Raw genomic sequence first — 115343 nt, 5'->3', positions numbered from 1 at the left:
AAACGATTTTCTCCACCAACCAAGGTTTATTGATTCTAGTTAGTTTTGAAGAAGCTTCTTTGTCTAAGATAAAAACAGCATTATTATGTTCTTGCAAAAATGAAGCTGGAACTCGGTTTGTAACTTCGTCCTCAACAGATCTTTTTACAATGTTTGCTTTTCCTTCTCCCCAAGCCAATAAGATTACTCTTTTTGCTTCCATGATTTTTTTTACTCCAAGCGTAATAGCAGTTCTTGGCGTATTATTTAAACCAAAGAAATCTTTACTTGCCGCAACTCTTGTAATATGATCTAAAGCCACTAAACGAGTTTTAGAGTTTTGAAGCGAACCAGACTCATTAAATCCGATGTGTCCGTTTCCTCCAATTCCAAGAATCTGAAGATCGATTCCGCCTAAAGCTTCAATTTTAGCTTCATATTCGTGGCAATAATCTGCAATTTGTTCTTTTGTTAAAAGTCCGTCTGGAACATGAGCGTTTTCAGGTAAAATATCGACATGATCAAACAAAAGTTCCTTCATGAAACGAACATAACTGTTGATTGAATTGGGTTCCATTGGATAATATTCATCCAAGTTAAAACTGATTACGTTTTTAAAACTCAAACCTTCTTCTTTGTGCAGACGCACTAATTCGGCATATAATCCTTTTGGAGAAGAACCTGTTGCCAAACCAAGAATACATGGCTTTCCTTCTTTTTCTTTTTCTTTGATTAATGCTGCAATTTCTTGCGCTACTTCTTTTGAAGCATCTGTTGAGTTTTCAAAAACAACTGTATTAATGTTTTCGAATCGTTTTTCGAAACCTGTTGCTTTGTCGATTTTACTTTTTAACATGATATATTAATTTTTTATTTTTGTTCAACTATTCCATTTCCTGTACTTATGTCCTTTTACAGCATAAAACAAAATCATTGCATAAGATGGTAATAACATTAAATACGCCAACTGATTACCGCTTTTTGAAACGCCTTGCATATTTTTTGCAATATTTGCAGAATTGATGCTTTCAGTAATCATTCCGTAAAACAGTGGAAAAACTGCTCCACCGATAATTCCCATAATCAAAATAGCACTACCAATCTTTGTATAACCTCCTAAATCCTGCAAAGCCATTGGCCATATTGCTGGCCAGCACAATGCATTTGCCAATCCTAAAAGCGCTACTAAAAGTATTACCAATGGTATATTTGGAGTCCCAGGAACTGCAATCATTATTTTTGGCGAAATCAAAACAATTGCCAAAACCAGCACCAAGCCCAATATTCCTGACACTTTTAAAGCAGTGACCTGAGAAAGATATTTAGGGATCAATACTATTCCAAGAACGTATCCGATAACCATTGCCGACATGGTAAATGAGGTTAGTTTAAGATAGAAATTCCCTTCTTCACCATAAACTCCAAGCTGTTTTCCGAAAGCTCCAATAGAATCTCCCGCCAAAACTTCGGCAGACAAATACAGCATTAAAGTAATTACTCCCAAAACAAGCTGCGGATATTTAAATGCATTTTTAATCTGTTGAAAAACACTTAAATTAGAAACATTTCCTTCTTCATCCAAATCAATTTCTGGAAGAGGAGAAAATTTCACCATCAAAGCTAAAACAGTAATAATCAACCCCATATAAAGATACGGCGTTTGTAATTGCAAAGCAAGAGAATTTAACGCTGTAGTTTTTGCAACTTCATCCATCGCCGCGATTTTGTCTGCGGTAAAGTCCTGCATATTAGACAAAACCAAAACCGTAAGAACGATTGGCGCTACAAATCCAGCTAGTTTATTTGCAATTCCTAAAACACTGATTCTTGCAGCTGCACTTTCTCTTGGACCAATTACAACAACATAAGGGTTTGATGCTGTCTGTAAAACCGCCAAGCCAGTTCCCATTACAAATAAGGCCAATAAAAACAAAAGAAAAGTACGACTAGAAGCCGCTGGATAAAACATAAAAGCTCCTGCGGCGATAATTAGCAATCCTAAAGAAATTCCGTTTTTATATCCCACTTTTTCAATAATGTAAGAAGAAGGAACTGCCATTACGAAGTAGGCAATATAAAATGCGAAAGTCACAAAATAAGCTTGCGAAGAAGTTAGTTCGCAGGCTAATTCAAAAAACGGAATTAGTGGTCCGTTAAGCCAGGTTACGAATCCTAGAATAAAAAACAATAAGGTTAAAATTACCATCGGAACAATGGCACTTTTTTTCTCTACCTGTAATGTACTTTGAATGTTTGTCATAATTTTTGGTTGATTAGTTTATAGATTTATTTAATTCAAAATCTAAATTAGAATCAACTCTCACATTATTGATTGCGTAATTTATGCAAATATCTGCATTTTTTTTGCAAAACAAAAGTACTACATTAAATTTCCTTATTCTCTAATTTAGATATGAAAGTTTTGTTAATTTTTGCTATTCCAGTTTAAATCAGGGTAATATTTTGCCAAATATGTTTTTACATCGGCAATATCTTCTTTGGCTGTTAGGTCTGGAACATGCTCCGAAAACGGAATTCCGATCGTTGTATTCGGATTTTCCTTAACGGAGTTCAAAAGCACTGTTGGAAGCTCCTTTTCATCACGCTCTGGATGAACGGGACAATTTTTAAGATGTATATATAAAGTCTTGCCATTAAACTTAAAAGCATTCATACTCACACGTATCTTTCCTTCTGCATCTTTATATTGTTCCAAATCTTCTTCTGAAGGCTTTTCTAAAATATCCAAAAGCTGATTATTTGAATCCAATTTTGCAATTGCAAAACGAGAAATACGCTCCAGCGGAAAATCCATTGCATCGCGATCGTAACTAATAAAAGCATTCGGACTTTCAGTTTCTCTTAAAGCACGCAATGCTTCAGCCGAATACAAATTATCGCTATTACAAACCGAATAAAACTGCGAATTCAATTCTGGATATTGCTCTACTGCCTGAAACAAAGCGTCTGCAGTTCCAAAAGGTTTCACTCTTCCTTCAGGAATATATTGAATCGCAAATGAGATGTTCAATCCATGAAAATCATTATCCTTCATTTTACTTCCGTAAAACTCTTTAAACAATTCTCCCTGCTCACCTATTATAATATAGATGTTTTTATAGCCTGCTTTTTTTGCATTCCACAAAAGATAATCCAACAGCGGTCTTCCGCTTGCGCCAACTCCTATTAAACCTTTACTTCTTTCATTGGCCTGCGCAATTTCTTCAGGAGATAAATTATCTGTAACCGCTTCTTTTTTCATACGAGAAGAAGCTCCACCAGCTAGAATTACTAAATTGTCGTGCATTTTATTCTAATTTTCAATATTATCAATAATTCGTACTCCCGGATCAACATTTACCGCATAAGCTTCTTGGGCCCCTGCATCTAAAATCGCTTTAATAACTGCATCTTCATTTTTCGGATCGGCTATTACTACAATACTTCCGCCACCGCCAGAACCCACAATTTTTGCTCCGTATGCACCTGCTTTTAAGGCCGCATTAATCATTGCATCAATTTTTGGAACGGTTATTTTCAGCAAATCGCGTAAAATTTCATGATGCCCATTCATTAAAGCACCTATTTTTTTAAGATCTAAAACTGGTTTTTCAAATTCCTTTAAAGCTTCTTTGGTAAAATAATAATTTCTAATGGCCGCTTCAAAAAACGGAATTAGACGATCTGGAAGACAATTTCTATATTTATCCAAATCCTCTATTTCAGATGAATTCAAGTCAAACTGCGGATAGTTTTGCTTCACAATATCAATTGCCATTAAAGCATTTCCTTTTAATTCGCCAAGCAATCCAATAGTTTCTTTTGGAACACCTGAAACTCCAGTAATTAAACCTTTTAACCCCGTTCCTATTACATTAAAAGAAAACGGTTTTCTGGTATTAATATAAACGATATTTCCAACGCCAATACTAAAATGATCCATCATTCCGCCAGGTTCTCCATGTTCTACAACTTCAGATTCGTAACCTAATTTAGAAAGAAATTCAGGCGTAACTTCTTGATCAATTCCGAAAGCTTCTATCAGGAAACGAATCCAAGCCATCAGCAAAGCCGACGAACTCGATGTTCCCGAATTAATCGGAATATCTCCAGTAATTGTAATATCGTAACCCGATTTAGGTTCACAGCCATATCTTCGCAATACTCGCAAAGCAGATGCAAAATAATCTCTCGGTTCTAATTTTTCGAAAGCCTCGTATATATCGACAACTCTAATTTCATTAATATCAACCATATTCAGAACAAAAGTTTTGGCCTGATTTTCTTTTGCAATTAATTTAATATTTCGATCTATCGCACAGGCTATAACAGGCAACCCTAAATAATCTTGATGATCTCCAAAAAGACAGGTTCGGCCGGGAGCTAATGAGGTAATTTTTTTCACTTAAACACTTTGTGTTAAAATACTTTATTTCAATAAATTAAAGCATTATTTGGTTATAGATTTATTTTAGTTTTTCGGTTTTTATTTCACGAAACTAGAGATTATATTTTTATAAAGCAAGAAAAAATATAAAAATGTGCTCGAACACACTATTTTTATGTTCTCGAGCACATTTATTAATTCTTACACAAAAAATGCGTTTATTAACTCAAAGTTTTTATATTTGTCTATATGGACAAAAAGTACACAATTAAGGATATAGCACAAATGGCTGGAGTTTCTAAGGGAACTGTAGATCGTGTGCTGCACAATAGAGGAAAAGTCTCTCCTGCTGCACTCGAAAAAATCAATGAAGTTTTGAATGTTATTGATTACGAGCCCAACTTAATTGCACGAAATCTGAAAAGCACAAAAGTGTATCGTATTTGCGTTTTACTTCCTGATCCTGTATTTGATCCTTACTGGCTTCCTTGTGTTAACGGAATTCAGGATGCCATTACAGAATTCAAAGCTTACAATGTCGTTATAGAAATACATTACTTTAATCCAGAAAGCACCAAATCTTTTTTAAAGACAAATGAAACTATTATATCGCAATCACCAGATGCTGTCTTATTGACTCCGCTTTTCCATAAAGAAACCATCGAAATCATAAATCAATATGACGAACTGGGGATTATGGTCAACACCTTTAACAACCAGGTGGAATCCTCTTCTATTAAAAGTTTTGTGGGACAAGATTTATACAAAAGCGGCCGTGTTGCCGCTAGTTTAATGAATCTGATTCTTCCTAAAGGGCAAATTGCAATTATACATATTGATGAAAGTCTTAAAAATGCCGTTCACATGCAGGAAAAAGAACGCGGCTTTAGAAGTTATTTTGAAGAAAAAAAACTTTCTAATTTCTCTTTAACCACTTTAAAACTGAAATATTCCAACATTGAAACTAAGCTACCAGCTTTCATAAATGAAAATCCAGATTTAAGCGGCATTTTCATCACCACTTCAAAAGCTTACCAAATTGCTTCTACACTTTCAAACGTAACAGACAAAAAGATCGCTTTGATTGGATATGATTTAATTGATAAAAATGTTAGTTTTTTAAATCAAGGATTGGTTCACTTCTTAATCCATCAAAATCAAAAAAGACAGGCTTATTTAGGCGTAAGCACTTTAGCAGATCACTTTATCTTTAGAAAAGACATTCCGGAAACTATATTGCTTCCTATTGATATTATCAATGTAGAAAATGCTTCTTTTTACGTTAGCTAATGTGGTTTACCGCTAAGGCACTAAGTTTTTTTTTTTAAAATCTCGCAAAGTCGCAGAGGCGCAAAGTTTTTATTACACTTTCAATTCCTCAATTACTGTATGCTTTAACTCAATATCACTCAAGGATTTGTTTTTTTTTCTCGCAGATTTTGCAGATTTATGCAGAAAAATGAATGAAAAAATCTCCACCTCCAGCTAAAGCCAGAGACAATTCAAACTAGGTTTTCCCTTTAAAAAAAAACTTTGCGCCTCTGCGACTTTGCGAGATTCAAATAAAATAAAATAAAAAAAAAAAAAAAAAGTAAAAAACTTTGTGCCTTAGCGCCTTTGCAGCAAACCTTACAACAAACTATTCCTTCAAAACGAACTTCCCAAAAGAAGAAGGGATATGAAAATTCGGTTCTGCAGTATTGGGATCTACCCACGTAATCCAAGTTGGTTCGTAATTTCCGTTTTCATCTTTAGAGAATTTAGCTCGGTAAACTCCAGCTTCGATAATATTGCCCTGAATTAAATCCAATTCTTTTAAAGACGCAATACTAATTCTTCCCGCAACCGTAAACGATTTTTGTCCTTTTACCGACTGTATTTCCAACTGTTTTTCTGGCCATCTCCAATTGTAATCAAAATTCCAATTCGGATAAGCTTCAAAATCCAAAATACGTGCATCTACATCCATTTCCAAACAATAATACGGACTTAGTTTTTCATTTTTTCTAAAAAACAGCTCTACTCTATCCGAATTACAAATACTGTCTGTAGAATTGTCTTTTCGATCAATATAAACCTCTGAATCAAAAACTTGAAAATTAAAATACAGATAATCTAAATCCCAAAGCGCACGAAATTCAATCTTTAAGACTGGATCATTATTCCATGGCGAAGTAAAATCAGTTAAACAATTTGCTTTTTCCCAAAAAACAGGATCTAAAATCTGAGTTACATTTTTTTCGTTTTTATCGATTATTTCTACGTGGTATTCTTTCAAAATTCTTCTTCTTAAAATCTGTTAATTTTTCATTTTCAAAAAAGGTCAAAATGACCATTAATTCATTTCGCGATTTCGGCCTTTTTATTGTTGACCAATATAGTTCAAAAATCGAATTAAAAAACAAAGCGAATTCATAATTAAAACTAAAAATCACTTCTTTTTCAGCATAAGAAAAGACTGCTTAATTTTTACGTTTTTCGCTTAGTGGTTGCGAAATTCATAAGTTTTTAATAAATCCTTATTTAAAATTCAAAAAAACGCCAATATCACACCTACTGTTTTTTCCAAACTATTTTAAAAATATCACAGCAATTTAAGTCAAAAAAAACGATTCGCACAATTTTATGTGCTCGAGAACATAAATTTTGTGTGTTCGAGCACATTTTTTGTGTTTTTTCTTGTTTTATAAAAATATAATCTCTAGTTTCGTCAGAGATTAATCTTAAAACTAAGTTAATTATGCAAAAATCGGGGCGATTTTTAACCTTTAAAAAAGAAGAAAATAGAACTAAACAAGCCGTGTTTAGCGCAAAAGCAAAACCTCTTATTTGCATAGAAAACAATTTAATCAACACGTAACTAAAAAAAACAAAATGAATTCCACGATCAAAAAAGAAATCTAAAACCTACAAACAAGAAAAAAAACAATTAAACATTAACCAAAACCAATTTAAAGTATGAAATTATTAACCCAAAAAAAGCCAAGAGATTTTCGGATTAACAATTTATCCCGCAAAGAAATCGGAATAACGGTTCTCTCGTTATTAGTTTTTACATTTCAAGCTTCTGCAGCTTCTTCTATAAATACTTCAGATAAAAATAAAACCGCGCTGTATTTTGAAAAAACAGTAAAAGGTACTGTTACAGATCAAAACGGTTTGCCTCTTCCAGGAGCAAATGTTGTGGTTAAAGGCACTACAAAAGGTGTTCAGACGGATGTTGACGGAACTTTTGCTATTACAGTTCCAGATAATGCAACAAAATTGGTAATTACTTTCATTGGTATGGAAGACCAAGAAGTAAGTATTGGAAGCGCGCCTCTAAAAATTGTCATGAAAGAAGCAGGACAAAAACTAGAAGAAGTAGTAATTGGATACGGAAAATCTAAGAAAAAAGACCTTACAGGTTCTGTGAGTTCTCTTAGCAAAGACAATTTAAACTTAGGCGGAACGGTTGCAAACGTTGGACAAGCTCTTCAAGGACGTGCTTCTGGAGTACAGGTGCAGCAAAACAGTTATGCGCCAGGAACAAATCCTCAGGTTGTAATTAGAGGTGGGAACTCAATTAATACCTCTAATGCTCCGCTATACGTAGTCGACGGATTCATTACCAGTACTGGAGGTTCTATTAGTCCAAACGACATTGAAAACATTCAAATCCTTAAAGATGCGGCTTCTACAGCAATCTACGGTGCTCGTGGAGGAAATGGGGTAATTTTGATTACTACTAAAAAAGGAAAAGCTGGAAAAATGAATGTGGAAGCTGAGATTTCTGATGGTTTTCAAAATATCATAAAAGAGCCTTCTTTATTGACTGGACAGCAATATGCCAATTACCAGAATGCTCTTAATGCTGAAAACGGAAGACCTCCACTTTTCCCTTCAAGCTTTCCTGTTGCCAATACGAACTGGTTTGACGCTGCAACTCGTACTGGTGAGGTTCTTAACAGAACGCTTACTTTTAGCGGAAGCGACCAAACTTCTAAATTCTTTCTTTCTGGAAACTATTTAAAACAAACTGGAGCTATCGTAAACACTGATTTTGAAAGATATAGTGTGAGAATGGGTGCAGAAAAGAAATTCAATGATAAGCTAAACATGGGAATGAATGCTTATGGTGCTGTTGCTGAAGGAAACAATAGTGATTTTGGTGATAATATCTTGTCTCCAATGTTCTCTATCCAGACTGCTCCTCCAGCTATTCCGATTTACAATGCAGATGGTTCGTATTATAAATTTCAAGGAAAGGATAATGCTTTAGCACTTTTACTTGAGCCTACAGACCACACAATCAATAGATTGGTAAACGGAAACATGTTTTTAGATTATCAGATCATTAAAGGTCTAACGTATCACTTTGGGGCTGGTGCAGAATGGCAGGAAAACATTCAAGGAAAATATACTCCAAGTACTTTAGTAGCTGGAGCAGCCTTGAAAGGTTCTGGTTCTGAGGAAAACATAACGTATTTCAGATGGAGTACAGAACAGTATTTGACTTATAAATTTGATATCAAAGAAAAACATGCTATAACAGCAATGATTGGTACTTCGAACCAAAAAGACACATTTGAGAGAGTAAGAGCAGCTGGTACAGGTTTCTCAAGCGATTTATTGACTTATTACAATTTGCAAGGAGCTTCAGTGTATTTAAAACCTGAAACAGAAAAAACAGAAACGAAATTGACTTCTTATTTTGGAAGGTTAAATTATGCGTTCAACGATAAATACTTAGCCACTTTTACAATTAGAAAAGACGGTTCTTCTCGTTTTGGACCAAACAACAGATTTGGTATTTTCCCTTCTGGAGCTGTTGCTTGGAAAATCTCTAACGAATCTTTTATGCAAAACGTAAAAGCAATTTCTGAACTAAAATTGAGAGCAAGTTATGGTATTACAGGTAGTGACGGTATTGGAGACTACTCTTACATGAGCCGCTTGTCTTCTTGGGGTGTAACTATTGCACCAGATGAATTTGTTGCAGGAACAGAACCAGCGAACTTAGCGAACCCAAATCTAAAATGGGAACAAACTGCTCAAACGGATATCGGTTTAGATTTAGGTTTATTTAATGACAAACTTTCTATTACATTCGATTATTACAAAAAAAGAACGACAGATGCTCTTTTAAATGTTCCTGTTGGAGGATGGTGGGGATTTGGCACTCAGAGAGTTAATGCAGGGGTTATTGATAACCAAGGTGTTGAACTTGGAATAAGCACCACAAACTTTAGAAATGACAAATTTACTTGGACAACTTCATTAAATCTAGCATATAACAAACAAGAAGTGGTATCTCTTGCAGATAATGTAAAAATCATCAGTTCAAACACTTCTAATCCAAGTGGAACAGTTTCTGGTCAGGAATTTACAAGATTGGAGCCAGGAAAAGAAATGGGAGTTTTGTATGGTTATATATATGCAGGGGTTATCAAAACTGGAGAAACTTATGCTCCTCAGCCATTATCTGCTCCTGGAGATCCTAAATATGTAGACGTTGATGGTGACGGTCAAATTACAGCAAAAGATAGAACGTATCTAGGAAACTCTATTCCGCATTATGTGGCTGGGTTTAATAACGATTTTAGATATAGAAACTTTGACATGAATATCTTTTTCCAAGGCGCTTTTGACTATTCAGTTTACAATATGACTAAAATGGTTGGTGAGTCTTCTACAAGCACAGATGCACTAAACCGTTGGGTTGCTGGAAAAAACGAAAATACAGATATTCCTAGAGATGGCTATTACAAAAGTACTTACGGAAGTTATGTGAATTCTAAATTTGTTGAAGAAGCTTCTTACTTGCGTCTGAAAAATGTTTCTATCGGATATACAATTCCTGAAAGTGCTCTAAAAACAGTGAAATTTATTGACAGCATCAGATTATATGCTATCGGACAAAATTTACTAACGATCACAAATTATTCTGGAAATGATCCTGAGGTAAATGGCCATACCACTAGTGCTACTGCACAAAATATTGGTGGCGGAATCGACTTTAACTCATTCCCAGCTTCAAGAACTTTTATACTTGGAATTAAAGTCGCAATTCACTAGTCTAAAATGCTTTATAGTAACATTAAATTGATTAAAATGAAAAAATATACAATCTTATTACTTTTACTTACCGCTGGGACACAATTTTCTTGCAACCAAGATTTGGATCCTACGGTATATAGCAGTTTGACTAATACCAATGGGTATCAGACAAAATCGGATGCTATTGCGGCTATCAATTCCATTTATGGAAGGCTAAAAGGACCATCTGTAGGCGATAACTTCTCGTATTGGGCTACAAGACACTTTGCTCTAACAGATATTGCTACAGATTTAGGACATTGCCAATTTGGAGGAGATCCGGGACAATTATCATTAGGAACTTGGAATTCTGCAAACGGTCTTTTGAGAGAAGACTGGAACGCGATGTATAAATTGATTGCCAATGCCAACAATGCAATTTTCAACATTACACCAATGGGCGGTATTACAGCTGCTGAAAAAGCACAATTTATTGCAGAAGCTAAATTCTTAAGATGTTCTGCTTACATGGATTTAACAGATTCTTGGGGGCCAGTAATTTTGATTACCGAAGCCAACCTTGGAAATCCTGGGTATTTAGAACAAACTCCGCCATCTTCTGTAGAAGAAATTGATGCTTTCATTATTAAAGAATTGACTGAAGCTGCAGATGTTCTTCCTCTTAATTACAAAAACAATGAAATTTATGGCACAAATGATGTAGGACGTGCTACAAAAGGCGCTGCTCTTACGCTATTGGCTAAATTGTACTTAAGAAGTCACGACTGGCAAAAAGTAGCAACGCTAACTAAACAAGTAATGGATTTAAACGAATACCAGCTTTATCCTTCTTACTTAGGTTTGTTTAAAGAAAGTAACAAATGGTGCAGCGAAAACATCTTCTCTTCTTTGAGTGACGCCAACACAAACGGAACGGAATTATTAAACCACTTTGGTCCTGTTGATCATCCTGTTGTTCAGAACAGATGGCAGTATTATACTGTAAACTGGGATTTCTACAACACTTTTGGTGATGAAGATGAAAGAAAACAATGCTTCTTCCCAGAATTTATGGGTACAGATGGTCTTCTTCATAAACAAGCGCCTTCATTGGGAGCTCAACCACCAGCTGGAGAATTCTACATGCAAGACGTTTCTACAAAAAAATATGCTGACGACGAAACCACTACTTATTATGATGGCCATAGTGTAAATATACTTCGTTATGCTGATGTTTTATTGAGCAGAGCTGAAGCATTAAACGAAATCAGCGGGCCAACTCAGGAAGCAATTGACCTTATTAACCAAGTAAAAGGAAGATCTCATGCTAAACTTCTAGTTTTATCAGATCATACGCAGACTAGTTTGAGAGATGCTATTTTACAAGAAAGAGGTTGGGAACTTTTCTACGAAGGAAAACGCCGTTCAGATCTAATCAGAATGAACAAATATGATGTTTTGGTAAATGCATACCACCTTAGAGTTGGTGAGGCCGCTTTAATCAAAATGCCGCAAAACAAATATTACACCTATCCGCAAAGTCAGGTAGACCTTAATCCGAACTTAAGCAACGCCGACAGACAATAAAGAATATCTAAATCAAGAACAGACAGTTAAATGTCTGCCTGTTCTTGATTTTTTATAACAATAAAAGTACTTTTCTGTTTCACAAAAGAAGCTTTTCAGATGATCAAAAAATTAATACAATACGGAAGTTTTATTTTAGTTCTGCTGGCCTTAGCAAGTTGTTCTAACAACCAAATTATCTCCAATATCAATATTGGCACTCATGGCAACAACGAATTGAAAATTCAGATCGATGTTATTACGAATGACCAAGCACAGGTATATGCAGAATATTGGTCGGACAAAAAAGGGAATCAAAGTAAAACAATCTCTCCTATTTCAAAATCTGGCCTTAAACACTCGTTGGTACTTTGCAACATAACTCCTGAAACCAATTATAGTTTTCAATTAATAACGGTTCAAAACGGTAATAAACAAACCAGTAAAGTTTATACTTTTAAATCTAGAAAACTTCCAGAATGGCTGCAGAAACAATTCAAAGCCAATTGTCCGAAACCAGAATTATTGCCAGAAAATTTCAAAAAAGGCTTTTTGCTTTTAGCCAAAAGAGAAACTCCTGGAACGGCTTATATTGTAGATTATAAAGGAAATTTAAGATGGTACCATACACTTGAAGGAACTGGATTTAAAGTAACTCATTTTACAAAAGAGCAAACCATTCTTTCTATTTTAGGCACAAATGATGAACCAACAAGCTACGGAAGCGAAATTCTAGAAATCAATCTTCAAGGCGATACTTTAACCCACATCAAAAAAGGACAAGGCGATTTGAAGCAGGTTCTTCATCACGAAATCATAAAAAAATCGGCTGACGAAATTGTCGCTTTAACTGTCGAGCAAAAAATAATCGATTTAACTTCTATTGGAGGAAAAAAACAAGATACCATCAACGGAGACGGAATTATTATCTTAAACAAAAAAGGAAAACAACTTTGGAAATGGAGTGTTTTTGACGACTTAGATCCGTTTAAAGATAAAGATTTACTAAAAAACAAAAAGGACTGGACGCATGCCAATAGTTTGAGCTATGATAAAGATGGAAATTTCTTAATCTCATTCTATAATAACGGTCAGATTTGGAAAATCAATTCTAAAACAGGAAAAGTAATCTGGAAATTAGGAAAAGACGGCACAATGAAAATGGCTCCAGATACCAATTTCTCTCAAGCGCATGCTGCACATATTGATCAAAACGGTAGTTTACTGTTTTTTGATAATGGTGTCGATATCAAACAATCTTCTGTTTTTGCCTTAAAAGTGGATGAAAAAAATAATGATGTAAAACTTGATTTTCATATCAAATTACCAAAAGATATATACAACGACAGAATGGGAAGTGCTTATATGATCAATAAAGACCTCTTTTTAGTTTGTTGTTCAAAAAGACACATTACCGTTTTAACCAATAAAAAAGGAGTTCTGTTATGGGCTTTAGAATCTGAAATTCCGCCATACAGAACCATCTTTATTCCTGAAGAAAAACTGAAACCTTTTCTTCTAAATTAAAAAATAGTAACCATGAAAAAAACAATTCTTATCGGACTTTTTTCAGCATTATCAATGGCTGTTTTCAATTCCTGTACCAAATCAAATTCTCAAACTTTGGCTTCAAAAACAACCGAAGAAGGAGAAGAAGATGAAGGCTATATCACAATCGACACCTCTAAAATTCCTGACGATCAATTTGGAGAATCGGTTCGTTATGGAAGAGAATTAATGATAAAAACGGCTTATTACATTGGGCCAAACGGAAAAAACGGACAATATTTAGGCAATAAAATGAACTGCACCAATTGCCACCAAGATGCTGGTACAAAACCTCATGCATTCAATTTGATGTCTTCACATGATAATTATCCACAATATCGCGGGCGCGAAAACAAGGTGCTTACACTAGCAGAAAGAGTTAATAACTGCATTATGCGCCCGCATTCTGGAAAACCGCTTCCGTTGGATAGCAAAGAAATGGTCGCCTATCTATCTTATTTTAAATGGATTAGCAAATTTGTACCAAAAGATGGCAATTTTAAAGGAGCTAAAAATTTAGAAATCGAATTTCCAGATGTTGCTGCAAGCCCAGAAAGAGGAAAAGTTTTATTTGCCGAAAACTGCGCAAGATGCCACGGAAACAATGGTGAAGGAGTTTACAATGCCGACAAATCGGGTTACACCTATCCTCCACTTTGGGGACAATACGGTTATCAGCCAGGTTCAAGCATGCACCGTGTAATCAAACAAGCGCAATGGTTAAAAAGCAATATGCCTTATGATAAAGTACTGCTTGGAAAACCATATCTTACAGACAAGCAAGCACTGGACATTGCAGCTTATGTAAATGATGATAAAATTCATACCAGACCAAATCCTAAAACATTTGATTATCCGGATAAAATGGGCAAACCTATCGATTATGCGCACAGTCCGTTTAACGATAATTTCTCTGAAGAACAGCATAAATATGGACCTTACAAACCTATTATAGCTTATTGGAAAAAACAAGGATGGAAAGCCGTTTACTAAACTCAAAATATACTATTTAACCTGATTATACAATGAAACTAAACCTAAACAAAACAACGCTTTTAAGCAGAATATTGATAATGTGTTTTATCACGATCAGCATTCCTCTAACTGCACAAATTAAATATTCAGACGGAAATGACAGCTGGAATCCGAATCAATTAGGAAATCACCGTGCTGTAGTTGCTTTTTCTGGCTCAGGAAATGTTGCTAAAACAACGATCGAATGGCGTAGAAGAGATACAAATCCGGAACTTAAAAAAATTATCGTTCAGGATGCGTCTGGAAAAGAAATTCAGAACATAAAAACCGAAAATATCAATAGAGAAAACGGAACTATTTTCTTTGAACCCATTTCTGGAAAGGGAACATACTACGTTTATTATATGCCTTATGTTGATGAAGGAACTGCAAATTATCCGAAAGGAATTTATCAGAAGCCAGAAAACAAAGCCGATGCAAAATGGCTTTCTAATGTAAAAGCAAACTTAAAAGACAATGCTGCTGTAACAGAAATTCAGAGCATAAATGCTTTCAATAGTTTTTACCCAATGGAAGTAATTGCTACAGCTTCTGAAACTTCTGCTCTTGTGGCAAAAAACAGCGGAAACTCTTTCTTGGTTTTCCCAGAAGACAGAGAACATTCTATTAAATTAAAATCAGATTTACCACAAAGATGGATTCAGAAAGGCGTTCAAAACAGTTTTTCTGATACGGCAATGAAAGGCGAATATTTAGCTTTTCAATTAGGGGTTTATGCTCTTGAAGATTTAAAAAATGTAAAAGTATCTTTTACCAACTTAGTAAGCACAACCGGAGCAACAATAGAAGCCAAAGACATTAGCTGTATCAACACGGACGGAACAAAATATGATGGCAATCCTTTCACCAATACCGTTTCAGTTTCAAAAGGAAAAATTCAAGCAATGTGGTGCGGTATCGATGTTCCGCAAACTGCTGCTGCTGGAACTTACAACGGAAAAGCAACTGTTATTGCTGACGGAAAATCAAAAGAAATCAGTCTTCAAATTACAGTTTCTAATGAAATTACAAAAAACGGAGGCATCGACAGTCCTGAAAAAATGACGCGTCTAAAATGGTTAAACTCAACTTTAGCTCAAGAAAATACGGTTATTGCTCCTTATACTCCATTAACGGTAAACAATTCTGAAATTGCTTTACTAGGAAGAAAACTGGTTTTAGCACCAAACGGATTCCCAGCGCAAATTCAGACCTACTTTACTCCAGAAATGACTTCTGTAACAACAAAAGCAAATGATATTTTAAGTTCTCCAATCGATTTTCATTTTGTTGATGCATCAGGAAAAGAAGCGCAATGGAAAAACAGCGCTGTAAAATTTACTAAAAAAGAAGCTGGAACGGTTTCTTGGGAAAGCACTTCGACTTCAAAATCAGTTCAAATGGATGTTAACGCTTCTGTTGAATTTGACGGTTTTGTACATTATATTGTAAAAGTTACGGCTCTTGAAGATGTATCATTTAACGACATTAATTTCCAAATGCCAATACAGCCAACATCTGCAAAATATATGATGGGATTAGGTCAAAAAGGTGGCGATCGCCCAGCAACTTTCGATTGGAAATGGGATGTTGCGCATAAAAATCAAGACGGCGCTTGGATTGGTGCAGTAAACTCTGGATTGCAGTTTTCTTTGAGAGACGAAAAATACAGCCGTCCATTAAACACGAATTTCTATTTGCAAAAACCTTTGTTATTGCCAACTTCTTGGGGTAACGAAAACAAAGGAGGAATTACGATTATACCAAATCAAAAATCGGTTCTAGTAAATGCGTACAGCGGTGCTAGAACAATGAAAAAAGGCGATGTTTTGTTCTATAACTTCAACTTATTAATTACGCCATTCCACACCATAAATACCGATTTTCAATGGGATACAAAGTTTTATCACAAATACAGCCCAATCGATTCTATTGCTAAAACTGGCGCAACAGTAATCAATATTCACCACGCAAACGCAATCAATCCGTATATCAATTATCCTTTTATCGAATTTAAAAAGATGAAAACGTATATCGATGAAGCACATGAAAAAGGATTAAAAGTAAAAATATACAATACGGTTAGAGAGGTTTCTAACAAAGCTTATGAGACTTTCGCTCTTAGAAGTTTAGGGCACGAAATCTATTCTCCAGGAAAAGGTGGCGGATTCTCTTGGTTGCAAGAACACGTTGGCGATGATTATATCGCTGCTTGGTTTGTTCCTGAAATTAAAGATGCTGCAATCGTAAATAGCGGTATGAATCGTTGGCATAATTATTATGTGGAAGGAATGAATTGGCTAACTCAAAACGTGGGAATCGACGGAATTTATTTAGATGACGTTGCTTTTGACAGAATCACAATGAAACGTATCAAAAGAGTTTTAACTAAAGATGGCCACCCTGGAATTATCGATTTGCATAGTGCGAATCAATATAACAAAAGCGACGGATTTAATAACAGTGCCAACTTATACATGGAGCACTTCCCGTACATCAATAAATTATGGTTTGGAGAATATTTTGATTACGAGAAAAATCAGCCAGACTTTTTCTTGACTGAGGTAAGCGGAATTCCGTTTGGACTAATGGGAGAAATGCTTCAAGATGGAGGAAATCCTTGGAGAGGAATGGTTTATGGAATGACAAACAGATTGCCTTGGAGCGACGGCGCTGACCCAAGAAACATCTGGAAAGTTTGGGATTCTTTCGGAATTAAAGGTTCTGAAATGATTGGATATTGGAGCGAAAACTGTCCTGTAAAAACAAACAACGATAAAGTTTTGGCAACAGTTTACAAAAAGAACGGAACGGCTTTAATTTCAATTGCAAACTGGGCAGATGCTGATGTAAATGTAAAACTAAATATTGACTGGAAAAAACTAGGAATCAATCCTGCAAAAGCAACTATTAGTGCTCCAGAAGTTACCAATTTCCAGCCTGCAAAAACATTCACAACAAAAGACGAAATAACTGTTCCTAAAGGAAAAGGATGGTTATTGATTGTGAAGTAAATACAACTAAAATTTAATGCCACAGATTACACAGATTAATTTGTATTACACACAGATTAAAAAAATCATTTAAATCTGTGAATCCCGATAGCTATCGGGAGTGGCAAAAAAAATAACCACAAAAAAACTAGCTCTCCATCATGAAATTTAGACCATTACTATCCTTTTTACTCCTTGGAAGCCTCTTTGTCTCAGCACAAAACAAACCCACTATAAAAGAATACAAAAAAGTATTTACGACATATCCGTTCTCAGATCCCGATCCGATTCCGAAACCAGATAACAAGTTTTATCCGTATTTCCGTTTTGATGGTTTTACCGATAAACCCGTTCAGAAAGAATGGAAAGTAATCGAAATTGAAAACGATTATATTAAACTGATGATTTTGCCAGAAATTGGCGGAAAAGTCTGGTCGGCTATAGAAAAATCTACAGGAAAAGACATTGTTTACAATAATCACGTTGTAAAATTTAGAGACATTGCCATGCGCGGACCGTGGACAAGCGGCGGTGTTGAAGGCAATTACGGAATTATCGGCCACACGCCAAACTGCGCCACTCCTGTCGATTATAAAATCATAAACCGAGAAGACGGAAGCATTAGCTGTGTAATTGGAGTTTTAGATTTATTAACTAGAACTTCTTGGAAATTAGATATCAATCTACCGAAAGACAAAGCCTATTTTACCACAAATTCGTTTTGGTCTAACACAACCGAATTCGAACAGCCTTATTATACTTGGATGAATACGGGAATAAAAGCTGCCGAAAATCTGCAGTTTATTTATCCAGGACAGACTTACATTGGTCATAACGGAGATTACCATTCGTGGCCACTAGATAAGGAAAACGGTAAAGATTTATCTTTCTATAAAAACAATAATTTTGGCGGTTACAAATCGTATCACGTATTCGGGAAATATGATGATTTCTTTGGCGGATATTATCATGACGAAGATTTCGGAATGGGAAGATACGGCAATCACGACGATAAGCCGGGTAAAAAAATCTGGATTTGGGGATTGTCCCAGCAAGGAATGATTTGGGAAAAACTATTATCCGATACTGACGGACAATATTTAGAAGTACAAAGCGGAAGATTGTTTAATCAGGCTAGCGAAGGCAGTAATCTTACTCCTTTCAAACAACGTTCATTCGCACCATATCAAACGGATACTTGGACTGAATATTGGTTTCCTGTTAAACAAACAAAAGGTTTTGTAAAAGCAAACAATTATGGTTCAGTTAATATTAAAAACGAAAACGGCTGGCTGAAAATCTATTTTTCTCCACTTCAAAAATTAAACGAAAAAATTGAAGTTTTTGAAGACGATAAAAAAGTATATTCTAAAGATATTGCTCTGAATACGATGCAAACTTTTAAAGATTCTATTCAGGTAAAAGTCGATTCTAATAAATTGAAATTTGTTTTAGGCGGCAATAAACTGGTTTGGAATTCTGCTCCAGAAGATGGAAACATCAATCGCCCTCTAGAAATACCAAAAGATTTTGATCATAATTCGGTTTACGGATTGTATCAGCAAGGAAAAAACTATATCAGTTTTAAAGATTATGTTCTAGCTGAAGATAAATTGAATGCTTGTTTAAAATTAGATCCAAACTTTGCTCCTGCTCTTTCTGCATTGGCTTCTCTGCAAATCAGAAAATTAGATTACAAAGCAGCTGTAAATTCGGCAAGCAAAGCTTTAGCAATAGATACTTACGATCCTGCTGGAAATTATTTTTATGCTTTGGCAAACTTTCATTTAGGAAATACTATTGATGCAAAAGATGGTTTTGATATTGCTGCGGCAAGTGTTGAATTTAGAAGTCCAGCTTATACTGCTTTAAGCAAAATTTATTTAGCCGAAAATGATCTGCCAAAAGCTATTGAATATGCTGAAAAAAGCTTAGTATACAATCAATACAATATAGAAGGTTTACAGGTTTTAGCGGTTTTATATCGTCTTCAAAATAATTCAGATAAAGCAAATTCAGTTTTAAAAACGATTACAAAATTGGATCCGCTGAATCATTTTGCTGATTTTGAAAAATACCTTTTGAACAATTCAAACGATTCAAAAAATGCTTTTGTTGCTGCTATACAAAACGAAATGCCAGAACAGACTTTTCTTGAATTAGGAATTTGGTACAATAATATAAGCCGAAAAGAAGAAGCTTTAAAAGTGTTTTCTATTGCAGAACCAAGTGCCGAAATTATTTATTGGAAAGCCTTTTTAGAAAACAAACCTGTTGATGTAAGCAAAATCAAACCTGGAACTTTTCCTTTTAGAAATGAAACAGCTGAAATTTTAAAATCATTAATTAAAACAAATGATCAATACCAATTGAAATATCATTTAGGTTTAATTGAATGGAATCGTAACAGTATTTCAGAAGCTAAAAGATTGTTTTCAGAATGCGGTTCAAAACCAAATGATCCTGCGTTTTATGGAGCAAAAGCTTCTTTATTCAAAGATGATGCTTCAATAGTGTTAGCAAGTCTTCAGCAAGCTATAAAATTGGATCCGCAAGGCTGGAGATACCATAAAATGCTTGCAGAACATTATATTGCTCAAAAACAATTTGACAAAGCGCTTACAACGGCGGAATCTTTCTATAAAAAACATCAAGACAATTATTTAATTGGAATGCTTTACGCTAAAACTTTACTGCTGAATAAAAAATATCGCGAAGCCGATGCATTTTTAACCAAATTGCAAATCCTTCCGTTTGAAGGCGCAACCGCAGGGAGACAATTGTATCACGAAGCTAAATTGATGCAGGCTTTAGCAGAAATCAAAAACAAGCAGTACAAAAAAGCATTACAATTTATTGCCGATGCCAAACTGTTTCCAGAGAATTTAGGTGTAGGAAAACCGTATGACGAAAATATTGATGAAAGACTAGAAAATTGGCTGGATTATGAATGTTATACCAATTTAGGAAACAAAGAAATGGCTTCTAAATCTTTGGAAAAAATTGTCGCTTTCCGTCCTGTGATTGATAATACGGTTATGAATTTCCTTCCGGCAAATCAATTGGTTTCGGCTTGGGCAATAGAAAAAACTTCTTCTGCGCAAGAGGCTGAAAAATGGATTAAAAATCAGGCCAATTTATATCCGACAAATAAAATAGTACAATGGACTTTATTGTCTTACACCAAAAAACAATCGAATATTTTAAGTGAAGATGAAAAAGACGGCGAAGTTAGAATTATCGAAAAACTGTAAAGAACTTTCTAAAACAATAAAAATGAAAAACCATTTTTTAAAATATACTTTTTTTGGTCTTGTCCTTTTGATGGCACCAAAAATAGAGGCACAAAACAAAACAGAAAAGGCAGATGAATTATCCATTTATCGCGCTACTCCTTTAAAAACACATGATTTAATTCATACCAAACTAGAAGTTTCATTCGATTACGGAAAACGCTATTTGTACGGAAAAGAATGGATTACTTTAAAACCGCATTTTTACGAAACCGATTCGCTTAAATTGGATGCAAAAGGAATGGATTTTAAAGAAATCGCTATTATTGATGGTAAAAAAAGCATTCCGTTACAATACAAATACGATAACGAAGAACTTTCTATCGCTTTAAACAGAAAATACAAAAGAACCGAAAAGTATACGATTTTTATTAATTACACAGCAAAACCAGCAGAACTGAAAAGCAAAGCTGGCGAATCGATTACCAATTCAAACGGATTGTATTTCATTAATACTGATGGAAAAGGTGACAAACCAACACAAATATGGACGCAAGGCGAGACGGAAGCTTCTTCTTGCTGGTTCCCGACAATTGACAAACCAAATCAGAAAACAACTTCTGAAATTGCAATGACAGTTGAGGCAAAATATACCACGCTTTCAAACGGCAAATTAGCTTCCCAAAAAGTAAATAAAGATGGAACCAGAACTGATATCTGGAAAATGGAACAGCCAAATGCGCCTTATTTATTTATGATGGCCGTTGGTGATTTTAAAATCTATAAAGATTCTTATAACGGTAAAGAAGTCAGCTATTATTTAGAGCCAAAATATGCGCCATATGCCAAACAGATTTTTTACAAAACGCCAGATATGATGAATTTTTACAGCAAAATGCTTGGTGTAGAATATCCATGGGCAAAATATGCGCAAATTGTGGTGAAAGACTATTTTGGAGGTGCTATGGAAAATACTTCTGCGACAGTTCATGGTGAATATGTTCAGAAAACAGAACGAGAATTATTAGATGATAATCAAGAAAGTACCATTGCTCATGAGCTTTTTCACCAATGGTTTGGAGATTATGTAACGGCTGAATCTTGGTCAAATTTAACAATGAATGAATCGTTTGCTACTTTTGGAGAAGTTCTTTGGCACGGTCACGATGCTGGACAAGATGCTGAAGACAGATCTCGTTATGAAAAATTACAGAATTATTTACGCTCACAAAAAAATGGTGACAGCCCTATTTTAGCCCGTTTTCATTACAGAAACGCAGACGATATGTTTGATAATATCAGCTATTCGAAAGGTTCGATTATTTTGTATGCCATGAAAAACCAAATGGGTGACGAAGCTTTTTTTAAAGGACTAAATCATTATTTAACCACAAACGCTTATAAATCTGGAGAACCGCATCAGCTGCGTTTATCGATGGAAGAAGTGACTGGAAAAGACTGGCTGCCTTATTTTGATCAGTGGTATTATAATGCTGGAAGTCCGATTCTGGATGTGATTTACAAATATGCTAACGGAAAAATTACCATTACAATAAGTCAATCTCAGGATAGTGCTGTGCAAACCTTTACACTGCCTTTAAAAGTTGATTTTTACGTAAACGGAACTAAAATAAGAAAGGATATTTTAATTGATAAAAGAACGCAAAGTTTCAGTTTTGATCTTCCTTCAAAACCAGAATTTATAGATTTAGATCCGGATAAAATTCTAGTTGGTGAAGTTAATGTAGATAAAAAAACGGCTGCTGATTATCTTTTTCAATATAAAAATGCGCCATCGTATTATAACCGAATTGAAGCTATAAAATTTGCTTCAAAAGACAGAAGTCAGGAGTCACAACTTATTTTATTGGAAGGTTTAAAAGATCCCCAAGAAGACTTAAGAGTGTTGAGCATCAAAGCAATTGATTTAAATGAAAAACAAACCAAAGATCAGGTTTTAAAATCACTGCTTGACATTGCCAAAAACGACAAAAAGACCATTGCCAGAGCAAATGCTATTGTAAAATTGGCTTCTACTGGAGATACTTCTTACAAAACGTTAATGGAAGAAAGCATTAAAGAACAATCATACAACGTAATTGCTGCAGGATTAGCAGGATTAACAAAATATGCACCAGCCGAAGCAGATAAGGCATTGGCTTCATTAGATGACGATACCCAAAAACATGTAACGCCATTAATGAAAAGATTTAGTAGTCAAAAATAATTATAAAAGTCCTTGGATTGTTTTGTTTTTGAAAACCTCTCTAATTTGGTTCATTAGAGAGGTTACTTTTAGAATAAATTACCACTAAAATATCACTTATGAAAACTACCTTTTTTAAATCAACTATAGCTCTTTTTCTTTTGTTCGGATGGACAATTGCATCGGCACAAATGATTAAGACCAAAACTCCTGCACGTGCAAAAGGACAGCAAGATGTGTTGAGAATGGCAGCAGATCCGATTCCAACCGTTCGTGTTGCTTTCATCGGACTTGGGATGCGCGGTCCTGGAGCGGTCGAACGTATGACACATATTCAGGGTGTGGAAATTGTGGCTTTGTGCGACATGACTCAAGAAAATACTGCAAAATCAAATGAGATTTTAACGAAAGCAGGTTTCCCAAAAGCACAGGAATTCTATGGTGATGAAAATGCTTGGAGAAAAGTAACGGCTTTGCCAAACGTAGATTTAGTTTATGTAGCTACAGACTGGCTCCACCATGCTTCTATCGGAGTTCAAGCCATGAAAGACGGAAAACACGTTGCGATTGAAGTTCCTGGCGCTTTAACCATGACAGAAATCTGGGAATTGATTGATACTTCAGAAAAAACTAGAAAGCACTGTATGCAATTGGAAAACTGCGTTTACGATTTCTTCGAACTGACTACTTTAAACATGGCTCAGCAAGGTCTTTTTGGAGAAATTCTTCATGCTGAAGGTTCTTATATTCACGGTTTACAGCCTTTTTGGGGAGAATACTGGAATAACTGGAGAATGGATTACAATATCAAACACCGCGGCGATGTTTATGCGACACACGGTATGGGGCCTGCGTGTCAGGCACTAAACATTCATCGCGGTGACAAAATGAATTTCTTGGTTTCTATGGATACAAAAGCCGTGGGAAATCCTGCTTACATTAAAGAAAAATCAGGAAAGGAAATTAAAGATTTTAGAAACGGTGATCATACCATGACGATGATTCGTACCGAAAATGGAAAAACAATTCAGATTCAGCACGATGTGACTTCTCCTCGCCCGTACAGCAGAATGTATCAATTGAGCGGGACAAAAGGATTTGCCAATAAATATCCGCTTGAAGGTTATGCATTGGACGGAAAAGAGTTAGGTGACGATGTAAAACCAAATCACGAAAAATTAAGTGCGCACTCTTTTGTTCCTGAAGAAGTGAAAAAAGCATTAATGGAAAAATACAAACATCCAATTGCTAAAGGAATCGAAGAACAAGCCAAAAAAGTAGGCGGTCACGGCGGAATGGATTTTATTATGGATTATCGTTTAATTCACTGTCTGCAAAAGGGACTTCCTCTGGATATGGACGTATACGATTTAGCCGAATGGTCTTGTCTTGGTCCATTAACCGAAATTTCATTAGATCATAATTCTGCTCCTGTTGAAATTCCAGATTTTACGCGTGGAGGCTGGAATAAACTTAAAAAATTAGAGTTTTCAGAATAAATATATTGGTTAGTTAAAGAGGGACAAGAGGGCAAAGTAGATGTTGCTCTCTTGTTCCATTTTTACACCATTCATAAAACAAAAAAAGCCACCTGATTTTCTCAGATGGCTTTTCTTATTTTTTGATAAAAAAATTAATTCCAATTGAAAGTAATTCTCTTTTCTATTTCACTGCTTAAACTTAGAAATACTGGGCAAGTCATTGCAGCACGTTCCAAAATCGTTTTGCTTTTTTCATCAGCATTACTTTTCATTTGAAATACAATTTCGATTGCTCCAATTCTTCTTGGTTCTGCATTCATAATTTTAGTTACTTCAGCTGTGGAACCAACAAAATCTACTTCCAAATCACGGGCTTTAATTCCCATAATGGTCATCATGCAGCTTGCTAATGCGTTTGCTACAGTATCTGTTGGAGAAAATGCCTCACCTTTTCCGTTATTATCTAATGGTGCGTCAGAAATGATTTCGCTTCCTGATTGCACGTGAATTGAACCTGTTCTTAAATCTCCTAAATAGGTTACTTTTGATGTCATTAATTTGCTACTTTTAAAGTTAAGTCACTATCATAATATAAGATGTAAACACCTTTATTAGCGTGTCCGCCATCTTCTTTTCTATAATATTGAAATTTATTGTCTACTTGCTGAGTCGTCATCAAATCAGCTGTTTCTTGAAATGTTTTTCCTTGAGATAAACGCATCATCGTGTCAAAAGTTACATCAAATCCTCTAGTTGCATAAGTTGTTGGATTTGCTTTGTTTTTCAAACGAAATTGTTTTTCATAAATTAAAACTGGCTGTTCGTCACTTTCGCGCGTTACAGAAGGATACATTAATTTCAATTTTATCAAATTATCAAAACTAATTTCATCTGTATCCAATGTGCTGTTTGGCTCTAAAATCACCAATTGAACCTGACATGTTTTCTGAGAATCAAGCAATGCTTTAATTGTAGCTTTAACCATCGCTGTATTACCGGTTTCCATCACAACATAATTCATTCGATTTGGCATCAACAAGCTTTTTAAATTAGCCACATCCAAACCACCTGTTTCGGTTAAAGTTGCAAATGCAACTCCTTTTTGGTTTTGTCTGATATAATTAATAACCGACTCCTTTTTCTTATCTACTACCGCTACAATATTCCCGTTTTTAGAACGCATATAATCAAAAACCGAATTTCTAATCACGTCATTTGAAGGTATAGTTTGATATAAATTGTCAATCGGATTTGCACTATCTTTTGATAAAGGAGAAATTACTGGAACGTCATATGAACGTAGCATGTTTGCTGTAGTTTCTGCATTACTTTGGTAAAATGGTCCAATTACAGCATCTGCATCTTGAAGTTTCGGAGTTAAACCTACAACATTAGAAGTTGTTTTAGTTTCCTGAGAATCGTAAATAGCGACATCAATTGGAAGCTTTAATGTTTTTGCAGAATCAATCGCCATCATAGCTCCAGCATAAAAATCTAAAGTCATGTTTAAGAACTTGTCGTTTTTAATTCTGTTAGCTGTTCCAGAAGTATCGCTTTGTACTTTAGCCAAATTAAAAGGAAGCAATAAAACTACTTTTTTACGCTCGTTAAGCCCTTTCTTTTTGGTCAACTCAACAATTTCTACGTTTTCGTTTTCAGTCGATTTTACTTTATCGACAATTTTAATTCCACCGCCAGTATTTTCAACTGGTTTATACACTGAAGAATCAGCAGGTTTATCTGGCACTTGTGCAGCAACAATTGGTGCTGGAGCCACATATCCTGTTGGAACTTTCAAAACCATTCCTTCTTTTACACCTTCAGAAAGTGACGGATTCAATGCCACTAGTTCTTCTTGCGACAGATGAAAAACCCTTCCTAAACTATAAAAAGTTTCCTTTGGTTTAACCTGATATTCCATATAAGTCACCGCTTTTTTAGATGTTTCCGCAGGCTTTTTATTTTCTACAGCTTTTGCCGTTTCTACTGGAGCAGCTTCTGTTTTTGGAGCTGTTCCTTTTATGGTCAATCTGTAACCAACTGGCAAGCTGTTCACAATATCTGGATTGCGTTTTTCCAATTCGTCAACCGTAATATTATACTGTTTTGCAATACCAAATTTTGTTTCTTTTGGCTGAACATCATGATAAACATATTTTTCAGCACCTTTTTCTTTAGCAGGTTTTGCTGCCGCTGCTTTTGGAGCAGATCCTTTTGCTGGAATAACCAATTTTTGTCCGATTTGAACACCAGTTTTTTCCAAAAACGGATTTGCAGCTTTTAAAGCTTCATCTGAAATTCCGTATTTTTTCTCGATACTATAAAAAGTTTCCTTTGGTTGCACTTCATGGATAATCTCTTTTCCTGAAGCCACTACAGTTTTAGTTTCAGAAACTTCTTTTTTTGCTTCTCCTGTTTTTGTCGGAATCAACAGCACAGAATTGGGCACCAATCCCGTTCTTGCATCTGGATTGAGCTGATAGATATCATAAGGCGTTACCTTAAATTTTTGTGCAATCTGATTAATCGTCTCACCGCTCGATACTTTATACTTCACCACTTTTTCTTGCGAAAATGCGCTGGAAGTCATAAAAAATACGAGAGACAATACTGTTAAATAATATTTCATAATAAGGCTTAAAACAATTTAATTTCTAATTCTAAAATAAGTTACAATTTTACTAAAAGCAAAATTCGCGCCGTTTGCTTTATCGCTGTAAAAATTACCTTAAATCGATTTCTACTTTAGCAATAATGATTTCTTTATATAACTCATCTTCTTCTTTTTTCTTGCATTTATAAAGCACTTCTTCCATGTTTTCGAACTTATCGGCGTAAACATAATACGAAAGGCTGTTAATATTGAAAAAGAAGCTAGCGTTAAATTCACCAGAATCAATGAGTTTCATAATGAGCTTATCTCGGTCAACTGCGTCTGTAAATATACCTAAAACTAAGTAATACCCGTTTGAAACTTCTTTAAGATTATCATAAACTTCAACTTTTACTGTTTTGTCAGGTCTTAACGGATTGTCTTTCAATTCTTGTTTCATTTCTTGCAATGAAATTGTTTTTGAATTTTCAGCTGCACCCTTTTTTTCCTGTTTCTTAACCGCTTCATCCTGATATTTTTTCAATTTGATTAAAGCCAATTTATCATCAAATTTTCGAGCTTCCATACTATAATAAGAAGCTTTACTGATGTGTCTTTTTACTTCAATTTTTTTCTGAGTGTCCAAAGAATCTATTTTAGCAATTAAAAGCTGATTTTTTTCATCTCCTTTTTCCTGCTCGATTTTATAACGTTTAATTTCTTCTAAAGACAAACGCTGCTGTAAAGGTTCTGTATTAGATTTTTTCTCGCTTTCGCGGATTTTCTTCTTGTATTCCTGATTTTCCTCAACTGCGATTTTCTCTACTTTATTCATCAAACCAGCGTAGGCTTTTCGGTTTTCGGCCAGTTCCTTTTTCAATTGAGACGATAATTCATTCGTTTTATTGATTCCTTCAGAAGATTGTTTTTCCAATCTTTTAGATTCTTCAACATTCAAAATATCCATTCGCTTCAACTCTTTCAAATCATTATTCATTGAAGTGACAAGCGAATCTAATTTTGCCATTAAAATATCCTGAACATTCTTATTTGCTTCTAAAACCAAACGGAGTTTTTCAACTGAGTTTTCTTTAGAACCATTCATATCGTTCAGATTCACTTTCAGATCATTAATTTTTATAATTTTCTGATTCATTTCTTTCTGAACCACAAGACGGTCTTTTAAATCCTCTATTTCGACTGTTTTAGCTTTTGTTTTTTCAACCACAACTTGTTTTTCGGCCAAAGCCAACATCAATTCTTCACTTTCGTTTGATGGTTTTATGGCTGCTGTATTAATGGCTAATTTGTTTCCAACAACTAATCCGTTTACGATTTCAGGATTTTGAGATTCTAATTGATCAATTGAAATTCCGTATTTCTTAGCAATCGAAAATTTAGTTTCTTTTGGCTCTACAACATGAAAAATGGTTTCTTGATTAATTACACGAACTCTCCCATCCAAGGTTTTTCTTTTGTTCGGAATTGAAATCGTTTGACCAATTTGCAATCCATTAATTAAAATGTCTTTATTTAAATTTTCTAAATCTTGAACCGAAACATTGTATTGTCTCGCAATGCTGAATAAAGATTCTTTAGCCACAACTTGATGCGTAGTTTTTGAAGAAACAGCAGCTTCTAATTTAGTTGCATTATCTAAATTTTGAGGAATTATTAATTCTTGACCAATTTGGAGTCCGCTGGCCAGAATTTCTGAATTGGCATTCTGAATGGCTTCAACCGAAACATGATATTGTTTAGACAAACCAAACAATGTTTCTTTGGGCGCAACAATATGGGTTTGTTGCTTTGAATTTTTATTTTCTAAGGAGTGAACTGGAATCTTTATAATCTGATTATCCTTGATTCCGTTTTGCGATTCGGGGTTGAGTTTGTAAATCTCGTCTACAGAAACCTTGTATTTTTGGGCAATGAAAAAAGCGGTTTCTCCTTTTTGAATTCTGTGTTCAATTATTGCATCTTGTGCAGTTATTTTGTTAAAAGACAAAACAAACACAAGAGAAATCGTTAAAAGTTCTCTCATAAATAGTAGGTTGTAAAAAATTAAGGCCTTACAAATGTAAGACCTTAATTTTAAATTATGCTACTATTCCCACTCAATTGTTGCAGGTGGTTTCGAACTAATATCGTAAACTACACGATTCACGCCTTTTACTTTATTGATAATGTCGTTTGACACTTTCATCAAGAAATCATAAGGTAAATGAACCCAGTCAGCAGTCATACCATCTGTTGATTCTACAGCTCTAAGCGCTACTACTTTTTCGTAAGTACGCTCATCGCCCATAACACCAACACTGTTTACAGGAAGCAAAATTGCTCCAGCCTGCCAAACTTTATCGTATAATCCCCAAGATTTTAATCCTTCGATAAATACAGAATCAACATCTTGCAAGATCTGTACTTTCTCTGGCGTAATATCTCCTAAAATTCTAATTGATAATCCAGGTCCTGGGAAAGGGTGTCTTCCTAATAATTCTGGATCTATTCCTAATGTAGCTCCTACTCTTCTTACTTCGTCTTTAAACAACATTCTAAGTGGTTCTACAATTTTTAATTTCATATAATCTGGCAATCCACCAACGTTGTGGTGCGATTTAATTGTCGCAGATGGTCCTTTTACCGAAACAGATTCAATAACGTCTGGATAAATAGTTCCTTGTGCTAACCATTTTACGTCTTCTAATAAATGCGATTCATCATCAAAAACTTCGATAAATACACGACCGATTGTTTTACGTTTCGTTTCAGGATCGCTGATTCCGGCCAATTCGCCAAGGAAACGATCTCCAGCATCTACTCCTTTTACATTTAATCCCATTCCTTTGTATTGATCTAATACGCTTTGGAATTCGTTTTTACGTAAAAGTCCGTTGTTAACGAAGATACAGTATAAATTTTGCCCGATTGCTTTGTTTAATAAAACTGCCGCTACAGTAGAATCTACTCCTCCAGATAAACCAAGAACCACTTTATCATTTCCTAATTTCTCTTTTAGTTCTGCTACCATTTCGTCAACGAAAGCATTTGGAGTAAAGTTTTGAGGAACTTCAGCAATTTTAACTAAAAAGTTCTCCAGCATTTTTTTACCATCTGTAGAGTGGTAAACTTCTGGGTGATATTGAATTGCATAAGTAGTTTCGCCTTCAATTTTGTAAGCTGCGTATTCTACGTCATGCGTGCTTGCTAATTTTACAGCATTTGTTGGAAGCACTTTGATACTATCGCTATGGCTCATCCAAACCTGGCTGTTTTCTGAAACTCCTTCAAAGAAAGTTTCACCTTCTTTAATATAAGACAAGTTTGCTCTACCGTATTCTCTTGTATTGGAAGCAGCTACTTCACCGCCGCTGAAATGAGCCAAATATTGAGCTCCGTAACAAACAGCAAGCAAAGGCATTTTACCTCTAATTTGTGATAAATCAGGATGTGGCGCATCTTCTCCTCTAACAGAGAAAGGGCTTCCTCCTAAAATTACGGCTTTATAACTTGATAAATCACTTGGAATGTGATTGTAAGGAAAAATTTCGCAGAATATATTTAATTCGCGAACTCTACGCGCAATAAGCTGAGTATATTGCGATCCGAAATCTAAAATAAGTACGTTGTGTTGCATGCGCAAAAATACTTTTTATATTCGAAATTGAAAAATCGGAGCAATGAAAAAAAATATTTTTTTTTCATTGTAGATTCTAAGATACTTAGTTACTAAGATTCTGAGCTTTTTTCTAGCTCAAAAACAAAAAACTTAGCATTTTAGAACCTTAGCAACTCAGTATCTTTGCAAATCCAAAAACCGAATTATTTCGTATCTAACGAAAAACCCAATTTAATTTAACCATGAAATCAAAAATTATTGCCCTGTCAGCTTTCTTATCGATCTTTTTTTGCTCTTGCAACACTGTTGATGATTTGCTGACTTTTACTATTTCGAACAATGCTTCGATTAAAATTCAAAGCACTTCTCCAATTAATCTGCCTTCAGAGATTATTACGCCAGAGGTTACGACCAATTCTTCTGCTGAGTTTGAAAACAATAAAACAAAAGTAAATTTGGTGAAAGATGTAAAAATCAGATCGCTGAAATTATCGATTACAGATCCTTCAGATAAAACATTTACCTTTTTAAAATCTATACATCTATATATTTCTACAGCTAATTCAGAAGAAATTGAATTAGCGTATGCTGACAATATCAATGTATCTAGTAATACGATCGATTTGACTTGTACTGATAAAAGATTAGATGAATATATAAAAGCAGACAGTTACAAAATCAGAACGAAAGTAACATTGAAAGAAACTTTAACAAAAGATGTGACCGTAAAAGCAGAAATGAAGTTTAAGGTTACTGCGGATCCATTTTAGTCTAAGATGCTAAGGTTCTGAGGTTCTAAGATTCTAAGATTCTGAGGTTTTAATCAGATTGTATAACAAAAAAGGAGATTCTAAAATAGAATCTCCTTTTTTGTTTGTGTTTAAGCTTCTGAAAAAAAAACTTAGTATCTTAGAACCTCAGAACCTTAGCATCTTAAAAAAATCACTCTTTCGTTACCACTATCGACGCTTTAAAACCTGCTGCTAGATTATCCCAGTAATCATTGGTTACTAGATTGCCTTTATCGTCGTAAACTTGTATTTCTGCTGTGTTTCCTCCAAGCGTTCCTATATTTAAAGCTTCAAAATCTAATTTATTAAAACCTTGTCCAAGATTGATTTTTACTTGCTGGAAATTGGAATCTAGCAAAATTCGGTCTCTTACCACAACTTCATTGCAAGATACTTTTACTAAATCGCCATCAATTGCTCCAAAATCTCGAAACTTCACTATAAAATATTCTGATTTCGTTTTAAAATCACCCAACGAAATATTCCTCTTTACCAACACGCCGCGTCCTTCTCGTAAACCAGCATCTTTCAAACTTTTATCTAAATCTTTTTCCATTTTTGCTACATATCGGTCACCGGGATTAGCAAAATCGGTTTCAGTAGACATGGTAAATTTGCTTTTTTCTTCTCCAATCTGAAATTTTGATTTTGGAGTTATAGTAGTATTTTCAAAAACATTTGGCGTTTTAATTGCCGGCATATCATTAAAATCTGCCTGCGGATCTTTGACTTCAGGAATCGGAGTCTTTTTGGGCTTCGCAGTAAACTTTCCCCCTGGAATTGCTTTGAATTTAGTATTAGACTCAATTTGAGCTGATACAGATATCGCAGTAAAAAATAATATGAAAAATAAAATGTGCTTCATTGAAAAAGTATTATCGAATCGCCTTTTATAATTAATACAAACCAAAAGTCTAGCATCACAAAAATAGTATAATTTAGTTAGGTGCTGCAACTTTAGGAGTTTTATAACATTAAATTAAGCTAATTTTTGGAATCAAAAAACCTGCCAAGATTTTTTATTTCATAAAAAATAAATTTCAATTTTACAATTTGCAAATTCCAAAGACTTACTTTTTAAAAGCATATAGCATTTTGATTATTAACAACTTATTCTTACCTTGAAGACTTTATTTACCATTTATAAATCACAGCAAAATGGATTATATTGATTACTACAAAATATTGGATGTTACAAAATCGGCTACCGAGGCAGACATCAAAAAGGCCTATAGAAAACTGGCTAGAAAATATCATCCCGATTTAAATCCGAATGATAAAGAAGCCGAGAAAAAATTCAAAGAAATAAATGAAGCAAACGAAGTTTTAAGCAATCCTGAAAATCGAAAAAAATACGATAAGTACGGTAAAGACTGGAAACATGCTGAAGAATTTGAAAAAGCAGGCTACGATCCGAACCAGCAGCAAAGCAGACAGCAAGGCGGTTATCAATATTCTGAAGGCGATTTCTCTGGTTTTGGAGATGGAGAATATTCTGGAAGCGATTTCTCCGATTTTTTCAATTCGATGTACGGCGGAGGAAGAAGCAGATCGCAATCTAAATATAGAGGCCAGGATTTTAATGCCGAACTGGTATTAGATCTAGCAGAAGCTTACACAACACATAAACGAAACTTGTCTGTAAACGGCAAAAATATACGAATTACGATTCCGGCTGGTGTAGAAAACGGGCAGATTATCAAAATTCCGAATCATGGCGGGCCAGGTGTAAACGGCGGACCAAACGGCGATTTGTACATCACTTTTATCATTTCTAATAATTCAGATTTTAAACGTGAAGGAAATAATCTGTATGCTGAGGCGCCAATTGATTTGTATACGGCTATTTTAGGCGGAGAAACGTATATCAATACTTTTGATGGAAAAGTAAAAATTAAAGTTCCAGCAGAAACACAACCGGGAACCAAAGTGAAACTGAAAGGAAAAGGATTTCCTGTTTATAAAAAAGAAAATCAATTTGGTGATTTATACATCACTTATACCATCAAAATTCCAACAAAACTTTCTGATAAGGAAAAAGAGTTATTTGAAGAATTAGCAAAACTTAGAAAGTCATGAAAAATAAAAACTTAATACAGATCAAACAGTTTTGTATCTATCACGAAATTGAAAACACCTTTATTACCGAACTTAATAATTATGGTCTCATTCATATTATTACAGAAGAAAATGACGAATTTCTAGAACCAGAACAGCTTCCTACAGTTGAAAAAATGATTCGAATGCATTACGATCTCAAAATTAATTTAGAAGGAATTGACGCCATTGCAAATCTTTTAAATAAAATTGAAGCCTTGCAGCAAAATTTAAATACGGTACAAAACAAGCTTCGCCTTTACGAAGAAAAAGAAACCGAATAACGATTTATATCACAAAAAAGCTTGAATTTCTGAATTGATTTCAAGCTTTTTTTTATTCCTTTCAGAACCATAATTCTTAAATTGCAGCATCTTTAATTAACCTGAATTTGCTTTTAAAATGTATAGACAAATTCGCAAAAAACTAAAAAAATGAAAAGAGAAAACATCTTAACCGGATCGCCGTGGGAAGACAAAATGGGATATTGCCGTGCCGTAAGAATTGGCAATATTGTTGAAGTTTCTGGAACTGTAGCCATTGTTGACGGTGAAAAAGTAAAAGCTGATGACGCTTATGCTCAAACCTATAACATTCTGGAGCGAGTTGAAAAAGTTTTAGAAGATTTAAATGTGGGGATGAAAGATGTGATTAGAACTAGAATTTTTACTACCAATGTTTCTACTTTTGAAGAAGTGGCAAGAGCACACTCTGCTTTCTTTAAAGATATAAAACCAACAACAGGATTTTATGAAATCAGTAAACTGGTTGCTCCAGAATATTTGGTTGAAATAGAATTTACTGCTGTTGTTCAGTAATTTTTTATAGCCACGAATTCACGAATTTTCATTATTTTTTTTCTTTTGCCAGAGATTAATGGATTTAAAATATTTTTTTATCTTTTAATTCGTGAAAATTCGTGAAATTCGTGGCAAACTTTTAGAATTCATTAATGACTTCCTTAAATCCAAAACATTTTCTGCTTTCTCTTCCAAAATGGATTCTTATCTGTGTCTTAATAGGCATACTTTCAGGTTCTGCATCTGCTTTCTTTTTAGTTTCTTTAGAATGGGTGACACAATTTAGAATTCAGCATAACTGGATTATATGGCTTTTGCCTTTCGGCGGATTTCTGGTGGGATTGAGTTATTATTATTGGGGAGAATCAGTTGCAAAAGGAAACAATCTTTTATTGGAAGAATACGAAAATCCTAAAAAAGTTATTCCGTTTAAAATGGCTCCTTTAGTACTTTTAGGAACATTATTAACACATTTATTTGGAGGATCTGCAGGACGAGAAGGAACTGCGGTACAAATGGGAGGCGCAATTGCCGATCAGTTTACAAAATTCTTCAAACTTGATAATTCAGAACGAAAAATTCTGATTATTCTCGGAATCAGTGCAGGTTTCGCTTCTGTTTTTGGAACTCCTCTTGCGGGAGCTATTTTTGCTTTAGAAGTTTTATACTTCAGTAAAATTAATTTTAAAAGCATTTTACTTTCTTTTTTAGTGGCTTATGCGGCCTATTTTACTGTAGAATTCTGGGAAATAAAACATACACATTACAGTATCCCTGTTGTTCCAGAACTTAGTTTAAACAATATTATTTTCACTTTAATTGTTGGAGTTTTATCAGGATTTGCAGCATTATTATTTTCTAAAAGCACACATTTTTGGGGTTCACTTTTTTCGAAAAACATTAAATATCCTCCGCTTCGTCCTGTAATTGGTGGAGTCGTTTTGGCTATTGCCATTGCTGGTTTCGGATTTACAAAATTCTCTGGATTAGGAGTTCCTGTAATTGTCGATTCTTTTTCGAATCCAAACCAATGGTATGATTTTCTGCTAAAAATTTTATTTACCGGATTCACATTAGGAGCTGGTTTTAAAGGAGGCGAAGTAACGCCGCTATTTTTTGTCGGTGCGACTTTAGGAAGTACTTTATCGACCGTAATTCCAATGCCGATTGCGCTTTTAGCAGGAATCGGATTTGTTGCTGTTTTCTCGGGTGCAACCCACACTCCTATTGCCTGTACGATTATGGGAATGGAATTATTCGGAATTGCTCCTGGAATTTTCATCGCAATTGCCTGTACAATTGCTTATTTTTCTTCTGGTTCTGTCGGAATTTACAAATCACAGATTGTAAAAGGGGCTAAATATAAATTATACCAAAGGTTAAATTCCAATTTTTAAAATCTCAAATTCCAAACTGTGATGAAAACTGAGAACTGCAACTGAACACTAAAAACTGACCACTGACTACTGTAACTGGTCACTAAAATTATTTTCAGCATTACATTAAAAAAATGTAAATTCGCACACTATGAAAATACAAGATATTCAAGCGATTCAATTATTACTCGCCACCCCAAAGAAAATTGTCATCATTCCGCACAGAGGACCAGATGGCGATGCAATGGGATCAACGTTAGGTTTATACCATTTTTTAATTAAAAACAATCATCAGGCAACAGTAATTGCTCCGAATGATTTTCCTAATTTTTTAGCTTGGCTTCCAGGATCTGAAACCGTAAAAATATTCGAAAAAGAAACCGAAATCTGTACACAGATTTTAGAAGAAGCTGAAATCATTTTCACACTTGATTTTAATGCTTTTCACCGTACAGGCGAAATGGAGCATACTTTAGCAAAGCTAAAAGCGACTTTCATTATGATCGATCATCATCAAAAACCTGATGATTATGCTACCTATACCTATTCAGACACTTCATACGGATCTACTTGCGAGATGGTCTATAACTTTATCACTTTCTTAAATAAAAAAGAAGATATTGACAAAACCATTGCAACTTGCATTTACACAGGTATTTTAACCGATTCTGGTTCTTTCCGTTTTCCTGGCACAACAGGAAATACACATAGAATTATAGCTGAATTAATTGATTTAGGAGTTGAAAACACTCAGATTCCTGTATTACTTTTTGACAATAGCTCTTTCAGCAGATTACAATTATTAGGACGTGCTTTGCAGAACATGAAGATCCTTGAAAATCATAAAACTTCATATACGACGTTAACACAAGAAGAGTTAGATTCTTTTAATTATGTTAAAGGTGATACCGAAGGAATTGTTAATTATGGCTTAAGTATAAAAGATATTGTTTTTACTGCTATTTTTATCGAAAATAAAGACGAAGGGATTATCAAGATTTCATTCCGTTCGCAGGGAGGCTTTGATGTAAATCAGTTTGCTCGAGATCATTTCAACGGTGGCGGACATAGTAATGCAGCTGGCGGAAGATCTGAAGTTTCGATGCAAGAAACAGTTAATAAATTTGAAGATTTAGTAAAAAAACTAAAATTATAGTCCAAATCATGAACTACCTAAAACTTAGCATTTACACTTTGCTTTTTACAGTTTTGTTAAGCAGCTGTAAGCATCATGAAGAAGCCAGAAGACCCATTTCTAGTGCTTCGGGAACATTCATGAAAAAATCGGCTGACCGAAACAAAAAATTAGTGGCAAACGAAGAAGATGTCATTAAGAAAATAATCAAAAGCAATCCGAAAGTAAAATATTATGCTACTCCAAAAGGCTATTGGTTTTATTATGACGAAAGAAATACAAATGAAACTGCAGCTCCAAGAAAAGGAGATATTGCTTACTTTAATATGGAAGTAAAAGATATAAAAGGCAATGTCATTTATTCTGAATCAGATCTTGGTCCTCAAACTTACTATGTAGACAAACAAGACATTATGATGGGGCTTCGCGACGGAATAAAAAGAATGCATAAAAACGAAACTGTTACGTTTTTATTTCCATCGCATATGGCTTATGGGTATCACGGAGATAATAAAAAAATTGGCACAAACGAATCTCTAATCGTTACAGTAACGCTTAGAAATTTTGTTCCAGATCCTACGGCACAAACAGCAAAACCAGCTGCTCAGCCATCAGCCGTAACGCCAAAACCTGCAGTTGCAAAACCTGTAGCGCCAGCTAAAAAAGATACATTACATTAACTCAATAAAAACAACATCTTAAAATGAAAAAGAGTATTTTATTATTACTAATAGCCGTAGGCTCATTTTATTCTTGTAAAGATGACCACAGTAATCTTCCTGATGGTTTATATGCCGATATCGAAACAAACAAAGGTCACATCATTGTAGAGCTTGATTACAAAAAAGCACCTATTACAGTGGCTAACTTTGTGACTTTAGCTGAAGGTAAAAACGAGTTTGTAACGCACGAACAATTAAAAAAGAAACCTTTTTTTGACGGTTTAAAATTCCACCGAGTAATTGAAAGTTTCATGATTCAAAGTGGTGATCCATTAGGAACTGGTTCTGGAGATACTGGATATAAATTTAAAGATGAATTTTCAGATTTAAAATTTGACAAAGCTGGAGTTTTAGCAATGGCAAATAACGGACCTGGAACAAACAGCAGCCAGTTTTTTATCACTCACGTAGAAACTCCTTGGTTAGACAACCTACATACTATTTTCGGTCATGTGGTAAGCGCAAAAGATCAAGAAGTAGTAAACAAAGTTGTTCAAGGAGACAATATCGTTGCTGTAACTATTATTAGAAATGGTGAAGCAGCGAAAAAATTTGATGCTGCAAAAGTATTCCACGACTATTTTGCTGACATTGCAAAAGAACAACAAAAATATGCTGGAGCTCAAAAAGAAAAAGTAGATTATTACGCTTCTCTAAAACCAAAAGCAACTAAAACTACAAGCGGTTTAGAATATGTAATTACAGAAAAAGGAGGTGGCAAGAAACCTGCTATTGGAAGTCAAATTTACATTCACTACGCTGGTTTCCTTGAAAACGGAACTTTATTTGACACTAGCATTGAAGAAGTGGCAAAACCATTCGGGAAATTTGATCCTGCAAGAGCAGCGCAAAACGGCTACCAACCAATTCAATTTCAAGCTGGTAAAAAAGATGGTTTAATTCCTGGTTTTATTGAAGGAGTTGAGCAATTGTCTTATGGAGACAAAGCAGTTCTTTTTATTCCATCGCACTTAGCTTATGGAGCAACTGGTGCTGGAGGTGTAATTCCGCCAAACGCTAATATTATTTTCGAAATCCAGATTTCAGACAAACAGTAATTGAATTAAAGACTTAAAATTTTAAAAGCAATGAAATTTAAATTTCTATTTTTATTTTGCTTAGCAATAGTAAATATACAAGCTCAAACTAAAAAGCCTGCTACAAAACCAGCAGCGAAACCTACAACTACAGCAGCTGCTGCGGCAAATCCTGGCGACGGGATTTTCGCTACAATTTCTACTACAAAAGGAGACATTGTTCTTTCTTTAGAGTATGTAAAAGCACCTGTTACAGTAGCAAACTTTATTACTTTGGCAGAAGGTACAAATCCTAACGTTAAAGCATCTCTTAAAGGAAAACCATTTTACAACGGATTAAAATTCCATAGAGTAATTAACGATTTCATGATTCAGGGTGGTGATCCAGAAGGAAATGGTTCTGGAGGTCCAGGATATTCTTTTAAAGATGAATTTGTAGACGATTTAAAATTCGAAAAAGGCGGGGTTCTTGCTATGGCAAATTCTGGTCCGGCAACAAACGGAAGCCAGTTTTTCATTACACACAAAGATACTCCTTGGTTAAACGGAAAACACACTATTTTTGGCCACGTAGTGTCTGGAATGGATAATGTAAATAAAATAGTTCAAGACGATGTAATGACAAAAATTGTTATTACACGCAAAGGTGCTGCTGCAAAGAAATTTGATGCTCTAAAAGTTTTAAGCGATGATGTAAAAAAAGAAGCGGCTAAAAAAGAAGAAGCAAAAAAAGTAATAACTGCAAAAGCAGCTTATTTTAAAGACTTAAAAGCAAAAGCAACTGCAACAGCTTCTGGTTTAAAATATGTAATCACTCAAAAAGGTACTGGCGTTAAAGGTGCTGAAGGTTCTAACATCTATTTTCACTACGCTGGGTATTTTGAAGACGGAAACTTATTTGACAGCAGCATGGCTCCAGTAGCAAAAGCATATGGAAAATATGATGCCAATAGAGATGCGCAAGGCGGATACAAAGCGTTTCCTTTTACAGTTGGTAAAAAAGAGGGAATGATTCCTGGTTTTCTTGAAGCTCTTGATATGATGACAGACGGAGAAAAAGCGACTTTCTTTTTACCTTCAAATTTAGCGTATGGCGAAAAAGGTGCTGGCGGAGTGATTCCTCCAAATGCTACTTTGATTTTTGAAATTGAAACGTATCAAAACCAGCCTAAGTAATTAGAAAAGAGAAGATTTATTCTTTATAGATATAAAAAGCCATCAGAATTATTCTTGATGGCTTTTCTATTTTTTGCCGTTTATCTTTTTAAAGAATTCTTATTTTAAGCCTTTAAAAATCAATTCTATTGCAATTAAATCATTATTTTCAACATAGTACAAGAGAATCCTAAACAAAATAGCTTACCTTTGCCGGCTTAATTTTTTAAAAACAGATAATTTATGACGTCGCAAAATAGTGTATTAAAGGGTGTTTTTCTTGTTGCTTTGGGAGCAACTACTTACGGAATGTTGGCTACTTTTGTAAAAATGGCCTATTCTGAAGGATACACAACTGCAGAAGTAACGACCTCACAGTTTATATACGGAATTCTAGGTATTCTTGCAATCAATCTTTTTCAGCGTATTAAAAACAAAAACAAACCTGCCGTAAAAGCATCTCGTAAAAATGTTTTCAATTTAATGTTAGCTGGAACTTCTTTAGGAATGACAAGCTTATTTTATTATTTGGCGGTAAAATATATTCCTGTGTCTATCGGAATCGTTTTGTTGATGCAAACGGTCTGGATGGGTGTTTTGCTTGAAATGATTTTAGAAAAAAAACTGCCTTCAAAACAAAAGGTCATTGCGGTATTAATAGTGCTTTTTGGAACTGTTTTAGCCACCAATATTATCAATAACGATATCGAATTAGACTGGAGAGGTTTAGTTTGGGGAATGCTTGCTGCTGCTTCTTTTACTACAACTATGTTTACTGCCAATAGTGTAGCAACCGAAATTTCATCTGCCCAAAGAAGTCTTTATATGCTTTTAGGAGGTGCTGTTATTGTATTTTCGTTTGCTTTTGCAACACAGGTTACGGCCTTTAATATGGAAATCTTCCTAAAATGGGGAATTGTATTATCATTATTTGGTACCATAATTCCACCGCTTTTAATGACAGCAGGTTTTCCGTTAACTGGAATCGGACTAGGAAGTATTGTTTCTGCTCTTGAACTGCCAGTTTCTGTAATGATGGCCTATGTTTTATTAAACGAAAAAGTAATCTTTTCTCAATGGGTCGGCATTGTATTGATTATTCTGGCCATAATTATTATGAATGTAAATTTCAAGTCAAAAAAATAGCCCAAAATACATACTTTCAAAAAAAGAAGTATTGTAATGCAATAATTGTTAATTTTTTTATAAATTCGTGATAAACAATTAAATATCATGATTTTACCTTGGCATTTATATTTAATGGCTTTCCTTTATATTCTTGCTGGTCTAAATCATTTTAGAAAACCTGGAATGTACATAAAGATCATTCCGCCCGCATTTAAAAACCCCAAATTAATAAATATTTTAAGTGGTGCCGCTGAGATTATTCTGGGCATCTTTCTAATCCTGCCTTTTACAACACAAATTGCCGCCTGGGGAATTATAATGCTATTAATTGCTATTTTTCCTGCCAATTTGTACATGTTTCAAAATAAAAAAGCAGGATTTGGTTTACCATTATGGATTTTATTTGTACGTTTGCCCTTACAAATTGTTTTGATTTATTGGGCTTACCAATATACATTCTAACATTAACCATTTAAATTATTTTATTATGAAAAAATTATTTGCAGAGTTTTTCGGGACTTATTGGCTTGTTTTTGGTGGATGCGGAAGTGCAATTTTTGCAGCGGGAATTCCAAATTTAGGAATCGGATTTGCTGGTGTTGCACTTGCTTTTGGTTTAACGGTACTTACAATGGCCTATGCTGTTGGCCATATTTCTGGCGGACATTTTAATCCCGCTGTTTCTTTTGGTTTATGGGCTGGCGGAAGATTCTCGGCCAAAGATCTTATTCCGTACATCATTGCACAATGTGTTGGAGCTGTTGCGGCAGCAGGAACGTTATATACAATAGCTTCTGGAAAAGCTGGTTTTGCAATTGACAATACAAAAGCTGGAGCCTTTGCTTCTAATGGTTTTGGAGCTTTTTCTCCTGATGGCTATTCATTACAGTCTGCTTTCATTGCAGAATTTGTTCTTACATTATTCTTTTTATTAGTGATTTTAGGAGCAACTGATAAATTTGCAAATGGCAGATTTGCAGGAATCGCAATCGGTTTGGGGCTAACTTTAATACACTTAATCAGTATTCCGATTACAAATACTTCTGTAAACCCAGCGAGATCTTTATCTCAGGCTATTTTTGTTGGCGGAGAGCCATTATCTCAGGTTTGGCTGTTTTGGGTTGCCCCTATCCTTGGTGCATTAGCTGCGGGTTTCCTTTATAAAACACTGCTTCAAAATCACGGAGAAGCATAATAGCTGAAAAAAGAACTCAACACATCATCAAAAAAATAAAAATATGGAATTTTTATATTTCTTACTTATAGGTGCCATTTCTGGATGGCTAGCGGGTCAAATCTGGAAAGGTGCCGGATTTGGTTTAATTGGCAACATTATTGTCGGAATCATAGGCGGATTCATCGGAGGATGGATTGCTGGAAAATTTGGCATTGGAGGTGGCGGCCTTCTGTGGCAGATTCTGATTGCTGTAGGAGGTGCGTGGGTTTTATTATTTATAATCAGCCTCATCAAAAAATAATATCCTAAATAATAATTTCTAAAGAGAAAATCAGATATATTTATATTTGATTTTCTCTTTTTTATTGGAGTAAAACCGAAAGAAATCTTTAATTAATTCAAATATTTATGCATCATGAATGACATTATTAATTATTTTTCTACGATTCCTTCTTCGCATAGAAGTTTGATTTTGGTTGGCGGTATTACTATTTTCTGGCTAATTGAAAATAGTTTTCCTTTGTTTAAAATGCAATATAAAAAATGGCCTCATGCGGGTATAAATTTCTTTTTTACCTTCACTACCATTGTTGTCAATTTTATTCTTGCGTTTATTTTAATACGAACTGCTGCTTGGACAATCGAACATAATTTTGGAATTCTGCAATGGCTTCCAGAAATGCCAATCTGGCTATATACTATAATTGGCTTACTGCTTTTGGACTTAATTGGAGCTTATTTAGCTCATTTGGTAGAACACAAAGTAAAAATTCTTTGGCAGTTTCATCTGGTACACCATACCGATACTTGGATCGACACCACAACTGCCAATAGACATCATCCTGGAGAAAGTGTAGTCCGTTTTATTTTTACCACTTTAGGCGTTTTAATTATCGGCACTCCCATGTGGATGGTTTTTCTTTATCAATCATTATCGGTTATTGCTTCACAATTTAACCACGCCAATATTTCGCTGCCAGAAAAATTGGATCTATTCTTAAGTTATTTTATTGTTTCGCCTAATATGCATAAAGTGCATCATCATTATGTGCTGCCTTATACAGACAGCAATTATGGCAATATTTTTTCTGTTTGGGACAGGCTTTTTAAAACCTTTACCTACTTACCTAAAGATCAACTTATATATGGTGTAGACACTCATATGCAGTCTGAAGAAAACAATGAATTGAAGAATCTGTTAAAAATTCCATTTCAAAAATCACGATCCTTCAAAAACAGTTAAAATCATTAAAAAAATTGAACTTTACTGAACCAACTTATTATTTTTTTTTTTAATATTGATACAGAAATTGAAAATCAATCTATTAATAATTAACACCCTATTTTGAATTAATTTTCACGAGATGAAAAAGAGTAGCCGCAAAGAATTAACTCCGGAACAAATCGAAAGACTTGTTTCGTTAGCTTTAGAAGAAAGAAATCCATTTGAAATTATAAAGAAAGAATTTGGATTGGCAGAAAAAGAAGTCCTGGACATCATGAAAAAGAAAATGCCTCTTGAAAAATTTGAGATGTGGAAAAAGAAGGCAATTGCAAATAAACCAAAACCAAAACCAGTTAAAATAGATGATTTTGATGAAGATTTGGATGGAAAATATTATATAAAGAATAAATTAGACTAAAATAAAGCTCCTGTTTTTCAGGAGTTTTTTTTTATCTGTAAATATAATGTGATTTTTTAGTAACTTTTCGGTACTTTTTGTGTCAAATACTATAACTAAACATATAAAAATGAAAAAAATACTTTACACCTTAGCTCTAGCGGTAACTTTTTGGAGCTGTAAAACAGGTAGCACTGGAGCCGCGAAAAGCAATATAGTTGAAGTTAATATCAATTTAACCGATGTTAAAGACGATAAGGTCTTGGTAACCGTTACGCCACCAGCCATTAAGACTGATGAAATTACCTACAGTATTCCTAAAACCGTTCCTGGTACTTATTCTACAGATAATTATGGAAAATATTCAGAAGATTTTAAAGCTTTTGATGCAAAAGGAAATGCTCTTTCTGTAAAAAGATTAGGTGATAATTCTTGGTCGATCTCAAACGCAAAGACATTAAAAAGAATTACTTATCTTGTAAATGATACTTTCGATACAGAAAAAGGAACTGGATTTGGAAATGACGATGTTTTTTCTCCAGCAGGAACAAACATCGATGCAGGAAAAAATTTCATGGTTAACACTCATGGTTTTGTAGGGTATTTTCAAGATAAATTAGACGTTACGTACAAAGTTACTATCACGCATCCTGAAACACTTTGGGGAGCTACTTCTATGACCGATCAAGATGCAAGCAATACTTCTGATGTGTTTACCACTTCTCGTTATGCTATTTTGGTAGAAAACCCAATTATGTATTCTAAACCTGATTACACTACTTTTAATGTAAACGGAATGGACATCTTAATTGCTGTGTACTCTCCTACTGGAAAATATACTGCCGAGAGCATTACTCCAGAGATGAAAACCATGATGACCGCACAGAAAAACTTTTTAGGAAAAGTAAATTCTACTAAAAAATATACTGTATTGGTATACCTTTCTAGCATGGCTAAAGACGATGCTCACGGTTTTGGAGCTTTAGAACACCCAACTGCTACAACTGTAGTTTTACCAGAATCAATGCCAAAAGAAAAATTGGTAGAAACACTAAAAGATGTAGTTTCTCACGAATTCTTCCACATTGTGACTCCATTAACTATTCACTCAAAAGAAATTCAGTATTTTGATTACAATGCACCAAAAATGTCTGAACATTTATGGATGTACGAAGGTGTAACAGAATATTTTGCTAATTTATTCCAAATTAACCAAGGTTTAATTGACGAAGCTGAATTCTACACTCGTATTGCAGACAAGATTGCACAATCTAAACAGTTAGATGATACAATGTCGTTTACTGTAATGAGTAAAAATGTATTGGATCAGCCTTATAAAGATCAATACTTAAATGTATACCAAAAAGGTGCTTTAATTGGTATGTGTATTGACATTATTATTAGAGAGAAAAGCAATGGAGAAAGAGGGATTTTGGATTTAATGCATAAATTATCTGATGAATATGGGGTTGAAAAACCTTTTAATGACGATGAATTATTCGCAAAAATCACTTCTTTGACTTATCCTGAAGTGGGTGACTTTTTAAATAAATATGTTGCTGGAACTACTCCAATTCCTTACGATTTTTATCTAGCAAAAGTGGGTGTTACAAAAGCAAGCGAGAAAAAGGCTGGAAATCCGTTCATTAAAGGACAAACTCCTTACATTACTATTGATAAGGCAACGAAAGAAATCGCGGTTCGTCCTGAATCAGAATCAACTGCATTCTTTAAAAACCTAAACTTAAAAGGTGGCGATAAAATTTTAGCTGTAAACAATAAATCATACAACCTAGATAACATTTATGATTTAATTACAGAAAGTGAAAACTGGAAAGAAAATGATCCTATTACACTTAAAGTAAAACGTGGAACTAAAGAAGAAACCATAAAAGGAACTGTAAAACTACCATTTGAAGAAACAGAAACTTTTAAAGCTACAGATGCTTCAAAAGAGAAACTTAAAAATGCATGGTTAAAAGGATAATTTCTTTTTAAAGACATAAAAAAAAACCGACAAGTGATTGTCGGTTTTTTTTTATGTCATCCTGAGGAACGAAGGATCACACTCGTAAATCGCCAAAGATTGTCCGACATACTTTGCGGAGTTTCTTGTGTGATCCTTCGTTCCTCAGGATGACAAAAAAATACGTTATTTTTTCACTGGAAATTTCCAAGCAAATTCATCTTTCTCATTGATGATTGCTCCAATTTCAAACTTTACTACCTCATCAAATTCTGTTTGAAGGATAAACCAGTTGTCTTCGTTGAAGTAATTTTCAAAAGTATCAAATGTTTCTTGATTGAATTTTGTGATTCCTTTTGCAGCAAAATCTTTCTTTACGTCAGCAATTTTTCTTCCGATTAATTTGAATCCGAAAACTTCTAAATCATTGCTTGATGCTACTAAATAACCTAATTTCAAGTCCTCTTCCTGATAAAATGTCAATCTGATTTTGTGTGCATTATAAACAAAAATCACATTGTCGTCTTCGTCTTTATAGTTTTTATCAGGTTTTCCTAAAGCTGCTGTTACATCATTCTGCTTCATTCCGAAAAGCAGTTTCTCTATTCCTGATTTTAAATTGATCTTCATATCGATTGTCTTTATTTGAAGTGCAAATTTCGTGAAGTTTTTTGTTGTTTTGCCACGAATTGCACAAATTTTCACTAATTAAAAATATTACCGTTGTCAGGCTGAGCGTAGTCGAAGCCCTATCTGAGCTAGAAAGCCCTTCGACTTCGCTCTGGGTGACAAATGCAAAACTAATTTTGATACTGCTTCTTATTCGGCTTACTGCTCATATAAAACGTAATCTTTCCGCCATTGATAACATCGGCATGTTTTAAAAATGGTTTTTCCAATTGTTTTCCGTTAAGGAGAACTTTACTCACAAATACATTCTTATCAGATTGGTTTACGGTTTCCACTTCAAAAGTTTTTCCATTTTCTAAATTTACAATAGCATTTTTCATCAACGGACTTCCTAGTGCATACTCGTCAGAACCTGGAGCAACTGGATAAAATCCTAAACTGCTAAAAATATACCACGCACTCATTTGTCCAAAATCGTCATTTCCTCCTAAACCGTCAGCGCCATTTCTGTACATTTTTTTCAAGATCATTCTAATTTTATCTTGTGATTTCCACGGAGAATCTGTCCAATTATACAAATAAACTACGTGATGAGAAGGCTCGTTTCCGTGAACATAATTCCCGATTATTCCATCTCTTGTAATATCTTCGGTATTTTCAAAATATTTGTCTGGAAGATGCATATTGAACAGAGAATCTAAACGAACTTTAAATTTCTCGTTTCCACCCATCAATTTAATCATATCAGCAGGATCTTGCGGAACGTATAAGCTGTAATTCCAAGAATTTCCTTCAATAAAACCTTGCCCATGCGTATCTAGCGGATCAAACTCTTTTTTGAATGTTCCGTCATTCAATTTCGGACGCATGAAACCCGTTTTCTCGTCGTAGACATTTTTATAATTTTTCGATCTAGTAATGAATTCATTATAAATATCTGTTTTTCCTAATTTCTTAGCTGCCTGTGCTATTGCCCAATCGTCATAAGCATATTCTAAAGTTTTAGAAACCGAAGCACCGTTTTTATCTTCTGGAACATACCCTTTATTCATGTAAAATTCCAAACCATCGTAATACGGCACTTTTGCGGTATTTACACAAGCTTGAAGCGCTTTTTCGGCATCAAAACTAATATTTCCTTTTACAATTGCATCTGCCACAACCGAAACCGAATGATATCCAATCATACACCAGTTTTCATTGGCATAATGCGACCAAATTGGAAGCATTTTATGAACACTTTGATCTGAATGTGCCAACATAGAACTTACCATATCGGCATTTCTTTTGGGCTGCACAATATTGAATAACGGATGCAAAGCACGATACGTATCCCAAAGTGAATAACTGGTATAATTGGTAAAATTCTCCGCTTTATGCACATTCATATCTAGACCTTTATAATTTTTATCTAAATCCATGTATTCTGTTGGTCCCAAAAATGCATGATACATTGCGGTATAAAAATTAACCAAATCTTCTTTTTGAATGGTTTCTACTTGAACTTTATTCAATTCGTTATTCCAAACCTCCTGACTTTGTTTTTTTACTTTTTCGAAATCCCAATCTGGAACTTCTTTTTTCATATTTTCTAATGCACCGGCAGAACTTACAGGAGAAAGTGCCATTTTGATTTTGATTTTCTCGCCTTCATTAGTATCAAAATCAAAAAACAATTTTAGATTCTGACCCGCCATTTCTGGAAAGTTTTTCGTTTGATCGAATCTTCCCCAAAAACCTCTATAAACGCTTTTTTCCTGAGCAGCTTGTCCGTAACTTTTAATTGGTTTATTGAAAGACATTGCAAAATAAACCGTTCTAGTTCTCGCCCATCCGTTTGTTTGGCGATATCCGGTTATTAAAGTATCGTTTTCTACACGAACAAATGTCCAAACATTCTTTTTATCGTAGTTGTAAATTCCTGAAGTCAGATCTAAAATGATATGTGCTTCATTAGATTTTGGAAAAGTATATTGATGCATTCCCACGCGCGTTGTCGCTGTCAATTCTGCTTTTATTTTATGATCTTCGAGAAAAACGCTGTAATAAGCAGGTTCTGCTTTTTCTGTCGAATGTGAAAATGCAGATCTATAACCAGACAACGGTTTTGATGCTACACCAGGATTCAATTGCAGTTTGCCAGTTGTTGGCATAATTAAGAAATCACCTAAATCGGAATGTCCAGTTCCGCTGAAATGAGTATGGCTGAAACCTACAATCGTTTTATCTTCATACTGATAACCAGCACAGTATTTATAAACTTCTCCGTTGTATTTTCCATTTAAACTGTAAGCAATGGTATCTGTTTCTGGGCTTAATTGCACGCTCCCGAAAGGAACTGTTGCGCCTGGATACGTATGTCCCATTTTTGCTGTTCCAATCATTGGATCAACATATTGAATTAAATTTCGTTTTTCTCCTGCCTTCTTCTGTCCTATCATATTATTAGTAGAAAGTACCAAAACCAATACTCCCAGAAGAAAATTACTGCAATTTGTTTTAATCATTTTTATTGTTTTTCTTAGAAATCCTCTTTGTTTTTTTAGTATTGAAAAGTACAACAAAATCTATTTTTAAAAAACATAAATTTAGCAGGACTCAAAAGGTTTAAATATCTTTGATGTACTAAAAATATACAGTAAACATGAAAAAATATATTGTATTTCTACTTTCCTTTTATTCGACATTTGTTTTTTGTCAAAAAGTAGAAAGCTATAAATTGACCAAACAAGAAATTTTAAAACGAGAGCTTGAAAACGTCACTGATTTTCCTATTTATAAAGCATTTGAATTTAGTGATAAAGGAGGTGTTTACGAATTGGTTTTGGGCGAAAATCAGAAAACAGTTTCTAAAAAAGACACTTTAAATACCAAAATACAAGCCATTTGCGTAGTCAATGATCACGGTGGATTTCTAGAAAAATGGCGAATTAATGATTTGCTTGAAAATACTATTCCGAAAGAAACAAACATTTGGTTCTGGACAAAATATTGCAGTACAAAAGATATTGATGGCGACAGTTATATTGAACCTATTATTGTTTATGGAACTCGCAATGAAGATGGCTATATAAGACGCGTAAAAATTATTACGGTTTATAAAAACAAAAAATATGTGATCCGCGCGGTTGAATGTGATTTAGATGATTGCAGAAGTTTTGAAAAAGATCAAAATTGGAATACGCTTCCGCAGAAAATAAAAACGTACATCAATCAATTGACTGAAAAAATGAGAAAAGAGCAGGATTTGCTTTTGAAGAATGGATAGAATTTAATTGTGAATTGTAAATTGTTAATGATTGATGTTGATTCTTAATTAATAATTAATAATTAACAATTCACCACTAACAATTATCTACTCGTTCATTTCATCGTAACGTTCCGGAACTTGTGGGTCGTAAAGCGGACATTTGAATTCTTCCATAATATCTACTAGTTTATTCATGGTTTTTCCTTCTGTTCCGTAGCAGTCAATTTTTATGCTTTGGGGTGTAGTAACAACTTGAAATGCACCTTTTCCTTTTGAGTTTTTCCAGCTGTTTTCATCCACTCTTTCCCATTCAGAAAAGACTGAATTTATTCTGTTTACGATTACTTCCACTTGAAGTTCAGCCAGACCTTCCACTTCTTGTTTTTCAACAAGAGCTTCATAAACTTCCTGATTGTTCAGGTAGATTTCATCTAGATATTTCCAAAAAAGTAATTCGTACATAGTTAAATATTTTTAAACCATATAAGTGATATAAGAAAGTATAAACTTTTCTGAGTGAAATTGAAAACTGTCAAATCAAAATAAGGCTTCGACTTCGCTCAGCCTGACAATCAAATCTGTCAGTTTAAAATGAACTTATATCACTTATACGGTTAATTTATTTTAATAATTGAATGTTCCGTATTCGCTTGTGATTGTAAGCTTTTTAGAATCAGATGCTTCTACTCTACCTACAATTTGCGCATCAACATTGAATGATTTCGAAATTTCGATAATATCTTGTGCAATACTTTCTGGAACGTAAAGCTCCATTCTGTGACCGCAGTTAAAAACCTGATACATTTCTTTCCAATCTGTTTTTGATTGTTCTTGAATTAATTTGAACAATGGTGGCACTGGAAATAAATTGTCTTTTATAACGTGTAAATCTTTTACAAAATGTAAAATTTTAGTTTGCGCTCCTCCACTGCAATGCACCATTCCGTGAATATCATTTGGAGTATATTTATCTAAAATTTTCTTGATAATTGGCGCGTAGGTTCTAGTTGGAGAAAGCACTAACTGCCCAGCATTGATTGGGCTGTTTTCAACTTCATCTGTTAAATTAACCTGTCCAGAATAAATTAATTCTTCTGGAACTGCTGCATCGTAGCTTTCTGGATATTTTTTAGCCAAATATTTTCCAAAAACGTCATGACGTGCAGAAGTTAATCCGTTACTTCCCATTCCGCCATTATAGCTTTTCTCATAAGTTGCTTGTCCGAAAGAAGCCAAACCAACAATTACGTCTCCCGCTTTAATGTTTGCATTATCTACAACATCGTTGCGTTTCATACGAGCTGTTACGGTAGAGTCTACAATAATAGTACGAACTACGTCTCCAACATCGGCAGTTTCTCCTCCTGTTGAATGAATGGTAACTCCGAATGATTTTAACTCGTTGATTAATTCTTCTGTTCCGTTAATGATTGCAGAAATTACCTCAGCTGGAATCAGGTTTTTATTTCTTCCAATAGTTGAAGAAAGCAAAATATTATCTGTTGCACCAACACACAATAAATCGTCAATATTCATGATTAGGGCATCTTGAGCGATTCCTTTCCAAACCGAAAGATCTCCAGTTTCTTTCCAGTACATGTATGCCAAAGATGACTTTGTACCTGCTCCGTCAGCATGCATAATAAGGCAATGCTCATTGTCCTGAGTTAAATAATCAGGAACAATTTTACAGAAAGCTTGCGGAAATAAACCTTTGTCAATATTTTTTATAGCGTTATGTACGTCTTCTTTTGATGCCGAAACACCTCTTTGTGCATATCTTTTGCTAGAATCTGAACTCATGAAAATTAGTTTGTGTTGATGTGCAGCAAAGATAATCCCTTTTTTTAATTCTTTGCCTTATTCGATTATTTGATTGATAAAAAAATCGGCAGAATTATATATTCTGCCGATCTCCTGAAATAAAATTGGTTATTAAAGGTTGGTTTATTATTTCTTATTCCCAATCTGGCATTGAGGTTCCTGTGAACAATAATGTCCTTACATTATCAGTGGTATTTTTAACTAATGCTTTATAAATCTTTTTTTCTGATATACCATCATTAGAGGTATTTACAAAAATAACTTCGGCTTCATTTGGAGAATATCGAACATCATAATCATTTGTTCCTACAATTTTATCGAGTAAAATTGGTGTAGAAGTTCCTGTGGTAAAACTATATTCATAAATTCTTAAATCAAGCTGACGATAATTTGCATTTTCGTATCCTGAAACATCCCAAGAATATACTATTTTTTGTCCTGTAATCGAAAAATTCAAGCCGTTAAAAGCTCCAGCTTGCCCAGAAATAACATTTGCTATTACAGTGCCTGACATATTAATAACATAAATCTCAACATTATATCCATTTGCATCATTTACTTTCAACACAATTTTTGATTCATCAGCACTCCAATCGCATTCAGAGATAAATTTACCGTTTGGCGTTTGAAATATTTTAGTCAAACCACTTCCATCATTATTAATTTTATACAGCTTATCAAAATTTGGATAAATTAATGCACTTCCTGAAGCATTCCATGAATATCCAACGTAATCTGAATTAAATCCAGCTATAGATACTGAACTAGTAATTTTTTTTGCTCCAGTACCATCAAAATTCATAGTGTAAATATCATTTCTTGAACCATTTGTGGCTATATAAGCAATTTTTTTAACTTGATTATTTCTTCGAGGGCGCCACGAATTTTTATCTGACCCAGTTAATTGATATTGTTTCCCAGCATCATCAGCTGTAAAAATCACATTATTATCATTAATCCCTTTTACGAATAATTGCCTTGTTGCTGGAAAATTAAGAGTTGAGAAAGCGCTAATTGCGCTCAATATAGGAGTATTAACTCCATCGGTGACTTCAACTTGCCAATAGTATTTTATACCATATACAAGATCCGTCAGTGAAAGTTTTTTCTCCTTTATGGCTTCAAAAGTTTTTACTTCTGCATTACTGTCATTTCTAAGAGTGACCTTAAAGGTAAGTGCGTCATTATCTGGATCGGTAGCCGTCCAGGTTAAGTCTAAAGAAACAGCCTGACCTGTACTGTTATCTACTGGACTAACCAAAACAGGAACTGTTGGAGGCTTATTGTTTGCTGTTGCTTTTTTGAGTTCAAAAACAACTTCTGAGGTCGTATTTTTAGTTACGGTAACAGCTTCAAATTTTGCGACATATCCATCTTTTTGAGCTTGAACTGAATATTCTCCTACTTTCACATTAGAAAGTGTAAACTTCCCCTCTGCATCTGTAAACACGGTACTCGTGGCTGGACTAGAAAGTATTTTCACATTTTCCATTGGCTCAAAAGTATCACCAGAAACAACTTTCCCTGTGATTGTACCATAATCATTAAGTTGTTCCCCTATTTTTTCTTCACTGCATGAAACCAAAAACAATAAAAAAAGTACACTGGCAATTTGGTATAAATACTTCATTTTTGATTTGTTTTTAAATTTAACTTCAACGTTATAATTTCTGATAATTAACTATTCAAATTATTTTTTCTTTTTTCCAAAGTAAAAAGTTAGCCCTAGACCAAATTTGTAATAGTAATCATCTCGGGTTCCTGCAACAATATAATCGACATTATCACTGAAATTAATATTTTGTTCAGCAAATAATTTTATACCTATCTGATCTGATGCCATATATTCTAAGCCTGCACCGTATTGAAATTTACCGTAGGTATTTTCAAATTTCCGATTCATTCCATATCCTCCTCCTCCATATAAAAATGGCGTAAGGCGATCTTTAGGAAGAATGATCCATTCCATATTAAGATCGTAGGTAATATACCCGACATCTAGTAAATTTTTGTTGGCGAGGTTTACAACATTGGTAGAAGCGCTTACTGTAAAACTTGGAGAAATCATCCATTTCAAGGCTCCACGTCCAAAAGGTCTTAACAACGGATCGCGATAATCTCCATCCATTAAAGTAGCACCGCCAGAAAGTTCTATGGCAAATTTGCTTCTTCTGTTTTCAAGCACTCTATCATATAAACCCGTTACATCGGCAGTTTTGGTTTCTTCGGCGTAAGCTTTCAGTAAATTATCAACTTCCCATTTTGGAGCATCAGCTTCCCAGACATTATCTTTTATTCCTTCCAAAACCAAAGATTCAACAGCCTTTTCTATAGCTTCTGTAACAGCCATATGTACCGGTTCATTAGTAGTGTATCCCGTTTCTACTTCGAGAAGTCTTTTAAAATTGACATATCTAAAAAGGCTCTCATCAATTGCCTGCGACAAAATAGTTTTTGATATATAAACTGATTTTAGAATTTTTCCGTTTGAAGTCGAAATCATTCTCAAATAAATTGTTACACGGTCTTGACGGTATTTTACAGATGCTCCGGCACCAAAATATCTTGCACCAAATCCGCCTGTGATAATATTAGAATCATACGAAACAATACCTCCTTCCAACAGCACTCCAGCATATAATAGAGGTGTTAATTGCGGTTCATTCGGATTTGCATCTTTTATATATTCCTGACGAGTTGCACGAATTAGATTTCGTTCTTGCAATAAGTTTCCAATATTTTCACGCTCAATTGGTATAAACCATTTAGAATCTTCCAGCGCTTTTATCAATATAGAAGTGGCTCCCTGTGTCACAGCAGTACTAAAACTGCTTCCGTTTTCCTGAGGTTTGTATTGTCCAGTCTGGTCTCTAAATTTATAGACACCAACGACGACTTGTTCTTTGGGTTTTGGCAGATCTTTTAATAATGACGTAGCGGGCGTACCTTCTCCCAAAACAGCTTTTTGAACTCCAGTGGGTTGGTTATAATAAGCGCCGCAGCCAGTAAGAAGTAACCCAAATACAATAAATAGGTAGTAATGGATTCGCATGTTATTGATTTGGGATGATTACTTGTGTTTGTTCTCCTGTATTGGTATCTAAAATATTTAGAGTAAGACCATCTGATGACGGAAATACATCGACCGAATAACTCCCAAAAGTATAAGAGCCTTCTTTGATGCCATCTGTACCAAATTGCTGTTTATAAAGTTGACTGGAAATCTGATTTAATAATTGAGCATTTAAATTGGCTTTAAACTTCTCTAAATCAGTTTGTGTAGGAGTGACAGCTGTTTTATCTTTCTGCTTGTTTTGAGCTTCAGCACTGCTTAAAAGCCATTGATAGTTAAACGTATCGCCACCAAATGCAGGGTTTACAGGTTTGTAAACAAAAGCCTGAGCATTTACAGATGGAGATAAAAGCAGACACAATATTAAGGTTGCTATAAGTTTCATGTCTTTGATAAATAAATTAATACTGAGTGAAATATTTGCGTTCTTTTTCTTTTTCTTTCAAATAAGTAAAGGTTGTGTTTACAGCTTCTTCTGCAGCCGCTTCTAAATATTCGTCGTCTGGCCTAACCAAAAAATCATAAATGACCTCATTATCTATAGTGATAGATATCGCTGTATTTCTGGCAAAACTATATTCTTCACCTATGGTTACTATTTTCTTAGCATTTATTCCAATCGCATTATATTTATAGTAATATTTGTCATAGAAATCTTTACCCATTTTCGTTTTGGTGTCGTCAGTAATAATGCCACGTAATTCAAAACCTTCATCAGGGATTATTACAACTGGCTCATCTTTTTTTTTCTTCACCCAAAACCACACGATCTTTTGCTATTATTTGTTTATCTTCATCATAAAACAAAAGCATAATAATTACCTCATCAGTATCAAGCAGATTTATCTGCGATGTAGATAATTTTTGTTTTTCGTTTGGCTGTAAGGTAAAAACACCAACCTGTTCATTCTTAGACTGATTACTATTACTATCATTATTTTTTATCACAGACAATCTATAGGCGGCACTCCTGATTACATCTGTCATGTTTTCAGCTGTACCGGTTATTTTTACATTGCCCTCTATTTTTTCAATTTCTATTTTTGCTTTTATCTTATCTTGAGGAACTTGTCCATAAAAAATTATAGAAAAAAATAAAAATAGAATCGTGATATGTCTGTTAAAAAAATACATGTTGCTATTTATAATTTATTTATAAGAATTATTGAAGCTCCATTTCCTGTTTGTGTAATTTTCATATTCTTTGACAAGGAATTGGTTCCAATATTTTGAATATTTTGATTGTCGCCTTTTTGAACAATCTGCATATTTATATCGTAATTTGTTTTGAATGTATAATCAAAAAGTCGGTTATTATCTCCTTGCTGAATAACACTTTGCGTAATAGAGTTTGCACTTTTATCTAACTGCACATCATTTCTATCTCCATTTTGCTTAACAGAAACTTTTAAGTCATTAGATTTCAAAGCTGCATTCACTTTGTTTAAATCGCCAATCTGCTGTATCTGTATTCCAGATTGGAGGTTTTGATTTAAATCCTTTTGAGCTTTTTTATCCAAGCCGGAAACTATACTCATTGCCATTTCTTTAGAATTAAAAACGGATGAACTATAGTTTTTAAACTCAGAATTATCTTCTTTCTGCTGGGCATAAAGCCCTGAGGAGATAAGGAGTAAAACAATATTTAAAATGAAAATTTTCATTTTTATTTTTTTTTAGATTTATTTTTTAAAATCGAAATTAAATGAGATAGCCTAGTTAATAGATAAAGGCTATCTCATTTTATTATATTCTTCTTCTCAAGAGAATTATAAATTTATAGTCCTGTTTGAGTCACAGTAATATGGTTTGAATTACCAAAAGAGAATCCTACTTGTTGGTTTCCAGCACCAGCAGCATTAGTTTGTTTTACATCAGAAGTATTCAAGTTTCCAATTTGTAATGTATTCTCAATGTTTCTAATTCCATTTTGAACAGTTTTTGACTCATTTCCATCTCCATATTGAAAATGTCTAGAAATATTTTTAGCTGGGTCTGTAGTTCCTGCTGGAGAAGTTTGAGTTTGCCAAGATTTGTTTCCTGTACCACCTTGACTTGCATAAGCCAAATTGTAATCTCCAGTTTGAGTTTGAGTAGCCTCATTGCCTCCATTAGGAGCAAATGGAATTGATACAGAACCTAAAGCAGTCAATTGACTAGCAGTGAAAACACCTCCAGGAGCTGGATATTCATTTCCTGTTGTACCTTGGTCAACTGTAGCTTTATTTTTATTTCCTGTTTGAGTTTGCCATGCTTTGTCTCCTCCGTTAAGCGCAGAAGCTGGTCCAGCAATTTGATCTTGCCAGATTGTAGCATCGTTTTCATTTCCTTTTTGAGTTTGGTAAGCTTGGTTGTTTTTATTGCTTTGAGAAACAAATGCAACGTTTTTCTTTCCGTTTTGATCTACTTCAGCTTTATTACTTACTGCAGCATATAAACCTGGTTGAATACCTTGATACACTTCTGATTTGTTTCCGTCAGAAGCTGGAGCCGCTCCACCTGGGCTTACTTGTGTAATTTTTGAACTGTTTAAAGTTCCGTTTTGGCCAACAATACCGTTGTTACCATTTCCTATCTGACCTACATTAGATGTGTTCTGCGCTACAGCAGCAAATCCTACAAACAGCATCGCTGAGATGCTTAAAATTACTTTTTTCATAATAAATATATTTAATTGGTTATTAATACAAATTATTATGTAGGTTCTTCTGTAGGTTTATAATCCCGGGGAGGAAAAGTGGGGGGCTTATTCTATCATTTTGAAAACAAATTTTAAATCTATTTTCTTTTCTTCACGACCAAAATTAGAAAACTTTACCCAAAAGCAGCTCACGTATAAATACCTATTTTACAAGATATTAACCTCTTTTCGATGAACTGTAATACTATCTCGATGAACTGCCCAAATGCGCAAAAATTTTCATAGGAAAAAAGATACTTATTACAATTTCTTTACATTTAAGGGGCTATAAGTAGCAAAAAAGTTCTTCACAAACCTTTTTTTTAGTATAATCTCAAAAAAAAGCCTGTCTTTTTGAGACAGGCTTTAACAAATTGTTATTATAATTACTTGGTAAACAATAATTCTCTATATTTGGTCAATGTCCAGCTTTCGTCATCTACTAATAATTCTAATTTATCGCAGTGATTACGAATTTCATCAAAATAAGGTTTTACATTATTGCAATATGCTTCTGCCATTTTTTGAGCATCGGTCAATTGATTTGCTTTTTTTCTTTCATTAGTCATCGCCAATACTTTAGAATTGATTCCTTCAATATGACCTGAAATTTCTTTAATTAAAACAATCTGTTCTTTGGCTAAAGCCTCAAACTCTTTTGCAAAAATTTCTTTCAACCCTTTTACATTATCAATTAAAGTGTTTTGGTAACGAATTGCTGTTGGAATTACATGGTTTCTAGCAATATCTCCTAAAACTCTTCCTTCAATTTGGATTTTTTTAGTGTATTCTTCCAATTCGATTTCGTAACGAGCTTCTGCTTCTACATGATTAAAGATTCCTAATTGTTCAAATAATTCTAAAGCTTGTTTAGAAACCTTAGCTTTAATAGCTTCTGGAGTAGTTTTAAAGTTGCTCAAACCTCTTTTAGCCGCTTCTTTTTCCCAAGCATCACTATAACCGTCTCCTTCAAAAAGAATTTTTTTAGATTGTTTGATGTATTCTCTTAAGACATTAAAGATTGCATCGTCTTTTTTCATGTCTTTATTTTCAATCAAGTTCTCTACTTCATTTTTAAAATCAATTAACTGTTTTGCTACAATCGCATTCAGAGTTGTCATTGCATTCGAACAGTTTGAATTGGATCCAACAGCTCTAAACTCAAATTTATTTCCAGTGAAAGCAAAAGGTGAAGTTCTATTTCTGTCTGTATTGTCTAATAATACGTCTGGAATTTTACCAACAACGTTCAATTTCAAATCTGTTTTTTCTTCTGGCGAAAGTTTTCCTGTTGTTACGCTTTCCAATTCAGATAAAACCTTAGTTAATTGCGCTCCAATAAATACAGACATAATTGCTGGCGGGGCTTCATTTGCTCCTAACCTATGGTCGTTACTTGCTGTTGCGATAGAGGCTCTTAATAAAGTTTCGTTGTCGTTAACCGCTTTGATTGTATTAATAAAGAAAGTCAAGAATTGTAAATTGCTCATTGGCGTTTTGCTCGGACTCAACAAGTTAACTCCTGTATCTGTAGCCAGCGACCAGTTATTGTGTTTTCCAGAACCGTTTACTCCTTTAAATGGTTTTTCGTGAAATAATACTTTAAAGTCATGACGTTCCGCAACTTTCTGCATCACATCCATTAATAAAGAGTTGTGGTCAACCGCTAAATTCGTTTCTTCAAAAATCGGAGCTAATTCAAACTGATTCGGTGCTACCTCATTATGACGTGTTTTTACCGGAATACCCAATAGCATACATTCTTGCTCTAAATCTCTCATATAAGTAAGAGCACGAGTTGGAATAGATCCGAAATAATGATCGTCTAACTGCTGGCCTTTTGCAGACGTATGACCTAACAAAGTTCTTCCTGTCATCATTAAGTCTGGGCGAGAATTTGCCAGTGCTTTATCAATCAAAAAATATTCCTGCTCCCATCCTAATGTTGCAGTTACCTTTTTTACGTTTTTGTCAAAATATTTACAAACCTCTGTTGCAGCTTCGTCAATTGCAGACAATGCTCTTAATAAAGGTATTTTATTATCTAAAGCTTCACCTGTGTAAGCAATAAATACGGTTGGAATACATAAAGTTGTACCATATATAAAAGCAGGAGAAGTCGGATCCCAAGCAGTATATCCTCTTGCTTCAAAAGTATTTCTGATTCCTCCATTCGGAAAACTAGATGCATCTGGCTCTTGCTGTACTAATTGTGCTCCTCCAAATTTTTCTACAGATTCGCTTCCGTCATAAGAAGTTTCAAAAAAAGCATCATGTTTTTCTGCCGTTGTTCCTGTTAATGGTTGAAACCAATGTGTATAATGAGTCACTCCTTTAGAAAGAGCCCACTCTTTCATTCCCATAGCAATATAATCGGCAAGCTTTCTGTCTATTTTTGTACCATGCTGAATAGCATCTCTTACTCCTTTAAATGCATCTGAAGTTAAATATTGCTTCATTGCTTTTTCATTAAACACATTGGCACCAAAAAGATTTGATTTTCGGCCAATTTCTTCAAAATGTACCGGCTTTCTGTTAGAAGCTTGTTGTAAAGCTTGGAAACGTAATGTTGACATGGTTATGTATATTTTAAATTCGTACTAATTTTCATTAAAAAAGAAGCAACAAATATAAACAATAAATGAGCCTGTTTGGAATATAAATTATAGATTTTTAGTCAATGATTTTTCAACATAAAACGCTTTTTTCGAAGAATAATGAATTCAAATCATAGAAATATAACAAAACTGTACGGTATTATTGATTAAATAAACATTTTTTCATAATTTCTTAACTCATAAATTCAAAAATGAGCCGTAATTATTACGAATTTATTTTTTTAAGCTTACTTAAATTGCTTTTTTTAAAATATACCCCTCACAAAATTGCGCTTATCCAAAAAATTATACTTCGCAAAACAAAATAGCCCCCTAATTTTTGGGACTAAAAAAATAAATCTATATTTGACCCAACGAAAAAAAACAAAAAAATTAATTTATATTATTATGGCTAAAATTAAGTTAGAGTACATTTGGTTAGATGGATATGAACCAACTCAAAATCTTAGAAGTAAAACTAAAGTTGAAGAACACGAAAACTTCAAAGGAACATTAGAAGAACTTGGAAACTGGTCATTTGATGGTTCGTCAACTAAACAAGCTGAAGGTGGTTCTTCTGACTGTCTTTTAGTTCCTGTTGCAATTTATCCAGATCCAACTCGTATCAATGGATGGTTAGTTATGTCTGAAGTTATGTACGCAGACGGAACTCCACACCCTTCTAACGGTAGAGCTACAATTGATGATGATAATGATGATTTTTGGTTTGGTTTCGAACAAGAGTATTTCATTATGGATACTAAAACCCAACTTCCACTTGGTTTCCCAGTTGGAGGGTACCCTGCTCCACAAGGGATGTACTACTGTTCAGTAGGTGGAAAAAACACACACGGAAGAAAATTAGTTGAAGAGCATGCTGATTTATGTATCGCTGCTGGAATCAACTTTGAAGGAATCAACCAGGAGGTTGCTTGCGGACAATGGGAATTCCAATTATTTGCTAAAGGTGCTAAAAAAGCTGGAGATGAAATCTGGGTTGCTCGTTACCTATTAGACCGTTTGACTGAGAAATATGGTTACTATATTGAATATCATCCAAAACCTCTAGGAGATACTGACTGGAATGGTTCTGGAATGCACGCTAACTTCTCTAACGAAGTTTTAAGAACATGTGGAGACCAAGCAACTTACGAAAGAATCTGCGAAGCTTTCCGTCCTGTTACTGCTGAGCACATCGCAGTTTACGGAGCTTACAACGACCAACGTTTAACTGGTAAACACGAAACAGCTTCTATTCACGATTTCTCTTATGGAGTTTCAGACAGAGGATGTTCTATCAGAATTCCTTTAATGACTGTTCAAAAAGGATGGAAAGGATGGTTGGAAGACAGAAGACCAGCTTCAAACGGAGACCCTTACAAAATTGCTGCAAGAATTATCAAAACTGTTAAATCAGCGCTATAATTTTAAGCTTACAATATATTCTACAAATGCCAGCATTATTTGCTGGCATTTTTTTTTCCATAAACCCGACACAACGAGCCACACTATTTGTCATTTCGATTTCTATGATAAAACCAAATCTTTTTCATAAAAGGTTTGGTTTTTTATTACTGCAAAAACTCTATGGATTATTTTGTTTCTCACAGCATTTAAAACACTCATTTTGTTTTTTCCTTCATCAACTTTTCTAATGTAATATCTTCTCAGATCATTATCGAATCTAATTGCACTCATTGCTGCCAAATGCAGAATGGTTTTTAGGTTTTTATCTGCAAGCATTGATACTCCGGGTCTTCTTTTTAATGATGTTCCAGATTGAAAATCAAAAGGCACGACTCCGCTGTAGCATGCCATTTTTCTTGGATCAGTTATAACTGTAAAACCTTCTGTTTTTGATAATAATGTCCATGATAGAACTTGGCCCACTCCAGGAACAGATCTTATCAGTTTCTGTTGCTGGCTTAAACTTTGGTCATTATGTATTACTTTTTCAATATCATTTTCAATAATCTTAATCTGTGCATCAATGCTTTTAATAAGTTTGATGTTTAAGCTTTTCAATTCTTTATCCATTGCAATGCCTTTCATTAATTTGTAGTCATGCTGCTGAACCATAAGCTGTTTTTTGATTTTTATTCTTAAAGCTCTTTCGGTTAATAATATTTTTATCTTTTTAATGGAGCAGGAACTTGGTTTCCATTCCCTATTTTCCTGATAATTTTTTTCAATAAAACTACAAATTCGCAACGCATCAATTTTATCATTTTTGCCTCTGACAAGACCTATGCTTTTCTTGATATGCAAAGCAGATATTACATAAACCTTAAAGTTGAATTTTTCAAGTGCTTCAAACAGATTCCAATTGTATCTGCCAGTATTTTCCATAGCGATCATTACATTTTCACCTGAATATTTTTTGAAAAAATGCTTTATTGCCTGAATCTTATTCTCAATAGAAAAATAATTTACTGATTCCTCTTTAACACAAATATCCAAAGTCTTGCTGCTGATATCAATGCCGATAATAATGTTTTTCATAACTTTGCTTTTACGATTCAACAAATGATTTGAGAAATTCATCATAAGCTCAACTCCTTAATAACGGGTCACTAGCCCAAATTTCTATCTGAGTCTTTGATGAAAAGGAAGCTAAAGTCTTAATCGAAATATGAGTCACAAGCTCGGAGGAACGAACAGTTTACTTTTGCTTCCTTTCTCAATCATAAATCTACTTAAAATTTCAAAAAACAAATCTAAAGGAGGAACAAGGAATCACACTAGAAACTCCGCAAAGAATGTTATCAATCTTTGTCGAATCCCGAGTGTGATTCCTCGTTCCTCGGAATGACAAAACCAAGAGCACAATTCAACAAACTAAAAAAAACAAAACAACCTAAGCTTCAAAAAACCCCATAACTTTATAATACTTAACACTTTATAAATAACAAATATTACTTAATTTTAGGATTAATTTAATTTTTAAATTAATTAAGTTAAACATCAAAACTTATCTTTGTAAATCATTAAAAAAAATTATTATGATAGTCTGGTCACTCTTTTTACTTGCTGTAGTTTTTATTCTTGCTTTAGATTTAGGTGTCTTTAACAAAACACCCCATATTATTAGCACAAAAGAAGCCAGCAAATGGACCTTGGTTTGGGTTACTTTATCTTTCCTATTTTCGGGAGTAATTTATTGGCTATACACCACAGACTATATTGATAATCCGGATAATTTGAAGCCAGCCGTTGCTTCAATGAAGTTTATTACTGGTTATTTAATCGAGCTTTCTTTGAGTGTTGACAATATCTTTGTTATTGCTATTATTTTTGCTTCTTTTAAAATTCCGCAAAAATATCAGCACCGTGTTTTATTCTGGGGAATCTTAGGCGCTATTGTTTTCCGCGGATTAATGATTTTCTTCGGAGTAATGCTGATCAATAAATTTGCTTGGACAACGTATGTCTTTGGAGTTTTCTTACTATTTACCGCAATAAAAATGCTTTTTTCTGGAGAAGAAGAAGATTTTCATCCAAAAGATTCTTTTATTTATAAAGCTTTAGGCAAAGTGATGCCGATTACAGCTGAAACAGATGGCGAGAAGTTTTTCATTTCGACCAAAACTGCAAAAAAAGCAGCCACTCCACTATTTGTAGCTTTAATTGTTATTGAAGTAATGGACGTTTTATTTGCTGTAGACAGTGTCCCTGCAATTCTGGCTATTACGAAAGATCCTTTTTTAGTATTCAGTTCGAACATTTTTGCTATTCTTGGATTACGTTCTATGTACTTCTTCTTAGCAAATATGTTAGCAAAATTCAGTTATTTAGAATACAGCTTAGTAGCAATTTTGGCTTTTGTTGGATTAAAAATGCTTTTACACGATTTCTTCCACGTTCCAGAATGGGCTTCTTTAGGATTTATTGCCTTATCTCTTCTAGTAGGAATTTTAGTTTCTCTTAAATTCGGACCAGAAAAGGTTTTAAATGATTCATCAAGCGAAGAATAATTAGTTTTAAACATATATATTCATAAAAAAAGGAAATCTTAGGATTTCCTTTTTTTTATGAATAATAAGAGATAAATTATTTAAGCTTGATTTCTTTTACTTTACTGTCATCAATACCGTACTTTTCAATTACCGCCTTATAATCTGAATAATCAGGTTTATTAACTGACTTTGCTGTACCTGATAAATATCCAGGAATAATTACAATTCTAAATGTTTGATTTAATCTAAAAGAATCTAAGACACCTCCTAAATCTCCTCCATCCATATAAATACTAACATCTCTCAATGTAAAATTATAATTAAACCCAAAATCAAAGGTTCCATCATTAAAATAATAAAGTTCAGGCGCTAATTTCCACACATCCGCACCATTATCTACTCCAGCCTTTCTATATACAAGCACCATGTCAGATGCGAAAATATTTGGATCCAAAGGAATTATAGGATTATAATCATTAGATGAAGTAAAATTCACGCCTTTAACTTGAAAAACTTCAGCTTCTGGCCCTGGAATCCCTTCTGGCCCCGGAGGCCCTTCTGGTCCTTCACAGCTAGAAAATGCAATTAAACCGATAACTGCAAATAAGGTAAGTATCTTTTTCATAATTATTTTTTTTAAGGATTATATATAAAGGTATTCCAAAAATTAAACCAAAAAAAGTGATTTGGCTTATTTTACCATAAAAATGTCCTTATTTTTTCACAGTCACCTGATTTCTAGCTAGTATTTTATTAAAAAATAATACGTGATACGGAAGTGAGTTTTCCCAATAATCCCAAGTATGTGCTCCTGGACGTTCTGTATAATCGTGGTCAACTTTGTTATAAACCAATCTTCTGTGCAATTCTCTATTTGGCTCGATTAAAAAATCGTCTACACCACAATCTATCACTAAAGGAAGCTTATTTGATTTTAATTTATCAGCCATTCTTAAAACAGAATTTTGTTCGTACAATTCTGTATTACCGCTTTTGTCTCCAAATACGGGCTGCATCAATTTTACAACCTGTGCAGAAGAATCTCTGTTAAGCATCGTACTCATATCTACTGCCCCACTCATACTACCTGCTGCGCAAAATAATTCTGGATGTCTGGCAGACAAGTACAATGCGCCATGTCCGCCCATAGATAGACCTGTAATAACTCTACCATTTTTGTTGGCAATTGTTTTATAAGTTTTATCTACTTTCTGAATTACTTCCTGTGTAATAAAAGTCTCAAACTGACTTTCTTTATTTACAGGACTATCAATATAAAAACTAAACGTCTCCCCTTCTGGCATTACAATAATCATATTGTATTGATCTGCTAGATTGTGAACCAGTTTTTTGTTTGGAGTATTTTTAAGCCAGTCGCTAAAATGTCCGTAAGCACCATGCAAAAGATACATTACAGGAAAAGCCGTTTTACTTTTTGCATAAGAATTTGGCAAAACTACCGCTGCTTTATAGGTTTTTCCCATTGCGGTACTGGCAATTTGAAGTGTGTCTACTTTTGCAGCATATGTCATGGTGGTAAGACAAAGCAAAAATGCAGACAATAGCATTTTAAATTTCTTCATTTTGATATTTTTTTTTCTGATTAGGGTTTGTAAATATAACTTTTTTCAGAATAAAATATATGAAAAATCCGACTTGCTTTGGAGTTAAAAAAGATAGCCACGAATTCACGAATTAATATTAAATAAAATTCGTGAATTCGTGGCTAAAAAAAACTCAAGCTAAAACTAGCTGATTATAATCTTATGCTCATGTCGGTATTGCGAAGCACTTTTACCGGTGTATTGTTTAAACGATTTACTAAAGTGGCTGAAGTTATTAAAACCACTTTCATAACAAACTTCATTTATACTCATTGGCTGTTCTGCCAAAAGTTTTGAAGCATGCACGAGACGATATTCATTTACAAACTCAGTAAATGTTTTATTGGATATCTTCTTGAAATAACGGCAGAAAGAAGGCGTAGTCATACTAACCAGACTCGAAACTTCATCTATAGAGATAGATTCCTGAAAATGATCTTTTACAAAATTGAAAACCACATTCATACGGTCATTATCCTGCGTTTGCAATTCCATCGAAAATCCGTCGGCGTTTAAAATGGTATATTCCTCAGCCGATTCCAGTTCGTCTAAAACACTCAAAAGTGTTATAAGTCTTTGAAATGGCGGTTCATTCTCCATCATTTCAATTTTCTTACCGATACGTTTTTTCGTTTCACCTCCAAAAGCGATTCCGCCTTTAGCTTGTTTCAAAATATTCTGCACCTTTTTCATTTCGGGCGCAACAAAAAAGTCGCTTCCTAAAAATTCAGGTTTAATATGGATAACGGTTTCCGTTGTATTTCCTGTCTGCTCATTTGTAAAACCGCAATGCGGCAAATTAGCTCCTATTAAAAGTAAACTACCATTGGTATAATAAGAAACATGGCTTCCTATTTGTCTTTTTCCTGCCCCACCATTTATATAGACCAACTCAATTTCTGGATGATAGTGCCATAAATGAGCTTTGCTATTGGTCTTTTCGGCGTGTTTAGCGTAGGTAAAAGAACTTCCGTATGAGTTAGTTATCACTTCAAGAGCTGGGGCAATAGTCTTCATGATAATTTCTTTAAAAAATAATAGCAAATTTAACAAAATCACCTAAAATAATTTAAATTTTAACCTATAACGGTTTCGTAAATGCGAATTTTACATTAAAATAACGTTCTTAACGCTGAAGAATTTATATCAAATTCGCCTTTTTTTTAGGGTCTTATTTTTTTTCTTCACTTTTTTTCTATTTATCTTATTTAAAACTCGATTTTATACCAATATGTTAAAATTTGTAAGAAAAATAGAAATTTTAAGAAGTATTCAGTTTTTTAAAAACTTTGAATAAAAACAATCAAATTAACAAAAACACAACATTAAAGTCAAATTTTAACATATAACGGTTTCGTAAATGAGAATATAGCATATAAATTGGAAAATATAGATGTTAAAATACCACACATGCTGCTATAACTTTGCATCAGAGAAATGAACGAAAAAAATTTAATACTATAGAATATGAAAAAGGTTATGAAATTAAGTTTAGTATTTGCAGTACTTCTAACAGGAATGAGTACATATGCAATTGATGGAAATGAAGCATTAAATCTTCATGTATTAAAAGGAAATGGCAAGGTAATTGCTTTTGGAATTAATCAATTACAAAAAGCAGTTATTAGTATATCTGATACAAATGGTAATGTAATCTATACTGAGAATGCTTCTGGTAAAGACGGAATCTTAAGAACTTTCAGTTTAGAAGAATTTCCTCAAGGAAAATATATTTTAGAGGTTGCCGACAGCTTCAAAAAAGTAAAATACGATATCACTGTTGACGCTAATAGTTCTGTTTTATCTTCAAAAGGTACAGTTTCTGTTAACTAAGAAAATATTAAGGTTAAGTGCAATTCTTCACGGCACTTAAAACTTTATACTCTAATACAGTATAAAAAGTGAGGTTAGATAGTTAGTAAGTTAAAAACTTTCAAAAGTTTTAAAAACAGCTCTTTGTGGTTACTGAGCTGTTTTTTTTTGCTCTTTACTTTTTGAGTTTTCAACTGCAAAGATTTTTTTTACCGCAAAGTTCACAAAGTTTTTTTATCAAAGATCATGCATATAAATGCAAAGTTCGCAAAGCTATATTAGGATATTATTCTATAAAATTTACTCCAAAAACCTTTGTGAACTTTGCGTTTTTTACAATCCCTCATACTAAAAATCCTAGCGCACTTTGCGCTTAAATTCACGCAGTTTTTTTACCGCAAAGTTCACAAAGATTTACACAAAGTTCGCAAAGTTTTTATTAGGATAAAGCTTTGCGAACTTTGCTTTTTTTATAATCCCTCATACTAAAAATCCTAGCGTACTTTGCGGTTAGATTCACGCAATTTTTTTACCGCAAAGGCACAATCCAAATAAAAAACTTAGAATCTCAGCATCTTAGAACCTTAGCATCTTTATAATTCCTACATTTTTTAAAGAAATCGTTATCTCAATGTAAATTAAAAATCACTAAAAACGTTGAAAAATAATAACCGAATTAACAAATACGATAAATATAATTCAAATTTTAACCTATAACGGTTTCGTAAATGAGAATATAGCATATAAATTGGAGAATATAGTATTGATTTTTTACTTACAACTGAAGTAATTTAGCATCAGAGAATTAGAACTATTAATTTAAAAACTAAATACCATGAAAAAGATTGTTAGATTGAGTTTAGTAGCAGCATTGCTTTTCACAGGAATAAGCACATATGCAATTGATGGAACAGCAGATTTTAACCTGCATGTAATTAAAGCTAATGGTAAACAAATCACTTTTGGTCTTAACCAAACGCAAAAAGCCAACTTAGCAATTTACGATAAAGATGGATCTTTAATTTATTCTGAAAGTGCTTCAGGTAAAGATGGGATTTTAAGAACTTTCAGCCTAGAAGAGTTTCCAGAAGGAACTTACTTCCTGGAAGTAGAAGACAATACAAAAAAAGCAAAATACGAAATCACTATAACTGATGAAGTTTCTGTTTTATCTAAAAACGCAGTTTCTTCTGTTTATAAAGCAGGTTTTGCTAAAAATACAAGCGTGGCAGCACGCTAAAAAGTTTATGCTTTCATAAAGTATAAAAGTGAGGTTAGATAGTTAGTAAGTTTAAAAACTTTCAAAAGTTTTAAAAACAGCTCTTTGTGGTTATAGAGCTGTTTTTTTTTACCACAAAGTTTTTTACCGCAAAGATTTACGCAAAGTTCGCAAAGTTTTTTCCACAAAGCTTTGCGAACTTTTTCGTTTTATAAACCTCTTGTATAATAATTCTTAGCGTACTTTGAGGTTAAAAACTCACTTCGTTTTTGTAAAGAAATCCTTAATCCATTGTAAACTTAAAATCAAGCAAAACATTAAAAAATAATAACTGAATTAACAAAAACATTAAAAATAATTCATGTTTTAACCTATAACGGTTTCGTAAATGAGAATATAGCATAGAAATAGGAAAACACAGTTGCGCTTTTTCAGGTATTACATAAGTAATTTAGCATCAGAGAATTAGAACTATTAATTTAAAACTAAGTACCATGAAAAAGATTGCAAAATTGAGTTTAGTAGCAGCGTTGCTTTTCACAGGAATAAGCACTTACGCAATTGATGGAAATGGAGATTTTAATCTTCATGTATTAAAAGCTAATGGAAAACTGATCACTTTCGCACTTAACAAAGTACAGAAAGCCAATTTAGCTATTTATGACAAGGACGGAACTTTAATCTACTCTGAAAGCGCATCTGGAAAAGATGGAATTTTAAGAACTTTCAGTCTAGAAGAATTTCCTGAGGGAACTTACTATTTAGAAGTAGAAGACAGTGTAAAAAGAGTAAAATATGAAATTACAATAGGAGATAATGCATCTTTATCGAGAAATGCAGTTTCTTCTGTTTACAAATCTGGTTTTGCTAAAAACACAAGTGTTGCTACACGCTAAAATTTTATACTTCAAAAAGGTATAAATTAAGGTTAGAAAATTTTAAAATTGCGCTTATAAGAAACAGCTCGTGGTGGTTACAGAGCTGTTTTTTTTTATTTAAGAATTAAAACAGATGATGAAACAGAAAATTTCTGAAAATTATTCTTATTAATTCAACTCTTTGATTTTTAAGTGTTAAAAAATGTTTTCTAAAAATAAATCCAAAAGCCCAGTATTTACGTACATAGTTCAAACAAAATACCGAAATAATTACAATTCAATAACTTAAGCGTTTAAAAATGCTAATTTATTGCTAAAAATTAAATTTGTATTTGTAGTTTTACGCGTTCCACATTTAGTAATTAACAATTTAAAAAAAACATGACAAAATTTACCAAAGCTGGTTTAGTTGCTGCCTTTTTTTTAGCGACTGTGTTTACCTACGCCATTGATGGAAAAGGTGATTACATTTTAAATATCAAAACAGGAAATGGAAAAGTAGTTAGCTTTACTTTAGACACTGTAGAAAATGCATCTTTCTCTATCTACGACGAAAATCACAATTTACTTTATGCGGGAGAATCTGCAGCAGACAAATTAGAAGTTTCTAAAACAATTAGTTTAGAAAGTTTTCCTGCTGGAACGTATGTTCTAGAAGTGAAAGCAAACGACAAAGTTGCGAAACACGAAATTAAAGTCGCTGCTAAAAAAGTAAAGACTGTAAAGTTAGACCAATCTGTTAACCAGAGTCCATCTTTCCGTCGTTAATTTTTTGCCCCCTAAGAATTAGAAAAGCAGCCCGTACCAGGAGCTGCTTTTTTTGTTTTAGATTTTATCATTTCTTAAACTCAAACCAATTTTTACCAGTTTCCAAAAAACTACTGACTCTGACGAAATTATTATTTTTTGTGATTCTTGATATACCAAAGAATGCATAAAAGCATAGGTATAATCTAAAAAATCTATCAGTCTGAAACTTTGCCGATATTCTGGACGCACTTCATCGCTGTTTGCAAAACATATATTTCCAGATTCTTGTTCTTCTAAAAACAACAAACCTAAATGATTTGAAAACCTTTTTAATATATCCTTATTTATGATCGTCTTTTCAGAATTTGACTTTTGAAATATTTCAGTAAGAGTAAAAGACAGTTCTGTCGTTTTGTTTTTTATTTTTTGAATGCATAGCTCCACATCAGCATTATCAGAAAATGTAGTCTTGTTTTTTTCGCTTTGTAAAGCCTGTATTTTATCTAAATATTCCTGTATCGTCATCTTCAAAACCTTAACTGATATAAAGTTAAATGATATTTTTTCTGTAAATGAAAAACTATGTTTTAAAATCGTTTTTCATTCAAAAAAATATATAAATCATACAAAATCAATTATTTACAAAAATGGAATATAATCGACAAAACTGAATAAACATCGTTAAAATGCAGTTCATATTCTTGATTTCCATATATTTGTACATCAAAAAGCACATTAAATATATAATAAATACAGAATTTTAAAGTTTATAATTGCTTAAAGCTGTTTTTGCAGCAAAAAAAGATTTTCGAAAACAATTAAGAATACGATTAAATACCACAACCAAAACTAAACCTATGCAAAAACAACTAGCTATTTTAGTATTGTTTATCGTATTTTCATTTCGTGCGTCTGCGCAAAACGAAACTTATTATAAAACCGATAAAGTCGGCGAAAAATATGCCTATGTCGATGTTATAAGAACCTATGAAAAGGTTGCTGCAAAAGGTTACAAGTCGGTAGATTTATTTCAAAAATTGGGGAATTCATCGTATTCAAATTGCGAACTAGAAAAAGCAGCCGAATGGTACAGCGAATTATTTGCCTTAACCACAGATTTAGACCCTGTTTATTATTACCGCTATGCAGAATCGTTACGTTCTATTTCTGAAAATGCAAAAGCTGATGCCCTGATTGAAAAATTAAAACGCAAACCAAAAACTTCGATAAAAAGCAAAGTTTAATAAAACTTGAATTGATATAAAAAAACCTCTCAGGAATGAGAGGTTTTTTGTTTTATTACGTTTCCATAATTAGTGATGAAAACTCTAGAAATCTATTTTTTAATTATTTTCTTTGAGATTAAAGCTCCATTAACTTTTGCTTTCAGTAAATAGGCTCCTTGGCCTAATTTAGATATATCAATTTTATCATTTAAACCCAATTCGTCACTAATTAGTAATCTTCCATTTAAATCAAAAATTTGGAAACTTTCAATCTTAACGTTATTTTCAGCTTTTACATTTATAAAATCATTTGATGGATTTGGATAAAAAACTAATGGTGATTTATTTTCTATTAATGGAATACTTAAATTATTAGCATACTTCCATAATGCATTATCTTTTGCATAATAGAGATAGTCATTGAAAGAAACAAAACTTATTACATTGTCCAATACACTAATTTGCTGCAAGGAATTTAATTTTGAATTAAAAATATATCCCTTTGTAAATCGATCCTTATCTATTGATGCTATATAATATTCGTTATCATTAATTTTAGAAAAAATAGAGGTATCTACTAAGTCTATAAAAATAAAAGGCTTTTCTATCTCCTTTGACAGTTCTCCTAAATTTGTTACTGTATAATCAGCAAGATTTAATGACATTAAAGAAGCATTTCCTGTTTGATTTGCTGAAGAAAAAAGCAACGAATTATCTGTTTTAGTAAAATTTGAAGGAGGAAAATAATGGTCACTCGTTTTACTGTATATTTCAGTTACATTGTTATTCACCGAATCAAATTTCCATATTGACAATTTGTTCAAATTAGCAGAAAAAAACATAAAATATAAATTGTTTCCTGCCTCAATAGCACTTCCATGCTGCACCAAATCCAATTGCGCATTCCAAACGTTTCCTATCGTTTTGGTGTTTTCGAGTGTTCCATCTGTTTCATGTAGATAATATCTGCTAATAAAATATAATTTCCCATTATGTTCAATATATTGTGTCAACCCTGGTGTCCCTGCAGAGTCAGATCCGTTTCCATCTATTAAAGGTGTTATCGGGAAAGTACCCTCCAAGGTACCATTGCTCCTCCAAACTCTAGAATTACTTGTTCCATAAGGGCCATCTGGGTCATACGGTTGAAATGTAAATATAAAAGTGTCATTACATTTCCCCTGAAAAGTTGGAGTATTTACACAAGGTAAGTTATCTTTAACTAATACCGTTCCCGCTGCTGTCCCATCGGTTTTCCAAACTTGCAATTTATCATCTTCCTTAATTAAAAAATAGATCAAATTACCAACGGCTGTAAGCTTAGAAACTCTACCTTTAATAAAGCTTGTTACTTTTACAGTACCAGCTTCGGTTCCGTCCGTTTTCCAAATTTCTCCAACAGAGCTTTCATCTTTTGCAATAAAATATAAACTATTATTAATTTCTGCACTTCCTTCTAACGTTCATTCAATCGAAGATTCTGAACCCGGATATATGTCTTTTATTAGTTTTGTATTTGAAGTAGTTCCATCACTCAGCCATATTTCGGCACCAGTATCGGCTTCACTTGCTCCAAATATCAGCTTACCATTAAATTGCTTAAATCCCCATGCATAGCTTGTAAAATCGTATATTTTTTGCTGAGCATGGATCTTTATAATTGCAAATGCGAAAAAAATTAGGAGTAATTTTATTTTCATATATTAATATTTATTTAAACTGAAATGTAAATATATACTTTTATCAAAAACAGACTACAGAAAAATCTTAAAAACAAAAAAACTCCCATTTCTGAAAGCTTTTTGTTTTTACGGTAATAGTTCCACGACCTTATCATTTCAATTAATCCGATATTTTATAATCGGTAAACTTATAAGTATTGTCCTTTTTTCCCATTAATTCAATAGATTGAAAATTAACTCCTTGATCTGTAACTTGATAATCATAAACATCTATTACGCCATCATAGTTATGTAGTTCATAATATTTTCCGTTTTCAACCCACCATTTACCATTTTCAGTAATTTGATCGACTTTACCGTTTTCGTACATCGCAACAAAAAGTAAAACACTTGTTCCGTTTTCAAAACGACATGACACCCAATATTTATTTACTCCTTCTTGCTGTTGTCCCATTTCAGAGCCTTTCCAGCACCCAAAAAGTTTCGGGTCATATGTTTTCTTTTCCGCCTTATTAATTGCTTTTACATCCAGTTTTGCTTTTGTCTGGCTAAAACCGAAGTTTGCAATAAGGAACAATCCTAAAATAAAAATGCTTTTTTTCATTTAAAATTAATTTTTGAAGTTAGATATAGTTTTTGGTTTTTATAATTTGTTTGCCTTTCCGCTTAAGCTTTTCATCTCCATTTTCTGATTGCTAATATATACAAACAAATTACTTCTAAATTGAGGAAAGCCGTAAAACGATATTTTTTTGTAAAAGAAAAAACCTCTCATTTCTGAGAGGTTTCTATATTCTTAAAAAGCTTACTATTTATCTTTTAGCAATTTCTCTAAATACTCAATCTTATCTTTTTCTGCTTGAAGCAAACGCTCGTAAAGTTTTTTATTTTCTTCTACCGTTTCCATTAATTTATCTAATGGATTGAAAGTGCAATTATTAAGTCCGAAATAATTATTAGGACTTTCATTAAATGTATTGAAATAATTAATTGCAGCTTCGTCTGAAAAATTCTTAATCGCTTCAACCGTTACACCAAGTGCTTTTGCAACCTCAACAAGTTTTTCGTCATCAATGGTTTCGCTATTTTCCATAGCCGAAATCGCCTGCTGATTTGTTCCTAAAGCCTGCGCCAAAGCTTCCTGCTTCATATCACGAAGTTCACGAATACGGCTTATTTTTCGCCCTATATGATTTGGTTTTGTTAGTGTGCTCATAATTCAAAGATAATAATAAAGTGTCAAAATCGGTAAAATGTAAAAAACAGATTTTATGCCGTGCGATACAGTAAAAAATGATTTCGTACAGCAAAATCTATTTCTTACTTCGCGAATCAAACAAAAGTACAATTTTTCTTATAATAAATTTATAAAAGTCAAATCGCAAACCAATTAAAAATATACGCCTTATGGAAACCAATGCAACTGAAACTTTACAAAAACTACAAAAATTAACCGCTCAATATTTTACAACGCTAAAACCAATTGATGAAGCCAATTCTTTTACCGCACAATTCAAAGTAGTCAATTATTTAGAACTCGGCTGCCTCATTACCGATTTGCTAAAATTATGCATTCTGGCGCTTGATAACGACATGCATAATTTTTCTAAAAAAGATAAAAGTGCAACTATTAATGTGAGTCTGATTTTGGAAACGATTCTGCATTTGTTTCCTATGGATGAAATGGAGTTTTTGGGGTTTGTTGGGGAGGTTGTTGAATGATTTCTATTTGCAGATGCAAATGGGAAAGTTCTAATACTAAAAAATCTCGCAAAGGCGCTAAGTCGCAAAGTTTTTTTTACACAATTTTGTCATTTCGACGGAAGGGAGAAATCACACAAGTTATTCCACAACGATTTACGATTTGTATTGTCGAATTTCTAGTGTGATTTCTCTCTTCATTTTTTTAAAACACGTCCCATTTTTTACCTTTTTCTGATTGAAAGCAATTATCAATTCCTCTTACCATAATATATAATCCTCCCACAAAACTCATCATTTTTTCAATAGGCAAAGCTAATAATTGATAGCTGTAATTTATTGATCTTAGGACTACTATTACTGCAATAATGCCAACAATAATCTCAATAACTCCATACAACAATCTTAATTTCTTCCTTAAAAACCAAAGATACAACCCTGAATAAACAGATATAAAAATACAAGCAAAAAAATTAAATATTGTTTTATCCGTACTGAAAGTAAAAATTAGAAATGCTACTATCAATCCTAAAGTTGTCAAAAGAAATGTTTTTATCACTTCAGAATTTGGATCTTCAAGTTCTAGTATTCTTAAATTATTTTCTTCAATTTTTAATTCTAATTCATTGATTTTTTCTTGCATTCTAACTTTAGATTCCTGCAATAATTTTTTAATTTCTTCCGATTCGTCTCTAAATTTTTCTTCCATCTATTTTATTTTTTTCCGTATTTTCTAAAAGCAGAAACAAATTGATAAATAAAAAATCCACATACTATTTTATTAATAAAATCTATACTTAAAGATGCTGTATTAAATTCATCCTTACCAACCAAAAAATCTGTTCTATGTGTTAAATCAATAAAGGAAAAATAATACCCGATTAGAGAATAATTAATTTTATTACAATTGAAAATCCTATCCAAACTTAAGAGATACAATAAGTAAAACATTATTGAAAAACAAAGGAAATATATTAATGGCAATTTAATAGATAATCCATGATTATTAGACTTTCCATTTATCCATAAGATTGCTCTATCCCAACAAGATATTTGTTTAATTTTCTTTAAAGCATCATTAGAAATAGCTTGCAATTTTTGCGCTTCATAAAAATTTCCTGTTGACTCCAAAATAATTTTTAGTTGAAGAAAAATCTCATATTGATCTTTATAATAATTATCCGATTTCTGATCAGGATAATGAACATTTTCCAAAGTTTTAAATTTTTCGAAGCTTGTATTATCAGTAGGAAAATTACAAGAAGTAAACGTAGATTTACCAAATTTTGTTCGAAAAAAAGAAACAATATTGTAGTCACTAAAATTAATATTATCAAACCATATATTTTCTAAATTCGATTTATGTATTTCAATTTTACTTTCTTCTTTTCTATTTTTTAGAGGACTTATATTATAAAAGTTAACTTCTTTTTGAGTTGAAAAATCTCTGATAAACCAATTAGATATTTTTGTATTATCAATTGAAATTTTACTATTTGAATATCCTGATAACGATAGAGAATTCAATGACGAATTTATAACTTTGACTTCTCCACTCTCTTCATTTTGATTATACTTAATCGAAAGATGAATATCGAATAATTGTTTTTCTTCTGGTCTTAAATAGTATCCAATTTTATCTTCGTTTAAATCTCTATAACCAATTCTATAAACTCCTCTTTTGAGACTTTTAGATTCATTCGTTCTAAAAATAACTTTTTGTGAATCATAGATATGATAAGATTGCTTTTTCTTTATTAAGTCTAAAGAACTAATTTTTAAAGCTTTCAAAAGTTTTTTCCAATTTTTAGGAAAAATATTTTCTTCTGTATATGAAAGACTAACAACTTTTTGACCTATTATAAAAATATGATCATCTATAATACAATTGTTAATAGCAACACTTCTTATATTAGAGTTTTGGATAGTTCCTGAAAAAATCGAACTATTAAATGAAAGTGAAATATTCGTTGATTTGATTTCATTTGCATCAAAATTCTCAATATAACAGTTTACAAACTGAATACTGATATCTAGAAAATCAATTACATCAAAATTTTCGACGCGAACATTTTTAAATAAACAATTACTAAATGTGAAAGTTATTCGTCCGTCTTGAAATGCAACATCATGAAAATCACTACTCAATATTTTAACTGTAACATCTGATAGAAAATTTTTATTTTCTATTGTTTCATATGGTTTTATTCTTTCTATATTTTGTATCAATTGCGAACTTTTTAAATTAAAAAAAGCAGAAATCCTTTAACAAATGCAGTATTATTCGAAGTAAATTTTCAACTACATAACATCAATTAAATTTCTTTCACATCTATTATAAATATTTATTTCTTGTAAATTTATATAAACATTTCTCTCTAAAATTGAGGAAAACCGTAAAATCATAAAGTTTCTGGTTGAAATATAAAAAAAAACCTCCCAAAAAATCTTGAGAGGTTTTTCCATATTATTAAAAATCAAAAAAGATTACATATTCCTTCTATACTGCCCACCAACTTCAAACAACGCCGAAGTAATCTGACCTAAAGAACAAACCTTTGTAGCTTCCATTAAATGATCGAATAAGTTTTCGTTTTTAATAGCCGCTTGCTGTAATGTATTTAAATGCTCATTTACTTTTGCTTCGTGGAAATTATGCAAGTTATCCAGCATCGTAATTTGATATTGTTTTTCTTCTTCCGTTGCACGAATAACCTCAGCCGGAATTACCGTTGGCGAACCTTTTGAACTCAAGAATGTGTTTACACCCACAATTGGGAAATCTCCGTTGTGTTTTAAGGTTTCGTAATACAAACTTTCTTCCTGAATTTTAGATCTTTGGTACATCGTTTCCATTGCACCAAGAACGCCTCCTCTTTCCGTAATTCTGTCGAATTCTTGAAGAACCGCAGCTTCAACTAAATCGGTTAATTCTTCGATGATAAATGAACCTTGAATTGGATTTTCGTTTTTCGCTAAACCTAATTCTTTATTAATAATCAGCTGAATTGCCATGGCACGACGTACAGATTCTTCTGTTGGCGTTGTAATGGCTTCGTCGTAAGCGTTTGTGTGAAGCGAATTACAGTTGTCGTAAATCGCGTATAAAGCCTGTAAAGTCGTTCTAATATCGTTAAAATCAATTTCCTGTGCGTGTAACGAACGTCCAGAAGTCTGAATATGATATTTCAGCATTTGTGCTCTTTCATTGGCTCCGTATTTGTTTTTCATGGCTTTTGCCCAAATTTTACGCGCCACACGACCAATTACAGAATATTCTGGATCAACTCCGTTAGAGAAGAAGAAAGATAAATTTGGTCCAAAATCGTTGATGTTCATTCCACGGCTCAAATAATATTCCACGTAAGTGAAACCATTTGAAAGCGTAAATGCCAATTGCGTAATTGGGTTCGCTCCCGCCTCTGCAATATGATATCCTGAAATCGAAACCGAATAGAAATTACGAACGTTCTTAGTAATGAAATATTCTTGAACGTCGCCCATTAATCGCAAAGCAAATTCGGTTGAGAAAATACAAGTATTTTGCGCCTGATCTTCTTTCAAAATATCGGCCTGAACCGTTCCACGAACTTGAGCTAACGTTTTTACTTTTATTTCGTTATAAACTTCCAAAGGTAAAACCTGATCTCCCGTCACACCCAAAAGCATTAATCCTAAACCGTTGTTTCCAGCAGGAAGTTCACCTTGGTATTTCGGTCTTTCGATTCCTTTTTCTTTGTATAATTTGTTGATTTTAGCTTCAACTTCTTTTTCTAAATCATTTGCCTTGATGTAAATCTCACATTGCTGATCGATTGCGGCATTCATAAAGAAACCTAACAACATTGGCGCAGGCCCATTAATCGTCATACTTACCGAAGTTAATGCATGAACCAAATCGAAACCTGAATATAGTTTTTTAGCATCATCCAAACAGCAGATTGAAACTCCGGCATTTCCAATTTTTCCGTAAATATCCGGACGCAAATCTGGATCATTTCCGTATAAAGTTACACTATCAAAAGCTGTCGAAAGACGTTTTGCAGGCATTCCTGCACTTACGTAGTGAAAACGTTTATTGGTTCTTTCCGGTCCGCCCTCGCCCGCAAACATTCTTGACGGATCTTCGCCTTCACGTTTAAACGGATACAATCCTGAAGCAAAAGGAAATTCGCCAGGAACATTTTCCTGTAAATTCCAACGCAAGATATCGCCCCAGCCTTCATATTTAGGCAAAGCAATTTTCGGAATTTGTAAATGCGATAAACTTTCAGAATGCGTTGCAATCTTGATTTCTTTATCACGAACTTTAAACGAGTAAACTGGATTTTTATATTTCGCAACCTTTTCATCCCAATTCAGGATAATTTCCCAATTGTACGGATCTAAATCCATTTTTACTTTATCAAACTGATTAAGCAAAAGATTTAAAAAGATTCTGTTTTCGTCGTGCTCTGCGATTCCGCTTGGTAAAACTGTAGAATCGTCAATTCCTGCTTTATTGATTTGCGGAACTTTCCCAGAAACCGATTCGATGGTTTTGAAAATTCCGTATAGTTTCTGCGCTACTTTTTGCTGAGAAAGGGCGATTTCATCATAAGATCTGTTATTCTCTGCAATTTCAGATAAATAACGCGTTCTGTGAGGCGGAATCACGAAGATTTTCTCGCTCATTTCTTTTGTGATTTCAAAAGTCGATTTCAAGTCAGAATCGGTTTTTTCGACCACTTTATCCATAATCGCTTTGTAAAGCGTGTTCATTCCCGGATCGTTAAACTGCGAAGCAATCGTTCCGAAAACGGGCATTTCGTCTGGGCTTTTATCCCAAAGATTATGGTTTCTTTGATATTGTTTTTTAACATCGCGCAAAGCATCCAATGCGCCGCGTTTGTCAAATTTGTTTAAAGCTACTAAATCGGCAAAATCAAGCATGTCGATTTTTTCCAATTGTGTTGCTGCTCCAAACTCTGGTGTCATTACATATAAGGATACATCAGAATGATCCATAATCTCGGTATCAGACTGACCAATTCCCGAAGTTTCTAAAATAATCAAATCGTATTTTGCGACTTTTAGAACCTGAATCGCTTCGGCTACATATTTAGACAAAGCCAAATTCGACTGACGAGTTGCCAGCGAACGCATATAAACACGAGGATTATTGATGGCATTCATACGGATTCTGTCTCCTAAAAGTGCTCCTCCTGTTTTTCTTTTCGAAGGATCGACAGAAATTAATCCGATAGTTTTTTCTGGAAAATCAATTAAAAAGCGGCGAACCAATTCGTCAACCAAAGAAGATTTTCCTGCACCACCCGTTCCTGTAATTCCTAAAACTGGAATTTTAGAACTTGCATTGCTTTCGTGAATTTTATCAAAAACTGGTTTTGCAATTTCAGGAAAATTTTCTGCTGCCGAAATCAAACGTGCAATTGCGGTTGGAATTTTATTTTCTATATGATCAATTTCTCCGTTTAGTTTATCTCCAATAGGAAAATCGGCACGCTGTACCAAATCATTAATCATTCCCTGAAGTCCTAAAGAACGGCCATCGTCTGGAGAATAAATTCTAGTGATACCATATTCATGTAATTCTGATATTTCACTTGGAAGGATTACTCCACCTCCGCCTCCGAAGATTTTAATATGCCCCGCTCCTTTTTCGCGAAGCAAATCATACATATATTTAAAGTATTCATTATGTCCGCCTTGATACGAAGTCATTGCAATGGCGTTGGCATCTTCTTGAATAGCGGTATTTACCACTTCTTCAACGCTTCTGTCATGACCAAGGTGAATTACTTCAACCCCTGTTGACTGAATAATACGGCGCATAATATTGATGGCGGCATCATGCCCATCAAAAAGTGAAGCAGCGGTAACAATTCTTACTTTATTTTTAGGAATATATGGTATTTGTTGTTCCATTTTATGAATATGATAATTTTAAGCGACCAATGTACAAATTATTTTAATATTTGATTAACCAAATAGCATTATGTTAATAAAAAAGAAAATATTTTTTCTTCAATATAAAGGTAACAATTCTTGATACTAATTGATCTAAGTTAAGGAAAGCTTAAAGACATGGCAATTTCGCAACATTTAAATAAAATCTGGAAACACGTTTTGAGTACTCCCATAGTAATTTAGCATTGTAGAAAAGCCCCAAATTTTTACCAACGACTTACGTAGAAAAGTAATAACGTAAAAATTAAAAAAATGAAAACATTTTATTCATTCACCGTAATTTTAAGTTTGAGTTTTTTTGTATTTTCTTTTAACAGAATTGAAAACAATAGTTTTAAATATAAAAAAGCTTCAAATCATTTAACCGTTTACCACAATCAAAATGATGTAAACGAAATTTCGAACGATTTCTTCAAAAGATATTCAGATTTGAAAAGATATAAATCTGATGTCATGTCATTATACAAAACTAGAACTCTTGGCACAATCTGGTTTGACGAAAACGAAATCAACGAATTTGGCTCTGCTTTGTATGAAAAAGCAAAAAAAACAAATGATTTAATTATTCCTTATCAAAAAGAAATAGACCAATTGTTTAGTTCTTCATCAGATAAAAGCACACTTTCTCAAACTGATGCAGATATGCTTTTGAGCTCATTATATATAGTGTACGCCAAAAAAAGTAATGCCGACAAGAAAAAACTAGCTTATGATACTATGCTAAAAGATTTCTTAAACTACAGCACATTAGAAGAGGAAGAAAAAACAGCAGTTGCATCAAATGAAAAAGTAGAATTTGACCAGTATTACAAATTGCAAGATATTCTGAAAAAATACAAAAGATTAGAAAAATCTAGCAAATACAAACCTATTGTTCCGGCAGAGTCTCCTTATAAAGAGTTGCGTCCAGATGCTGTTTCCAGCACTATTTCGCAAGTTAGAACTCGTTTGTATTTATTAGGAGATTTGAAAACAGATTCTAAAAGCGAAGTTTATGATCGTGAATTGATGGATGCTGTGATGAAATACAAAGTTCGTAACGGATTTAAACCCAATTATATTCTGGCAGAAGAGCATATTAACGAAATGAATATTCCGCTTGAAGATAAAGTGGCAACTTTAAAACTTAACATGGAAAGATGTCGTGAGATTTCGGCTCAAATTGCTGCCAGCGATGAGTATGTTTTGGTTAATGTTCCTTCTTATGAATTGTTTTATGTTAAGAATGGAAAAGTAGTATTGAAATCGAGTGTTTTTGTTGGAGCTCCTCTTACCAAAACAACCATTTTTAATGGAGAAATTGATCGAATTGTATTTAGCCCTTACTGGACAGTGCCACAAAGTATTGTACAAAACGAGTTGAGATCTAAAATTGCTGCAGACCCAAATTATCTTGCAGAGAAAAACATGGAAATGGTTAATGGTCAAGTACGACAAAAACCAGGTCCAGATAACTCTTTAGGATTGGTAAAATTTATGTTCCCAAATCCTGATGATATCTATATGCACGATACGCCATCTAAAACTCTGTTCGATTTTGAAAAAAGAACTTTCAGCCACGGATGTATTAATGTAAAAATGGCAAAAGAATTGGCTGTTGCCATGCTGAAAGATTATCCAGAATGGAATCAGGCAAAAATTGACAAAGCGATGGCGGGTAAAGTAGAAAACAGTTTTAAACTGACAAAAAAAGTACCAATTTTCATTACTTATTTTACTTCATTGGTAAATGAAAACGGAGAAATTGGTTTCTTTCAAGATGTTTACGAAAAAGATGCAGAATTAAATAATCAATTGTCTCTTACTGTAAATTAATACAAAACGACATACATAAAATAATAATCGGGAATTCATTCAGTTGAGTTTCCGATTTTTTTATTTAAAAAATGTCTTAAGTTATTAGTTTTAAAACTTTTAAAGCCTTTTATATTTTTATTTCTGTCGCAACTTTGCATCGTAATACTACCACTAGCATTAAATTAAAAACAATAGATCATGAAAACAGAAAATATTGAAGGTTTATCATTGTTTGAAATAAATTTATTGATACAACAAGGCGGAAGATTTGTAATGTTTCCAAATCTGATGACAAAACTTAAAGGCTATACTATTTATTTTATTCGTCCTGACGAAAAAACAATTAAATACGCATTAAAACATTTCTTTAAAAATATAACGCTTGGCTGGCGCGCACTTCTGTTAAGGCCATCTTACATTTCAAAATCTTTATTCTATTTGACATTTGGCGGTAAAGATTGCACTCAGCATATTTTAGCCAATTTAAAGCAGATTAATCCAATCAATAACCCCAATTTATACTGTGTACAGTACGTTTAAACACCTTTTTTGTCCCATAAATTTTTAATTGTACAATTTGAAAATAAAAAAGTATCAGAGTAACAGGAAAGCCTACATCCTGAGAACAAAATGATTCTAATGCTTATTAGTACAAAATTTAAAATCATCTTATATTTATTATAAGGTGATTTTTTTGTCTTATTCTATTATTTTTAAAACCTATTGAGACTGGTATGATTATGCGTTAAAGAGAGATTTGCAAATCTTTTTTAATAGAAAATCAACAATGAAAAAATACATTTTAATTTCTAGTCTTATTGTCTCAATTCTCCTTATTTCATGTAATAATTTCAAATCAGAAAGCTCAATTACTTCCGACGGTATTAGCAAACCTAAACCGCCAAAGGCCGTAGGTCCTCCACGTATATTATTTATTGGAAATAGTCATATTGAATATTTTGTAAGCAGCCCCACTCTATTTCAGGAATTATGTAATGCCAATAATCAAAATATAAATATTCAGCAGCTGATAACAATAGGTGTTCCGCTCAATAAAGTTTATTTCACTAATAAAACAGAGGCCGACCAAAATTTTTCCAATATAGATAAGGATGGAAACTATTATGATTATGTTATAATTCAGGAATCGACACCAATTGCACTAACAAATCTTTCTAAGTATAGAGACAACTTGAAATTATTTGCAGAAAAAATACATAAGAACAGCCCAGATGCCGCAATTTATGTTTATCAAAATATGTCTCCCTTATCTTTTGCAAACTCAGAATACAATAATTATTATACAGAATTACGTAAAAACACCATTCTAGCTGCCGCTTTTATTAAAAATGCAGGTGTATTAAGAGTGGGTGACGCTGTTAAAGATGCATATGAAGGCCAAAGCGGTTATAAGTATCTAACAGGTAATAAAGACAATCTCCGTGACGGCAAAAGCACTCTTCATTTTATAAACGATGGCGGTTTTTTACAGGCCGTTTTAATATATTCTACAATATTTGATAAAACACCAATTATCCCTAAAAAACTTCTTTTAAGTACGGGAACTGGTGATAATGACAATATGAGAAAGCAAGAAGTAGCAAAAGCAGTGACCAATCCTAAGGCTCTGGAGGAAATTGCTTTTAGTAATAGATAAATTAGCTTAAATCTGCTTATTGGATTTCATATCAAATTCTCAATGCACAATTTAATGTCCTAAACTAACACTTTTAAAACTTATCAAGGTCCTAATTGTTGTCGATTAAAAAGAGATTTGCCAAAAATTTTTTTATCTAAAAAAATAGTGAACCTTTTTAATTAAAATTACAATGAAAAAACACTTTTTAGTATTTGGTATTGTTGCAATCCTTTTTTCAGCTTGCAATAACAAAACGACTTCTACTGAAAATTCGACAGCAACTTCAGAGAAAATGGCACATCCTAAAGCTCCAAAAGCAGAAGGAAGTCCAAGAATATTATTTATCGGAAACAGCCATACTGAATTTTTTGTAAGTGCTCCTGTATTGTTTGGTGAAATTTGTAAAGCGAACAATCAGCCAATGATCATTGATCAATTGGTTACTATGGGCGTTTCTGTTGAAAAAATTTATGCAGATCATAAAAAACAAGCCGATGAAAACTTTGCCAAAACAGATAAAGATGGAAATTATTATGATTATGTAGTTATTCAGGAATCTACTCCCGTTGCGGGTGGAGAACCAAATAAATATAAATCGAATGTCGATATGATTGTGGAAAAAATACGCAAAAATAGTCCCGATGTAGCCATTTATATTTACGAAGGAATGTCTCCAACTCCATTTACTGATGCTGATTACAATGAATTATATGACGTAATGCGTGAAAATGCTATTTCTGTCGTAGAATCTACCAAAAATTCAGGTTTGCTAAGAGTTGGCGATGCTATTAACGATGCCTATAATGGCAAAAATGGTTATAAATATTTAGTAGCCAACAAAGATAACCTTCGTTATGGAGAAAACACATTACATCTTTTAAATGATGGCGGTTATTTGCAAGGAGCATTGCTTTTTGCAACAATATTCGATAAGAAACCGATAATGCCAAAAGAACTTACTTTATGTACTGGAACTGGAGATAATGACGATATGAAAAAACAAGATGTCAGCAAAGCAATTAGTAATCCTAAAGCTTTAGAAGAAATTGCTTTTAGTAACAGATAAGTTTTTAAATAATAGTAATTTAAAAAAATCACCTTGTAAAATTTATAAGGTGATTTTTTATTTAATATAAAACACTGAATATCAATTAAATTTATTCTTATTTTAGCTTTATCAATTTCACCTAAAACTAAATTTATGGAAGATTCAAACGAGTTAGTACAAAGACAGAGCTGGCTAAACAGAAACTGGAAATGGTTTATTCCCAGCGGATGTTTGACGCTTTTAGTATTAGCGGCTTTATTTATTGGAGGAATTTTCTATGAAGTAACTTCGGTTCTTAAAGATTCGGAAGCCTATAAAGAATCTATGATAGCTGTAGAGAATAATAAACTCGTAGTGGAAAAACTCGGTTCGCCTGTCGAAACAGGCGGAATGGTTTCTGGAACCGTCACTTCACATAATGAGGTACGAACTTGCGATGTACAGGTTCCGTTGAAAGGTCCGAAAGGCAAGGGAACTTTATTTATTGTAGGCGAAAAAAGAGGTACTTGGAAATACTCTGAAATGTCGGTTTATATTAAAAATACAGATGAGAAAATAGATTTATTGAAAAAATAAAAATAGATTTGACCAAGTAAAATTTATTAAATGAAATCTTTTTTTAGTCTATTCATATTCTTTTTAGTTTGTATCTCTTCTTTTGCACAATCTGCCAAAAATTACCAAGTTTACGCCAATCAAATCAAACAATTCTCAAAACCTTCGAGAATATTGAATAAGAATATTGACGCACATGGAGATGGATATGTTGAATTTACAAATGCTAAAAACCAAATACTTCGTTTCCGATTGCATAATAATAAGCTACAGCAAGGATCTTGCAGTATCGCTTTTGAAATATATTATTATGAAAACAATTTTCTAAAAAGAATTGAATCGTTTGACAAAAATGGAAATCTAATTGGATGTCTTTTAAAACTGAACGGTGAAGCTATCACAGAATATACAATTGAAAAACCAGACTTGTATCTAAAAAAGAAAAAACTCATTGATGATGCAGAAGGAAACATTAGCATGAAAGATGACTCTAGCGAAAAAATTATTCGTGTTCGTTACTTTAATGCCAATAATGCACCTATAGAACAGCCTAAACCTATTTACATTTCGAGCAAAACCTATTGGGAGTTTAATATTCGAATGTCTTGGCCGTAATTTTGAGACCTAATTTCGCTTATGTTAAGTTTACAACAAAATGTTACTTTGCTTTAAATAAAATTGTGGCGTTGTTTTTGAATAAGTAGTATTTTTGAAACTTAAACAAAAACCCTAAATGAAAAAGATTTTACTATTAGCCGTTACATTTTCGCTTACTTCTTGTGCACAGGTACAACAGACCCTAAATCAACTGCCTCAAATTGCATCTCAGATTCCAAGTTCAGGAACTGTTGATATTGCTTCAGGTTTAAAAGAAGCGCTAAATAAAGGAATTACACAACAAGTGAGTAAATTAACCGCAGTAGATGGTTTTTATAAAAATGAAGCTGTAAAAATTTTAATGCCAGAAGAATTACAAAAAGTAGATGCAACCCTGCGTAAAGTAGGTTTAAGCTCTCTTGCAGATGAAGGAATCAAAATGCTGAACCGCGCTGCAGAAGATGCCGTAAAGGAAGCTACCCCAATTTTTGTTACAGCAGTAAAAAACATGAGTTTTACAGATGCTAAAAACATTCTTTTAGGAAGCGACAACGCAGCAACAAATTATTTACAAGGAAGCACAACAACTTCATTATATGCCAAATTTAATCCTGTAATTAAAAGCTCTTTCGAAAAAGTAGGAGCCGATGCTGTCTGGACAAAAATTATAAACAAATACAACACAATTCCATTAGTAAAAAAAGTAAATCCAGATTTGACTGATTACACAACCAATCAAGCTCTTACTGGTGTTTTTAAAATGATTGCTGTTGAAGAAAAAGAAATTAGAAACAATATTTCTGCAAGAACAACACCTTTATTACAAAAGGTTTTTGCTCTGCAAGATGGAAAATAGTTTTATTCTGTTTAAATGTTTAATCGTTTATTCGTGTAATCGAACAAACGGTTAAACAAATTATCGATTAACCGATTAACCAAAAAACGAAATGCAAAAAATTACCATACTCATTCATTGCAAAGATCAGAAGAATATTATTGCTTCAGTTACTACTTTTATTGCTAAGGTCGGAGGAAATATTACTTATATCGACCAGCATGTGGACGTAGAACAAAATGTGTTTTTTATGCGTCTGGAATGTGAATTCGAAAATTCGACTATCACAGTTGAAAGTTTTAAAGAAGACTTTAACAAAACTCTTGCTGTCAAATTTGACATGTATTGGGATTTGTACAATCAGGAGCAAAAACCTAAAATGGCTTTATTTGTTTCTAAATACGATCATTGCTTGTTTGACATTTTGGGTCGTTATAGCGCTGATGAATTAGGGGTCGAAATCCCTATGATTATTAGCAATCATAACGATTTACGTTCAATCGCAGAGCGTTTTGATATTCCTTTTCACTATGTTCCGTTCACAAAAGACAACAAAGAAGAAGGAGAAGCAAGACAAATAGAACTTTTGAAAAGATATCAGATCAATTTTATTGTTTTGGCACGTTACATGCAGATCGTGACTCCAAAATTGATTTCGCTTTACGAAAATAAAATCATCAATATTCACCATTCGTTTTTACCTGCTTTTCCAGGTGCGAAACCGTATCATTCGGCTTTTAAACGTGGGGTAAAAATTATTGGTGCAACAAGCCATTACGTAACAGAAGAATTAGACGAAGGTCCGATCATTGAACAAGATATTGCAAGGGTTTCTCATATTCACTCTGTAGAAGATTTTATCATGAAAGGACGTGATTTGGAACGCATCGTTTTAGCAAGAGCAATTAAACTGCATGCTGAAAGAAAAACAATGGTTTATAGCAATAAGACGGTGGTTTTTTCTTAGATTCTAAGATGCTAAGCTACTAAGCTTCTAAGTTTATAATCTTTGTGTGAAATAACAAACCCGACAGGTTTAAAACCTGTCGGGTTTTCTTTTACTTTATAATAGGCTCAAAAATTGGCAACTTAGAAGCTTAGCATCTTAGAAGCTTAGAACCTAAAAAAAAACTTATCTCGCTTTAATCGCCAATCTAGGATCATCAAAAGCATTTACTTCATCCATTGTCATTCCTAGAGCGCTTGCTACACCTGCACCATAAGCTGGATCGGCTTGGTAACAATTTCTAATATGACGGACTTGAATAAATTTCTGCGCTCCTCCTACTTGACCCGCTGTATTTTTAAACAAAAGCTGTTTTTTCTCTTCTGTCAGCAAGTTGAATAAAAGTCCTGGCTGAGTAAAATAATCGTTATCGTCTTCTCTAAAATTATGTGCATAAGCATCACCATAAATTGCCAATGGCGGTTCTTTTACTTCTGGCTGATCTTGCCATTCGCCAAAGCTGTTTGGTTCGTAGTGTTTTCTTCCTCCATAATTTCCGTCAACACGCATTGCTCCGTCTCTGTGGAAACTGTTATATGGACATCTAGAAGCGTTTACCGGAATCTGGTAATTGTTTACTCCTAGACGGTAACGGTGCGCATCTCCGTAAGAGAATAAACGTCCTTGAAGCATTTTGTCTGGAGAAAAACCAATTCCTGGAACTACGTGAGCTGGATTAAATGCTGCCTGTTCTACTTCTGCAAAATAATTTTCTGGATTTTTATTCAATTCGAATTCTCCAACTGGAATTAACGGAAAATCTCCTTTTAACCAAACTTTAGTCAAATCGAATGGATGAAAACGATATGTTCTCGCCTGTTCTTCTGACATAATCTGAACAAACATTTTCCATTTCGGGAAATTACCTTCTTCAATTGCATTAAACAAATCCCTTTGATGGCTTTCTCTGTCTCCACCCACCAATTTAGCGGCTTCTTCATCAGAGAGATTTTCGATTCCCTGTTGTGAAACTAAATGGAATTTTACCCAATGTCTTTCGTTTTGCGCATTGATGAAACTAAAAGTATGACTTCCAAAACCATGCATTTCTCTATACGATCTCGGAATTCCACGGTCACTCATTACAATCGTAACTTGGTGGAGAGCCTCTGGCAGTAAAGTCCAAAAATCCCAATTGTTATCAGCACTTCTTAAATTGGTTTTTGGATCACGTTTTACAGCATGGTTCAAGTCAGGAAATTTCATTGGATCACGAAAAAAGAAAACTGGCGTATTATTTCCTACCAAATCCCAATTTCCTTCGTTTGTGTAAAATTTCATGGCAAAACCACGGATGTCTCTTTCGGCGTCAGCAGCGCCTCTTTCTCCTGCAACAGTTGAAAACCGCACAAACATTTCTGTCTTTTTACCAATTTCAGAAAACAAGTCTGCTTTTGAGTATTTAGTAATATCGTGCGTAACAGTAAAAGTTCCGTAAGCCCCAGATCCTTTGGCATGCATTCTCCTTTCGGGAATCACTTCTCGATCAAAATGAGCCATTTTTTCTAAAAACCAAAAATCTTGTAATAAAACGGGGCCGCGAGGACCAGCTGTTTGAATGTTTTGATTGTCTGGAACGGGTGTTCCTGTTGCAGTTGTTAATTTTTTGCTTGATTCCATATTGCTGATTTTTAATGTTTTATCAAATATACAAACTTATCTTTACCATATTCATAAGCAAAATTGATTGTTATTATATTTTAATAACCAAATGTTATTTAACAGTGCAGAAAGCTCAAAACAGTGGTTTGACAAATCTTAACGTATGGTCAACAAAGTAATAACAAAACCTTAACAGCATAAGATTGATATATGTCGGACATTTGTAATGTAATAAACTGGTTATTTATTATTTTGGTTTTGGTTAGTTAAATGATGCCGGCGTCTTCGAGATGCCGGCATTCTTTTTTTATATAAGTTTTAGTTTCAGGTTTCATGTTTTCTTTGTTTCAGGTTGCTTTACTTTGAGCATAATTTACCGCAAAGTGCGCAAAGTTTTTTTACTCAAGAGGTTTTGTGTAAACGCAAAGTTCGCAAAGCTTTGCCTTAAAAACATTGCGAACTTTGCGAACTTTGCGAACTTTGCGTAATTCTTTGCGCGCTTTGCGGTAAAAAAACACAATCTTTTAAACATTAACTTATCTATTTTGAACATAATTTTAACGCAAAGAACGCAAAGTTTTTTACTCAAGAGGTTTTGTGTAAACGCAAAGTTCGCAAAGCTTTGTCTTAAAAACTTTGCGAACTTTACGTAATTCTTTGCGCGCTTTGCGGTTAAACTCTCAACAATATGAACATTAACTTATATCCAACAAAGTAATAACAAGATCTTAACAGCATAAAATTGATTTATGTCGGACATTTGTAATGTAATAAACTGGTTATTTATTATTTTGGTTTTGGTTAGTTAAATAATGCCGGCGTCTTCGAGATGTCGGCATTCTTTTTTTTATATAAGTTTAGTTTCAGGTTTCTTGTTTTCTTTTGTTTCAGGTTGCTTTACTTTGAGCATATTTTAACGCAAAGAGCGCTAAGCTTTTTTACTCAAGAGGTTTAGTATAAAACGCAAAGTTCGCAAAGCTTTGCCTTAAAAACTTTGCGAACTTTGCGTAATTCTTTGTGTGCTTTGCGGTAAAAAACACAATCTTTTAAACATTGGCTCATTTTGGATACAACTACACGAGATTTAGATACTTTATAAAAGCAATACTGACGGATCTTTGCTAAATCAATTTTGATTTAAAATTAAAACAGTAATTATGAGTACTATCAAAAAAGTTAATTTAGGAAATCAGGGACTTGTTGTTCCTAATATTGGTTTAGGTTGCATGGGAATGAGCCAGATTGCAGGAAATGATATTTACGGTAAAGCAGACGAAACTGAATCTATACAAACAATACATCGTTCACTTGAATTAGGCAGTAATTTTTTAGATACGGCCGATTTATATGGTCCATTGGCAAATGAAAGATTGATTTCAAAAGCTATAAAAGGAAATCGTGACGCTTACATAATTGCTACAAAATTTGGTTTTGAAATTAATGACAACGAAGAACTTACCTGGCAGTTTAATGGCAAAAAAGAATATGTAAAAAAGGCAGTAGAACGTTCTCTTAAAAATCTTGGAACAGATTATATCGATTTATATTACCTGCACCGCGTTGATCCTAATACTCCAATAGAGGAAACAGTTCAGGCAATGTCTGATTTGGTAAAAGAAGGAAAGGTTGGCTATATTGGCCTTTCTGAAGCTTCTTCTGAAACCATAAGAAAAGCACACAACATTCACCCCCTAACGGCAGTTCAAAGTGAATATTCCCTTTTTGAAAGAAGTATTGAAGAAGACGGAATTATAAAAACATTAGAAGAACTTCAAATTGGTGTAGTAGCTTATTCACCTCTAGGAAGAGGTTTTATTTCGGGAGAAATACAACATCCGCAAGACTTAGCCGAAAATGATTTTAGAAGATCAATTCCTCGTTTTCAAGGAGAACAATTTTATAAAAACATTGAACTTTTAAATGAAATAAAACTTATCGCCAACGAAAGAAAAATTACTGCTTCTCAATTGGCTTTGGCATGGATTGCATCTAAAGGATTTTTAGCCATTCCAGGCACAAAGCGAGTAAAATATGTAGAGCAAAATATTGAAGCTGCACAACTTATTCTGACTACTGAAGAATTAAACAGATTAGAAAACATTATTCCTCTTGGAACAATTACAGGAAATCGTTATGATGAATCTGGAATGAAATCTGTGAATCTATAAGAAATCAGAAAAAAAATCTACAGGAAAAGTTATCTTTATGACAGCTTTTCCTGTATTAAACCTAAAGCCATGAAGAAAGAAGATCATATTCCGTATAATATTACCTCTATTTCAGAATTACATCAATTATTACGAATTCCAAAACCAGATCATCCTTTGGTAAGCTTTGTAAATCTGAGAGATATAAGTTGTCATTTTGATAATAATCTAAAGAGTGTCATTTATAACTTCTATACAATTTCAATTAAAAGAGGATTTAAGGGAAAAATGAGATACGGTCAAAATTATTATGATTTTGATGAAGGTGTCATGACATTTATGGGGCCGGGCCAGATTATTTCTACAGAAGTTCCAATGGATTCTTCTGTATATGGCTCAATGTTAGTCATTCATCCTGATTTTATTCAGAATTATGCTTTGGCAAAAAAAATAAAAGAGTACGGTTATTTCTCTTATGCTGTTAATGAAGCATTGCATCTTTCAGAAAAAGAAGAAACGATGATTACAGGAATTATGCAGAATATCGAACAAGAATATCTGTCTTCTATTGATGCTTTCAGCCAAGATGTAATGATTTCGCATATTGAACTGCTTCTTAATTATTGCAATCGTTTTTATAACCGACAGTTTATTACCCGAAAAAATGCAAACAATACTCTTTTAACTAAACTGGAACTTCTTCTCTCTGAATATTTTGAAAGTGACAAAGTGCAGCAATTAGGATTACCAACTGTCGCGTATATTTCAGAACAATTAAATGTTACGCCAAATTATCTCAGCGATATGCTGCGCTCTTTGACAGGACAAAGCACACAGCATCATATTCATAATAAAATTATTGAAAAAGCCAAAGAACTTCTTACCACAACTACCTTGAGTGTAAGTGAAACTGCTTATAAATTAGGTTTCGAATATCCTCAATCTTTTAATAAGCTTTTCAAAAGTAAAACCACAGTTTCTCCTTTAGAGTTTAGAAATTCATTCAACTAATTTTTTAATCTTTCATGCAGTAATTTAAAATAAGGGAAAGCCTTTAACAATCGGCTGCCGTGCCAAGAGAACATTTCGCCGTCAACGAAAATGGTTTTGGCATGATGTGTAAACCTCCCTATTTCGAAAGCATCTTCTTCTTTAAAAGGATATGGCTCTGATGAAAGAAAAACAATATCAGGATCGCCTTCTAAACGCATTTTCTTTAATTCGATTTCAGGATAACGACCTTTGTCTTCGTAGATATTTTTAAAATGATTTAGTTTTAGCAACTCATTTATATAGGTATCTTTTCCTGCAACCATGTATGGATTTTTCCAAATAAAATAGGCTGCTTTTTTTTCTTTTATATCCTGAATATAATTTTTAAAATCGCTTAAAGCGAAAGCCAATTTGTCGTTCCATTTCTGCGCTTCGGTTCTGCAATTGAATAACTGCCCGAAATCTGAAATCATCTGGAAATTATCTTCGACAGTAACAATATTGGTAACCCAAACAGGACAGATTTCCTGCAACTGATTTACGATTTCTTCTGTGTTTTCTTCTTTATTGCAGATAATAATATCCGGCTCTAAAAGCTTTATTTTTTCAAAGTGAATTTTCTTGGTTCCTCCAACAATCTTTTTAGTCGACTTAAAATGAAACGGATGAACACAAAACTTCGTTATTCCGATAATTTTCTCTTCTAAACCTAAATCATACAATAATTCAGTTTGCGATGGAACTAGCGAAATGATACGCTTTGGAGCAGTTTCAAAAGTATGAATTTTGCCAAGCTGGTCTTTTATTTGTTTCATGTTTGAGGTTTGTTGGAGTGTGGAATTTAACGCAAAGCTCGCGAAGTTTTTTCGCAAAGTTCGCAGAGGTTTATGCTTAACGTTGAGTTTAAGATTTTTTTAAGTTCTCAAAGCTTAAAATAAATTTCCTCTTTGAGAACTTTAAAAAAACTGTATATGATTTCTTTGTATACTTTGCGAAAAACCTTATCGCACTTTGCGTTAAAATTATACTCAAAGTTAACTTTAACAAAAAAGTAAAGCTTATACCCTACTTTGAGAACTTAAGAAACTTTTAAAACACTGTATATAATTTCTTTGTGCACTTTGCGAAAAAACTCAGCGAACTTTGCGTTAAAAAATTATGTTCAAAGTAAAATTGAAACTTTAAACCTGAAACTTTAAACCAATAATCTCAGCCATTTCCTGCTGTACTTTCAAAGCTTCTTCTCTAGCCTTTTCAGCAAAATCGGTTCCTTTTGAAGCGTAGATAATAGCTCTTGCAGAGTTTACCAAAAGACCAACTTTATCATTCATTCCATATTTGCATACTTCAGATAAGCTTCCGCCTTGAGCGCCAATTCCTGGAACTAGTAGGAAACTGTCTGGAACAATTTTTCTGATTTCTGTAAAATATTCTGCTTTTGTTGCACCAACAACATACATCAGGTTCTCGCTGTTTTTCCAAGTTTTAGAAGTTTCTAGAACTTGTTTGTACAATTCTTTTCCATTAGTATTTAAAGTCTGGAAATCGAAAGCGCCTTCGTTAGAAGTTAAAGCCAACATAATAGTATGTTTATTTTCGAATGCCAGAAAAGGCTCTACAGAATCTTTTCCCATATATGGAGCAACGGTTACACTATCAAAATTCAGATCTTCAAAAAAAGCTTTCGCATACATGCTAGAAGTATTTCCTATATCTCCACGTTTTGCATCTGCAATTGTAAAAATATCAGGATAATTTTCATTGATATAATTGATCGTTTTCTGCAAAGACATCCATCCTTTTATTCCGTAAGCTTCAAAAAAAGCGGTGTTTGGTTTGTATCCAACCGTCAGATCGTGCGTTGCATCGATTATCGCTTTATTAAATTCGAAAATAGGATCTTCGGTTTCTAATAAATGCTGCGGAATTTTAGCCAGATCAGGATCTAAACCAACGCATAAAAATGATTTTTTTTGAAGAATTTGTTCGTGTAGTTGTTGTGTTGTCATATTGTATTTTTAGTTCTTCTATTTCAAAGAATTAATTCTTTTTAAAAAGTATGCAAAAATAAAAAAAGCCACTCAATTAAGAATGGCTTTTTACTTTTATCTTCAGAAGCGTTTACAAATTGCCTAAATAAACAATTTCTGTTCTTCTGTTTTCTGCTCTTCCTGCAGCTGTTTTATTTGATTTTACAGGTTTTGTCGAACCATAACCTTTAGAAGTTAAATTCTCTGGATTTACACCTTTTTCGATTAAAAGATCCATCACTACTTTTGCCCTAGCTTCAGATAATTTTTGATTTGCTTTTGCATTCCCAACATTATCTGTATGTCCGTTAATAGTAAATTTTGCATTTGGATAATTTCTTAAGATTTCTTTTATCGCATCTAATCTTCCAGAAGTTTCTCCTTTTTTAGCATCGTTTAAAGTTGCTTTTCCAGTTGTAAAGAAAATAGATCTTGCTTCTACTTTTAGCTGCGCTAAAGTTTCTTTAGTCACTTTTGGACAACCTTTATTATCTGCTGGACCAGCAACTGTTGGACAAGCATCATCTTTATCCAAAACGCCATCCTTATCTGCGTCTAATTCTGGACAGCCTTTATTTTCTGCTGCACCTGCTTCGTTCGGGCAAGCATCATCTTTATCCAAAACCCCATCTCCATCAGTATCTGGCCATGGACATCCTTTATTTTCTACAGGACCAGCAATTGTAGGACATGCATCTACATTATCCAATAAAGTATCTCCGTCACTATCTTTCCAAGGACAACCTTTATTTTCTTTTGGTCCAGCCACATCTACACAAGCATCATCTTTGTCAAAAACACCATCTTTATCTGTATCTGGCCAAGGGCAACCACCATTTTCAGCAGGACCAGCAACTTTTCTACAAGCATCTTCTTTATCAATTACACCATCACCGTCTGTATCTTTAAATTGTTTTTCGTAAACTGGAATCTTCATTCCTAAGTGAAAATCAGCTCCTTTAGAGTTGCTAGAAGCTAAATTACTCAAAATAGAACCAGAACCAATGAAGAATACTCCTGCACGCAATCCTGCTCCAGCCTGCATACCGCTATATTCCATGTAAGTCATTGGCAAATAAAAACTAAACCATCTACTTTCGTAACGTGGCGTCAATGTAACTCGATCTGCAATTCCGTAACCATTCAGTTTACTGCCAGAAACAAGATTAATATCTCCGTTAAGGTTCAAATAGAATTTATTGTACATATTCCAATCTGCATCTGCTCGAATAGCAGTTGGTAGATTTGTTTTTACTCCTTTTGAAGTTGAAGTTTTGGTATAATGTTCATTTAAGAAATCATACAAATCTTCTGCATCATCAATCATTTGTTGCGTCACTACTCCGTTTACATTGTAAGTGTCAACTTTTGAGTTTTTATAATTGATAGATCCGATATCTGTTACCGATAAACCGAAACGCAATTTGTATTTATTTAAATCCCTAAAATTATTATCTGCTGGTTTTGCTTTTTTAAGATCATATTGATCATAGTCAGGTCTCCATTCGTAAACCAATCCAAAATCAAAACCAAATCCGCGTGATTTTGAATCAAATTTGTAATCATCATTTGCTTCCCAATCTTGACTTCCTCCAACCGTAACTTCACCATTTGAAATTAAAGAACCTTCTTTTGGATCTGCTGAGTTTTCAATATAAGCCACATTCACATTTTTTCCGTGAACATATGCATTTACACCACCTTGAAGATATTTAGCCGTTAAACCTCCTTTTAAAAAGTGCTGGTCTTTTTGAAACAAAACTGCGGCATATGAAATTCCAAGTTCACCCCAAGAATGAGATGCTGCATTTGGACTTCCTAAATTATAATTGAAGCTATCAGACTGATCTAATCCGTCTTTTACCTGATCGATAAGATACCCGTTAATTTTTCTGATGTTAGAAACAGATCTTGCTCTTGTAAAAACAGCCAGAGAATGTTTTGGCGCAATATTAAACATAAAAGAGGGCCCCATAATATCAAAATTTGCCAATCCGTTGTTAGCATTTTTTGCAGAAACTTTTGACTGGCTTTCAAAATCGTACCCGTCTTTGTAAACATCAAATAGTTTAACACCATATAAGTCATTTTCTACAGCACCACTAATTGAGAACAAATTAATGTCTGTTTTAAAACGTGAATCTACAATAGAAGCTGGATTGAACAAAACACTTTGAACTCCCGCATAGTTGTCATGAAAATAGCCTAAGTAGGATTGTGATTTTGCGGTAAAAGAAATAATTAAAAAAAGTAAAATTGGTAAATGTTTTCTCATTAAATTTAGTTTTAGATGGGCGCAAAACTACAATAATTAAAACCTAAAAGGGTTAAAAAAACATTGAATTCATGTAATTTCTCTGATAAATTATATAAGAAAAAATGGGGTTGTAAAAGTATCTTTGAGAATAACCTAATATACAGATAATTATGAGCCCAAATATTGGAATTACACCAAAAAATTTAAAAAAGAGTGCGTCTATTTTAGCAACAATTTTATCTAACGAAATGACATTATATGTAAAAACAAGAAAATTTCACTGGAATATTTCTGGAAATAGCTTCATGGAATTGCATAAATTGTTTGAAGAACAATATAGAATTCTGGAAGCCAATATTGATGAAGTTGCAGAACGCATTAATCAGTTGGGCGAAAAAACAATCGGGACAATGAAAGAGTTTATAGATAATTCTACTTTAAAAGAATCTCCAAAAGAATATGCTTCACAAAAAACTATGTTGTCTGAACTTTTAGAAAACCATGAACAGCTGGTAACCGAATTTAGAGATTATATTCCGGTTTTTGAAAACGAAACCAATGATGTAGGTTCTGCCGATTTTGTAACAGGACTGTTGCAACAACACGAAAAAATGGCTTGGATTCTGAGAAGATATCAGGAGTAACAAAGACAAAAAAATGAAAATTATGCAACAGTCAGAAAAATAAATGTAACATAAAGCCGATTGATAATTTGCAATTTTACAATACAATAATATATAAAAAGAGATATCATGAATACTACCGAAATAAAAGGAAACTGGAATGAGCTGAAAGGTAAACTGAAACAAAAGTTTGCAACTCTAACAGATGATGATTTGATGTTCGCTGAAGGAAAAGAAGACGAAATGTACGGAAGACTTCAGCAAAAACTGGGAAAAACAAAAGAAGAATTTCATCAGATCCTGTCAGAATTGTAAATCCTTGCAACTCAATCAGGGAAATACCGTCTAGTAAGAAAATATTAGACGGTATTTTTTTGAAAAATTTATTTTAAAATCACATTTCCGTGTAATTCTATACCATTTAAAAGCAAAAACACCAAAAAAAATAAGTATCTTTAACCAAATTTCTATAAAATGAAACTATTTATAAAGTTCGACATCAATACTATTTGCTCTCTTTATTTAAAACAAAATCTGGAACAAAACAACATAAATTTTACAACTCTGGGTTTTGGTGAAATTGAGATTGAAGACAATCTTGATGCTGAAGCATTGGATAATTTAAAAACTAAATTGGCTCCGTGTGGTTTTGAAGTAGTTGAAAATCAAAAAAGTGTCTTAGTCCAAAAAATAAAAGATGCAATTATTGAACTTGTTTTTATGGATGACAATAATAATTATAAAAGTTCTGTATTTTTGGCAGAAAAATTAAACCACAGTTACGGTTATTTATCTAATGTTTTCTCAGAAGTTACATATTCTTCTATTGAAAACTTTATTATTTTACAGAAAATTGAAAGAGCGAAACAGTTGATTATTATCAACGAAATGAGTTTGACCGAAATTGCTTTTTTACTAAACTATTCGAGTGTTGCACATTTGAGTACGCAGTTTAAAAATACAACCGGAATTACTCCGTCTGCTTTTCAGAGAATTATTAAGAAACGAAGAGAAAATTTAAAATAAAAACCCAAATACCACATTAAAATGCAAAAAAACGCATTACACATTTTATTGGCCGATGATGATGAAGATGACCGTCTTTTCTTTAAAGATGCATTTGAAGAAATAAAGATACAAACGAATGTAAATTTTGTTCATGACGGGATGCAGCTCATGGATCATTTAATGAATAAAGACAATAAACTTCCAGATATTTTGTTTCTAGATTTAAACATGCCTAAGAAAACAGGTAAAGAATGTTTGATTGAAATCAAAAAAACGGACCATTTAAAAGATATAATCATTGCGATTTATTCTACTTCTTCTTCCGAAGAAGATATTGAAGATACCTTTATTCAAGGCGCCAATATTTACATCAAAAAGCCAAGCGATTTCAATACGCTGAAAAAAATAATTAATGAAGTCGTGACCGTAAACTGGCATTATCATACTTCTGGTTTAAACCGTGATAATTTCTTGCTGCGACTAAAATAAAAGCATTCCAATAATGAAGTGGATACCAAATTTTAATTCTTCAAACTCTTTGAGAGTTATTTTTGTAATCGCAGTTTTCATTCTGTTATTTCTTTCTTCAATTGCTTACAAACATAATCAGGACTTGAATGAATCAAGCAAACTGGTTATGCATACTTACGAAATCAACATTCAGCTCGAACGATTAATGTCGGCTATAAAAGATGCAGAAACGGGCCAGCGAGGGTACATTATCACTCGCAATGCCCGTTTTTTGACTCCGTACATATATTCCCGAGACAAGGTAAATACTTCATTTATTACCTTAAAAAAACTCACTGCCGATAATCCGAGACAGCAGGAAAATCTCCAGAAACTTTTCAAACTCATTACCCAGCGTTTTGTTTCTTTTGAAAATTGCCTCAAATACAGCGATCCAAAAACATACGATAAAAGAAAATTAGACAATCATATGTTTGGCGGGAGAATCTTAATGGAAAATATCCGTTTTAAGGTGGACGAAATGAACGACATTGAGAAGGATTTTTTAAAGAAAAGACTAAAGATTTACGATTCGGAAATTTCTTTAAGTCCTCTGTTTTCTATTTCTTTATTTCTAGTTGCTTTGAGCTTTATTTTACTGGCTTATCGTCAAATTAGCCGTGATTTTGAACGCCTTAAAGTATTCAATAAAAAACTTCTTATTTCGACAGGTTTAATTTCTGAATCTGAAAATATTGGTAAATTCAGCACTTGGCAATGGGATCTGGATTCTGATAAAATAGATTTTTCAGACAACCAGTTCCGATTATTAGGGCTTGAGCCAAAATCTTTTGCTCCTAACAAAGCAACACTTTTAAAATATGTTCATCCAGATGATAAGGAAGCAGTAGCAAAAGCTATTGACGGAATTATAGAGAAGAAACATCTTCCGTTTGTATATTACAAAATTATACGTCCAGATTTTGAAGTGCGTTACTTTAAAACAACAGGTAAATTAGTAACCGATCAGCAAGGCAGTAAAATCTTGCTCGGAATTAACTTTGACATTACAGACGAGCATCTTCTTAATATCGAATTGCAGGAACGAAATAAAGAATTGGAAAAAAGCAATAAAGAATTGGCTTCTTTCAACCATGTTGCTAGTCACGATTTGCAAGAACCACTTCGAAAAATACAAACCTTTATTTCTAGAGTTTCAAGTGCCGACAAAGAAGTTATGTCTGAAAGCGGTAAAAATTACATTACCAAAATAGAAAGTTCGGCAAAAAGAATGCGTGTTTTAATAGACGATCTTCTTTTATTCTCTAGAACCAATACAACCAAAAAGGAATTCATTAAAATGAATCTGAATGAACTTCTGGACAATGCCGAATCTGAACTGGCTGAAACTATCGAAGAAAAGAAAGCCGTTATTCAGCGCATTGGAAAACTTCCGAAGCTTGCGGTAATTCCGTATCAGATCGAACAGCTGTTTATCAATTTAATTGGAAATTCATTAAAATACAGTCAGCCCGATGTTGAACCTGAAATATCTATTTCTAGCGAAAAAGTAAGTTCTTCAGAATATCCAGAAATATTAGAACAGTCGGTAAAGAAATTTCATAAAATTACTTTTACAGACAACGGAATGGGATTTGACCCACAGTTTAAAGAAACCATTTTTATTCTCTTTCAGCGTCTCCATTCTAAAACAGATTATCCAGGAACCGGAATCGGATTAGCAATCTGCAAGAAGATTGTCGAGAACCATAAAGGACATATTGTAGCCGACAGCACTTTGGGCAAAGGCTCTATCTTTACGGTCTTTCTACCAGATTAAAATTTTATTTTTATTTGTAAGAAAAAAAATCTCCTACATTATATCGAAAAACAGAAAAAGAAATTATAGAAAAACCTATAATTTCTTTTTTTTTATACCAAACCCAAACTTCACAAACCATTGATTTTAAAAGGATAAACCCTTGAAAAAAATCTATTATGGGAATTATATAACGATTCATTTTTATGCTGTAAAGCAAAATCTTTCATTCGTTAGCATCTTTGTAATGTAATACTTTAAGAAGTAATAATGAAAGTAATTTCCCCCATGAAGGCGACATATTTTAAAGTCTTTTTCTTAATCTTATTGGTACTATGCATCACATCTTGCAGAAAAATTAATCCGATTGAAAATACTTTGAAGAATCAAGCTTTTGCAAAAAATGAAAGAGAAGAAACAGAAGTCTACTTTTTTATTTCTACGGCGAATATTAGCAAATCTATTATTTCAAAAAGTCAAATTGCACAACAAAAAAGTTCAGATGTTATTGTTCAGGAATTAAGTAAAAGAATTGAACTCCAAGAGAATCAATTGTTGGATCAAATAGCCAAATTGGCCACATCAAAGCTCATTGTTATTACTGAAATAAACGCCACGCACAAACGAGACCTGTACAACCTCATAGACGCAAGCAATAATGATTTTAACAATATCTATTTAAACGCCATGACAGAAGCCATATGCGACCAGATTGAGTTATTTGAGACTATTTCTAGAGAAACAAATGATAAACAAATTTTGGAACTCGTTCTTAGATTTTTGCCCGAACAATATAAACTCTTACGAGAGACTGAAAGAATAAAAAAACAAAATGAATAAACGCCTATTATCTATTAACTAATTATTTTTTACTATGAAATTACAAGCCAATTTTTTATGCGCCTTAACACTTTTTTTATCAGCATCATTTGGAATGCTGCACGCTCAGGACAATAATGTAAATACCGAATTCGGTGTAAAAGGAGGATTCAACATGTCTAACTTATATGGCAGCGGAGACGACGTAGATGATAACAATATCTTATACGGATTTAATGCCGGAGTTTATGCTACACTTCCTATTTCAGACTTTGTAGCGATTCAGCCAGAGATTTTGTTTACAACAAAAGGTTCAGAATTAGAATACAACAATGCTTTTGCATCTGGAAATGCAAAATTTAGATTGAACTACATAGAAGTGCCACTTTTGGTTAGAGTAAATGTTACTAAAAATTTCAACATTCATGCCGGTGGTTACGCTTCTTATTTAGTAAGCTCTAAAGTAAGCGGAGACGGAAGTTTTGATTTTGACCAAGATATTGACACAGATGATCTAGCGAAATTTGATGCAGGTCTTTCTGCTGGTGTTGGGGTAGATTTTAACCCAATCAGCGTTGGATTACGTTACAATTACGGTTTAACTACTGTAGGTAAAGAAAGAACAGTTGCAGGAACTACATACACGTTTCCTGATGCAAAAAACAGCAACTTGACTTTATATCTTTCTTATAAGTTAAACTAAAAGAAAAACTGATTATTAACCACTAAAATAAAAAACCATGTCAAACTTATTATATACACTCGCAGTGATTCTGGTGATACTTTGGGCTCTTGGGTTCTTTGTTTACAGTTTCGGAAGCATAATCCATATTCTGTTAGTAATTGCCATTATTGCCGTATTGCTTCGACTAATTAAAGGTCGAGAAATTTAAAAATCACAATTTATTAAATCAACAAATTATTAAATATTAATCCATTAAATTATTTATTATGAAAACTAGTAGCACAATTTTAGGAATTTTAGGAGCCGCAGCGGCGGGAGCATTCATAGGTGTTTTATTTGCACCAGACAAAGGATCAAACACAAGAAAAAAAATCAAAGATAAATCAAAAGATTACGGTGATAATCTAAAAACAAAATTTGATGGCATTGTAAACACGATTACTTCAAACGGTAAAGAAATTATCGAAGAAGGAAAATCTAAACTTAACCAAGTTAAAGAAGATTACAACACGCTAAAAGACGATGTTAAAACAGTAAAATCAAACTATTAATAAGTAGAATTAATTAGTGAAATTTTCAAACCATAAAACCCTATATCATGGAACCAAATGCAACAACAAACGAGAATTTAAATCTTTATGAAAAAGCAGAAAACTATGCTAAAACAAGTTTAGAATTACTTAAACTAAAAACAGTGTGTTCTGTTGCTGATGGTGCTTCATCATTGGCTTCAAAGATAGCGATTGGTATTGTTGTTGCATTTTTTACTTTGTTCCTAAATATCGGGATTAGTTTATGGATTGGCAAAGAACTTGGAGAGTATTACTATGGCTTTTTTATCATGGCGCTATTTTATCTTATTTTGGTAATTGTGGTTGTAAAATCACATCATAAACTGATAAAAACTCCTATTGGAAATACTATCATTTCAAGTATTCTAAAAGAAACAAAAAACTGATTTAATTAACCTAAAAAACCGAAAAAACTATGGAGGCTATTTACACTATTGATCAGTTAAATCAAAAAATTGAGGAACTAGAAATTCGCCAGGACACAGAATGGTGTGCTATAAAAGACGAGATTAATGAAATTAAAGACAATTTAAAGCCCATTAACCTCATTCGAAACACGGTGGAAGAAATCAACGAAACGGTTGGTTTTAAAAGCCACATAGCTCAATCTGCCATCAGTATCGGAATTGGTTATTTAGCCAAAAGATTTATTGTCGGTAAAGGCGACTCGATGTTTAAAGGTGTTTTAGGCTCGATTGTTCAGCTTATTGTAACCAATCTGGTTTCGAAACCTCATCATGATTCTTCTGAAGAAGAAGAAGAAGAATCATCACAATACGAATCATCTAGAGAGTAATTTGTCTAACTTAATTTAAATTATTATGGAAAAGTTTAGCGAAATAATGATAAAAAATGGCGTTTACGTTTACTCGAATCTATATAAATGTTTTGAATATACGAGAGTATTTTTAGGCGTCTAACTCCATCATACGTGTTTGGGGAAACGGTTGATGGGGTGAAGACCTTCAATATATTTTTTTAAGATACTAAGTTGCTAAGATTCTAAGGTTCTAAGTTTTATATTTCGATTCTTTAATCTTGCTTACTAATCTTAAAAAGAAAACAGCATCTACAAAGTAGATGCTGTTTTTTTTATGTCTTCAATTTCATAAACTAAGAAACTTAGCGTCTCAGAATCTTAGCAACTTAGTAACTAACTATCTCAGCATCTTAGAAACTCTATCTATAATCCTGATAAATAGGCAATTTTAAACCAGCGTAAATATTACAGCCTTTTGAATTGTTTGAAAACATATTGGAGAAAAGAGTTCCAGAACCAATAAATATTGGACCCGCTCTAAAACCCGCTCCTATTTGAGTTCCGCTGTATTGCATATAGGTTACAGGCACGTAGAAACTAAATTGTCTGGTTTCATATCTCGGCGTAAAAGTAACCGAATTGGCAATTGCGGTTCCGTTTACTTTTTTGGCATCTACTAAATTGAAATCACCGCTTAAATTCACATAAAATCTTTGGTCGATATTCCAGTCCAAATTGGTGTGCAAAGCCGTTGGAAGATTTGCTTTTACTCCTTTTCTTGAAGATACTTTAGTATAGTTAGAATCAAAAAACTCAAAAATATCGTCTGCATCTTCAATATCTTGCTGCGTTACCCTTCCTGTAATATTATAAGTATTCTCGACAATGTTATTATAGTTTAGTTTTCCAATATCGGTTATAGAAGCAGCAGCTTTAAACTTATAACGATTTCCTGCGCAAGAATGGCAGTTTGTACGATATTCGTAGGTAAAACCTAAATCTACTCCTACTCCAGCCGAAGCGGCATCAAACTTAGGATCATCTCCGTTAGCATAATCATAACTTGCCGCTGTTCTTATGGTTCCTGTCGAATAATATTCGCTTAACAAAGGATTGGCTTCGTTTTTATTAAAAGCCACACTTAAATCATTTCCGTTAACGTAGCCGTTTACTCCCGCCATTAAATACTTTAGAGTAATACCACCTTTTACAAAATGATCATCACGATCAAACAGGACAGTAGCATAACTCGCTCCTATCTCGGCCCAAGAATTCGAAACAGCATTAGGGTTTCCGCCCGTAATTAAAAAACTATTGGAAACATCTACATCTTTATTCACCTCATCAATAAGCTGTCCGTTTATGCCCACTAGACTCGTAACACTTCGTACACGCGTAAAAAGCGCAACACTATGTACAGGCGTAATATTGAGCATTACAGAAGGCCCCATGATATCTACATTGAAATTCCCTCTATTGTTCGATTTGAAATTTTTGCTTGCATCGGTTTCCAGATTGTAACCGCCGTCTAATACGTCCATCATATTAACTCCATACAAATCATTTTGTCCAGTTCCGCTGCCAGATCCAAACGTAACGTCGGCTTTGTATTTCGAATCTACAATATTGGACGGATTAAACAATGCGGACTGAATTCCGGCATAATTATCATCCCTGAATCCGAAATACGATTGCGATCGCGCATAAAAAAAGCTCCCAAAGAAGCAAAATAAAAGTAAAGTTTTCTTCATAAATTAATGTTAGTTGGTTGGTTAATAGGGCAAATATGAGGCAAAAAAATTAAAAAAATAGATTTTTTCTAAAGTTGCTAAGGTGCTAAGCCACTAAGGTTCTAAGTTTTACAAACTAGTATTATAAATCTTACTTCGTAAGATTCTTGTGTAGTATTGGTCTTTATTTTTTTAAGGTTCTAAGATTCTGAGATGTTAAGATTCTAAGGTTTTTCCAATCTTTGGTATTTTTTCGATAAAAAAAGCCGAACAAAATATTCGGCTTTAAATAAATTGAGTTCAAAGAGAAAAACTTAGAATCTTAGCAACTTTAACCAATTCTTTGCGTTCCTGCGGTTGAAACCGCTGGCTATGTTTTTTTTGTGCTAAGATTCTGAAGTACTAAGGTTTTAAGTTTTCCAATCTTTGGTTATTTTTTCCATAAAAAAAGCCGAACAAATGTTCGGCTTTAAATATAATTTATGTTCAAAAAGAAAAAACTCAGAGCCTTAGCAACTCAGAACCTTAGTATCTTAGTATCTTAGAATCTTAGTATCTTAGCATCTCAGAAATTTAGTAAACTTCTGACGCTTCCTTCAATTTCTCCATATTATTAACCAACTGAAGCTCAGAAACAATTTTCTGAATATCACCATTCATAATATTTCCTAAATCGTAAAGCGTTAAACCAATACGGTGATCAGTTACACGACCTTGCGCATAGTTATACGTACGGATTTTTGCCGAACGGTCTCCAGAACTTACCTGAGAACTACGTTTTTTAGCATCTTCTTCCTGCTTTTTGGCCAACTCCATTTCGTACAAACGAGAACGTAATACCATCAAAGCTTTATCTTTATTCTTGTGCTGCGATTTCTCATCCTGACATTGCGCTACCAGTCCTGTTGGAATGTGCGTTAAACGTACAGCCGATTTCGTTGTATTTACCGATTGTCCTCCAGGTCCAGACGAACAAAAGAAATCGACACGAACATCGTTCATATCTACCTGAACATCAAACTCCTCCGCTTCTGGCAAAACCATAACTGTTGCTGCCGATGTATGCACACGACCTTGAGTTTCTGTCTGCGGAACACGCTGTACACGGTGAACACCCGCTTCAAACTTCAAAGTTCCGTATACATCCTCTCCAGTAACCTCAAAAATAACCTCTTTGAAACCTCCAGAAGTACCCTCGTTCATATCTACAACAGATGATCTCCATCCCATAGATTCGCAATATTTTGTGTACATTCTAAACAAGTCACCAGCAAAAATACTCGCTTCGTCCCCACCCGTTCCGGCGCGAATCTCCACCATAACGTTTTTCGCGTCTTCAGGATCTTTAGGAATAAGCATAAATTTGATTTCCTCCTCCAATTCTGGCAGACGTTCTTTTGCTTCATCCAATTGCATTTTGGCCATTTCCACCATTTCAGCATCACTTCCGTCAGCAATAATTTCGTTTGCTTCGTCAATATTTGCCAAAATTACAATGTACTCTTCTCTCTTTTCAACAAGCGCTTTAATCCCTTTATATTCTTGATTAAGCTGCTTATAACGTTTTTGATCAGAAATAACATCCGGCTGAATAATCAAATCCGAAATCTCATCGAAACGCTGCTTTACATATTGAAGTCTATCTAACATTTTCTAATTCCTTTTATTGGACGGCAAAATTACAAAATTTTTATCGAAAATTCTAGTGTTCCTTTTTTAGGGAATTTAAGTTGAATGTTTAGTGGAATTATAATGATTTTTAGAAGCTGTTTCCTGCTATCCGTTACAATCTTTTGTGCCGAACCCCGGCACAAAAGGATTTTCACTTCTATCAGGGCTAGGGCTTTGGTTTTCATAATTACGTTTACGGTTTTCCGTAATGTATTTAGATTTTATGTTCTTAGTTTTGAAAAATAACTAACAATCACAACTTAAAAAATGAAAAAACTATTTACCATATTCTTATTGCTATTTGTTATAACTCAAAATTATTCTCAAGACAAGAATTCTTTAACGCGTCAGTTTATAGAGAATGCAGAAATCACTCAAATAAATAAGGATTGGAATATAAAAGCCGAATTTACAACTGGATTAAAAGAGGTGTTAGTTTTCTTTCCTGTTGAAGCAATTGATTTAAAATCAAACAAAAAAATAAAATCATTACAAGTAGAAATGGCATTAGCCGAAAACTATTTTAAATCTTCTTGGATTGATTTGAATGAAGTTGATGAATTTATATTATTTATTGAACAATATGTTATTCCCAATCTTAAAGACAAAACTCAAAAAAACCAATCAACTACATATATATTTAATTCTAAAGAAATAACATTTAGTTTTCATATTCAAAATACGTCTAGAAGAATATCAATATATCTTAAAGACAATGGCGTTACAGATTATAGACGTTATTTCTGGACAGAATCTCAGGTAAATAAAATTCCGGAGTTACTTACGATGTTGAAGGAGATTAAATAAATCTTCAATTTAAAATAATCAGGGGTTTTTACGCGGTAGTAGATTTAAATTAAATGCGATGTTTGTCTTTTATTAAAGAAATTATTGTCTTCAGAAAAGCCTTTAAATTTAAAAACATTCATAAGTTACAAAGCTTCTAGGTTTAACCCAAAATAAAGGAAAACAACAGGACAAATAAATACAAACTAACAAAAATTTTAAACCTCAGATATAATAAAATATGACAAAAAAAGAGTGGATAGACAATAATTTAAATTTCTATCACATAACACAGACTAGTAATATCCCATCAATCTTAGAAAACGGTTTGCTTAAGGGAAATGAAAATCCATTCGGAATATGCGTAATAAGAAGTAACCATCCAGAAATTATAGAATATTTATGTCAAACAATGCTTATCACAACTGATGAATTAAATTTTTCTATTATTCAAATTTCTCCATCAAGCCATAACCTCACATCTTCTGAAATTGGCAATGATAATGTTGCTGAAGTTACAAATCCTCTTCATAATTACATTCGAAGAAGTAGACTATCAATAGCACCCGAAAATGTAATTTTAAACTTCTCGACAACAGCAAATAATATTCTAGATTTGCAAGCTGTGGAACAAGAATTACTCAATCTCGGTATTATAGAAAATTTAGAATAGACTTCTGTTAATAGACTTTACAAAACTTTATTAAATATTTTAAAAAATATCGAGCGTATCAATGTACGTAAACGTAAACATAAAAACAATAATATGATATCAATAGCCATGTTTAACAACAAAGGAGGTGTAGGAAAGACAACACTTTCTTGTAATATCGCTTCATTTATTGCTGACAATTTAGATAAAAGAGTTTTAATTGTAGATTGTGATCCACAATGCAATACTACTCAATTATTAATGGGACAAGAATTTTCATCGGAATTATATTGGGGTGAAAATGGAGCAGAAAAAAATGTTAATAATTACTCAACAATTAGTGATATTTTACAACCAATCGAGGATGGTGATTCTCAAATAAATAGTAAAATCAAAGTTGTTGACAAGAGTCTTAATAGGTTCAACATTGACTTAATCCCAGGAAATCCAAAATTTTCTATTATTGAAGACCGATTAGGTTCCGCATGGCATGATTTGCTAGGTGGTGATATTGGAGGAATCCGTAAAACAAACTGGAATACATTTTTAATTGAAACTCTAAAAGATGAGTATGATTATATTTTCTATGATTTAGGTCCAAGTCTTGGTTCTATTAACAGAAGTGTTCTAATCGGATGTGATTATTTCATTACGCCAATGGGAACAGATATTTTTAGCATTCTCGGAATTAAAAATATATCTGAATGGCTTACTAGTTGGATTGCTTTATATGAAAAATCATTAACACTAGCGGAAGATAGATTTACAGGAAGATTAAGTAGTTTTAATATTTCTCCAGAAATTAAAATCAAAAAAGGTTATTTAGGCTATACCATTCAACAGTATATTACAAAAAGTAAGCAAGGAATTCGCCGACCAACAAAAGCTTATGAGGAAATTATCAACAATGTACCATCAGTCATTGGAACAACATTCGAAAATTTTTTAAAAGATGGTTTGGCGAAAGATGATTTTAAATTAGGTGATGTTCCTCATTTATATAGTTTAATTCCGTTAGCTCAATCAAACTCCTCTCCAATTTTAAAATTAAAAGGATCAGATGGATTAGTTGGCGCTCAATTTAGACAGCAAGAAGAATATAAAATCATTCTATCTCAAATAGTTGAAACAATTATTAGTAATCTTCAAAAATAGCTATATGAATTAGCCAAAAGCATTAATAACAGAACTTACAGCTAGAAGATGTATAATTTTTCTTGGAGCAGGTGCATCTGCAGGTGCAACTTCTTCAGACGGTTCAAAAAATCCTCCAACATGGAATCAATTATTAAATAAATTGATTACGCTAATGAATAGTGATGTTGACAAACCAATAATTACCGACTACGTTCAAAAAGAAAAATTTCTGGAAGCCGCAGAAATAATAATTAAAAATATTTCACCTGCAAATTTTTCACAATTTATACGAGAGGAACTAATAACCCCCAGATATCAACCATCAGATATTCATAAAGCAATTTTAGAAATAGACCCAAAAATTGTTATTACAACAAATTACGATGATATTTATGATACATTCTGTCGCACAGGTGCTGCTCAAGAGGGATATAATGTTTCAAAATATTATGAAAGTCATATAACATCAGATTTACGTTCACCTGTAAGACTAATAGTGAAAGCACATGGCTGTATTTCTGATGTCTCAAAAATAGTTCTTACAAAGTCTCAATTTTTTAAAGCGCGACAAGAAAATTCGAACTTTTATAAGGTACTTGATTCACTATTTTTAACCCATACAATTCTATTTGTAGGATATAGCTTGACTGATCCAGACATTCAATTAGTTCTAGAAAATGCAAATATATCCGCACCCAGTTCACATCCTCATTATTTTGTAACTGGTAATAATCTCAATCAAGCAATCAAGGATGCAAATAAAAAAGCTTATAATTTAGAATTTGTAGAGTTCACTGCTGGTAATTACGATGAATTAACCGAAGGTCTTTTTGAATTAGCAGAAAATGTTAAATCATTACGAGAAATCAATCCTTCAATATAATTGAAATACCCGATAGCGCGGATTGGCAATCCGTGCCCCCGCTCCACGAAGTCTTAAACTGAAACGCTACGCAAATGTCTCTGACTTTGCGTTTTTTTGTTTCTTATAAATCCGAAAACCACTCAAAAGTCTCCCGACTTTTTACGAATCGTTCTAAAATGATTATTTTTATAAGCACGAATGATGTAAAGTCAGAGACTTTGAGACATTTCTGTTTTCAAATTAATGATAGCAAAAATGGCACAGACATTTGCGCAGCGTCGAAAAAAAACAAATCAACGTTCTAAACCCGATAGCGCGGATTTGCAATCCGTGCCCGCAAAAATAAGACGCAATAAAAATCATTAAAACAAAACCACAAAAAAAACATAGCCTTTGTTTTATATTTGCAAAGCACAAACCAATCTTTGCGGGCACGGATTGCAAATCCGCGCTATCATATTTTAAAAACAGAATATAATGAACTCTCCTGAAGAAGAAATAGAACAGGAAAAACAAATAAGAATCGTCGGAAAAATAATATTACCTATATTATTTCTTACTCTTATAGGCGGATATTTCATGGAGAATTCAAAAAGTTATATAGATAGAAAATATCATGAATTTCAAAATTATAGTTTTTCTGGAGAAATTTATAAAAAAGAAGAAGATCAAAGTGGCGGTGGATGCAATATTGCCAGATATCTACATTTAAAAACAGGAATAATACACAGAGTTAATTGTTATATATACCCAGACATGAAAATTGGTGATTTTGTTTATAAAAATATAAAATCAGACACGGTATATTATGTAAAAAAAAATGGCGATACAATTAGACAAAACGAAAATCCGTATTACAAAAAATATATTGAATCAATGAAAAAAGAAAATCAAAAATGAACGAGACTAAACCAAAAAAGAAAAATTGGCTCAAAATTTTCATAGATAACTTACTTGATTTTATTCTAAAATAAAAAATATGCGCAAAAGTCTAAAAAACTTATTGCGCTTTTTTTATTTCAAAAAATCACAACTGAGCCTTACACAAATCATCCAATAACTCCATTTCATCCTCAGGCAATAATTGCAAGGCAATTTCAAGCAAAGTCATTACATTGACATTATTGTCTTTTGTAAAACTCGACAAACTGTTTGCATCAGGATTAAGTAAAATAATACTTGCTTTTAGCAAATCTGAAACCATTAGATTTAATTCGTTATAAGAAGAAACTTTTAGCGGTATTGTATACGAGTTGGTTTCTTTTGGAACTGGTTTTAGTTTGCTGAAGTAGCTTCCTTTATTTATTAATTCTAACAATTCTGCGGCTCTTTCTTTATTTTCTATTTCTATTTTCATGTAAGATTTATTTCACAATTAAAAACAAATATATAAAAAATCAGTAACATACAACCCCTTTTTTACATTCACTTAAAAACAATCGATTACTTGTAATTTCATTTCTATGAAAAGAGAAAGAAAAAGTGAAATTCCAGAAGTTGTAAAAGACCTAGGAATCAAGATTAAAGATATAATTGAAGAAAAGAAATTCAAGAGACGAGAGGTTGCTCATGATGCAGAAATGGATGTTGAAAGTCTAAGAAAATATATAAAAGGCTCGCAAGAAATGAAAGTAAGCACTTTGTTTAAAATTGCACAAGCTCTAAAAATTCATCCAAGTGAATTGATTAAGGATTTGTAATCACGAAAAATTAATGAATACATCTAAAACTATATTAGGAACCATTATTCCGATAGCGATTACAACACTAATTGTTATGGGATTCTTTTTCATTAATCAAATCTTCTTTACTGAACCAAATATAGCTTGCGAAACTTATCAGCTGAGTAATACAACTTACTTAACATATGCCTTAATAATAATCGCTTTTACTAGTTTTTACCAAATTTCTATTGGCAATTTTATTCTTAAGCAAGATAAAAATAGTTTCGTTCTAGGTTTGTTAAACAGTCTTACTTATGCCCTTTTTTATATTGGAATTTTAATCCTAATAAATTTATTTCAAAGAAAAATAGAATGGGATTTCTTTCTTATTTTCTTTTTATTATTTTTTATTTTGGGTCTATTGTTTACTGTATCAATTAAATTGTGGCGAAAAATTGTATTGTAATAAGACATGGAAATTAAGCTAAATTCTGACGAATATATCGATTTTTCGATACAGAAAAATAAATATCTTCCTTTTAAAGTTGAAGATTTATTAAAATTAATAATTATCGTAATGTTTTCTTTTTTTGTTAGTCAAATCTTTTATGATATAAAAAGGTTTAATAAACAGTTCTCAATAACTGATTTAATTCCTTTAGTAATGATGTCAAGTGTTCTTATTATTTTAATAGTTAATTTTTACAAAAGGTTTTTAGTTGCTTATAAATGGGAATATATCGTTACAAATCAAAGATTAATTATTAAAAACCATAAAAATTTAATCGAACATTCTTTTTATTTTAATTCTTTTCCTTCCTTGAATTTTGAAGAAAACGCATATGGAAATGGTTACTTAGTAATTGGAGAAAAAGAACCTGTATTTTTAGGATCATCACGTTTAAATCTTAGTGAAAATGACATTGTACTATATAACATCTTAAAGGTTAAAGAAATATATTCTATTTTGAAATCAAAAATTACAAATACCCGATAGCGCGGATTTAAGATTGCACATGCTTTAAAAATTCATCCAAGTGAATTAATTAAGGATTTGTAATATTCTGTTTTTTTATATACAATCCCACTGGCACGAGCAGGAAGTTCGCGCCAGCAGGAAGAACAAGTATCAATAGTCATCCTTAATAAGATAACTATCTATTACCATGTCAAAAATATTCTCTTCAACAACAACTTGTTTGAATATTTCTACTTGAATCTCTGCGTCGAGCTCTTCTTCATTCATAGTTTGTGAATCAGCAATATAAAGTTCCCATGAAATCAAATCAATTTTATCTTGATGCTCAAATAATAATTTCGCAAGTTCTAATTCTGATTCCGAAACTTTTATCAAAGTAGCCCATTTATCAAAGCCTGCAATATTGGCAATTACATGCTGTGCGTTCATTAGGGTGAAATTTTCCTCATTGATATCAAAATCTGAAATGATATCATAAATCTGAAAATACTTTGGCGAATAATCGTATTTAAAACCGCTTATTGTTTTGTCAGCAAGAGGGGTTTGAGTCTTAAAATCTCTGTGAAGATTTTTTGCTTGAAGCTTGAAGTAATTAATAGAGTCCATAATATAATCCTTTAGTTCAAAGATTATTATCCTGAGATTTTGCGTTCGTATACTGTAGTCGGATAATAAGCTCTGAGGTTATATTATCTAGTTATTGGTTGATAAAATCTTTGCACGAACGAGCAGGCATACCAAAAACACCTGATACAAATATAAAAATTTTCATTTAAATTATTCTTTACCATTATGTTTTTTTTCTCCCGCTAAAAAAGAAGTCTATTTTTTCATTCTGTTTCCTCCTAGTTTTGTCATTTCGGAACGAGAAATCTTCGCGAGTAACTCCGCAATCAAAATCGCCAATCTTTGTAGAGCTACTTGCGGAGATTTCTCCTAACGTCGAAATGACAAAACTGTGCGGATAAACAAAAAACAACCCTCATTAAATCAGTATATCAAGAAATTTATAAATTAGAAAATACCAAAAACAAATTTACTAACTCGCTGCAGAATTCTCTTATATTTCGAAAAATATAACTACTTTACAAGTTCAAAAATAACCTTTGTACAATCTTAAAAAATAAAACTAATCTCAAAAAAACCAATGAAAGTAACCACCAGTATTTTTACGCTATTACTTATTTCCCAAACTACTTTTGGACAAACAGCTGCAAAAAAAATTGATTCGATTTTTCGTTCGATTGCCACTTATAATCCAGAAATAGCGATGAGCGTAGGATTTGTCGAAAATGGTAATACTACTTTTTTCAACTACGGAAAAATCAGCAAAGAAAGTACACAGGCCGTAAACGAGAATACTATTTATGAGATTGGCTCGATTACCAAACTTCTTACAGGAAATTTAGTAGCGCAAGCCCACAACGAAGGCAAGCTTAAAATTGATGATTTTATAGACGATTATCTGCCAAAAGAATATGTCTTATCAAACGAAATAAAAGGCAAGATCAAAATCTCAGATTTGGCTTCACACCAATCTGGTCTGCCTAATTTTGATTTTAGAAAACTAATGGAAATAAATCCAAAACAGCCATTAGATATAACCAAAGAGAGTGTTCATGCTCTTATAAACGAAAATACAAAACTAATAGATTACGGAAGTTATCGTTATTCTAATATCAGTTATACGCTAATGGGAATGATATTGGAGAAAGTCTACGCAAAGAGTTTTGAAGATATATTGAAAGAAAAAATGCTTCTGCCTCTTAAAATGGAAAATACGCTGACTAGTAATTTTAATGTAAAAAATAAAGTTACGGGTTATGAATTTAATGGAATTCCGCAGGATTTTTTTAACTGGAATTATTTAATCGCTCCCGCAGGTCTTGTAAAATCGAATACTTCAGATTTGACAAAATTGCTAAAAGCTATTTTGTCAAATAATGGTGAAATCTCAAAAGCAACAGCAATTACCGAAACTACTTTTTTTAAAAATACAGAAAGAGAAGTAGGTTTTGGGCAGCAGATGGAACGAGTTGCCGACGATGTTTATTTTTATAAAACAGGAAACACAATGGGATGTGCTACAATATTTGCCTACGATAAAAAATCAAACTGGGGA

106 protein-coding genes (2 of these 106 running past the window's edge) are annotated in these 115343 nt (G+C 33.2%); 64 read left to right on the top strand and 42 right to left on the bottom strand.

Going from position 1 to position 115343, the window contains the following annotated elements; translation table 11 throughout:
• The 4 genes from nagB to QLQ95_RS15785 all read right to left on the bottom strand — a co-directional run.
• A protein-coding gene (gene nagB / locus QLQ95_RS15800) for a glucosamine-6-phosphate deaminase (protein ID WP_320495269.1) crosses the window boundary here: on the bottom strand, positions 1 to 835 show its 5' portion. 1094 nt of this gene lie to the left of the window's left edge; only the first 835 of its 1929 coding nucleotides appear in the window; it begins with the start codon at positions 833 to 835; the stop codon falls past the left edge of the window.
• 24 nt (positions 836 to 859) lie between these two features.
• Complete coding sequence (locus tag QLQ95_RS15795) at positions 860 to 2239, bottom strand: sugar MFS transporter (RefSeq protein WP_428237077.1); 1380 nt, start codon at positions 2237 to 2239, stop codon at positions 860 to 862.
• Between the two features lie 165 nt (positions 2240 to 2404).
• Positions 2405 to 3286: a sugar phosphate nucleotidyltransferase gene (locus tag QLQ95_RS15790; RefSeq protein WP_428237078.1), complete on the bottom strand. Its 882-nt coding sequence runs from the start codon at positions 3284 to 3286 to the stop codon at positions 2405 to 2407.
• Between the two features lie 6 nt (positions 3287 to 3292).
• The gene (locus tag QLQ95_RS15785) at positions 3293 to 4384 is read right to left on the bottom strand and encodes a GHMP family kinase ATP-binding protein (RefSeq protein ID WP_428237079.1); all 1092 of its coding nucleotides are present in this window, start codon (positions 4382 to 4384) and stop codon (positions 3293 to 3295) included.
• Positions 4385 to 4615: 231 nt separating this feature from the next.
• Here QLQ95_RS15785 and QLQ95_RS15780 point away from each other — a divergent pair, with 231 nt between their 5' ends.
• The gene (locus QLQ95_RS15780) at positions 4616 to 5656 is read left to right on the top strand and encodes a LacI family DNA-binding transcriptional regulator (protein WP_482500562.1); all 1041 of its coding nucleotides are present in this window, start codon (positions 4616 to 4618) and stop codon (positions 5654 to 5656) included.
• A 349-nt stretch (positions 5657 to 6005) separates the two neighbouring features.
• On the opposite strand, the gene QLQ95_RS15775 is transcribed toward QLQ95_RS15780, so the two are convergent.
• On the bottom strand, positions 6006 to 6644 hold the full coding sequence (locus tag QLQ95_RS15775; protein ID WP_428239342.1) for a sugar-binding protein: 639 nt from the start codon (positions 6642 to 6644) through the stop codon (positions 6006 to 6008).
• A gap of 680 nt (positions 6645 to 7324) precedes the next feature.
• Between QLQ95_RS15775 and QLQ95_RS15770 the strand changes: the two genes are divergently transcribed.
• The 8 genes from QLQ95_RS15770 (at position 7325) to QLQ95_RS15735 (ending at position 24443) form a co-directional block, all read left to right on the top strand.
• Positions 7325 to 10423 carry a SusC/RagA family TonB-linked outer membrane protein gene (locus QLQ95_RS15770; protein ID WP_482500560.1) on the top strand — a complete coding sequence of 1033 codons (3099 nt, stop codon included), beginning with the start codon at positions 7325 to 7327 and terminating at the stop codon, positions 10421 to 10423.
• A 36-nt stretch (positions 10424 to 10459) separates the two neighbouring features.
• Positions 10460 to 11971, top strand: a complete 1512-nt coding sequence (locus tag QLQ95_RS15765) for a RagB/SusD family nutrient uptake outer membrane protein (protein ID WP_320495278.1) — start codon at positions 10460 to 10462, stop codon at positions 11969 to 11971.
• A 99-nt stretch (positions 11972 to 12070) separates the two neighbouring features.
• A complete protein-coding gene (locus QLQ95_RS15760) occupies positions 12071 to 13477 on the top strand; it encodes an aryl-sulfate sulfotransferase (protein ID WP_482500558.1) in 1407 nt (468 codons plus the stop codon).
• Between the two features lie 12 nt (positions 13478 to 13489).
• Positions 13490 to 14491, top strand: coding sequence for a c-type cytochrome (locus QLQ95_RS15755; protein WP_428237984.1), 1002 nt, complete (start codon positions 13490 to 13492; stop codon positions 14489 to 14491).
• Positions 14492 to 14523: 32 nt separating this feature from the next.
• Positions 14524 to 17526, top strand: coding sequence for a glycoside hydrolase domain-containing protein (locus QLQ95_RS15750; RefSeq protein WP_482500556.1), 3003 nt, complete (start codon positions 14524 to 14526; stop codon positions 17524 to 17526).
• 140 nt (positions 17527 to 17666) lie between these two features.
• Complete coding sequence (locus tag QLQ95_RS15745) at positions 17667 to 20759, top strand: DUF5107 domain-containing protein (protein WP_482500554.1); 3093 nt, start codon at positions 17667 to 17669, stop codon at positions 20757 to 20759.
• Between the two features lie 22 nt (positions 20760 to 20781).
• A complete protein-coding gene (locus tag QLQ95_RS15740) occupies positions 20782 to 22965 on the top strand; it encodes a M1 family metallopeptidase (protein WP_482500552.1) in 2184 nt (727 codons plus the stop codon).
• A 98-nt stretch (positions 22966 to 23063) separates the two neighbouring features.
• A complete protein-coding gene (locus QLQ95_RS15735) occupies positions 23064 to 24443 on the top strand; it encodes a Gfo/Idh/MocA family protein (protein WP_482500551.1) in 1380 nt (459 codons plus the stop codon).
• A gap of 134 nt (positions 24444 to 24577) precedes the next feature.
• Here the strand turns inward: QLQ95_RS15735 and QLQ95_RS15730 are convergent, their stop codons facing one another.
• The 4 genes from QLQ95_RS15730 to guaA form a co-directional block, all read right to left on the bottom strand.
• Positions 24578 to 24979: an OsmC family protein gene (locus QLQ95_RS15730; protein ID WP_320495290.1), complete on the bottom strand. Its 402-nt coding sequence runs from the start codon at positions 24977 to 24979 to the stop codon at positions 24578 to 24580.
• Positions 24979 to 27054 carry a PBP1 and LysM peptidoglycan-binding domain-containing protein gene (locus QLQ95_RS15725; protein WP_482500549.1) on the bottom strand — a complete coding sequence of 692 codons (2076 nt, stop codon included), beginning with the start codon at positions 27052 to 27054 and terminating at the stop codon, positions 24979 to 24981. Before QLQ95_RS15725 ends, QLQ95_RS15730 begins: the two co-directional genes overlap by 1 nt.
• A gap of 94 nt (positions 27055 to 27148) precedes the next feature.
• Positions 27149 to 29062, bottom strand: a complete 1914-nt coding sequence (locus QLQ95_RS15720; RefSeq protein WP_482500547.1) for a LysM peptidoglycan-binding domain-containing protein — start codon at positions 29060 to 29062, stop codon at positions 27149 to 27151.
• 63 nt (positions 29063 to 29125) lie between these two features.
• The gene (guaA, locus tag QLQ95_RS15715; RefSeq protein ID WP_095929910.1) at positions 29126 to 30655 is read right to left on the bottom strand and encodes a glutamine-hydrolyzing GMP synthase; all 1530 of its coding nucleotides are present in this window, start codon (positions 30653 to 30655) and stop codon (positions 29126 to 29128) included.
• 224 nt (positions 30656 to 30879) lie between these two features.
• Between guaA and QLQ95_RS15710 the strand changes: the two genes are divergently transcribed.
• Entirely contained in the window at positions 30880 to 31407 is a 528-nt protein-coding gene (locus QLQ95_RS15710) for a hypothetical protein (protein ID WP_482500545.1), read from the top strand.
• 172 nt (positions 31408 to 31579) lie between these two features.
• On the opposite strand, the gene QLQ95_RS15705 is transcribed toward QLQ95_RS15710, so the two are convergent.
• The gene (locus tag QLQ95_RS15705) at positions 31580 to 32293 is read right to left on the bottom strand and encodes a hypothetical protein (protein WP_095929908.1); all 714 of its coding nucleotides are present in this window, start codon (positions 32291 to 32293) and stop codon (positions 31580 to 31582) included.
• A gap of 293 nt (positions 32294 to 32586) precedes the next feature.
• Between QLQ95_RS15705 and QLQ95_RS15700 the strand changes: the two genes are divergently transcribed.
• From QLQ95_RS15700 to QLQ95_RS15630, 15 genes are all read left to right on the top strand, one after another.
• Entirely contained in the window at positions 32587 to 33507 is a 921-nt protein-coding gene (locus QLQ95_RS15700; RefSeq protein WP_095929907.1) for a DnaJ C-terminal domain-containing protein, read from the top strand.
• Positions 33504 to 33809, top strand: a complete 306-nt coding sequence (locus QLQ95_RS15695; RefSeq protein ID WP_095929906.1) for a chaperone modulator CbpM — start codon at positions 33504 to 33506, stop codon at positions 33807 to 33809. The genes QLQ95_RS15700 and QLQ95_RS15695 overlap by 4 nt, the downstream gene beginning before the upstream one ends.
• A gap of 150 nt (positions 33810 to 33959) precedes the next feature.
• Positions 33960 to 34343 carry a RidA family protein gene (locus tag QLQ95_RS15690; RefSeq protein ID WP_095929905.1) on the top strand — a complete coding sequence of 128 codons (384 nt, stop codon included), beginning with the start codon at positions 33960 to 33962 and terminating at the stop codon, positions 34341 to 34343.
• Positions 34344 to 34477: 134 nt separating this feature from the next.
• On the top strand, positions 34478 to 35722 hold the full coding sequence (locus tag QLQ95_RS15685) for a voltage-gated chloride channel family protein (protein WP_320494069.1): 1245 nt from the start codon (positions 34478 to 34480) through the stop codon (positions 35720 to 35722).
• Between the two features lie 130 nt (positions 35723 to 35852).
• Positions 35853 to 36857, top strand: coding sequence for a DHH family phosphoesterase (locus QLQ95_RS15680; RefSeq protein WP_095929903.1), 1005 nt, complete (start codon positions 35853 to 35855; stop codon positions 36855 to 36857).
• An 8-nt stretch (positions 36858 to 36865) separates the two neighbouring features.
• A complete protein-coding gene (gldI, locus tag QLQ95_RS15675; protein WP_095929902.1) occupies positions 36866 to 37516 on the top strand; it encodes a gliding motility-associated peptidyl-prolyl isomerase GldI in 651 nt (216 codons plus the stop codon).
• Between the two features lie 23 nt (positions 37517 to 37539).
• Positions 37540 to 38616: a peptidylprolyl isomerase gene (locus tag QLQ95_RS15670; protein ID WP_095929901.1), complete on the top strand. Its 1077-nt coding sequence runs from the start codon at positions 37540 to 37542 to the stop codon at positions 38614 to 38616.
• 30 nt (positions 38617 to 38646) lie between these two features.
• Positions 38647 to 39771, top strand: a complete 1125-nt coding sequence (locus tag QLQ95_RS15665) for a peptidylprolyl isomerase (protein ID WP_320494068.1) — start codon at positions 38647 to 38649, stop codon at positions 39769 to 39771.
• A gap of 222 nt (positions 39772 to 39993) precedes the next feature.
• The gene (locus QLQ95_RS15660; protein ID WP_095929899.1) at positions 39994 to 40896 is read left to right on the top strand and encodes an EamA family transporter; all 903 of its coding nucleotides are present in this window, start codon (positions 39994 to 39996) and stop codon (positions 40894 to 40896) included.
• Between the two features lie 87 nt (positions 40897 to 40983).
• Positions 40984 to 41340: a DoxX family protein gene (locus QLQ95_RS15655; protein WP_379798007.1), complete on the top strand. Its 357-nt coding sequence runs from the start codon at positions 40984 to 40986 to the stop codon at positions 41338 to 41340.
• 25 nt (positions 41341 to 41365) lie between these two features.
• Positions 41366 to 42073, top strand: a complete 708-nt coding sequence (aqpZ, locus tag QLQ95_RS15650; protein ID WP_482500541.1) for an aquaporin Z — start codon at positions 41366 to 41368, stop codon at positions 42071 to 42073.
• 43 nt (positions 42074 to 42116) lie between these two features.
• A complete protein-coding gene (locus tag QLQ95_RS15645) occupies positions 42117 to 42356 on the top strand; it encodes a GlsB/YeaQ/YmgE family stress response membrane protein (protein WP_427872728.1) in 240 nt (79 codons plus the stop codon).
• 114 nt (positions 42357 to 42470) lie between these two features.
• On the top strand, positions 42471 to 43298 hold the full coding sequence (locus QLQ95_RS15640; protein WP_482500539.1) for a sterol desaturase family protein: 828 nt from the start codon (positions 42471 to 42473) through the stop codon (positions 43296 to 43298).
• Between the two features lie 121 nt (positions 43299 to 43419).
• Complete coding sequence (locus tag QLQ95_RS15635) at positions 43420 to 43698, top strand: DUF2805 domain-containing protein (RefSeq protein ID WP_095929894.1); 279 nt, start codon at positions 43420 to 43422, stop codon at positions 43696 to 43698.
• 109 nt (positions 43699 to 43807) lie between these two features.
• Positions 43808 to 45664 carry a M61 family metallopeptidase gene (locus tag QLQ95_RS15630; RefSeq protein ID WP_482500537.1) on the top strand — a complete coding sequence of 619 codons (1857 nt, stop codon included), beginning with the start codon at positions 43808 to 43810 and terminating at the stop codon, positions 45662 to 45664.
• Between the two features lie 165 nt (positions 45665 to 45829).
• Here the strand turns inward: QLQ95_RS15630 and QLQ95_RS15625 are convergent, their stop codons facing one another.
• Together QLQ95_RS15625 and QLQ95_RS15620 are read right to left on the bottom strand one after the other, a co-directional pair.
• Positions 45830 to 46273 carry a hypothetical protein gene (locus tag QLQ95_RS15625; RefSeq protein WP_482500535.1) on the bottom strand — a complete coding sequence of 148 codons (444 nt, stop codon included), beginning with the start codon at positions 46271 to 46273 and terminating at the stop codon, positions 45830 to 45832.
• A 170-nt stretch (positions 46274 to 46443) separates the two neighbouring features.
• Positions 46444 to 48780 (bottom strand): GH92 family glycosyl hydrolase, encoded by a 2337-nt coding sequence (locus QLQ95_RS15620; protein ID WP_095929989.1) that lies wholly within the window; start codon positions 48778 to 48780, stop codon positions 46444 to 46446.
• A 137-nt stretch (positions 48781 to 48917) separates the two neighbouring features.
• On the opposite strand from QLQ95_RS15620, the gene QLQ95_RS15615 reads away from it, so the two are divergent.
• Complete coding sequence (locus QLQ95_RS15615; RefSeq protein WP_482500533.1) at positions 48918 to 49541, top strand: M949_RS01915 family surface polysaccharide biosynthesis protein; 624 nt, start codon at positions 48918 to 48920, stop codon at positions 49539 to 49541.
• An 87-nt stretch (positions 49542 to 49628) separates the two neighbouring features.
• On the opposite strand, the gene QLQ95_RS15610 is transcribed toward QLQ95_RS15615, so the two are convergent.
• From QLQ95_RS15610 to QLQ95_RS15565, 10 genes are all read right to left on the bottom strand, one after another.
• Positions 49629 to 49985 (bottom strand): hypothetical protein, encoded by a 357-nt coding sequence (locus QLQ95_RS15610; RefSeq protein ID WP_095929890.1) that lies wholly within the window; start codon positions 49983 to 49985, stop codon positions 49629 to 49631.
• Between the two features lie 162 nt (positions 49986 to 50147).
• Positions 50148 to 51326, bottom strand: coding sequence for an AIR synthase related protein (locus QLQ95_RS15605; RefSeq protein WP_320494062.1), 1179 nt, complete (start codon positions 51324 to 51326; stop codon positions 50148 to 50150).
• A gap of 154 nt (positions 51327 to 51480) precedes the next feature.
• Positions 51481 to 52977 (bottom strand): carboxypeptidase regulatory-like domain-containing protein, encoded by a 1497-nt coding sequence (locus QLQ95_RS15600; RefSeq protein WP_320494061.1) that lies wholly within the window; start codon positions 52975 to 52977, stop codon positions 51481 to 51483.
• A gap of 60 nt (positions 52978 to 53037) precedes the next feature.
• Positions 53038 to 54399 (bottom strand): CsgG/HfaB family protein, encoded by a 1362-nt coding sequence (locus QLQ95_RS15595; protein WP_095929887.1) that lies wholly within the window; start codon positions 54397 to 54399, stop codon positions 53038 to 53040.
• A gap of 1 nt (position 54400) precedes the next feature.
• Positions 54401 to 54805, bottom strand: a complete 405-nt coding sequence (locus QLQ95_RS15590; protein WP_095929886.1) for a curli production assembly/transport component CsgF — start codon at positions 54803 to 54805, stop codon at positions 54401 to 54403.
• A gap of 16 nt (positions 54806 to 54821) precedes the next feature.
• On the bottom strand, positions 54822 to 55175 hold the full coding sequence (locus QLQ95_RS15585; protein WP_482500530.1) for a CsgE family curli-type amyloid fiber assembly protein: 354 nt from the start codon (positions 55173 to 55175) through the stop codon (positions 54822 to 54824).
• Positions 55156 to 55554, bottom strand: a complete 399-nt coding sequence (gene csgH / locus QLQ95_RS15580) for a curli-like amyloid fiber formation chaperone CsgH (protein ID WP_482500529.1) — start codon at positions 55552 to 55554, stop codon at positions 55156 to 55158. Before csgH ends, QLQ95_RS15585 begins: the two co-directional genes overlap by 20 nt.
• Positions 55555 to 55562: 8 nt before the next feature.
• Positions 55563 to 56084 (bottom strand): hypothetical protein, encoded by a 522-nt coding sequence (locus tag QLQ95_RS15575; protein ID WP_095929883.1) that lies wholly within the window; start codon positions 56082 to 56084, stop codon positions 55563 to 55565.
• A gap of 113 nt (positions 56085 to 56197) precedes the next feature.
• Positions 56198 to 57079: a hypothetical protein gene (locus tag QLQ95_RS15570; RefSeq protein WP_095929882.1), complete on the bottom strand. Its 882-nt coding sequence runs from the start codon at positions 57077 to 57079 to the stop codon at positions 56198 to 56200.
• Between the two features lie 407 nt (positions 57080 to 57486).
• On the bottom strand, positions 57487 to 59676 hold the full coding sequence (locus QLQ95_RS15565) for a glutamine synthetase III family protein (RefSeq protein WP_095929881.1): 2190 nt from the start codon (positions 59674 to 59676) through the stop codon (positions 57487 to 57489).
• A gap of 429 nt (positions 59677 to 60105) precedes the next feature.
• Between QLQ95_RS15565 and QLQ95_RS15560 the strand changes: the two genes are divergently transcribed.
• Positions 60106 to 61122: a glutamine synthetase beta-grasp domain-containing protein gene (locus QLQ95_RS15560; protein WP_012024410.1), complete on the top strand. Its 1017-nt coding sequence runs from the start codon at positions 60106 to 60108 to the stop codon at positions 61120 to 61122.
• Between the two features lie 102 nt (positions 61123 to 61224).
• Here the strand turns inward: QLQ95_RS15560 and QLQ95_RS15555 are convergent, their stop codons facing one another.
• On the bottom strand, positions 61225 to 62199 hold the full coding sequence (locus QLQ95_RS15555; RefSeq protein ID WP_320494668.1) for an IS110 family RNA-guided transposase: 975 nt from the start codon (positions 62197 to 62199) through the stop codon (positions 61225 to 61227).
• A gap of 500 nt (positions 62200 to 62699) precedes the next feature.
• Between QLQ95_RS15555 and QLQ95_RS15550 the strand changes: the two genes are divergently transcribed.
• On the top strand, positions 62700 to 63671 hold the full coding sequence (locus QLQ95_RS15550) for a TerC family protein (protein ID WP_095929878.1): 972 nt from the start codon (positions 62700 to 62702) through the stop codon (positions 63669 to 63671).
• A 76-nt stretch (positions 63672 to 63747) separates the two neighbouring features.
• On the opposite strand, the gene QLQ95_RS15545 is transcribed toward QLQ95_RS15550, so the two are convergent.
• From QLQ95_RS15545 to QLQ95_RS15535, 3 genes are all read right to left on the bottom strand, one after another.
• On the bottom strand, positions 63748 to 64278 hold the full coding sequence (locus tag QLQ95_RS15545; RefSeq protein WP_095929877.1) for a hypothetical protein: 531 nt from the start codon (positions 64276 to 64278) through the stop codon (positions 63748 to 63750).
• Positions 64279 to 64366: 88 nt separating this feature from the next.
• A complete protein-coding gene (locus tag QLQ95_RS15540; RefSeq protein WP_320494054.1) occupies positions 64367 to 65236 on the bottom strand; it encodes an alpha/beta hydrolase in 870 nt (289 codons plus the stop codon).
• A 165-nt stretch (positions 65237 to 65401) separates the two neighbouring features.
• Entirely contained in the window at positions 65402 to 66274 is an 873-nt protein-coding gene (locus tag QLQ95_RS15535) for an AraC family transcriptional regulator (RefSeq protein WP_095929875.1), read from the bottom strand.
• A 450-nt stretch (positions 66275 to 66724) separates the two neighbouring features.
• Here QLQ95_RS15535 and QLQ95_RS15530 point away from each other — a divergent pair, with 450 nt between their 5' ends.
• The 4 genes from QLQ95_RS15530 to QLQ95_RS15515 all read left to right on the top strand — a co-directional run bounded on the left by QLQ95_RS15530 (position 66725) and on the right by QLQ95_RS15515 (position 69934).
• Positions 66725 to 67090, top strand: a complete 366-nt coding sequence (locus tag QLQ95_RS15530; RefSeq protein WP_095929874.1) for a DUF3244 domain-containing protein — start codon at positions 66725 to 66727, stop codon at positions 67088 to 67090.
• A gap of 814 nt (positions 67091 to 67904) precedes the next feature.
• Complete coding sequence (locus QLQ95_RS15525; protein WP_095929873.1) at positions 67905 to 68309, top strand: T9SS type A sorting domain-containing protein; 405 nt, start codon at positions 67905 to 67907, stop codon at positions 68307 to 68309.
• A gap of 473 nt (positions 68310 to 68782) precedes the next feature.
• Entirely contained in the window at positions 68783 to 69184 is a 402-nt protein-coding gene (locus tag QLQ95_RS15520; RefSeq protein ID WP_095929872.1) for a DUF3244 domain-containing protein, read from the top strand.
• Between the two features lie 363 nt (positions 69185 to 69547).
• Positions 69548 to 69934, top strand: a complete 387-nt coding sequence (locus QLQ95_RS15515; RefSeq protein ID WP_111375919.1) for a secretion protein — start codon at positions 69548 to 69550, stop codon at positions 69932 to 69934.
• 57 nt (positions 69935 to 69991) lie between these two features.
• Here the strand turns inward: QLQ95_RS15515 and QLQ95_RS15510 are convergent, their stop codons facing one another.
• Positions 69992 to 70441 (bottom strand): hypothetical protein, encoded by a 450-nt coding sequence (locus tag QLQ95_RS15510; RefSeq protein ID WP_482500526.1) that lies wholly within the window; start codon positions 70439 to 70441, stop codon positions 69992 to 69994.
• Positions 70442 to 70773: 332 nt separating this feature from the next.
• On the opposite strand from QLQ95_RS15510, the gene QLQ95_RS15505 reads away from it, so the two are divergent.
• The gene (locus QLQ95_RS15505) at positions 70774 to 71160 is read left to right on the top strand and encodes a tetratricopeptide repeat protein (RefSeq protein WP_095929868.1); all 387 of its coding nucleotides are present in this window, start codon (positions 70774 to 70776) and stop codon (positions 71158 to 71160) included.
• Positions 71161 to 71252: 92 nt separating this feature from the next.
• Here the strand turns inward: QLQ95_RS15505 and QLQ95_RS15500 are convergent, their stop codons facing one another.
• The 4 genes from QLQ95_RS15500 to QLQ95_RS15485 form a co-directional block, all read right to left on the bottom strand.
• Complete coding sequence (locus tag QLQ95_RS15500; RefSeq protein WP_482500524.1) at positions 71253 to 72443, bottom strand: T9SS type A sorting domain-containing protein; 1191 nt, start codon at positions 72441 to 72443, stop codon at positions 71253 to 71255.
• A gap of 162 nt (positions 72444 to 72605) precedes the next feature.
• Entirely contained in the window at positions 72606 to 72842 is a 237-nt protein-coding gene (locus QLQ95_RS15495; protein WP_482500522.1) for a hypothetical protein, read from the bottom strand.
• Positions 72843 to 72984: 142 nt separating this feature from the next.
• Positions 72985 to 73428 carry a hypothetical protein gene (locus QLQ95_RS15490; protein WP_482500521.1) on the bottom strand — a complete coding sequence of 148 codons (444 nt, stop codon included), beginning with the start codon at positions 73426 to 73428 and terminating at the stop codon, positions 72985 to 72987.
• A gap of 204 nt (positions 73429 to 73632) precedes the next feature.
• Positions 73633 to 74040, bottom strand: a complete 408-nt coding sequence (locus tag QLQ95_RS15485; protein WP_482500520.1) for a helix-turn-helix domain-containing protein — start codon at positions 74038 to 74040, stop codon at positions 73633 to 73635.
• 191 nt (positions 74041 to 74231) lie between these two features.
• Here QLQ95_RS15485 and QLQ95_RS15480 point away from each other — a divergent pair, with 191 nt between their 5' ends.
• A complete protein-coding gene (locus QLQ95_RS15480) occupies positions 74232 to 74546 on the top strand; it encodes a hypothetical protein (RefSeq protein WP_482500518.1) in 315 nt (104 codons plus the stop codon).
• A 184-nt stretch (positions 74547 to 74730) separates the two neighbouring features.
• Here the strand turns inward: QLQ95_RS15480 and QLQ95_RS15475 are convergent, their stop codons facing one another.
• The 3 genes from QLQ95_RS15475 to QLQ95_RS15465 all read right to left on the bottom strand — a co-directional run bounded on the left by QLQ95_RS15475 (position 74731) and on the right by QLQ95_RS15465 (position 80453).
• Complete coding sequence (locus QLQ95_RS15475; RefSeq protein WP_482500517.1) at positions 74731 to 75234, bottom strand: hypothetical protein; 504 nt, start codon at positions 75232 to 75234, stop codon at positions 74731 to 74733.
• Between the two features lie 5 nt (positions 75235 to 75239).
• Positions 75240 to 76754, bottom strand: a complete 1515-nt coding sequence (locus QLQ95_RS15470; protein WP_482500516.1) for a hypothetical protein — start codon at positions 76752 to 76754, stop codon at positions 75240 to 75242.
• Positions 76755 to 77012: 258 nt separating this feature from the next.
• Positions 77013 to 80453, bottom strand: coding sequence for a methylmalonyl-CoA mutase family protein (locus QLQ95_RS15465; RefSeq protein WP_482500515.1), 3441 nt, complete (start codon positions 80451 to 80453; stop codon positions 77013 to 77015).
• Positions 80454 to 80747: 294 nt separating this feature from the next.
• On the opposite strand from QLQ95_RS15465, the gene QLQ95_RS15460 reads away from it, so the two are divergent.
• The 8 genes from QLQ95_RS15460 to purU all read left to right on the top strand — a co-directional run bounded on the left by QLQ95_RS15460 (position 80748) and on the right by purU (position 87933).
• Positions 80748 to 82310 carry a L,D-transpeptidase family protein gene (locus tag QLQ95_RS15460; RefSeq protein WP_482500513.1) on the top strand — a complete coding sequence of 521 codons (1563 nt, stop codon included), beginning with the start codon at positions 80748 to 80750 and terminating at the stop codon, positions 82308 to 82310.
• 180 nt (positions 82311 to 82490) lie between these two features.
• Positions 82491 to 82832 (top strand): hypothetical protein, encoded by a 342-nt coding sequence (locus QLQ95_RS15455; RefSeq protein WP_482500511.1) that lies wholly within the window; start codon positions 82491 to 82493, stop codon positions 82830 to 82832.
• Positions 82833 to 83079: 247 nt separating this feature from the next.
• Positions 83080 to 83949 carry a hypothetical protein gene (locus QLQ95_RS15450; protein WP_482500509.1) on the top strand — a complete coding sequence of 290 codons (870 nt, stop codon included), beginning with the start codon at positions 83080 to 83082 and terminating at the stop codon, positions 83947 to 83949.
• A 172-nt stretch (positions 83950 to 84121) separates the two neighbouring features.
• Positions 84122 to 84997 (top strand): SGNH/GDSL hydrolase family protein, encoded by an 876-nt coding sequence (locus QLQ95_RS15445; protein ID WP_095929858.1) that lies wholly within the window; start codon positions 84122 to 84124, stop codon positions 84995 to 84997.
• 135 nt (positions 84998 to 85132) lie between these two features.
• The gene (locus QLQ95_RS15440) at positions 85133 to 85555 is read left to right on the top strand and encodes a cytochrome c oxidase assembly factor Coa1 family protein (protein ID WP_482500507.1); all 423 of its coding nucleotides are present in this window, start codon (positions 85133 to 85135) and stop codon (positions 85553 to 85555) included.
• A 30-nt stretch (positions 85556 to 85585) separates the two neighbouring features.
• On the top strand, positions 85586 to 86149 hold the full coding sequence (locus QLQ95_RS15435; protein ID WP_320494036.1) for a hypothetical protein: 564 nt from the start codon (positions 85586 to 85588) through the stop codon (positions 86147 to 86149).
• A 118-nt stretch (positions 86150 to 86267) separates the two neighbouring features.
• On the top strand, positions 86268 to 86987 hold the full coding sequence (locus tag QLQ95_RS15430) for a DUF4197 domain-containing protein (protein WP_095929855.1): 720 nt from the start codon (positions 86268 to 86270) through the stop codon (positions 86985 to 86987).
• Between the two features lie 91 nt (positions 86988 to 87078).
• Entirely contained in the window at positions 87079 to 87933 is an 855-nt protein-coding gene (gene purU, locus QLQ95_RS15425) for a formyltetrahydrofolate deformylase (RefSeq protein WP_482500505.1), read from the top strand.
• 165 nt (positions 87934 to 88098) lie between these two features.
• On the opposite strand, the gene QLQ95_RS15420 is transcribed toward purU, so the two are convergent.
• Positions 88099 to 89592 (bottom strand): catalase, encoded by a 1494-nt coding sequence (locus tag QLQ95_RS15420; RefSeq protein ID WP_482500503.1) that lies wholly within the window; start codon positions 89590 to 89592, stop codon positions 88099 to 88101.
• A gap of 1139 nt (positions 89593 to 90731) precedes the next feature.
• Here QLQ95_RS15420 and QLQ95_RS15415 point away from each other — a divergent pair.
• Both QLQ95_RS15415 and QLQ95_RS15410 read left to right on the top strand, forming a co-directional pair.
• On the top strand, positions 90732 to 91742 hold the full coding sequence (locus QLQ95_RS15415) for an aldo/keto reductase (protein WP_482500501.1): 1011 nt from the start codon (positions 90732 to 90734) through the stop codon (positions 91740 to 91742).
• A gap of 69 nt (positions 91743 to 91811) precedes the next feature.
• Positions 91812 to 92732 carry a helix-turn-helix domain-containing protein gene (locus QLQ95_RS15410; RefSeq protein ID WP_482500499.1) on the top strand — a complete coding sequence of 307 codons (921 nt, stop codon included), beginning with the start codon at positions 91812 to 91814 and terminating at the stop codon, positions 92730 to 92732.
• Here the strand turns inward: QLQ95_RS15410 and QLQ95_RS15405 are convergent.
• The 3 genes from QLQ95_RS15405 to QLQ95_RS15395 form a co-directional block, all read right to left on the bottom strand.
• Positions 92729 to 93529 (bottom strand): ABC transporter substrate-binding protein, encoded by an 801-nt coding sequence (locus tag QLQ95_RS15405; protein WP_482500498.1) that lies wholly within the window; start codon positions 93527 to 93529, stop codon positions 92729 to 92731. The two genes, QLQ95_RS15410 and QLQ95_RS15405, sit on opposite strands and share 4 nt — an antisense overlap.
• 366 nt (positions 93530 to 93895) lie before the next feature.
• Positions 93896 to 94723, bottom strand: a complete 828-nt coding sequence (gene pyrF, locus QLQ95_RS15400) for an orotidine-5'-phosphate decarboxylase (protein ID WP_095929849.1) — start codon at positions 94721 to 94723, stop codon at positions 93896 to 93898.
• Positions 94724 to 94835: 112 nt separating this feature from the next.
• On the bottom strand, positions 94836 to 97019 hold the full coding sequence (locus tag QLQ95_RS15395; protein ID WP_482500496.1) for a DUF5723 family protein: 2184 nt from the start codon (positions 97017 to 97019) through the stop codon (positions 94836 to 94838).
• 152 nt (positions 97020 to 97171) lie between these two features.
• Between QLQ95_RS15395 and QLQ95_RS15390 the strand changes: the two genes are divergently transcribed.
• From QLQ95_RS15390 to QLQ95_RS15340, 11 genes are all read left to right on the top strand, one after another.
• Positions 97172 to 97645, top strand: a complete 474-nt coding sequence (locus QLQ95_RS15390; protein ID WP_095929847.1) for a Dps family protein — start codon at positions 97172 to 97174, stop codon at positions 97643 to 97645.
• Between the two features lie 108 nt (positions 97646 to 97753).
• Positions 97754 to 97939, top strand: a complete 186-nt coding sequence (locus QLQ95_RS15385) for a CsbD family protein (protein WP_095929846.1) — start codon at positions 97754 to 97756, stop codon at positions 97937 to 97939.
• 159 nt (positions 97940 to 98098) lie between these two features.
• Positions 98099 to 98650 carry a helix-turn-helix domain-containing protein gene (locus tag QLQ95_RS15380; protein WP_095929845.1) on the top strand — a complete coding sequence of 184 codons (552 nt, stop codon included), beginning with the start codon at positions 98099 to 98101 and terminating at the stop codon, positions 98648 to 98650.
• 21 nt (positions 98651 to 98671) lie between these two features.
• A complete protein-coding gene (locus QLQ95_RS15375; protein WP_095929844.1) occupies positions 98672 to 99121 on the top strand; it encodes a response regulator in 450 nt (149 codons plus the stop codon).
• A gap of 13 nt (positions 99122 to 99134) precedes the next feature.
• Positions 99135 to 100922, top strand: a complete 1788-nt coding sequence (locus tag QLQ95_RS15370; RefSeq protein ID WP_095929843.1) for a sensor histidine kinase — start codon at positions 99135 to 99137, stop codon at positions 100920 to 100922.
• Positions 100923 to 101171: 249 nt separating this feature from the next.
• Positions 101172 to 101741, top strand: coding sequence for a DUF4142 domain-containing protein (locus QLQ95_RS15365; RefSeq protein ID WP_095929842.1), 570 nt, complete (start codon positions 101172 to 101174; stop codon positions 101739 to 101741).
• Between the two features lie 34 nt (positions 101742 to 101775).
• Positions 101776 to 102423: a porin family protein gene (locus QLQ95_RS15360; protein ID WP_095929841.1), complete on the top strand. Its 648-nt coding sequence runs from the start codon at positions 101776 to 101778 to the stop codon at positions 102421 to 102423.
• A 37-nt stretch (positions 102424 to 102460) separates the two neighbouring features.
• Positions 102461 to 102613 (top strand): lmo0937 family membrane protein, encoded by a 153-nt coding sequence (locus QLQ95_RS15355; RefSeq protein ID WP_141248143.1) that lies wholly within the window; start codon positions 102461 to 102463, stop codon positions 102611 to 102613.
• Positions 102614 to 102671: 58 nt separating this feature from the next.
• Entirely contained in the window at positions 102672 to 102956 is a 285-nt protein-coding gene (locus QLQ95_RS15350; RefSeq protein ID WP_198856936.1) for a YtxH domain-containing protein, read from the top strand.
• A 47-nt stretch (positions 102957 to 103003) separates the two neighbouring features.
• Positions 103004 to 103363 (top strand): hypothetical protein, encoded by a 360-nt coding sequence (locus tag QLQ95_RS15345; protein ID WP_008462338.1) that lies wholly within the window; start codon positions 103004 to 103006, stop codon positions 103361 to 103363.
• 29 nt (positions 103364 to 103392) lie between these two features.
• Positions 103393 to 103773: a hypothetical protein gene (locus QLQ95_RS15340; RefSeq protein WP_379798100.1), complete on the top strand. Its 381-nt coding sequence runs from the start codon at positions 103393 to 103395 to the stop codon at positions 103771 to 103773.
• Between the two features lie 383 nt (positions 103774 to 104156).
• Here the strand turns inward: QLQ95_RS15340 and QLQ95_RS15335 are convergent, their stop codons facing one another.
• Both QLQ95_RS15335 and prfA read right to left on the bottom strand, forming a co-directional pair.
• The gene (locus tag QLQ95_RS15335; protein ID WP_482500494.1) at positions 104157 to 105488 is read right to left on the bottom strand and encodes a DUF5723 family protein; all 1332 of its coding nucleotides are present in this window, start codon (positions 105486 to 105488) and stop codon (positions 104157 to 104159) included.
• A 552-nt stretch (positions 105489 to 106040) separates the two neighbouring features.
• Positions 106041 to 107117: a peptide chain release factor 1 gene (prfA, locus tag QLQ95_RS15330; RefSeq protein WP_095929837.1), complete on the bottom strand. Its 1077-nt coding sequence runs from the start codon at positions 107115 to 107117 to the stop codon at positions 106041 to 106043.
• A 288-nt stretch (positions 107118 to 107405) separates the two neighbouring features.
• On the opposite strand from prfA, the gene QLQ95_RS15325 reads away from it, so the two are divergent.
• The 5 genes from QLQ95_RS15325 (at position 107406) to QLQ95_RS15305 (ending at position 111478) form a co-directional block, all read left to right on the top strand.
• Positions 107406 to 107945, top strand: coding sequence for a hypothetical protein (locus tag QLQ95_RS15325; protein ID WP_482500493.1), 540 nt, complete (start codon positions 107406 to 107408; stop codon positions 107943 to 107945).
• Positions 107946 to 108165: 220 nt separating this feature from the next.
• Positions 108166 to 108597, top strand: a complete 432-nt coding sequence (locus QLQ95_RS15320) for a hypothetical protein (protein WP_482500491.1) — start codon at positions 108166 to 108168, stop codon at positions 108595 to 108597.
• 93 nt (positions 108598 to 108690) lie between these two features.
• Complete coding sequence (locus QLQ95_RS15315) at positions 108691 to 109731, top strand: ParA family protein (RefSeq protein WP_482500490.1); 1041 nt, start codon at positions 108691 to 108693, stop codon at positions 109729 to 109731.
• 154 nt (positions 109732 to 109885) lie between these two features.
• Complete coding sequence (locus QLQ95_RS15310; RefSeq protein ID WP_482500489.1) at positions 109886 to 110596, top strand: SIR2 family NAD-dependent protein deacylase; 711 nt, start codon at positions 109886 to 109888, stop codon at positions 110594 to 110596.
• A gap of 459 nt (positions 110597 to 111055) precedes the next feature.
• Entirely contained in the window at positions 111056 to 111478 is a 423-nt protein-coding gene (locus QLQ95_RS15305; protein WP_482500488.1) for a hypothetical protein, read from the top strand.
• A gap of 127 nt (positions 111479 to 111605) precedes the next feature.
• Here the strand turns inward: QLQ95_RS15305 and QLQ95_RS15300 are convergent, their stop codons facing one another.
• Positions 111606 to 111935: a hypothetical protein gene (locus QLQ95_RS15300; RefSeq protein WP_320494015.1), complete on the bottom strand. Its 330-nt coding sequence runs from the start codon at positions 111933 to 111935 to the stop codon at positions 111606 to 111608.
• Positions 111936 to 112041: 106 nt separating this feature from the next.
• Between QLQ95_RS15300 and QLQ95_RS15295 the strand changes: the two genes are divergently transcribed.
• The 3 genes from QLQ95_RS15295 to QLQ95_RS15285 are packed head-to-tail and all read left to right on the top strand — an operon-like array spanning position 112042 to position 113239.
• Positions 112042 to 112278 (top strand): helix-turn-helix domain-containing protein, encoded by a 237-nt coding sequence (locus tag QLQ95_RS15295; protein WP_111283324.1) that lies wholly within the window; start codon positions 112042 to 112044, stop codon positions 112276 to 112278.
• A 13-nt stretch (positions 112279 to 112291) separates the two neighbouring features.
• Positions 112292 to 112708 (top strand): hypothetical protein, encoded by a 417-nt coding sequence (locus tag QLQ95_RS15290; RefSeq protein ID WP_320494013.1) that lies wholly within the window; start codon positions 112292 to 112294, stop codon positions 112706 to 112708.
• Between the two features lie 6 nt (positions 112709 to 112714).
• Positions 112715 to 113239, top strand: coding sequence for a hypothetical protein (locus QLQ95_RS15285; RefSeq protein WP_482500486.1), 525 nt, complete (start codon positions 112715 to 112717; stop codon positions 113237 to 113239).
• A gap of 132 nt (positions 113240 to 113371) precedes the next feature.
• On the opposite strand, the gene QLQ95_RS15280 is transcribed toward QLQ95_RS15285, so the two are convergent.
• On the bottom strand, positions 113372 to 113827 hold the full coding sequence (locus QLQ95_RS15280) for a hypothetical protein (RefSeq protein ID WP_482500484.1): 456 nt from the start codon (positions 113825 to 113827) through the stop codon (positions 113372 to 113374).
• Between the two features lie 541 nt (positions 113828 to 114368).
• Between QLQ95_RS15280 and QLQ95_RS15275 the strand changes: the two genes are divergently transcribed.
• Positions 114369 to 115343 carry the 5' portion of a serine hydrolase domain-containing protein gene (locus QLQ95_RS15275; RefSeq protein WP_482500482.1) on the top strand. Its footprint extends 120 nt past the window's final position, so the window shows 975 of its 1095 coding nt (coding positions 1-975); the start codon lies at positions 114369 to 114371; its stop codon lies off the right edge, out of view.

Source organism: Flavobacterium sp. B330r (assembly GCF_056824325.1).
Note: the sequence above shows the minus strand (reverse complement) of the source record. Positions and strands in the feature narration are given on the sequence as shown.

Coding starts and splice junctions, on each gene's coding strand:
- QLQ95_RS15605 (WP_320494062.1), bottom strand. CDS start 51,326: ATGAGTTCAGATTCTAGCAAAAGATATGCACAAAGAGGTGTTTCGGCA.
- QLQ95_RS15295 (WP_111283324.1), top strand. CDS start 112,042: ATGAAAAGAGAAAGAAAAAGTGAAATTCCAGAAGTTGTAAAAGACCTA.
- QLQ95_RS15430 (WP_095929855.1), top strand. CDS start 86,268: ATGAAAAAGATTTTACTATTAGCCGTTACATTTTCGCTTACTTCTTGT.
- QLQ95_RS15600 (WP_320494061.1), bottom strand. CDS start 52,977: ATGAAGTATTTATACCAAATTGCCAGTGTACTTTTTTTATTGTTTTTG.
- QLQ95_RS15340 (WP_379798100.1), top strand. CDS start 103,393: ATGGAGGCTATTTACACTATTGATCAGTTAAATCAAAAAATTGAGGAA.
- QLQ95_RS15550 (WP_095929878.1), top strand. CDS start 62,700: ATGATAGTCTGGTCACTCTTTTTACTTGCTGTAGTTTTTATTCTTGCT.
- QLQ95_RS15755 (WP_428237984.1), top strand. CDS start 13,490: ATGAAAAAAACAATTCTTATCGGACTTTTTTCAGCATTATCAATGGCT.
- QLQ95_RS15590 (WP_095929886.1), bottom strand. CDS start 54,805: ATGAAACTTATAGCAACCTTAATATTGTGTCTGCTTTTATCTCCATCT.
- QLQ95_RS15735 (WP_482500551.1), top strand. CDS start 23,064: ATGAAAACTACCTTTTTTAAATCAACTATAGCTCTTTTTCTTTTGTTC.
- QLQ95_RS15540 (WP_320494054.1), bottom strand. CDS start 65,236: ATGAAGAAATTTAAAATGCTATTGTCTGCATTTTTGCTTTGTCTTACC.
- QLQ95_RS15305 (WP_482500488.1), top strand. CDS start 111,056: ATGAACTCTCCTGAAGAAGAAATAGAACAGGAAAAACAAATAAGAATC.
- QLQ95_RS15345 (WP_008462338.1), top strand. CDS start 103,004: ATGGAACCAAATGCAACAACAAACGAGAATTTAAATCTTTATGAAAAA.
- QLQ95_RS15335 (WP_482500494.1), bottom strand. CDS start 105,488: ATGAAGAAAACTTTACTTTTATTTTGCTTCTTTGGGAGCTTTTTTTAT.
- QLQ95_RS15405 (WP_482500498.1), bottom strand. CDS start 93,529: ATGAAACAAATAAAAGACCAGCTTGGCAAAATTCATACTTTTGAAACT.
- QLQ95_RS15760 (WP_482500558.1), top strand. CDS start 12,071: ATGATCAAAAAATTAATACAATACGGAAGTTTTATTTTAGTTCTGCTG.
- QLQ95_RS15595 (WP_095929887.1), bottom strand. CDS start 54,399: ATGCGAATCCATTACTACCTATTTATTGTATTTGGGTTACTTCTTACT.
- QLQ95_RS15615 (WP_482500533.1), top strand. CDS start 48,918: ATGAAAAAATATATTGTATTTCTACTTTCCTTTTATTCGACATTTGTT.
- QLQ95_RS15440 (WP_482500507.1), top strand. CDS start 85,133: ATGGAAGATTCAAACGAGTTAGTACAAAGACAGAGCTGGCTAAACAGA.
- QLQ95_RS15530 (WP_095929874.1), top strand. CDS start 66,725: ATGAAAAAGGTTATGAAATTAAGTTTAGTATTTGCAGTACTTCTAACA.
- QLQ95_RS15575 (WP_095929883.1), bottom strand. CDS start 56,084: ATGAAAATTTTCATTTTAAATATTGTTTTACTCCTTATCTCCTCAGGG.
- QLQ95_RS15480 (WP_482500518.1), top strand. CDS start 74,232: ATGGAAACCAATGCAACTGAAACTTTACAAAAACTACAAAAATTAACC.
- QLQ95_RS15570 (WP_095929882.1), bottom strand. CDS start 57,079: ATGAAAAAAGTAATTTTAAGCATCTCAGCGATGCTGTTTGTAGGATTT.
- QLQ95_RS15680 (WP_095929903.1), top strand. CDS start 35,853: ATGAAAATACAAGATATTCAAGCGATTCAATTATTACTCGCCACCCCA.
- QLQ95_RS15535 (WP_095929875.1), bottom strand. CDS start 66,274: ATGAAGACTATTGCCCCAGCTCTTGAAGTGATAACTAACTCATACGGA.
- QLQ95_RS15325 (WP_482500493.1), top strand. CDS start 107,406: ATGAAAAAACTATTTACCATATTCTTATTGCTATTTGTTATAACTCAA.
- QLQ95_RS15460 (WP_482500513.1), top strand. CDS start 80,748: ATGAAAACATTTTATTCATTCACCGTAATTTTAAGTTTGAGTTTTTTT.
- QLQ95_RS15510 (WP_482500526.1), bottom strand. CDS start 70,441: ATGACGATACAGGAATATTTAGATAAAATACAGGCTTTACAAAGCGAA.
- pyrF (WP_095929849.1), bottom strand. CDS start 94,723: ATGACAACACAACAACTACACGAACAAATTCTTCAAAAAAAATCATTT.
- QLQ95_RS15370 (WP_095929843.1), top strand. CDS start 99,135: ATGAAGTGGATACCAAATTTTAATTCTTCAAACTCTTTGAGAGTTATT.
- QLQ95_RS15710 (WP_482500545.1), top strand. CDS start 30,880: ATGAAATCAAAAATTATTGCCCTGTCAGCTTTCTTATCGATCTTTTTT.
- QLQ95_RS15750 (WP_482500556.1), top strand. CDS start 14,524: ATGAAACTAAACCTAAACAAAACAACGCTTTTAAGCAGAATATTGATA.
- QLQ95_RS15610 (WP_095929890.1), bottom strand. CDS start 49,985: ATGTACGAATTACTTTTTTGGAAATATCTAGATGAAATCTACCTGAAC.
- QLQ95_RS15745 (WP_482500554.1), top strand. CDS start 17,667: ATGAAATTTAGACCATTACTATCCTTTTTACTCCTTGGAAGCCTCTTT.
- QLQ95_RS15350 (WP_198856936.1), top strand. CDS start 102,672: ATGAAAACTAGTAGCACAATTTTAGGAATTTTAGGAGCCGCAGCGGCG.
- QLQ95_RS15505 (WP_095929868.1), top strand. CDS start 70,774: ATGCAAAAACAACTAGCTATTTTAGTATTGTTTATCGTATTTTCATTT.
- QLQ95_RS15640 (WP_482500539.1), top strand. CDS start 42,471: ATGAATGACATTATTAATTATTTTTCTACGATTCCTTCTTCGCATAGA.
- QLQ95_RS15395 (WP_482500496.1), bottom strand. CDS start 97,019: ATGAGAAAACATTTACCAATTTTACTTTTTTTAATTATTTCTTTTACC.
- csgH (WP_482500529.1), bottom strand. CDS start 55,554: ATGTATTTTTTTAACAGACATATCACGATTCTATTTTTATTTTTTTCT.
- aqpZ (WP_482500541.1), top strand. CDS start 41,366: ATGAAAAAATTATTTGCAGAGTTTTTCGGGACTTATTGGCTTGTTTTT.
- QLQ95_RS15280 (WP_482500484.1), bottom strand. CDS start 113,827: ATGGACTCTATTAATTACTTCAAGCTTCAAGCAAAAAATCTTCACAGA.
- QLQ95_RS15490 (WP_482500521.1), bottom strand. CDS start 73,428: ATGAAAAAAAGCATTTTTATTTTAGGATTGTTCCTTATTGCAAACTTC.
- QLQ95_RS15645 (WP_427872728.1), top strand. CDS start 42,117: ATGGAATTTTTATATTTCTTACTTATAGGTGCCATTTCTGGATGGCTA.
- QLQ95_RS15455 (WP_482500511.1), top strand. CDS start 82,491: ATGAAAACAGAAAATATTGAAGGTTTATCATTGTTTGAAATAAATTTA.
- QLQ95_RS15445 (WP_095929858.1), top strand. CDS start 84,122: ATGAAAAAACACTTTTTAGTATTTGGTATTGTTGCAATCCTTTTTTCA.
- QLQ95_RS15780 (WP_482500562.1), top strand. CDS start 4,616: ATGGACAAAAAGTACACAATTAAGGATATAGCACAAATGGCTGGAGTT.
- QLQ95_RS15355 (WP_141248143.1), top strand. CDS start 102,461: ATGTCAAACTTATTATATACACTCGCAGTGATTCTGGTGATACTTTGG.
- QLQ95_RS15725 (WP_482500549.1), bottom strand. CDS start 27,054: ATGAAATATTATTTAACAGTATTGTCTCTCGTATTTTTTATGACTTCC.
- QLQ95_RS15700 (WP_095929907.1), top strand. CDS start 32,587: ATGGATTATATTGATTACTACAAAATATTGGATGTTACAAAATCGGCT.
- QLQ95_RS15795 (WP_428237077.1), bottom strand. CDS start 2,239: ATGACAAACATTCAAAGTACATTACAGGTAGAGAAAAAAAGTGCCATT.
- QLQ95_RS15420 (WP_482500503.1), bottom strand. CDS start 89,592: ATGGAATCAAGCAAAAAATTAACAACTGCAACAGGAACACCCGTTCCA.
- QLQ95_RS15730 (WP_320495290.1), bottom strand. CDS start 24,979: ATGACATCAAAAGTAACCTATTTAGGAGATTTAAGAACAGGTTCAATT.
- QLQ95_RS15555 (WP_320494668.1), bottom strand. CDS start 62,199: ATGAAAAACATTATTATCGGCATTGATATCAGCAGCAAGACTTTGGAT.
- QLQ95_RS15515 (WP_111375919.1), top strand. CDS start 69,548: ATGACAAAATTTACCAAAGCTGGTTTAGTTGCTGCCTTTTTTTTAGCG.
- QLQ95_RS15705 (WP_095929908.1), bottom strand. CDS start 32,293: ATGAAGCACATTTTATTTTTCATATTATTTTTTACTGCGATATCTGTA.
- QLQ95_RS15720 (WP_482500547.1), bottom strand. CDS start 29,062: ATGAGAGAACTTTTAACGATTTCTCTTGTGTTTGTTTTGTCTTTTAAC.
- QLQ95_RS15630 (WP_482500537.1), top strand. CDS start 43,808: ATGAAAAAAATACTTTACACCTTAGCTCTAGCGGTAACTTTTTGGAGC.
- QLQ95_RS15390 (WP_095929847.1), top strand. CDS start 97,172: ATGAGCCCAAATATTGGAATTACACCAAAAAATTTAAAAAAGAGTGCG.
- QLQ95_RS15670 (WP_095929901.1), top strand. CDS start 37,540: ATGAAAAAGAGTATTTTATTATTACTAATAGCCGTAGGCTCATTTTAT.
- QLQ95_RS15410 (WP_482500499.1), top strand. CDS start 91,812: ATGAAGAAAGAAGATCATATTCCGTATAATATTACCTCTATTTCAGAA.
- QLQ95_RS15450 (WP_482500509.1), top strand. CDS start 83,080: ATGAAAAAATACATTTTAATTTCTAGTCTTATTGTCTCAATTCTCCTT.
- QLQ95_RS15685 (WP_320494069.1), top strand. CDS start 34,478: ATGACTTCCTTAAATCCAAAACATTTTCTGCTTTCTCTTCCAAAATGG.
- QLQ95_RS15660 (WP_095929899.1), top strand. CDS start 39,994: ATGACGTCGCAAAATAGTGTATTAAAGGGTGTTTTTCTTGTTGCTTTG.
- QLQ95_RS15625 (WP_482500535.1), bottom strand. CDS start 46,273: ATGAAGATCAATTTAAAATCAGGAATAGAGAAACTGCTTTTCGGAATG.
- QLQ95_RS15300 (WP_320494015.1), bottom strand. CDS start 111,935: ATGAAAATAGAAATAGAAAATAAAGAAAGAGCCGCAGAATTGTTAGAA.
- QLQ95_RS15380 (WP_095929845.1), top strand. CDS start 98,099: ATGAAACTATTTATAAAGTTCGACATCAATACTATTTGCTCTCTTTAT.
- QLQ95_RS15285 (WP_482500486.1), top strand. CDS start 112,715: ATGGAAATTAAGCTAAATTCTGACGAATATATCGATTTTTCGATACAG.
- QLQ95_RS15790 (WP_428237078.1), bottom strand. CDS start 3,286: ATGCACGACAATTTAGTAATTCTAGCTGGTGGAGCTTCTTCTCGTATG.
- QLQ95_RS15620 (WP_095929989.1), bottom strand. CDS start 48,780: ATGATTAAAACAAATTGCAGTAATTTTCTTCTGGGAGTATTGGTTTTG.
- gldI (WP_095929902.1), top strand. CDS start 36,866: ATGAACTACCTAAAACTTAGCATTTACACTTTGCTTTTTACAGTTTTG.
- QLQ95_RS15525 (WP_095929873.1), top strand. CDS start 67,905: ATGAAAAAGATTGTTAGATTGAGTTTAGTAGCAGCATTGCTTTTCACA.
- guaA (WP_095929910.1), bottom strand. CDS start 30,655: ATGCAACACAACGTACTTATTTTAGATTTCGGATCGCAATATACTCAG.
- QLQ95_RS15415 (WP_482500501.1), top strand. CDS start 90,732: ATGAGTACTATCAAAAAAGTTAATTTAGGAAATCAGGGACTTGTTGTT.
- QLQ95_RS15310 (WP_482500489.1), top strand. CDS start 109,886: ATGAATAGTGATGTTGACAAACCAATAATTACCGACTACGTTCAAAAA.
- QLQ95_RS15375 (WP_095929844.1), top strand. CDS start 98,672: ATGCAAAAAAACGCATTACACATTTTATTGGCCGATGATGATGAAGAT.
- QLQ95_RS15290 (WP_320494013.1), top strand. CDS start 112,292: ATGAATACATCTAAAACTATATTAGGAACCATTATTCCGATAGCGATT.
- QLQ95_RS15635 (WP_095929894.1), top strand. CDS start 43,420: ATGAAAAAGAGTAGCCGCAAAGAATTAACTCCGGAACAAATCGAAAGA.
- QLQ95_RS15655 (WP_379798007.1), top strand. CDS start 40,984: ATGATTTTACCTTGGCATTTATATTTAATGGCTTTCCTTTATATTCTT.
- QLQ95_RS15385 (WP_095929846.1), top strand. CDS start 97,754: ATGAATACTACCGAAATAAAAGGAAACTGGAATGAGCTGAAAGGTAAA.
- QLQ95_RS15770 (WP_482500560.1), top strand. CDS start 7,325: ATGAAATTATTAACCCAAAAAAAGCCAAGAGATTTTCGGATTAACAAT.
- QLQ95_RS15545 (WP_095929877.1), bottom strand. CDS start 64,278: ATGAAAAAGATACTTACCTTATTTGCAGTTATCGGTTTAATTGCATTT.
- QLQ95_RS15560 (WP_012024410.1), top strand. CDS start 60,106: ATGGCTAAAATTAAGTTAGAGTACATTTGGTTAGATGGATATGAACCA.
- QLQ95_RS15320 (WP_482500491.1), top strand. CDS start 108,166: ATGACAAAAAAAGAGTGGATAGACAATAATTTAAATTTCTATCACATA.
- QLQ95_RS15695 (WP_095929906.1), top strand. CDS start 33,504: ATGAAAAATAAAAACTTAATACAGATCAAACAGTTTTGTATCTATCAC.
- QLQ95_RS15765 (WP_320495278.1), top strand. CDS start 10,460: ATGAAAAAATATACAATCTTATTACTTTTACTTACCGCTGGGACACAA.
- QLQ95_RS15485 (WP_482500520.1), bottom strand. CDS start 74,040: ATGAGCACACTAACAAAACCAAATCATATAGGGCGAAAAATAAGCCGT.
- QLQ95_RS15475 (WP_482500517.1), bottom strand. CDS start 75,234: ATGGAAGAAAAATTTAGAGACGAATCGGAAGAAATTAAAAAATTATTG.
- QLQ95_RS15740 (WP_482500552.1), top strand. CDS start 20,782: ATGAAAAACCATTTTTTAAAATATACTTTTTTTGGTCTTGTCCTTTTG.
- QLQ95_RS15520 (WP_095929872.1), top strand. CDS start 68,783: ATGAAAAAGATTGCAAAATTGAGTTTAGTAGCAGCGTTGCTTTTCACA.
- QLQ95_RS15465 (WP_482500515.1), bottom strand. CDS start 80,453: ATGGAACAACAAATACCATATATTCCTAAAAATAAAGTAAGAATTGTT.
- QLQ95_RS15565 (WP_095929881.1), bottom strand. CDS start 59,676: ATGTCAACATTACGTTTCCAAGCTTTACAACAAGCTTCTAACAGAAAG.
- QLQ95_RS15665 (WP_320494068.1), top strand. CDS start 38,647: ATGAAATTTAAATTTCTATTTTTATTTTGCTTAGCAATAGTAAATATA.
- prfA (WP_095929837.1), bottom strand. CDS start 107,117: ATGTTAGATAGACTTCAATATGTAAAGCAGCGTTTCGATGAGATTTCG.
- purU (WP_482500505.1), top strand. CDS start 87,079: ATGCAAAAAATTACCATACTCATTCATTGCAAAGATCAGAAGAATATT.
- QLQ95_RS15360 (WP_095929841.1), top strand. CDS start 101,776: ATGAAATTACAAGCCAATTTTTTATGCGCCTTAACACTTTTTTTATCA.
- QLQ95_RS15495 (WP_482500522.1), bottom strand. CDS start 72,842: ATGAAAATAAAATTACTCCTAATTTTTTTCGCATTTGCAATTATAAAG.
- QLQ95_RS15315 (WP_482500490.1), top strand. CDS start 108,691: ATGATATCAATAGCCATGTTTAACAACAAAGGAGGTGTAGGAAAGACA.
- QLQ95_RS15435 (WP_320494036.1), top strand. CDS start 85,586: ATGAAATCTTTTTTTAGTCTATTCATATTCTTTTTAGTTTGTATCTCT.
- QLQ95_RS15690 (WP_095929905.1), top strand. CDS start 33,960: ATGAAAAGAGAAAACATCTTAACCGGATCGCCGTGGGAAGACAAAATG.
- QLQ95_RS15365 (WP_095929842.1), top strand. CDS start 101,172: ATGAAAGTAATTTCCCCCATGAAGGCGACATATTTTAAAGTCTTTTTC.